This window comes from Shinella agrisoli, from assembly GCF_046557955.1.
In the GTDB taxonomy this organism is placed as follows: domain Bacteria; phylum Pseudomonadota; class Alphaproteobacteria; order Rhizobiales; family Rhizobiaceae; genus Shinella.
In genome coordinates this window covers 1-109,866 of sequence record NZ_JBJIEP010000004.1, presented here as the reverse complement: position 1 = coordinate 109,866, position 109,866 = coordinate 1, and the positions used below count along the sequence as shown (strand labels likewise).

Genomic DNA, 109,866 nt, shown 5'->3' with positions numbered 1-109,866 from the left:
CCAGATTCCGGACTGGAACGACCTCGTCTACAACGGCAACTGGGACGAGGCGATCCGCAACCTCCATTCGACCAACAACTTCCCGGAGTTCACCGGCCGCGTCTGTCCCGCCCCTTGCGAGGAAGCCTGCACGCTGAACCTGGAAGACATGCCGGTCTCGATCAAGACCGTCGAGCAGGCGATCGCCGACAAGGCCTACGAGATGGGCTACATCGTGCCGCAGCCGGCGACGGTGAAGACCGGCAAGAAGGTTGCGGTCATCGGCTCCGGGCCGGCCGGCATGGCGGCCGCCCAGCAGCTCGCCCGCGCCGGCCACGAGGTCCACGTCTACGAGCGCGAGTCCAAGGCCGGCGGCCTGCTGCGCTACGGCATCCCCGACTTCAAGATGGAGAAGAACTTCATCGACCGCCGCGTCGACCAGATGCGCGGCGAGGGGGTCACGTTCCACACCGGCGTCAATGTCGGCGTCGACAAGCCGATGGACGAGATGCTCGCCGAGCACGACGCGGTGCTCTACTGCGGCGGCTCCGAGACGCCGCGCGATGCCGGCATTCCGGGCGTCGACCTTGCCGGCGTGCACGATGCCATGCCCTATCTCGTGCAGCAGAACCGCCGCATCGGCCGCGAGAACGTCGACAGCGTCGGCTGGCCTTCCGCGCCGATCCTCGCCGGCGGTAAGCATGTCGTCGTCGTCGGCGGCGGCGACACGGCATCGGACTGCGTCGGCACCGCCTTCCGCCAAGGCGCGGTGAAGGTGACGCAGCTCGACATCCGCCCGCAGCCGCCGGAAAAGGAGGACAAGCTCGCCGTCTGGCCCTTCTGGGCGACGAAGATGCGCACGTCTTCCTCGCAGGCCGAAGGCGCCGTGCGCGAGTTCCAGGTCGGCACGCTCGAATTCGTCGGCGACGAGGACGGGGTGCTGACGGGCGTGAAGTGCTGCCAGGTGGACGATCGCCGCAAGCCGATCGCCGGCACGGAGTTCATCATCAAGGCGGACCTCGCCTTCATCGCCATCGGCTTCCGCGGCCCCTTCACCGACAGCGTGCTGAAGGACCTCGGCGACCGGCTGACGATCAACACCGACAAGCGCGGCTCCTCGAACGTCGTGGCCGACGACCGCGACTACAAGACCTCGGTCGACAAGCTCTGGGCCGCCGGCGACGTGCGCCGCGGCCAGTCGCTCGTCGTGTGGGCGATCCGCGAAGGCCGCCAGGCGGCGCGCGCGATCGACGAGGCGCTGATGGGCTCGACCACGCTGCCGCGGTAAGGTTAGTGGGCGCGTGTCGATAGGTAGATAGAGAGCGCGGCGATCGAGCGGTCTGGGTTGAGCGGCAGCGGTTCGAATTCAGCTCACGGCGTCGCCGTCTTGTCCAGCCGGAAATCGTCGACGCGGCCGAGCGGGGCGTCGGCGATCTCGCCCTTCTCCACCAGCTTCTCCCGCAGGCTCTTGCCGCTGCCCTTGAGCGCCGCGCCGCCGAGAAGCGCGGTGCCGCCGTCGAGGGCCGGGTCGGCGAGGCTGATGGGCTGCGTCTTGGTGATTTCCGCATCCTCGACGGGAGGCGTCGCGACCACGAGGTCCTTGAGGTCGCCCTGCAGGCCGGGGCCATCGGCCGCGGCATCGCCGAGCAACCGGCGGATTTCCTTCTCGACATAGAAGGCGAGCTTGCGCTTGCCGGCCTTGGTGAAGTTGATGCCGTCCGAGCCGCGCAGGCGCACCTGCTGGCCGTTGATGTCCGAGCCGGAGGTGACGAACTTGCCTTCCTCGTCGACGAACCCGTCCCAGATGTCGACGAATTCGCCGCCCGCCTTCTCGACGCCGGCGCGGTAGATATTGTTGAGCGTCGTCATGTCCGCCGTGAGCGCCGAAGACTGGAAGGCCGGCATGCCCATCCAGAGCAGCGGCTTGCCGCCCTCGCGCGCCAATGTCGCGATGCGGGCGACGCGCGCCTCGTATTCCTTCGTCCAGGCCTCGGAGCGGAACTTCTCCTTCACGCCGCCGATGCTCATCTGCTGGCGGTCGTTCGCGCCCATGCTGACGACGACGAGGGCGGGCTTCGTCTCGGCGATCAGTCCGGGCAGGGATTCCGGCCAGTTGTAGTAGTCGTCGCGCACGATGCCGGAGGAGCCGTTCGTGCGGCGCTCGACGCGGATGCCGGGCGTCGTCTCGAAGGCGGCGACGAGGCCTTCGCCGACGCTGCCGGCGATGAAGTCGCCGACGACCAGCACGACCTTGGCGTCCGCCAGCTTCTCGACGGCCGCCGGCTCCGGCGTCTTGGCGACCGTGGTGGTCGCCTTCTTCTTGCGGGTGACGGTGCGCGGCTTGCGGATCTGCGGTTCGGGTGCGACTTCCCTGGGCTTTCTCTTGCCGAAGAAGAATTCGAGGATCGTCTTTCGCTCCCGGGGTTCCTGCGCGCCCGCGGGAAGGGCCGTCACGACGACGCTCGCGCCGGCGAAAAGCGCAATGCCGAGGCGCACGATGCGGTGGATTGTCGTCTTGCTCATCGCGAAAGTTCCCGTCTCTGCCCCGATGTTGCGGAAGCTCGGTGGCGGTATGATGGCAAATGCCGGCGCCAAGCGAAAGCGTCCGCCAGCAAAAAGGGGCGCCGAAGCGCCCCGATGCGTGAGCCCGGCGGGTATCAGCGGCGCAGGGCCCTGAGAAGCTCCTGGCTCGGTTCGCCGTCCGCCGCAAGGCCCATGCGGCTCTGGAAGGCCTGGATCGCCGCCTTGGAGCCGGAGCCGAAATTGCCGTCGACCTCGCCGTCATAGTAGCCGAGTTCCTTGAGGCGCGTCTGGAGCTCGAACTTCTCCGTGATGTCGAGCGCGCCGTCGGGGCGCGGCCAGCGCTGCTTAACGCCGCTATAGCCGGCGAGCTGGTCGGCCAGCATGCCGACGCCCATCGCATAGGAATCGGAGGCGTTGTAGCGCTTGATGACGAAGAAGTTCTTGGTCATCAGGAAGCCCGGGCCGCCGTTCGCCGGCAGCTTCAGCTCGGCACGGTCGGATCCGTTCTTGAAGCCGCTGCCGTTCGGGCGCGTGAAGCCGAGCTTCGCCCATTGGGCAAGCGTCTTCGTCTGGCCGGAATATTTGTGGCCGCCCCTCGGCACGACGATCTCGTAGCCCCAGGTCTTGCCGGACTGCCAGCCGTTCTTGGCGAGCAGGTTCGCTGCGGTCGCCAGGGCATCCGGCACGGAGTTCCAGATGTCGCGATGGCCGTTGCCGTCCGCGTCGACGGCGTAGATCAGGTAGCTCGTCGGGATGAACTGGGTGTGGCCCATCGCGCCGGCCCAGGAGCCGGTCATGTCGGATGCGGCGATGTCGCCGCGCTGGATGATCTTGAGGGCCGCGATCAGCTGCGTGCGGGCGAACTTCGCCCGCTTCTTGTCGGCATAGGCGAGCGTCGCGAGCGCGCGCGGCACGTAGTGCAGCCGGTCGTCCTTCTCCAGCACCGCGCCGTAGTTCGATTCCATCGACCAGATGGCGAGCAGGATGTGGCGGTCCACGCCGAAATGGCGCTCGATGGCTGCGAGCGTGCGGGCGTGTTTCGCCGCCATCTCGCGGCCGATCCGCACCGTGTAGGGGTTGACGCGCGAATCGAGGTAGTCCCAGATCTTGTGCTTGAATTCCGGCTGGTAGGCCGCCTTCTGCAATACATCCGGATCGGGTGTCTTGACCCCGGAAAACGCCTTCTGGTAGGTGGCCTTGCTGATGCCGGCCTCGGCCGCCGTCGCGTAGAAATCGGCGATCCACTTCTGGAAGCGGGCATCCGCCCGGGCGGCGGTGGCATGGGCGAAAAGTCCGGCCGAAAGAAGGAGGGTGAGCGCAGATCGGCGCAGAACGGTCTTCAAATTCTGTGTCATCGGCTGTCGTGTCCGTTTCTTAAATTTCGGGACGATGGCGCGGAACCATCGGCTGGACGCAAAACTTATAAAAACGAAGTCAACAAATTCTTTACCATCAAACTTTTGCCCCGTCTTCCTTTGCAAAAAAATAGCAATTGGATTCTATTTCGCACAAACATGTCCCGGCCATGAGGGCTATGGGCTCAACGAGGTGAATATGTCGCAGACACGCAAGGTTCGCAAAGCAGTCTTTCCAGTAGCCGGGCTCGGCACCCGCTTCCTTCCCGCGACGAAAGCCGTGCCGAAGGAAATGCTGACCGTCGTGGACAAGCCGGTGATCCAGTACGTGGTGGACGAGGCGCTGGATGCCGGCATCGAGCACCTCATCTTCGTGACGGGCCGCTCCAAGGCGGTCATCGAGGATTATTTCGACATCCAGGTCGAACTGGAGCAGACGCTGCGCCAGCGCAACAAGACGGCCGAACTGACGCTGCTCGAAAGCATCCTGCCCGTCGCCGGCTCGACGAGCTTCACCCGCCAGCAGGAGCCGCTCGGCCTCGGCCACGCCGTCTGGTGCGCCCGCGAGCTAGTCGGCAACGAGCCTTTCGCGCTTCTTCTTCCCGACATGATCATGAAGAGCGAGAAGAGTTGCATGAAGGGCATGGTCGAGCTCTTCGAGCACAGCGGCGCGAATGTCATCGCCGTGGAGGAATGCGCGCCCGACCAGGCGCACAAATACGGCATCGTCGGTGTCGGCGAGAAGATCGGCGAGGGCTTCGCCATCACCAAGATGGTCGAGAAGCCGGCGCCGGGCACCGCGCCCTCCAACTTCTTCATCAATGGCCGCTACATCCTGCAGCCGGAAATCTTCCCGATCCTCGCCACGCAGGAGCGCGGCGCCGGCAACGAGATCCAGCTCACCGACGCCATGCTGAAGCTTGCCGACAGCCAGAAGTTCGCCGCCTACCACTTCCGCGGCGAGACCTATGACTGCGGCGCCAAGGACGGCTTCATCCTCGCCAACATCGCCTTCGCCCTCGCCCGCGCGGACATTCGCCCGACCGTCGAAGGACCGCTGAAGCAGCTCATCGCCGGACTGAAGTGATCAGCGCCGAAGGACAAGGCCGATGCCGGCGCGCGTGACGCCGGTGTCGGGCGTGCCCGACTGGCGCGTCAGCTCATAGGAGACGTCGCCGGTCATCGCGAGCCAGCGGTTGAGGTCCCAGGTGATGCCGGCGCCGACCAGATAGATGCTCTGGTTCGTGGCGCCTGCGGCCGGGAAGTCGCGCAATGTGTAGGCGCCGCTCAGCCGCGCCACGAGGTTCTCCCGCAGTTCGTGCGTCAGGTCGGCCGTCGCCGCATAGGAGACATAGCCGCTCTGGCCGGCCGCGGTCGAGGGTTCGAGCTCCGTGGCGAGGCCGAGCCGCAGCTCGGTGCCGCGCTGCGGCGACCAGAGCACCGAGCCGTCGATCGTCAGCGCTTTGAGCGCGGCAAGGCGGCTGTCGTCGAAGGCGGCCCGCCTGTAGCCGAGGCCGAGATCGCCGCGCAGTTTTTCGCCGAGGTCGAGTTCCACGCCCGCGCGGCCGCCGAGCGTCGAGGCGGAGCGCTCGTAGCCGAGCGAATCGCGCTTGTCGTCGTAGATCGAGCGCCCGACGGAGGCTTCGAGATAGGGGATGAGAGCCGGCGAGAGTTCGTAGCCGATGCGGCCCGTCAGCGTGCCTTCGGTATAGTTGCGGTCGGAAAGGACGAGCTTGCTGCCATCGGCGAGCGTCGCCGATCCATAGGTCCGGCGTTCCGCTTCGGCGCCGATCGTGCCGCGGATCAGGCCGAAATCGCGGGTGACGCGCGCTCCGGCCGTGTAGGTCCGCACGCCGGACTGGACGCTGGCCCCGTCGACGGCATTGGGATCGCTCGAGCTTTCGCGCTCGAAATCATAGCCGGCCGTGATGTTGGCGATCGTGTCGTGGTTGAGATCAAGCCGCAGGTCGCCGTCCAGCCGCAGCCGCGGCTCGGTTTCTCCCGTTCCGCTGATGTTGCGCTGATGGCTTCCTTCGGCATCGATGGTGAGCTGATGACGCGACCAGTCCGAAGTCAGCGAACCCCGGAAGCCGGTCTGCGAATAGGTGCGGCTTGTCGCAGAGGAGCCGCTTTTCCTTCTTTCGTAGCCGAGGTTCTGCGTCAGCGACGGGCGCAGAATGAAGGTGCCGATCCGGATGCCGGTCGGCTCGTAGGGATCGCCGAAATCGCTGCGTGCGTTGTCGACATTGCCTTCGGGGAGGTTCAGCCGCTCCGCCCGGCGCTCTGCGGGGCCGATGGCGCCGTCCTCCTCGGCAAGGGCCGCCGCCGCCTCGTCGGTGAGGCCGGGTTGCATCGCGGTCGAGGCGGTCGTGGCGGCATCCGTGTTCGCGGGGGTGTCCTCGCCGCTTGCGCCCAGCGGATCGGCCTGGGCGTCGTCGTCGGTTCCCGTTTGCGCAAGCGGCACGGGGAAGGTCGAGGGCTCCGTGGACGTCGCCTGCTGGGCAATCGCGGGAGCGGCCGCAAGCATGGTGCCGGCGAGCAGAAGCCCGGCCAGCCGCCGTGCCGGGCGGGGCGAAGGCGCCCCGCATTCCATTCCCTTTGCCTTTGCCATGATCGGGCCTGCGATTCTCGGATTTCCTAAGCGAACGTAAACCGCCATGGTTAACGCTTGGTTGCTGCAAGGGGTTGATTCGCGCCGACGTTCCCGATGGACAGTCCCGGGCAAAAGCGCTAACGAGGCGCCATGAACAAGAGACAGGCAAACGTTGACGGCGGCGGCGCCATCGCTTCGGCGATCCGGACGGTCGAGACGGAAAAGGCGGGATTGCTCGCCCTCTCGGCGGCCTTGGAAGGCAATCTGCACGACCCGTTCTGCGAGGCGGTGCGCCTCATGGGCGGGATTGCCGGTCGCGTGATCGTCACCGGCATCGGCAAGTCCGGCCATATCGGCGTGAAGATCGCCGCGACGCTCGCCTCCACCGGCACGCCTTCCTTCTTCGTCCATCCCGTCGAGGCCAATCACGGCGACCTCGGCATGATCGGGCGCGACGACGTGATCTTCGCGCTCTCCTGGAGCGGCGAGACCGCCGAGCTCCAGGGCATCGTCTCCTATTCCCGCCGCTTCTCGATCCCGCTGGTCGCCATGACGTCCGGCGAGCGTTCGGCGCTGGCGCGCGCGGCCGATACGGTGCTGCTGCTGCCGAAGGTGCGGGAGGCCTGTCCGCACGGGCTGGCGCCGACCACCTCGACGCTGATGCAGCTCGCGCTCGGCGACGCGATCGCCGTGGCGCTGCTCGAGGCGCGCGGTTTCACGGCAACGGATTTCAAGACCTTGCACCCGGGCGGCAAGCTCGGCGCGAGCCTTTCGCATGTCGGCGACATCATGCACAGCGGCGAGAACATGCCGCTCGTCGCACTCGGCACCTCGATGCCGGATGCCGTGCGGATGCTGGCGCAGAAGCGTTACGGCTGCGTCGGCGTCATCAACGACGACGGCATCCTCGTCGGCATCGTCACGGACGGCGACATCGCGCGCAACCTGTCGCGCAACCTCTCCGAGCTCAGCGTCGACGACGTGATGACGCGCAGCCCCAAGACGGTGAAGCCGTCGACGCTGGCGACCGCCGCGCTCGGCCTGCTCAACCAGCACAACATCTCGGCGCTGATCGTCACCGACGCGGCCTTCCGTCCCGTCGGCATCGTGCATTTCCACGACCTGCTGCGGATCGGGGTCGCCTGACGTCCTTCACACCGGCTCGACCGTAAGGTCGCGGCCGTTGCTGGCCGTGACGCGCACGCGCGCGCCGACCGGCAGGTCCGGTCCCTGGACGCTCCACACGGTGTCGTCGAGGCGGATGCGGCCGCGGCCTTCGGTGATCGGCTGCTCCAGCGTCGCGGTGCGGCCGACGAGGCTCTGGCCGCGCTGGTTGAGATGCGGCTGGTCGCTTGCCTGGCCGCGGGCGCTGACGATGCGCCGGCCGATGAGGGCGGCGATCAGCGACAGCACGGCGAAGACCAGCCATTGCGCCTGCCACGTCCAGAAGGCCTGCTCCCACAGCAGGAGGGACAGGGCGCCGGTGACGATCGCGGCAATGCCGATCCAGACGAGGAAGACGCCGGGCAGCAGCACTTCGAGGATCAGCAGGACGATGCCGAGCACCCACCAGGCCCAGGGGCCGAGTTCGGCGACGATGCGGTGGATCATGCTCACGTTCCCTGCGGCGGCGTGTCGAAAGGATTGCGGAACGCGGGCGTCGAGGCCGTCGTGGTCGTTGCCGGCGTCGACTGGCGCGAGCGCTGCGTGCCGCCGCCGGCCGGCGCCGGGCCGTTGCCGAACACTTCCCTGGCGATGGCGCCGATGCCGCCGAGCGAGCCGATCAGCGAGGAAGCTTCCATCGGCATGAGCACGATCTTGGAGTTCGGCGCCTTGCCGATCGCGGCCACGGCTTCGGTGTATTTCTGCGCGACGAAGTAGTTGATCGCCTGCACGTCGCCGGCGGCAATGGCCTCCGAGACCATCCTGGTCGCCTTGGCCTCTGCCTCCGCCAGCCGTTCGCGCGCCTCGGCGTCGCGGAAGGCCGCCTCGCGCAGGCCTTCGGCTTCGAGGATGGCGGACTGCTTGGCCCCTTCCGCGCGCAGGATCTGCGCGTTGCGCGAGCCTTCGGCTTCAAGCACCTGGGCGCGCTTCTCGCGCTCGGCCTTCATCTGCCGCGCCATGGCGTCGACGAGGTCCTTCGGCGGAGCGATGTCCTTGATCTCGACGCGGGTGATCTTGACGCCCCAGGGGTTGGCGGCCTCGTCGACCACGCGCAGCAACTGGTCGTTGATCTTGTCGCGGTTGGAGAGCAGTTCGTCGAGGTCCATCGAGCCCATGACCGAGCGGATGTTGGTCATGGTGAGATTGATGATGGCATGTTCCAGATGGGCGACCTGATAGGCGGCCTGGGCGGGGTTCAGCACCTGGTAGAAAGCGACGGCGTCGGAGGCGACGCTGGCATTGTCGCGGGTGATGACTTCCTGGGTGGGGATGTCGAGAACCTGCTCCATAACGTTCATCTTGGCGCCGATGCGGTCGATGAAGGGGACGATCAGGTTGAGGCCGGGCTGCAGCGTGCGCGTATAACGGCCGAAACGCTCCACCGTGTACTGATAGCCCTGCGGGATGGTCTTGATCCCGGCAAACAGGATCAGGATGACCAGCACCACGAGAGCGATGACGACGATATCCAGTCCGGCAAAATCCATGTTCTTCTCCCCAAAAGACGATGCGGCGCGGCGCCACTTTAAGGAATACGCGTCGCGACGCCAGTCTATTTGGACGGGAGCAGGAATTATCCGGCTCAGACCCAGCCGGAGAGCTCCCGGCGCACGACCTTCTCCAGAACCGCCATGCCTTCCGGCGTGTCGTTCAGACAGGGGATGTGGGCGAATTTCTCGCCGCCATTGTGCAGGAAGCTTTCGGCGGCCTGCTCGGCGATCTCTTCGAGCGTTTCGAGACAATCCGAAACGAAGCCGGGATTGAGCACCGCGATGCGCTTGACGCCTTCCTGCGCCAGCTTCTCCACGGTCTTGTCGGTATAGGGCTGCAGCCATTCCTCCGGCCCGAAGCGGGACTGGAAGGTGACGAGGAGCTTTTCCGGCGACCAGCCGAGCCGCTCGCGCAGCAGGCGCGCGGTCTTCTGGCACTGGCAGTAATAGGGGTCGCCCTTCTCGAAATAGCTCTTCGGGATGCCGTGGAAGGAGGCCAGGACCCGCTCGGGCTCCCAGTCGAGCGTCGCCAGGTGTTTTTCGATGGAGACGGCGAGCGCGTCGATATAGGTCGGGTCGTCATGGTAGGGCGGCACGGTGCGCAGCGCCGGCTGCCAGCGCATCCCGAGCAGCGTCTCGAAGGCCTTGTCGTTGACGGTCGCCGTGGTCGCCGCCGCATACTGCGGATAGAGCGGGAAGAGGAGAATGCGCTCGCAGCCCTGCTTTTGCAGGTGTTCCATGCGCGAGGCGATCGAGGGCTGGCCGTAGCGCATGGCCCAGTCGACGACGACGTCCGAATGATCGGCGAGAGCCTTCGCCATCAGCTCGGCCTGGCTGCGCGTATAGGTGCGCAGGTAGCTCTCGTCCTTCTCCTTGTTCCAGATCGTCTCGTAGGCCTTGCCGACCTTGCCGGGGCGCGTGTTGAGCACGATGCCGAAAAGGATCGGGTACCAGACGAGGCGCGGCCATTCGATGACGCGCTTGTCGGTCAGGAACTCCCTCAGGTAGCGGCGCATGGAGGTGTAGTCCGTGCCGTCGGGCGTACCCAGATTGACGAGCAGCACGCCGACCTTGCCGTGCTTGACGGGCGGATGGTCGGCGGGCTTGGCGGCGGTGTCCTGCATGATGCGATCCTGTACGTGCGGGTTGTCGTTCATTGCCCTGCGTTCTTGTTTGCGCAAATCCCGATGCGAAGCCGCTTCGCACTTTGCTGGAATTGCTCTGGCGGCGGAGACCGGCCGGTCAGAATCGTTCTAAAAAGAAATGCCGGTCCGGAAAAGCCCGGACCGGCAGAAATAGGGGAGACAAATTGTCCTTATTCGGCCGGGATCGACAGCTCCGTGCCGACATGCAGCGCACGCGGACGCGGATTGCCGTTCGCTTCCGCGATCTTGCGCCATTGCGTGCCGTCGCCATAGGCGGCCTTGGCGATGTCCCAGAGCGTATCGCCGCGTACGATGACGTGCTTGCCGCCTGCTGCCGGCGACGCCGCAGCCGATTCCGTTCCGGTGGTTGCGGCGGCCGTGCCGGATGCGGCTTCGCCCGTCGTCGCGGCGCCTTCGGTCGACTTCGCGGCCGTGTCCGTGGACGTGGATGTTGCCGTTTCGCCCGCGGCCGGTGCGGTCTCCGTGCCCGTTGCGGTTTCGGCGGTCTGCGTCGCGGCGGCGACTTCGGCGATGCGGCCGTCCGTATAGGGCTTGTAGGGGCGGTTTGCCGAAAGATAATCGGCAACGACCAGTTCGAGGTTCGGGCCGAAATCGTAGGCGTTCGTGCCCGCCGTCGCGAAGACGGAATAGCCGTCGCCGCCCGCGCGCATGTAGTTGTTGGAGACGACGCCGTAGGTCTTCGCCGGATCGAGCGGCACGAAGGCCTCGCCTTCCTTGACCTCGACCGAGACGACGCGGCTGCCGGCAGGCTTCGACTTGTCGAACGTGTACTTGATGCCGGAGACCTGCGGGAAGCGGCCGGCGCCCTCCTCGATCTGGCCAAGGCCGTTCTCGAGCGCGGCGATGACGTCCGACCCCTTGAGCTGGAAGGTCGCCAGCGAGTTCTGGAACGGCAGGACCGTCAGGACCTCGCCCATGGTGACGACGCCCTTGTCGATGGAGGCGCGCAGGCCGCCGCCGTTCTGGATGGCGATCGAGATGCCCTGCGCCTTGACGCGGTCGAGGATGGCGTCGGCGACGAGGTTGCCCATGGTGCATTCGCGCGCGCGGCACGTTTCGCGCGAGCCGTCGATCACCTCGGAGGTCTCCGAGACCTCCTTCTTCTTCAGCTCCTCGATGGGCGCGGCAAGCTCCTTCACGCGCGCGGCGAAGCCGGCGTCCGGCGTGATGGCGGAATCGAGAAGAAGCGGCGCGCCGCTTGCCGATTTCACCTTGCCGGCATCGTCGAAGACGACCTTCAGTTCGCCGAGATATTTCGAATAGGCATAGGCCTGCACGATCGGGACATCCACGCCGGCCGGATTCTTGACGAGGGTGGGGTAGGGGCCGGCCGCCTTGTCGTCCGTGCTCGAGAGCAGCGTATGGCTGTGGCCGCCGACGATGACGTCGATGCCGTCGACCGCCGCGGCGATCTCCTGGTCGCGCTTGTAGCCGACATGCGACAGCAGGACGATCTTGTTGGCGCCCTCGGCCTCGATCGTCGGAATGACGCCCTTCAGGTAGGTGATCTCGTCCTCGAAGAACACGCTCTTGCCCGGCGAGGACGTCTCGCCGGTATCCGTCGCGAGCACGGAGACGACAGCGACCTTCTGCCCGCCGATGTCCTTGACGATGTAGCCCTTGATGCGATTGGCGATCGGCGTGTCGGCGCCGGCCACGGTGTTGCCGGAGATGACCGGGAACTTGACCTGATCGAGGAACTTGGCGAGTTCCTGCGGGCCGTCGTCGAATTCATGGTTGCCGACGGCCATGGCATCGAAGCCGATGCCGTTCATGAACTCGGCCACGGCCTCGCTCTTGTACGTCGTATAGAAGAGCGAGCCCTGGAACTGGTCGCCGGCATCGAGCACCAGCACGTTGGCATTGGCGTCCGTCAGTTTCTTGCGGGCCGCGTCGATCGCCGCCTTCACGCGGGCGATGCCGCCGAAGCACTCGTTCTTGCCTTCCTCCTCGGCCGAGCAGGTGGAATCGAACTTGTTGATCGCCTCGATGCGCGAATGCAGGTCGTTGATATGCAGGATGTTCAGCTCGTAGTCCGCAAGCGCCGAGCCGCTGGAGAGCGCGATGATGGAGGCGGCCAGAAGGCCGGATCGGAAAATCGTCATGGTCCTGTTCTCCTCGTTTGCCCGCGACCGACGGCGCGGGAAGGTCCGCCTGTTTCCCATAAACCGGAAACATGACAGCCGGCCGGCGGATGTTTCCACCGCTTGCCGGCAACTTCAAGAGAAAAGAGGCAGGGACGGAAGGAGGGCATGTTCATGTGCCGAAACGAAAAAAGGGCCTTGCGGCCCTTCATCGCCTATCCGTGCCGGCTCAAACGCGGCGGGAGAGAGAGAACTGTGCGCCTTCGGCCGTCGTGCAGTTGAGCTGGCTCTGGCTGACGAGCGCGCAATTGACCTTCGACTGGGTGTTGCGCACCAGCGAGGTCATGTTGATCTCGACCAGCGTCGGCGAGGTGTTGACATAGGTGCCGGAGGCCAGAAGCTGGTTCGTATCGGTCGTGCGCGTCGTGAACGTGCCGGCTGCGAAGGTCGAGACGATGCCGTTCGGATCCACCCAGGCGCCTTCCACACCCGTCGGCACCGGTCTCTGCGCCACCGGCAGGTCACGCGGCGCGCGTTCGGTCTGGCAGGAGGCGAGCGCGGCGGCGGCGGCAAGCAGGCTCAGGACTGTGATCGGCTTCATCTGGTTCTCCCAAGGTCACGGCGGCATGGCCACCCGTCCGGTTCGCCGAACCATGCCGCGAAGACACGTCGAAAGCAAGACGCGCCGCCCGGCGAACGAGCATTATCCCATTGAAAGCGAAGACGCCCGCGGCCTGGCCGCGGGCGTCCCTCGCATCGATTTTCCGGCCGCTCAGCGGACCAGGATGTTCTTGAACTGCCACGGGTCCTTCGTGTCGAGGTCTTCCGGGAAGAGGCCGGTGCGGCCGTCGAGCGGGGTCCAATCGGTGTAGTGGCCCTCGACCGGTCCGAGATAGGGCGTCTGCACTTCGAGGCAGCGCTTATAGTCGATCTCGTCGGCCTCCACGATGCCGGCCTTCGGGTTCTCCAGCGCCCAGACCATGCCGGCGAGCACGGCGGAGGTCACCTGCAGGCCGGTCGCGTTCTGGTAGGGAGCAAGGCGGCGGGTTTCCTCCAGCGACAGGCGCGAACCGTACCAGTAGGCGTTCTTGTCGTGGCCGTAGAGCAGTACGCCGAGCTCGTCGACGCCGTCGACCAGCTCGTTCTCGTCGAGCACGTGCAGGACCGGCTGCTGGTTGCCGCCGTTGCCGAACATCTCGTGCAGCGAAAGCACAGCGTCATTGCACGGGTGGTAGGCATAGTGGCAGGTCGGGCGGTAGGTGACGTCGCCGTCCTTGTCGCGCACCGTGAAATAGTCGGCGATCGAGATCGACTCGTTGTGGGTGACGAGGAAGCCGTATTGCGGGCCGGGCGTCGGGCACCAGGAGCGAACGCGCGTGTTCGCGCCCGGCTGCTCCAGGTAGATCGCCGCCTTGCAGCCCTTCTTGTGCTTCTTGGCGTTCTTCGGCACCCAGTTCTCGTGGGTGCCCCAGCCGAGCTCGGCCGGCTGCAGCCCTTCAGAGATGAAGCCCTCTACGGACCAGGTGTTCCAGAAGGTGTTGAGCGGCTTGGGGTTCTTGGTGCGCTGCGTGTCGCGCTCGGCGATGTGCACGCCCTTGACGCCGGCCTTCTTCATCAGCTTGGCCCAGCCTTCGCGGTCGTCCTGCGCGGGCTCCTCGAACTTCAGCTCGAGGTCCCGGGCAAGGTTCAAGAGCGCCTGCTTGACGAACCAGGAGACCATGCCGGGGTTGGCGCCGCAGGTGGAGATGGCGGTCGTGCCGCCGGGGTTCTTCTCCTTCTCCTTGCGCACGGTTTCGCGCAGCGCGTAGTTCGTGCGGTCGGCGTTCTTCAAGCTCTTGTCGAAGTAGAAGCCGAGCCAGGGCTCGACGACCGTGTCGATGTAGAGCGCGTCGAGCTTGCGGCACAGCTTGATCAGGTCGAGCGAGCCGGTGTCGACGGAAAGGTTGACGCAGAAGGCCTGGCCGCCGCCTTCCCTGAGGAGCGGCTTCAGGAGGTCCTTGTAGTTGTCCTTGGTGACATGCGCCTTGACGTGGCGGACGCCGTGACGGGCATAGATCTCCGCGTCGGCGGCGTCCTCGCGCGGCTCGATGACGATCAGCCGGTTCCGGTCGTACTTGAAGTGGCGCTCGATCAGCGGCAGCGTGCCGCGCCCGATGGACCCGAAACCGATCATCACGATCGGGCCGGTGATTTCGCCATAAACCGGATAGGTGCTGTCTGCCATTTGGTTCTCCTGCGGACGGCCGCTTTGCGCAAAAACAGGGCCTCGGAGGGCCCTCTAGCATTAGTATCTCAGCGCTAGAGCACAGTTTTCTGTCACAATAAAGAGTGGTTCCGGTATTTCTCCGGCGATATTCTTAACCGGCTGCAACCGCCCGCAATTCAGCCACGAGCGCGGCTCTCCTGCCGGCAAGTCCCTTGTATTCGGCCTGCGGCAGCGTCAGCGCTTCGAGCTGGTCGGCGAAGACGGTCGCGACCCTTCCGGCGTCGGGCAGCGTGCGCACCGCGGCAAGCGGATCGGTATAGATGCGGATGGTGAAGAGGATGTCGCCGCAGGCCGGCAGCTTGCGTAGCGTCTGGCGCTCGACGCGGGCAAAGGTGGTTTCGAGCGAGAGCCTGTGGTCTTCCGGCAGCGCGCCGTGCGCCTTGGAGGCGGGATAGTGCAGGTCGGCATCCGGGTTGATCGACCAGTTGAAGCGGAAAACCGGCTGCTCGGCCTTGAGGTTGTCGAACATGCGGTTGATCAGGAGGGCATTGCGCGTGCCCTCTCCGAAATCGGGCACGGGCGCATGGATGTCCTCCATCCGCCGGCCGAATTTCTCTATAAGCGACCAGGAGGAGGGGAAGGCGACGTAGCCTGCGACGAGCCGCCAGCCGCTTTCGTCGCGGCGCATCAGCACGAGGTCGTCCTGCACCAGGGCGCCGGCGGTGACGAGCGGCGCTTCGCCGGCGTCGAGGTCGACGGTACGCCGGCCGGCAACGATCGTCGATCCGGCCCGCCGATAGAAGGAGGGATGCCGCGCCGTCACGTGCGCGGCAAGGAGGTCGAGGACCTCCTGCTGCGCCGCGCGCGTATCGGCCTCCTCCACGAAGACGACGTCGCGACAGCCGGCGAGCAGCCGGTCCTTTTCGGCAAGGTAGCGTTCGAGCTCGTCGTCCGGCTCGATCCAGCGGGCCGGGTCGAGCTGGCCGAGGCCGATGGTGAAGAGGCGGGCGGAACCGTCGTAGGGCGTATAGACCGGCTGCCTCATGCTAGTTCGCTCCGGATCAGCCCGCGCAGCGAATTGCCCATCAGGATCGTGCCGCGGGCAAGGTCTTCCGGGCGCAGGGCTTTTTCCACGGCCTTGCCTGTTTCCAGCAGTTCTTCCCGGAGTACGCCGGCCAGCAGGCCAGAGGAGAGCGGCGGGGTTTTCAGGATGCCGGAGCCGTCGTCGAGGAAGAGCGAGGTGATGGTGCCCTCGCAGACCTCGCCGCGTTCGTTGAGGAGGATCATTTCATCGGCTTCGGCTGCCGGATGCTCGGCCCGGGCTGCGGCATAGACGGCGCGGCGGGAGGTCTTGTGGCGCAGCAACGGATCGGCGGAGGAAAGGCGGGTGGCGGCGATCTTCAGCCGCCATGTCGCTTCGGGGGGAAGGGGGGTGAAGGGGGCCGTCTGTACCTCGATGCGGCCATCCGCGAAGAGTTCGAGGCGGATACGGAGGGGTGCCGGGCGCGGCTCACCCTCCTCCGCCCTGCCGGGCAGGGCAGAGGAGGGTAGCGCGGCGAACAGGGCGTCCCTTGCCTTCTCGGCCCCCGGCACACCAAGGTCCACCGCCGACCCTGCCAGCCGTGCAAGGTGCCGCTCCAGCCGCACGAAGCCCGTTGCGGGCTCCCAGCGCAATGTCTCGATCAGCGAGAGATCCATTGGTCCCCCACGGCGAAGCGCGCCTTCAGCAGGCATTCCTCGTATTCCGCCTCGGCGGTGGAATCGAAGACGATGCCGCCGCCGACGTTGAAGACGGCGTCGCCGTCCTCGAAGAGGGAGATGGTGCGGATCGCCACGTTGAAGCGCATGGTGCCGTCCGGAGCGATCAGGCCGATGGCGCCGCAATAGGCGTCGCGCGGGCCGTCCTCCAGGTCGTGCAGGATCTCCATTGCGCGCATCTTCGGCGCGCCGGTGATCGAGCCGCAGGGAAAGAGGGCGGCGAAGATGTCGCGGATCGAGGTGCCGGGCGTCAGCTTCGCCCGCACATGGCTCACCATCTGGTGCACCGTCGGATAGGTCTCGACGGCGAAGAGTTTTGGCACATGCAGGGTGCCGACCTCGGTGATGCGCGAGATGTCGTTGCGCAGCAGGTCGACGATCATGCGGTTTTCCGCCTGCGATTTCGGATCGGCCTGCATGGCGGCGATGATCCGCTCGTCCTCCGCCGCGTTTGCCCCGCGCGGCGCAGTACCCTTCATCGGATGCGTCTCGATCCAGCCCTCTTCATCCACGTCGAAGAAGAGTTCCGGCGAGCGGGAGAGGAGCTTCGGGCCGTCGAGCGAGACGAAGGCGCCGTAGCGCACCGGCTGGCGCTCGATCAGCGACCAGAAGGCGGCGAGCGGATCGCCGTTCCAGCGGGCGCGGATCGGCATGGTGAGGTTCGCCTGGTAACAGTCGCCCTGCCGCAAATGCCGGTGCAGGCGGTCGAAGCGGCTGCGGTAGGCCTCCAGGTTCCAGCCGGCCCTGGGCTCGGTGAGGAACGGTTCGTTCTCGACGCGCTGGCGGGGCCTTGCGAGCGGATGGTCGTCCGCGGGCTTCCCGAAGATGCCGAAGCTCATCAGCGGCGTCGGGCGGTTGTCTTCCGCGAGCGGGGCCAGCTTCTCCTCGAAGAGATGGCCGGCCTCGTAGCTCATGAAGCCCGCGATCCACCGGCCCTTCGCATGCGCCGCCTGCAATTTCGCGAAGGCCGGCTCGAAGCCGGCGCGATCGCGCACGGTGACGACGCCGAGCGGATCGGCGAAAACCACCGTCCGGTCTTCACGGTCGTCCCTGAGGAGCACAAAGCGTTCGCGGTCGGTCATGCCTGCGTCCGGCTTTCCTGTTCGATCAGGCCCTATCAAGCGCTTCCAGCTCGTCGATCAGCCCTTCGATCATCGACAGTCCCTTGCTCCAGAACGACGGATCGCCGGCATCGAGCCCGAAGGGTTTCAAGAGTTCGGAGTGATGCTTTGTGCCGCCGGCCTTGAGCAGGTCGAAATACTTCGCCTGGAAGCCGGTTTCGGCCTGCTGGTAGACGGCATAGAGCGAATTCACCAGGCAGTCGCCGAAGGCATAGGCGTAGACGTAGAAGGGCGAGTGGATGAAGTGGGGGATATAGGCCCAGTAGGTCTCGTATCCTTCCGAAATGCGGATCGCGGGCCCGAGGCTTTCGCCCTGCACGGAAAGCCAGAGCTCGCCGATCTGGTCGGCGGTCAGCTCCCCTTCCTTGCGGGCGGTATGCACCTTGCGCTCGAATTCGTAGAAGGCGATCTGGCGCACGACCGTGTTGATCATGTCCTCGACCTTCTGGGCGAGCATGGCCTTGCGCTCGCGCCTGTCCTTCGTCTTGTCGAGGAGGCTGCGGAAGGTCAGCATCTCGCCGAAGACGGAGGCGGTCTCGGCGAGCGTAAGCGGCGTGGACGCCATCAGCGCACCCTGGCCGCCGGCCAGCACCTGGTGCACGCCGTGGCCGAGCTCGTGGGCGAGCGTCATCACGTCGCGCGGCTTGCCCATGTAGTTGACGAGCACATAGGGGTGCGCGGAGGGCACGGTCGGATGGGCGAAGGCGCCCGGCGCCTTGCCGGGGCGCACCGGCGCGTCGATCCAGCCCCTGTCGAAGAAGCGCTTCGCGATCTCCGCCATTTCGGGCGCGAAGGCGCCGTAGGCGGATAGCACGGTATCGCGCGCCTCGTCCCACGAAATCACCGCGTCGGGTGTCTCGGGAAGGGGCGCGTTGCGGTCCCAGTAGTCCATCTGCTCCATTCCGAGCCACTTCGCCTTCATCGCATAGTAGCGGTGGGAGAGGCGCGGATACGCGTTGCGCACGGCTTCCGCGAGGGCTGCGACGACTTCGGGCTCAACGCGGTTGGCAAGGTGCCGGCTGTCGGCGATGTCGGCGAAGCCGCGCCAGCGGTCGGAAATCTCCTTGTCCTTCGCCAGCGTGTTGGTGATCAGGGCGAAGGTGCGGATGTTCTCCCTGAAGGTCTTCGCAAGCGCCTCGGCAGCCTTGCGGCGCGCCTCGCGGTCGGGCGACTGGAGCTGGTTGAGGGCGATTTCAAGCGGCACGTCCTCGCCGTCGATCGTGTAGCGCAGCGCAGCCATGGTCTCGTCGAAGAGCCGGTTCCAGGCAGCCGCGCCCGTCATCGATTTTTCGAGGAAGAGCTGCTCCGTCCTGTCGTCGAGCTGGTAGGGCTTGTCCTTGCGCAGGTCCTCGATCCAGGGGCGGTAGTGCGCGGCAAGCGCGTCGTTCCTCAGCGCCGCCTCGATGCGCTCGTCCGCTATCCTGTTGAGTTCAAGGGAGAAAAACAGAAGGTGCGCGCCAAGATCGGTGAGCTTCGACTGCACGTCGCCGTAGAACTTGCCGTTCGCCGGATCGGTCGTGTTGGTGAAGTAGGTGAGGCCCGCGAAGGAGACGATGCGGCCCATCAGGTCTTCCAGCGCCTCGAATTCGCGGACGGCCGCGCCGATGCCCGCGTCGCCCGTCTTTTCGGTCGCCGCGTCCAGCTTGCCCTTCCATTTCGCCTCGAAGGCGAGCGCGTCGGCTTCCGCCTTCTTCATGTCGTCCTTGAATTCGGGCGAGGCCGGCGAGGGATAGAGATCGGTGAGGTTCCAGCCTGGAAGATCGCCCAGCTCGGCGGCGGCGGCGGCTTCCGCCGGTGCGAAGTCGATCCGGGGGGCGGGGAAATGTCGGTTCATCGGTTTTCTCTCTTCCAGGTGGGCGGTGCGGCCCCTTGCTTGCGTCGGCAATGGTTAAAATGCAAGCCTTTCTCAAAACGGCATGTTCAACCCTTTCTGCCATGGTCCGCTGGTGTCCAGTTCCCTTGGGCGTGCATGACGCACGCCTTCAGGCAAGGAGGTTCCAGTGACGGCCCATATTCTTGTCATCGATGACGACCCTGTCCAGCGCAGGCTCTTGAAGAACATGATCGAGCGCTCCGGCCATGTCGCGCATATGGCGGAAAACGGCCGTGCGGGCCTCGACCTGCTCGATCGCAAGGGCGGTCTCATCAATGTGATCCTGCTCGACCTGATGATGCCGGAAATGAACGGCTCGGCCTTCCTGGATGCGCTCGCCGAGCGCGAGAACACCATCCCCGTGATCGTGCAGACCGGCCAGGGCGGGATCGAGACGGTGGTCTCGGCCATGCGCGCCGGCGCGTTCGATTTCGTCGTGAAGCCGGTTTCGCCGGAGCGCCTCAACGTGGCGATCGGCAACGCGCTGAAGGTGGACCAGCGGGAGGGCCGCGGCCGCGCCGGGCGCCGCCATCGCACGGAGGCCGTGCAATTCGACGACATCGTTTCGGCAAGCCCGGAGATGCTGCGCGTCATCGAGCTCGGCCGCCGCGCCGCCCAGTCGAATATCCCGGTGGTGCTGGAAGGCGAATCGGGCGTCGGCAAGGAAATGGTCGCGCGCGCCATCCAGGCGGCGAGCGACCGGTCGCACAAGCCCTTCGTCACCGTGAACTGCGGCGCCATCCCGCACAACCTGGTCGAAAGCATCCTCTTCGGGCACGAGAAAGGCGCCTTCACCGGCGCGACCGAGCGCCATACGGGCAAGTTCATGGAGGCCGACGGCGGCACGCTCTTCCTCGACGAGATCGGCGACCTGCCGCTCGAAGTGCAGGTGAAGCTGCTGCGCGCCGTGCAGCAGGGCGAGATCGAGACGATCGGCGCGCGCTTTCCGCAGAAGGTCAACGTGCGCCTCATCTCCGCGACCAACCGCGACCTCATCAACGAGGTGCGCGAGGGCCGCTTTCGCGAAGACCTCTACTATCGCCTCAACGTCTTCCCGATCACCATCCCGGCGCTGCGCAAGCGCAAGGAGGACATTCCGGTCCTGGTGCGCGCCTTCGTCCAGCGCTTTGCCGGCGAGCAGAAGCTGGCCCGTCCGCTCGGCGTCTCGGCCGGCGCGATGGCGCTGCTGACGGCCTATGACTGGCCGGGCAACATCCGCCAGCTCGAAAACGCCATCTTCCGGGCGGTCGTGCTTTCCGAAGGGGCGGAACTGACCGCCGCCGACTTCCCGCAGATCGCCGCGCAGGTCGAGGGCTACGGTCTTGCCGAGGACGGCGCCGTCACATGGGAGGCGGCGAGCATCCACACGCCGGAACCCGCGTCCGAAACCCGCCTGCCGAGCGTCTACCCGGATTTCCGGCCGAGCGAATCAGTCGAGGCCGCATCCGCTCCGGAAAACGCCATCGCCAGCGTCGACAAGGGCGGCCACGTGCGCAAGCTGGCGGATGTGGAAGAGGAACTGATCCGTTTTGCCCTGAAATTTTATCATGGCCAGATGAGCCAGGTTGCCCGCAAATTGGGCATCGGACGCTCGACTCTCTACCGCAAACTGAAGGACTATGGCATCGATCCGGACGACCCGATGAAGGAGGCTGCGTAAAAAGCCCTGAAATCCCGGCCACTTGAGATTTCTCGATTGCCGTTTATTCCCTGTTAGTGGATTGTTCACTATAACGGGGGCGCGATGAAGAGTGTGGCGGATTTGCCATGCTCTCACCGCAATTGGCGGTCATCTGGGATAACGGACGTTCGTTGTCCTTCGGACGGGGAAAGAGTTGGCAAATTTGTTCGCATCGATGAAGCGCCGGGGAGCCTCCCTGGGCAGCCTCTGCAAGACAGTGCTGCATAAGCTGCCGAAGGCGCTGACCACGGCCGTGCTCTCCGTTGCTCTCGTCCTGCCGACGGCGATCCCTGCGACGGTTCAGGCCGAGAGCGGGAACCGCACGCTCAAGCTCTATTTCATCCACACCAAGGAAAAGGCCGAGATCACCTTCAAGCGCAACGGCCGGTACGATCAGCGCGGCCTGAAGCAGCTCAACCAGTTCCTGCGCGACTGGCGCCGCAACGAGCCGACGAAGATGGACCCGCGCCTCTTCGACCTCGTGTGGGAGGTCTACCAGAAGTCCGGCGGCAAGGGGTACATCAACGTCGTTTCCGCCTATCGCTCGCCGGCGACGAACGGCATGCTGCGTTCGCGCTCGAAGGGCGTCGCCAAGAAGAGCCAGCACATGCTCGGCAAGGCGATGGACTTCTACATTCCGGGCGTCAAGCTTTCGACGCTGCGCGCCACCGCCATGAAGTTCCAGGTCGGTGGCGTCGGCTACTATCCCAATTCCGGCTCGCCCTTCGTCCATCTCGATGTCGGCAGCGTGCGCGCCTGGCCGCGCATGAGCCGCCAGGAACTCGTCCGCCTCTTCCCGGACGGCAAGACCATGCATGTTCCGACCGACGGCAAGCCGCTGCCCGGCTACCAGCAGGCGGTTGCGGACTACAAGCGCCGGGTCGGCGCGAACGCGATCGAAGTGGCCGGCGGCGGATCGAGCCCGTCGGCTTCCAAGCGCAAGGGAGGCTTCCTCGCCGCCCTCTTCGGAGGTGGCGGCGACGAGGATGAAGAACCCGACGCAATCGCCAGCTCCGCGACCATCGCCGATGATTTCGACGAACGCGGATCGGCGGGTGCGAAAGCCGTCGAAGAGAAGAAGCCGGCAGCCGGCGAGGCGGAAACGGAACTTGCCTTCACGGCGCCGGTTCCGGGCAGCCGCCCCGCCTTCAAGTCTGCCGAAACGACGAACGAGCTTGCCCTTGTCGCGCCGACGACGAGCGGTGCCGTTGCCGCCCTCGAGGCGGCCACGGCCGAAGGGCAGACGTCCGAATTCGAGGACCTGTCCGGCTACAAGATCCCGCTTCCCGTGATGCTGGGAGCCCGAACGAAGGCAGGCGATGCCGAGCCCGGCGAGCTCATGACCGCGGACGCTGCGGCCGAAGACGGCGAGGAACTGGCGATGGTGCCGGTGCCGGGACTGCGTCCGCAGGTCGAGCTCGACCAGGCGCAGACGGCGCTGATGGCGGCTGCGGAAGCCGACGTGGCGCTGCCGACGTCCGCCGACCGCTCCGGCCTTGCCGCGCTCGCCGATCCGGTGACGGACGAGGCCGAGGGCAATCCGGTCGAAATGGCCGCGCTCGTCCCGACGAATGGTGGCGGCAGCCGCTCGCTTGCCGGCCTCGATGCCTTCGAGGCCAAGACGGCGGAGGAAGCGGCCACCAAGGGCGGCCGTCCGAAGAAGAAGGACGCCGATGCCGCGAACCGCGGCGCGATCCGCACCGAGCCGAAACTGTCGCAGAAGATCCTTTCGCAATGGGCGCTGACCCAGGGGCGCGTCGCGACGCTCTCCAAACCGGTCAAGGCGCCGCGTTTCGTCAGCCGTACGCTGCGCGCCGCACCGACGACGGTCTATCTTGCCGGCTTCCAGCAGGAGGGCAAGTCGATCGATCCGGGCCGCTTCAGCGGCACGGCGGTGAACTTCATGGAAGTGCGCAAGTTCGAAAGCGCTTCCAACTAAGCCGCAACAGATCTTCCATCAAAAAACCCGCCGGAGCGATCCGGCGGGTTTTTCGTGCCTCTTCAGGCCTATTCGGCGTCCGGCGGCAGGTCGACCATGCCGAGGGCCTGGAGATAGGTGTCGAGGATGGCTTCCTGCTCCATGCGCTCATCCTTGTCCTGCTTGCGGATCTGGATGACCTTGCGCAGGATCTTGGTGTCGAAGCCGACGCCCTTGGCTTCGCCGTAGACGTCCTTGATGTCGTCGGCGATGGTTTTCTTTTCTTCCTCGAGCCGCTCGATGCGTTCGATGAATGCGCGAAGCTGGTCGCGTGCGACGCCGTGGGCATCCGACATGGTCTTCTCCTTGGATAGGCTAGAAATTCGAAGGTGCCGTGACTTGCCGCGAACTTCCGGCAAGATCAAGACCCATCAAGTGTTCCTTCAGGATTTTCGCGCAGGCGACGCGTCATTCCTTCGGGCGGTTGACGTCGAAGGCCGCCTTCTGCGCTTCGGTCGCATCGCGCTGGTAGCGCTCGCGCCATTCCTCATAGGGCATGCCGTAGATGATTTCGCGCGAGGCCTCCTTGTCGAGGGCGACACCCGCCTCGTTCGCGGCCTCACGATACCAGTTCGACAGGCAGTTGCGGCAGAAGCCCGCAAGGTTCATCAGGTCGATGTTCTGCACGTCGCTGCGCTCGCGCAGATGCCTGACGAGGCGGCGGAAGGCGGCCGCCTCGAATTCGGTCTGCTGTTGCCTGCTCAAATCGGTCATCGTCTCGTCCTGCAATCTCAATAGGGCCCGGTACGGGAGGGGAATATCTGGTATGTGTGCAGGGCCTCGTCCGCATTCAACCGGGCAAGGATCGGCGCGAGCCGCTCCACCCAGCCCGCGATGCCGATCTCGTTGCCGATCTCGTCCTGACGGATTTCGATGAGGGCATGGGGAATGCCGGCCTTCATGCAGTGGCGGAACATGGTGTCGCCGCGCAGCGCCCCGTCATAGGGCTCGTTGTCGCCCACCACGACGTCGCCGAGGGCTTCCAGCCCGGCGAGCAGCGGCCGGACGGCGCGGGGGTCGCTGTCCCACAGCACCGTTACCTGCCAGGGCCGCGCGATGCCCTTCCAGGCGGGTGTGAAGGAATGCATGGAGATGACAAGCGGCGCCTTGCCCGTGCGTGCAGCGACCGCGCCGATCGTCCGGGACACGGCATCGTGATAGGGCCGGTGGAAGGTCTCGAGCCGATGTTGCCATTCTTCCGGAGTGATCGGGTGGTTGCCCGGAACGATCGCGCCGTCGGAAATGCGCATGACGAGCGTCGGATCGTCCTCGCCGCGGTTGGGATCGATCAGAAGGCGGGAAAAGCGGCTCATGACGGCCGGCGCGTTCAGCCGGCGGGCCAGGCCGCGCACCACGCCCTCGACGCCGATATCATAGGCGATATGCCGCTCGAAGGCGCTTTCGGGCAGGCCGAGGCGGCCGTAGCGTTCGGGCAGGAGATTGGTGGCGTGGTCTGCCAGGATGACGAGCCCGAGGCCCAGGTCGCCGTCAATGATCTCGAAAGGGGGATGATCCTGCATGCCTTTTGCCGAATGTGCGCGGTTCCTGCCGTTGATCGCACGCGGCGAGGCGGCCCGCAAGACGCGAGGCTTCCGGTTGTGGCGGCAATACCTCCGGTTGTCGTGAAAATGTATGCAGCAGATGTGGTATCCCATGCGCGCCATGAATGACGCGCGGCGCGTTGACATTCATGCCCCGTCGTCGCAAGAAAGCGCATATTCAAATCAACGGAGTTCCATCGGAAGCCGTGAGAACCAAGAGCCATAGCCCGTTTTTCCCGAAAGCCAGCGGCCTCCTCCAGGCCGGTCTTTTCACACTCGCGGGTTTCCTCGCCCTTTCCGTACCGGATGAGGCGAAGGCCGATTTCCGCGTCTGCAACGGCACGCAGAATCTCGTCGGCGTCGCCATCGGCTACCGCGCCAAGGAAGGCTGGATCTCCGAAGGCTGGTGGCAGGTCCCTGCGACGACCTGCGCCACGCTGATCGAGGGCGAGCTGCAGTCGCGCTACTATTATCTCTATGCCGAAGACGCCGCGCGCGGCGGCCGCTGGACCGGCGACGTCAACATGTGCGTCGCGGAGAACGAATTCAAGATCACCGGCGTCGAGGACTGCTTCGCCCGAGGGTTCCAGCGCATGGGCTTCAAGGAATATGACACGGGCCGACAGGGAAGCTGGATGGTGCAGCTTTCCGATACGCCAGGGACGCAGGAAAGCCAGAACTGATGAGACGGAACAGAAGAGTCAAAATCCTCGCCACGCTCGGACCCGCATCGTCCGAAGAGCAGATGATCCAGAAGCTGCATGAGGCGGGGGCAGACCTGTTCCGCATCAACATGAGCCACGCCAGCCATGACGTGATGCGCACGCTGATCAGCCGCATCCGTGCCGTGGAGGCCCGCTGCGGCCGGCCGATCGGCATTCTCGCCGACCTTCAGGGACCGAAGCTGCGCGTGGGAAAATTCGCCAACGGTTCGGAAGAGCTGAAGCCCGGCCAGACCTTCACGCTCGACAACCGGGACGAGCCCGGCGACAACACGCGCGTCTTCCTGCCGCATCCTGAAATCCTCGAAGCCGTCAAGCCCGGCCACCGCCTGCTGATCGACGACGGCAAGCTGCATCTGCGCGCCGAGAGTGCCGATGGCACGTCGATCGTCTGCACGGTCGTCTCCGGTACCAAGATCTCCGACCGCAAGGGCGTCAGCCTGCCGGATACGCTGCTTCCCGTCGGCGCGCTGACGGAGAAGGACCGCGTCGACCTGGAGGCGGTGCTCGCGACCGGCAGCGTCGACTGGGTAGCGCTTTCCTTCATCCAGCGCCCGGAAGACCTTGCCGAGGTGCGCAAGGTCGCCCGTGGCCGCGTCGGCCTGATGTCGAAGATCGAAAAGCCCCAGGCGATCGAGCGCATCGACGAGATCATCGAGCTTTCCGACGCGCTGATGGTGGCGCGTGGAGACCTCGGCGTGGAGATGCCGCTGGAAGCCGTTCCCGGCCTGCAGAAGCAGCTCATCCGCGCCTGCCGCCGCGCCGGCAAGCCGGTGGTCGTCGCGACCCAGATGCTGGAATCGATGATCTCCGCCCCCGTGCCGACGCGCGCCGAAGTTTCGGACGTCGCGACCGCCGTCTTCGAGGGCGCCGACGCCGTGATGCTTTCGGCCGAATCCGCGTCCGGCGCCTATCCGGTCGAAGCGGTTTCCACCATGGCCTCGATCGCCAGCAAGGTCGAGCGCGACCCGCATTACCCGGGCATCATCTATGCCCAGCGCGCGGCCCCGGAAGCGACCGGCGCCGACGCCATTTCGCTTGCCGCCCGCCAGATCGCCGAGACGCTGAAGCTGTCGGCCATCGTCTGTTACACCTCGTCGGGCACGACGGGCCTTCGCGCCGCGCGCGAGCGGCCGGAAGTCCCGGTTCTGGCGCTTTCGCCGGTCATCGAGACCGCGCGCCGCCTCTCGGTCGTCTGGGGCCTGCACTGTGTCGTCACGGGCGATGCGACCGACCTCGACGACATGGTCAACCGTGCCTGCCGCATCGTCGTCAGCGAGGAGTTCGGCAAGCCGGGCGACCGCATCATCATCTCGGCCGGCGTTCCGCTCGGCACGCCCGGGGCGACGAACATGCTGCGCATCGCCTATATCGCCGCGGACGGCGTCAGCGGCGTCTGAGCCCTTCGGGGCCGGGAAACCGCGGCATCACGGTTTCGGCGATCCTCGGCTGCCGCTATTGGCGTCAGGTGCGCTGGCCGGTGAGCTTTTCCGCAAGGTTGCCGAGTTCCTTCTGCGCCTGGCGCTCCGTGGGGTAGAGTTCGAGGAACTTCTCCCAGGCCTTGAGCGCCATCTCGTCACGGCCGGTCTGGGCCATGATCGCCGCCATGCCGGCAAGCGCGCCGAAGTGCCGGGGCTCGATTCTGAGCACCTGGTTTATGTCGGACATCGACTTGCGATAGTTGCCCATCTTGAAGTGCAGCGTCGCGCGACGGTTCCAGCCCTCGACATATCCGGGCTTCAGGCGAATCGCTTCGTCGAGGAAATCGAGCGCCGCGGCGTTCTTCTCCTCGGCGATGGCCTTGTCGGCCCACTGGATCAGGAGGTTGATGGTGGCGCTGCCGGAATCCTGCCATTCGCGGCGGATCTGGTCGGCGATGCCCCTGGCGGCATCCGGATTTTCCTCGTGCTTCAACTCGGTGAAGAGCTTGTCGAGCCGCTCCGCCGGCGTTGTGAAGGCGGTGGAGGACGCGTCCATGGACGCCTTGTCCGCCGTCTGCGCAAGGGCAACGGTCGGCGTGGAGCCGAACAGGACGAGGGAAAGGCAGAGTGTAGAAAACATGAAAAAGCGCATGGCGGTCATGGTAAACCGCCAGCGCCCAACTTCAAATCAATATTTGTCGATCACCAGGGCCCGGATCAGGGCAAGCGACCGCGACGCCGGATCAGCCCTGACGAGCCTTGAAGCGCGGGTTCTGCTTGTTGATGATGTAGATGCGGCCCTTGCGACGAACAAGGCGGTTCTCGCGGTGACGAGCCTTGAGCGACTTGAGCGAATTCTTGATCTTCATTTTTCTGATCCGCGTATTTCGGGGCGACTCGAGTTCGCCGGATTTCCTCAATCAAAAACGCGCCGTTTCGGGCGCGCTTTCAGGTTGGCAGGCATGTAACCCGTGACATTTCGGCTGTCAACCGTGGGCGGCGGGTTTTCCGTGCCGGATCTCCGGTTTTCCAGCCCCCGTGGCGTCGTTTCAGCTGATGACCTGCGTCACATGCCCCATCTTGCGGCCGGGCCGGGCCTCCGTCTTGCCGTAGAGATGGACGAGCACGCCGGGTTTGGCGAGCCAGGCGGGAACGTCGTCGATGTCGTTGCCGATCAGGTTCTGCATCACGCAGTCCGAGTGACGACGGGGATCGCCGAGCGTGTGGCCGGCGACGGCGCGGATATGCTGCTCGAACTGCGAGACGACGCAGGCCGCCTCCGTCCAGTGGCCGGAATTGTGCACCCGCGGCGCGATCTCGTTGGCAACGAGCCCGCCATCCGGCAGCACGAAGAACTCGACACCGATGACGCCGACATAGGAGAGGCTGTCGAGAAGCGCGCGCGCTGCCTTGCGGGCCTGGTCGGCCGTCGCCTCGCTCACGCGGGCGGGCAGGGTGGAGGTGTGCAGGATGCCGTTCCGGTGGACGTTTTCCGCCGGATCGTAGCAGGCGATCGTGCCGTCGCGGTCGCGCGCGGCGATGATCGAGATCTCCCGCTCGAAGGGCACGAGGCTTTCGAGGATCAGCGGCACGCCGCCGAGCGCCTCGAACGCGCCCTCCCGGCTTTCGGCGGGCGAGCGGAAGAGGCGCTGGCCCTTGCCGTCGTAGCCGAGCCGGCGCGTCTTCAGGACGCCGACGCCGCCGAAGCGCTCGAGGGCGGCTTCAAGATCGTCCTGGCTGTCCACGGCGGCGAAATCGGCGGTGAGGATGCCGCAATCGCGGATGAAGCGCTTTTCGACGAGCCGGTCCTGCGAGACTTCCAGGGCGCGGGGGGGCGGTAAGACCGGAACGGCATTCGCCAGCGCCTCGGCGGCGGCCACCGGCACGTTCTCGAACTCGTAGGTGACGACGTCGCAAAGACGGGCGAACTCGGCGAGCGCCTCCGGATCGTCATAGGCCGCGACGATCTGCGCGTTGGCGACCTGGGATGCCGGACAATCGGCCTGCGGCTCGAGGATGACGGTGCGCAGGTTCAGCCGGGCGGCCGCCATGGCCAGCATGCGGCCGAGCTGGCCGCCGCCGATGATGCCGATCGTGTTCACGCTCATAGCGGGCCGTCCACGGGATATTCGGCAACGGCGTTCGACTGGTTCTCCCGCCACTCGTCGAGACGATGGGCAAGCTCGGGGTCGCCGAGCGCGAGCACGGCGGCGGCAAGAAGGGCGGCGTTGATCGCGCCGGCCTTGCCGATGGCAAGCGTGCCGACGGGAATTCCGGCCGGCATCTGCACGATGGAAAGGAGGCTGTCCTGGCCGGACAGCGCCTTCGACTGCACCGGCACGCCGAAGACCGGAAGCGGGGTCATTGCCGCCGCCATGCCCGGCAGGTGGGCCGCGCCGCCGGCGCCGGCGACGATCACCTTGAAGCCTTCCGCCTTGGCGCCCCGTGCGAAGCTGTAGAGCCGGTCCGGCGTGCGGTGCGCCGAAATGATGCGGGCTTCATAGTCGACGCCGAGCGCATCGAGCGTATCGGCGGCGTTCTTCATCGTCTCCCAGTCGGACTGGCTTCCCATGATGATGGCGACGGGGGGCGTTTCTGTCGTGTCCAAGGGCTTCTCGTCCGGTTCAGGCGATGATGTCGGGGATGATCTGGTCTTCCAGCTTCGAGATCTTGTCCTTCAGGATCAGTTTCTTCTTTTTCATGCGCTGGATTCTGAGGGCTTCACAGCCCGTCTGGATCATGGCGTTGATCGCGGCGTCGTAGTCCTCGTGCTCCTGGCGTAGCCGTGCAACGGCAAGCCGCAATTCAGCCTGTTCCTGGTCTGCCATGCTATTCGTTCCCCGTCGTCGGAGGCCCGGCCGGTCCGCTGTCCCTCCAAGCCTGCATGAAGGCTGCTCCTACCACGAAACCCGTGGTAACGGGAAGTTATCCCTCGCCACGTTTTCGCCTTCGACAAATGAAAAATGACATGGCACACTGACTCTGTTGCAACCTGGACCATCCGGCATGCAAATGACCGGGTGCAAGCAAAAGGAAGGAACTGTCACATGACGATTGAGGCTCATCTGGCTACGCTGGAAAAGAAGCATTTCGCTCTGGAGGAAGAGCTGCATGCTGCAATGAATCGTCCCTCCTCGGAGGACCAGACGATTGCGGAGATCAAGCGTCGCAAGCTGCGCATCAAGGATGAGATCGAGCGCCTTCGCTCCTCGACTCACTGAAAAGACAGGGATTTTTCCAAAGTAACGGAAGGGTGAGGGTCGCGGAAACGTCGGTCTGCATGGAGGACCAGGGTAGGAGCCCAATTCGCGAAACCGCCCCGAGAGATGACATCATCGGTATCAAGACGCCCTGGCCGCCGCGATGGCGCGCCGGGGCGTTCCGTCTCTGGACGAGGGGGAAGGGCCGTTCAGGACCAGAACTGGTCGAGCCAGAGATTGAGCCTGTCGAAGCCCCTGGCATTGATGGCGTAGATGCGCCTGGTGCCTTCGGCCTTCACGCTGACGAGGTTGGAATCGAGCAGGGCCTTCAGGTGCTGCGATACCGCCGGCCGGCTGATCGGCAGGCCTTCGGAAAGCTCGCTCACCGTGCGCGGCGCCCGCCGCAATTCCTCCAGGAGGAACCTGCGGTTGGGGTCGGCAATCGCAGCGAAGGGGTCCGGGTGCGCCATGGCTGAAAGCTATGGCAAAGCAGCATTTGCGGCAAGCATTTTGTGCGCTGCGAAGAGCCTGATTTGCGGAGCGTCAGAGAAAGGCGGCCACGCCGTCGTAGGCGAGCTTGAGGCCGGCGACGAAGGCCATGGCGTACATGAAGGGGTAGAAGACGTCCGGTTTCATGCGCTTGACGGCGAAGCCGCCGATCGCCGTCGCCGCGATGGCGAGCGGGACAAGGGTGGCGGAGATGGTGAGGTTCGTCGCGTCGAGCTGGCCGAGCGCGAAATAGGGGCCGAGCTTCACGAAGTTGAGGATCGCGAAGAAACGCACGGCCGCGCCAGTGTAATCACGCGGCGGCAGCTTCAGCGGCAGGCTGTAGACCTGGAAGGGCGCGCCGCCCGCATGCGCGACGAAACTGCCGTAGCCCGAAAGCGTGCCGAAAAAGGCGGCAGGGACGGGCCGGTGCGGCTTCGGCCGGACGACATGGCCATGGCGCGCGCGCCAGCCGTTGTAGAAATAGCGCAGGGCGAAGAGCACGGTGATGACGCCTATGATGAGACGCAGCGCATCGCGCGGCACGTGGGCGGCCGTCGCCCAGCCGACCGCAATGCCGACGAGGGCGCCGGGCAACAGCATCCTGAGAAGCTTGCGGTCGTTGTGCTGGCGCCAGATCCACAGCGAGACGGCGTCCATCACCACGAGGATCGGCAGGAGGATTGCGGCTGCCTGGACCGGCGGCACCGCCATGGCCAGCAGTGGAACGCCCATCAGCGCCAGCGCCTCGCCCATGCCGCCCTTTGTAAGGCCGACCAGGAGGACTGCCGGAACGGCGGCGTAGTAGAGGGTGGGGTCGATGGGCATGGAAGGCGATTGATCCTGTTCGTCCTTCCGTCTATCCGCTTTGATCTGTTATGACGAGCCCAATAGCCGCAGTTGGCGACCGCAACCCAAGGAAGTGCCCATTCATGTCCGATGTCGAAACCCGCTGCCGCCTGGTGCTGATCCTTCCCGAGGGCGAGGACCTTTCCGCGCGGGCCGCCATGCTGGAAGGCGCGCTGAAGGGCGGCGACGTCGCCTCGGTGATCCTGCCGCAATACGGGCTCGATGACGGCCAGTTCCAGAAGCATGCCGAAACGCTGGTGCCGATCGTCCAGAAGGCGGGCGCGGCGGCGCTCATCGCGGGCGATACGCGCGTCGCGGGCCGGGTGAAGGCCGACGGCATCCACGTGGCGGGGGGACTGGAGGATCTCGGCGAGGCGGTGGAGAAGTTCACGCCGCGGCTCATCGTCGGCGGCGGCAATGCGACGGACCGCCACAAGGCGCTGGAGATCGGCGAGGTGCAGCCGGACTACATCTTCTTCGGCAGGATCGGCGGCGACATCAAGCCGGAGGCGCATCCCAAGAACCTCGCGCTCGGCGAGTGGTGGGCCTCGATGGTGGAGATTCCCTGCATCGTGCTCGGCGGCGCCGACCCGCAGTCGGCACTTGCCGTTGCCGAGACCGGCGCGGAATTCGTGGCGCTCGACAAGGCGGTGTTTGCCGATCCTGCGCAGGCACCGCATGCGGTGGCGGCCGTCAACGCCCTTCTTGACGAAAAAGCGCCACGGTTTGGGGATTAGTAGGCGCTCATGATCAGGGCCTTCCTCTTGCAAGCTTGTCGTATCGCGCCGGTGGCGCTTCTCGTCACGGGCGTTCTCGTGGCCGCGCCCGCTTGGGCGCAAACGGCCAAGAAGGGGCCTGCCGTCACCGCGGGCGACAAGGGAGCGCCGGCAAAGGACCCGGCGGGCGTGACGCAGCCCGGCGGCGCGGAGGAGAAACCGGAGGCGAAGACGGACAAGCCGGCCGACGGGCCATCCGGCGGCATCTCGGTTCTGGAGCGCATGGGCGCGGAACTGCCGGCCCTGCCGGAGGAAAAGCCCTTCACCGGCAAGATCGACGAGGCCTATGGCGCCTTCCAGCGCGGCCGCTACCTGACGGCGATGGAACTCGCCCTGCCGCGCGCGCAGCTCGGCGATGCGGCGGCGCAGACGCTGGTGGCGGAAATCCTCGACCGCGGCCTCGGCGTCAAGCGCAACCGCGAGCAGGCCATGTTCTGGTACGAGCAGGCGGCCAACGGCGGCGACCCCACCGGCATGTTCAAGTACGCCGTCCTTCTCATGGAGCGGTCGCGCTCGAAGGAGGACCGCAGGAAGGCCGACGAATTGATGAAGAAGGCGGCCGACCTCGGCAATGCCTCGGCGCAGTTCAACTATGCCCAGGTGCTGGTGGCCGACAGTCCGGGCGAGAAAGGCCTGCGCGAAGCGCTGCCGTATTACGAGAAATCCGCCGAGCAGGGCATTGCCGATGCGCAATATGCCCTCTCGCAGATCTATATCAATGTGAAGGACCTGCCGGAGGAGAAGACGAAAAGGGCCCGTGAATGGCTGCTGCGCGCCGCCCGCGCGGGCTATGACACGGCCCAGCTCGATCTCGGCATGTGGCTGGTGAACGGCACCGCTGGCGAGCGCGACTACGACGCCGGCTTCAAATGGATAAAGCGGGCGGCGGAGGGGGGCAACCCGGTCGCCCAGAGCAAGCTCGCCCAGCTCTACATCCACGCGATCGGCACCAAGCAGGATCCGGTCGAGGCGGCGAAATGGTTCGTGCTGGCGCGCCGGGCCGGCCTCAACGACCCGTCGCTGGAAGACTTCTATCTCGGCCTCAGCGACGAGCAGCAGAAGGCGGCTATCAGCGCGGCGAACAAGTATAGGACGGGTTCCTGACGACGGCCGGGGCTGGCGTTACGAGGCGCCGCATCCGTCGGCAATGCGCGGCGTTCCGATCCTTCTCGCAGGCCGAGGCTTGAAACTTCGAGGGATTTGTGGTCTTGAGGCCGCACATCCGGTTCCGGTGCGTTTGCGCGCCGCGGTTCCTGCCGTTCCGAAGCATCCGGACATTCCCGAAGGACTCAAGCAGCATGGCTCGTTCAGCTCTTCTCAACGTCATGGTTCAGGCCGCCTTCAAGGCCGGCAAGTCGCTCGCGCGCGACTTCGGCGAGGTGCAGAACCTGCAGGTCTCGCTCAAGGGGCCGGGCGACTACGTCTCGCAGGCCGACCGCAAGGCGGAAAAGCTGATCCGCGAAGAGCTGATGAAGGCGCGCCCGACCTATGGCTTCCTCGGCGAGGAAAGCGAGGAGATCATCGGCACGGACGGTTCGCATCGCTGGATCGTCGACCCGCTCGACGGCACGACCAACTTCCTGCACGGCATTCCCTTCTTTGCGATCTCGATCGCGCTGGAGCGCAACGGCGAGATCGTCGCCGCCGTCGTCCTGAACCCGGCGACGGACGAGCTCTTCACGGCCGAGCGCGGCGGCGGCGCCTTCCTCAACGATCGCCGCCTACGCGTGGCCGCCCGCAGGAACCTCTCGGACGCCGTCATCGGCTGCGGCGTGCCGCATCTCGGCCGCGGCAACCACGGCAAGTTCCTCATCGAACTGCGCCATGTGATGGGCGAGGTCGCCGGCATGCGCCGCCTCGGCTCCGCCTCGCTGGATCTCGCCTACGTCGCGGCCGGCCGTTTCGACGGTTTCTGGGAGCGCGACCTCTCGCCCTGGGACATCGCCGCCGGCATTCTCCTGATTCGCGAGGCGGGCGGCTATGCGACCGACCTCGACGGCGGCAACGCGATGTTCGACAGCGGAACCGTCGTCGCCGGCAACGAATATATCCACAAGGCGCTTCGCGAAGTCGTGCACCGTCCGGTGCCGGCGCGCTGAGAGCAGCTGGAGCGGGCGGCGCTTTCACGCGCCGCTGTTGCGGCTAAGCCCTTCAATTCGGCGCAATCTTCCTCTAGTCTCCGCCCCGACGAGGAAGTGGAGATGCGACTACATGGCTAAGCTGGCGCTGTCGGGCTGGGGAGGGTCGGCCGAGACCGGGGACGACTACCCCCACAAACTCTCTAGCCCCATGGCCTTCTTCTGGACGATGGTGATCTTCCTCATCATCGTCGGCTTCGTGGCCGCGATCCTCTTCCGCCAGGCGCAGTCGGCCTTCCTCAGCAATCCCGGCCTCAACGGCCTCATCCTCGGCGTCCTGCTCATCGGCATCCTTTTGGTGTTCAACCACGTGCTGGCGCTGCGGCCGGAAGTGCGCTGGTTCAATTCCTTCCGCGCGGCGGGCAGCGCGGAAAAGGTCGGGCGCGACCCGGTGCTGCTGGCGCCGATGCGCGCCTTGATCGGTCGCCGCCATTCGGTGGCGCTCTCGACGACGGCGCTCCGGTCGATCCTCGATTCCATCGCCACGCGCCTCGACGAATCGCGCGATACGTCGCGCTACCTGATCGGCCTTCTCGTCTTCCTCGGCCTGCTCGGCACCTTCTGGGGCCTGCTCGGCACGATCGGCTCCATCAGCCAGGTCATCCAGTCGCTCGATGCGGGCGCCGGCACGGCGAACGATATCCTCAACGCCTTGAAGGAAGGCCTGTCCGCACCCCTCGAAGGCATGGGCACGGCCTTTTCCACGTCTCTCTTCGGCCTTTCCGGCTCGCTGATCCTCGGCTTCCTCGACCTGCAGGCCGGCCGCGCGCAGAACCGCTTCTATACCGAGCTGGAAAACTGGCTCTCCTCGGTGACGGATGTAGGGCCGGAGCTCCAGCCGGTCGCCGACATGGCGGCGACGTCGTCCGCCGACGTGCAGGCCCTTGCCGAACAGATCCTGAAGCTTGCCCAGGAGGGAGGCGCCAGCCGCTCGACCGCGGCGATGGCGAGCCTTGCGGAAGGTATCCAGGGCCTCGTGAAGAACATGCGCAGCGAGCAGCAGATGCTGCGCGACTGGATAGAGGCGCAGCAGGAGGAATCGAAGGCCCTGCGCCGCACGCTCGACCGGCTTGCCGCGCGCTCCGGTGAAAGGGCGGCCGAGCGGCCGTCCGAACGCACCGCCGAAAAAGCCCAGCCGGCCGGAGGCGAATAGTCATGGCGCTCGCCCGCAACAGGCGCAGCCAGCGCGCGGTCGATTACTGGCCGGGCTTCGTCGATGCGCTGTCGACCCTGCTGCTCGCCATCATGTTCCTGCTCACGGTCTTCGTGCTGGCGCAGTTCTTCCTCAGCCGGGAAATCTCCGGCAAGGACGACGTGCTGAACCGGCTGACGAGCCAGATCAACGAGCTGACGCAGCTTCTGGCGCTGGAAAAGAGCGGCAAGCAGGATCTGGAAGACGCGCTCGCCAACCTCCAGGCATCGCTTGCCCAGTCCGAAGGCGAGCGCAGCCGCCTGCAGCAGCTGCTCGACAGCGGCGCCGGCGCTTCCGATGCGGCGAATGCCCGCGTCTCCACGCTGGAAGGCGAGCTGGATTCGGAAAGGCAGGTAAGCGCTCGGGCCATGAGCCAGATCGAGCTGCTCAACCAGCAGATCGCGGCCCTGCGCAGCCAGATCGCGGCCATCGAGGAGGCGCTCCAGGCCTCCGAAGCCAAGGACAAATCCTCGCAGGCGAAGATCGCCGATCTCGGCCGGCGTCTCAACGTGGCGCTGGCGCAGCGCGTGCAGGAGCTCAACCGCTATCGTTCCGACTTCTTCGGGCGGCTGCGCGAGATCCTCTCCGACCGGGAAAACATCCGCATCGTCGGAGACCGCTTCGTCTTCCAGTCGGAAGTGCTGTTCCCCTCGGGCGGCAGCGACCTCAACACGGAAGGGCAGGCGGAGATGCGCAAGCTCGCCACGGCGCTACTCGATCTTGCCCGGGAAATCCCCTCCGAGATCAACTGGGTGCTGCGCGTCGACGGCCATACGGACAACGTGCCGCTCTCCGGTACGGGCCGTTACCGCGACAACTGGGAGCTTTCCTCGGCGCGTGCGACGTCGGTCGTGAAGTTCCTGATCGCCAACGGCGTGCCGGCCAACCGGCTGGTTGCGGCAGGCTTCGGCGAATTCCAGCCGATCGCCGAGGGCGGCGACGATGCCGCCCGCGCCACCAACCGCCGCATCGAGCTGAAGCTTACCGAAAGATAGCTTTCCCCCGCTTCCGCCGCGGCCGTCCTCGGCATGTTGATCTTACGCGTACGTGCGCGTAAGTTTTCCCGCAGGACGAGGGGAGGAATTGCGGGTGGATTGCGATCTTCTGGTGATCGGGGCCGGCCTTGCCGGCCTCGTGGCGGCGACGGAGGCTGCCGGGCGCGGCCTCAAGGTGATCGTCCTCGATCAGGAAGGCGAGCAGAGCCTCGGCGGTCAGGCGTTCTGGTCGCTCGGAGGCCTCTTCTTCATCGACAGTCCGGAACAGCGGCGCATGCGCATTCGCGACAGCATCGCGCTCGCCCGGCAGGATTGGTTCGGCTCGGCCGGATTCGACCGGCAGGAGGACTACTGGCCGCGCCGCTGGGCGGAGGCCTATCTCGACTTTGCGGGCGGCGAGAAGCGTGCCTGGCTGCATGCCATGGGCATGCGCTGGTTCCCGGTGGTCGGCTGGGCCGAGCGTGGCGGGGGGCTTGCCACCGGCCACGGCAATTCCGTGCCGCGCTTCCACGTGACATGGGGCACCGGCCCCGGCGTATTGGCGCCTTTCATCGCGCGTGCACAGGAATTCCGCGCGTCCGGCGCGCTTGCCTTCCGCTTCCGCCACCGGGTCGACGGCCTGATCGTCGAGAACGGCGCGGTCGTCGGCGCTCACGGCGCCGTGTTGACGCCGGACAATGCCGAGCGGGGCCGGCCGACGTCACGCGACGCCATCGGCGATTTCAGCATCCGCGCCGGCGCGGTGCTCGTCTCCTCCGGCGGCATCGGCGGCAACCACGATCTGGTACGGCACAACTGGCCGCGCGAGCGTCTCGGCGAACCGCCGGGCTTCATGGTGAGCGGCGTCCCGGCCCATGTCGACGGGCGCATGCTGGAGATCGCGCAGCGGGCCGGCGGCTCCGTCATCAACGGCGACCGCATGTGGCACTATACGGAGGGTCTGAGGAACTGGGATCCGATATGGCCGGGCCACGGCATCCGCATCCTGCCGGGGCCGTCATCGCTCTGGCTGGACGCGCGGGGCCGGCGGTTCCCGGCGCCGGCCATGCCCGGCTTCGACACGCTGGCGACGCTGAAGGCCATCCGCGCGACCGATTACGACCACAGCTGGTTCATCCTGACGCGTGCGATCATCAAGAAGGAGTTCGCCCTGTCGGGCTCCGAGCAGAACCCGGACCTCACCGGCAAGGACATTCCCCTGCTCCTCAAGCGCCTCGGCAAAGATCCGCCGGGACCGGTGCAGGCCTTCATGGAAAAGGGCGCGGATTTCGTGGTGCGCAATGACCTGGGCGACCTCGTTTCCGCGATGAATGCGCTGACCGACGAGCCGCTGCTCGACGTGGCCCGGGTGCGGGCCGAGGTGGAGGCGCGCGACCGGGAAATCGGCAACCCCTTCTCCAAGGACGCGCAGGTGACCGCGATCCGCGGCGCGCGCGCCTATCTCGGCGACAAGCTGATGCGCACGGCACGGCCGCACCGTTTGCTCGATCCCAAGGCGGGCCCGCTGATCGCGGTGCGCCTCAACATCCTGACGCGCAAGACGCTGGGCGGATTGCAGACCGACCTTTCGGGCCGTGTGCTGGAGCTTTCCGGAAAGCCGGTGCCGGGCCTCTATGCGGCGGGCGAGGTGGCCGGTTTCGGCGGCGGCGGCCTGCACGGCTACAACGCGCTGGAGGGGACGTTCCTCGGCGGCTGCCTGTTCTCCGGACGCATCGCGGGTAGGGCGGTCGGCGCCTGAGAGCGCCGACCGCGGCATGAGGTCAATCCATCTGGATGTTGGCGCCCTCGACCACCGGCTTCCACTTGGCCAGCTCCGCGGTCACATGCTTGCCGAGCTCTTCCGGCGTCGAGCCGACGATGGTCGCGCTGAACTCCTTCATGCGCTCGATGACGGACGGGTCCTTCAGGGCGTTGTTGGCCGCCTCGTTGAGCTTGGCGATGATCTCGGCCGGCGTGCCGGCGGGAGCGAAGAGCGCGTTCCAGGTATAGGTCTCGTAGCCGGGAATGCCCGATTCTGCGACCGTCGGCACATCCGGGAAGGAGGCGGCGCGCTCCTTCGTCGTGACGGCGAGCGCCCGCAGCGTGCCGGCCTTGATGTGGCTGGAGGAGGAGGGCAGGTTGTCGAACATGATCGGGATCTGGTTGCCGATCACGTCGTTCAGCGCCGGGCCGGAACCTTTGTAGGGCACATGCTGCATGCTGACGCCGGCCATGCTCTTGAAGAGCTCGCCGGAAAGATGCAGCGGCGTGCCGTTGCCGGAGGACGCGTAGCTGTAACCGTCCGGATCGGCCTTCAGAAGGGCCAGCAGCTCCTCGACATTCTTGGCCGGCAGCTCGGGATTGACCACCAGCACGTTCGGCACGACGACGAGCAGCGAGACCGGCGCGAAATCCTTCTCCGCGTCGTAGGGCTTGGTCTTCAGGATGAGCGGGTTCAGCGCGTGGGTGGCGACGGTCGCCATCAATATGGTGTAGCCGTCCGGCTCCGCGCGCGCCACGCGGTCGGCGCCGAGGCTGCCGCCCGCGCCGCCGACGTTTTCCACGATGACCTGCTGGCCGAGACTCTCCGACATTTTCTGGGCGATGATGCGCGCCACCACGTCCGTCGAGCCGCCGGCGGCGAAGGGAACGACGAGCGTGATCGTCCGGTCGGGGAATTGCTGGGCGCCGGCGGGGGTGCCGAGCGCCAGCGATGCGAAGAGGGTGGTGCCAAGCGCAATGAGGGTACGGCGGGTGATCGTCGAAAATGCCACGTTGTTCTCCTCCCAGGGTGACGTGAAGTCCGCTCCCTCAGGATAGGGCGTTCGCCCCGCGAGGCAAGAGCGGACGATCAGCCGGCCGCGCGCTCCTCTCCGAGGAAGGCCTGGCCGCCATGGTCGAATTGCAGCCGGGCGAGGCGGGCATAGAGGCCGTCCTGCCGGATGAGCGACTGGTGCGTGCCTTCCTCGACGATGCGGCCCGCTTCCATGACGAGGATGCGGTCGGCCTTGAGCACGGTGGCGAGGCGGTGCGCGATGACGATCGTCGTGCGCTTGCCCATCTGGCCGTCGAGCGCCTTCTGCACCAGCGTCTCGCTTTCGGCGTCGAGCGCGGAGGTCGCCTCGTCGAGCAGCAGCAGCGGCGCATCCTTCAGGATGGCGCGGGCAATGGCGATGCGCTGGCGCTGGCCGCCGGAAAGCGTCACGCCGCGCTCGCCGACCATCGTGTCGTAGCCCTTGTCCAGCCTCCGGATGAATTCCTCCGCCTGCGCGGCCCTTGCGGCGGCGCAGATCGCCTCGTCGCTGACGTCCGGCATGCCGAAGGCGATGTTGTCGCGGATCGTGGCGGCGAAGATGGTCACATCCTGCGGCACGAGCGCGATGCGGCGGCGAAGCTCCTGCGGATCGGCCGCGCGCAGGTCCACGCCGTCGAGCAGGACCGTGCCGGCATCGGGATCGTAGAAGCGCAGCACCAGCGAGAGGATCGTGCTCTTGCCGGCGCCGGACGGGCCGACGACGGCGACCGTCTCGCCCGGCCTCACGGAAAAGCTGAGGCCGTTGATGCTGCGGTAGCCGGGGCGCGCGGGATAGGAGAAGTGCACGTCCCTGAAGCTCAGTTCGCCGCGGGCGGGCAGGGGCAGGGCGACGGGAGCGGCAGGGGCGGTGATGGCCGGCGGCTCGGCGAGCAGTTCGGTCAGGCGTTCGGCGGCGCCGGCGGCCTGCGAGAGCTCGCCCCAGACCTCGGAAAGCGCGCCGAGGCTGCCGGCGGCGAACACGGCGTACAGAAGGAACTGGCCGAGTGTGCCGGCGGAAAGATCGCCGGAGAGCACGTCGCGCGCGCCGAACCAGAGGACCGCGACGACGGAGCCGAAGATCATGGCGATGGCAAAGCCGGTGAGCAGCGAACGGGCGCGGATGGCGGCGCGGGCGGCCTCATAGGCGCTCTCGACATTGCCGAAGAAGCGCGCGCGGGCCGCCTCTTCCGCATTGAAGGCCTGGAGCGTGCGGGTCGCGCCGATGGCCTCGCCGGCATAGGCGGACGCGGCGGCCAGCGTGTCCTGCGCCTCGCGCGAGCGGCGACGCACGGAGCGGCCGAAGGCGACGAGCGGGAAGACGATGACGGGGATCGCGGCGATGACGAGGCTGGAGAGCTTCGGGCTCGTATAGACCATCATGGCGATGGCGCCGAAACAGAGGATCAGGTTGCGCAGCGCGACGGAGGCGGTGGCGCCGACGGCGGACTTGATCTGCGTCGTGTCGGCCGTCAGCCGCGAGACGATCTCGCCCGACTGGTTGACGTCGAAGAAGGCGGGCGAGAGCTTCGTCACATGGGCGAAGACGTCGCGGCGAAGGTCGGCGACGATGCGCTCGCCGAGCGTGATGACGAAGTAGTAGCGCATGGCGCTGGCGAGCGCGAGCAGGCCGGCCAGCACGAAGAGCATGGTGAAGTAGGTGTTGATGAAGCCCGCATCGGCGCCGGAGAAGCCATGGTCTATCATGCGCCGCACGGCGATCGGCAGGACCAGCGTCGTGACGGCGGCCATGACGAGGGCGGCCAGGGCGCCTGCGACGAGGCCGCGATAGCGGCCGATATAGGGGATGAGCCTGGCCAGCGGACGGATGTTCCGGCGTTTGGTTTTCGCCGGCGAGACTGCTTGTCTGTCTGTGGACACCATACCCCCGTTCCCAGTGCCTGGCGGCACGAATTGTCTTTCGGCTCTTGTTATCCAGACGGCCTTCATGTATAGGCTCGCCATCGAATTGGGAAGCCGTAGGTCCGACCGACCGCGGCTTCATTTACGTCTTTGGCCCCGCTGTCGCAATCCGTTGCGACAAATGGCCCCCGGAACAGGCAGGAAAGTTGTCATGAAGGCTGATATCCATCCCGACTACCACACCATCAAGGTCGTGATGACCGACGGCACCGAGTACGAAACCCGCTCGACCTGGGGTTCGGAAGGCGCGACGATGAACCTCGAAATCGACCCGAAGTCGCACCCGGCCTGGACCGGCGGCAACCAGCAGCTCATGGACCGCGGCGGCCGCGTCTCCAAGTTCAAGAAGCGCTTCGAAGGCCTCGGCCTCTGATCTGCATTCGGTGGACGACTTTCAGGAACCCGGCTTCGGCCGGGTTTTTTGTTGCTTGGCGTTGCCCCTCACCTGCCTGCCGGCATCCTCTCCCCGCAAGCGGGGCGAGGAGCGCTGGGCGCACCATTTTCCTGCATTCTCAAGGCTTGAAGGAAAACGGTGCAATATTTCCCTTCTCCCCGCTTGCGGGGAGAAGGTCCCGGCAGGGGGATGAGGGGCAACTCTGAAACGCAGGCAATAAAAAACCCGGCCGAAGCCGGGTTCCTCAAAGCATCCGGAGTCCCTCTCAGCTGTTGCCGAAAGCCGTCTGGAGCAGGTTGAGCTGGGCCTGGACGCTGTTCTGGTTGTCCGGCTGGAAGGTCTGGACGTCCTGCGGGCGGTAGATCTCGCGGTCGAGCAGGGCGATGCGGTTCTGCAGGCGGAGCGAACGTTCGATGAGGTCGCGGAAGGCTTCCGGCAGGTCGTTCCAGCCGGGCGCGGTCTTGTCGACGTTGAAGCTGTCGAGGCGGACCTTGTTCTTCTCGGCCAGCACCTGGTCGCGGCTCATCTCGCCGTTGTTCACGGCGCGCTGGAGGAGGAGCCAGGAGGCCATCTGCATCAGGCGCGTGGTGAGGCGCATCGATTCGGCGGCATAGAGGACGGACGCCATGCGCGGCAGCACCTTGGAGGCCTGGCGGCCGACGCCGTCGAGATAGCTTGCGGTCTCCTCGACCAGACCCATGCCTTCGGCGTACAGGGACTTGAATTGCGCCGACGACGCAACGTGGCCAGCGAAGCTGACAGTATTCAATCCTCTTTCGGACATGGTTTCATCCCTGTTGAACGCATCACATGCAGGTAACGGCAGGTCGGCCCTCGGTGTTCCAGGTGGCCGGTCTATGTCTTGAGGATGATGCCATAACCTAATTCGCGCAAGGGTATTCTTAAGAAAGGGTTAATCTCCACAATTCTTTCGCGGCAGGTGTTGCAGGGCGGTGCGGCAAACAAAAAAAGAGCCGCGGAAAGCGGCTCTCAAGGTAAAACAGGGAGAAAATCAGACCGATTCCCCAAGCGGCGAAAATGTCTGAACCCGGAAGGACCGGATGTGCAAGTAATAACATGTAAGGCTTAATGGCCGGTTAACTCTGTTGCCGTTTCGCCGGATCCTGTGCTTTTTCGGCAAGCCTGCGACGATCCGGCGCGGGTCAGCGGAACAGCTTTTCCGCCGCCGAACGGCTCACGCTCTTCTTCGCCTTCTCCGATTCGAGCCGCTCGATCTCCGCGCGAAGCAGCTCGATTCGCGCGGAAAGCTCGTCCACAGACAGCAGCGACAGGTCGCTGCCGATTTCGTGCGCGGTCTTTTTCGCCGGGCGGTCGTCGTCGAAAAGGCTCATGGGGTCCGTTCCTCCTGTTGCTCGTCGGCGGCCTGCTGCTGGGGCAGGGCGCGCGGCGAAAGCTGAAGGCTTTCCGGCGTGGTGAGTGTGCCGGGATTGATGGTCGTATAGGCGTCGCGCATTTCGGCCGGTTTGGCGGCGCGGCGGCGGCTGCGGAAGATGGCGTAGGCGGTGATCAGGATATGCGCCCAGCAGGTGACCATGAAGAGCGCATAGGGGCCGATAGCCGACATGATGGGGCCGCCGAGCGTCGGGCCGATGATGGTGCCGATACCGTAAAGCAGTAGCAGGCCGCCGGAGACCTTCACGAAGTCCTCCGGGTTGGCGAAGTCGTTGGCATGCGAGACGGCGATCGGATAGAGCGCGTTGGCGGTCGCCCCGTAGAGGGCGGTCAGCACCAGCAGCACGGCGACGGATGCGGGCTGGAAGACGAAGAGCGAAAGGCCCGCTCCTGCGGCGACCGCCGCAAGCACGGCGAGCACCAGGCGGCGGTCGACCCGGTCGGACACGCGGCCGGCCGGAAGCTGCATGACGGCGCCGGCGAAGATCGCAACGCTCATCATGATCGCGATCGTGCTGGAGGAGAGGCCCGCATTGGCGCCGAAGACCGCGCCGAGCGTGCCGAAGGCGCCGTTGGCGATGCCGATCAGCACGATGCCGACACAGGCGATCGGCGAGGTGCGGTAGAGGGACGGAATGTCGAGCTTGACCTGCTTCAGCGGCTGCGGCGAGGCGGCGGTCGAGAGCGTCGTCGGCAGCATGGCGAGGCAATAGAGGATGCCGGCGAACATGAAGAGCATGGGCGTGGAGACGTCGCCGAGCGCCACCGTCATCTGGCCGCCGACGGTACCGATCAGCGTGATGGCGATGTAGAGCGAGAAGATCAGGCCGCGGCTTTCATTGGTCGCGCGCTCGTTCAGCCAGCTTTCGATGATCATCGAGGTGCCGGCGATGGAAAAGCCGGTGACGGCCCGCAGCACGATCCACCAGAAGGGATCGACGATCATGCCCGTCAGGAGCGCGATGATGGCGATCAGCGAGGCAAAGCCGGAAAAGGCCCGCACATGGCCGATGCGCTTGACCACCGTGGGCGCCAGAAGGCAGCCGAGCACGAAGCCCGTTGCCCAGGACGTGCCGAGAAGGCCGAGCATCGTCGTCTCATATCCCTCGAAGGCGCCGCGCATCGGAAGCAGCAGGCCGTGCAGGCCGTTGCCGAGGAAGAGGAACAGCGTGCCCACGAGAAGCGCGAAGACGGATATGAGATTTTTACGCATGGGATTTTCGCAGTTTCATCGATGGGAAAGGAATAGCGTACCTGCCGGCGAATGCCAGATGCAAAGGCGGCGGGGCGGCGATTTTCAGACCTTGCGCTGATTGCTTGGAAAAATGTCTGCGGTGTGACAGGAAGGACCGAGAAAGGCCGCCATGTCGAAAATCCTTCCCGCCCTGCTTCTTGCCGCCATGCTGCTGCACATCATCCGGCCCATCGGCTGGCCCGGGCTGAAGCGGCGTGCGGATTTCTGGAAGATCGCGGTTGCCGCCATCGCGCTGATGATGCTGACGGTGCTCATCCGGCCTTAGCCGATGCGTGCATGTGGATTCTCGGGTCAAGCCCGCGGAGGACGACTGAGAAGTGGTCGGACTTGGCGACCTCAAACGCAAAAGGGCCACCGGAAGGTGGCCCCCATGAGGTTTGGTCCGGTGCGGACCCGGGCCTTTCGGCCCGAAGGAAGGCGGGTTCAGAACGAGGGCTGCCTCGTTTCCTTCACCACAATTCCCATGCCCGCAGCCAAGACCGAAATCTCATTAGACATTGGATCACCTTCCTTTCTCAACGTTGACGATACGGGAAATGTAGGTGATCCGCCGCCAAGCGCAAGCCTCCCGGCGTTATTTCTGCTGATGCAGGATTTCGACGCCCGGCAGCGGCTTGCCTTCCATCCATTCCAGAAAGGCGCCGCCGGCGGTCGAGACATAGGTGAAATCGTCCGCGACGCCGGCATGGTTGAGGGCTGCCACCGTGTCGCCGCCGCCGGCGACGGAGACGAGCTTGCCCTGCTTCGTCTGCGCGGCCGCGTGCTTGGCGGCCGATACTGTCGCGGCGTCGAAGGGTGCGATCTCGAAGGCGCCGAGCGGGCCGTTCCACACGAGCGTCGAAGCGCGCGAGATCCAGGCATTGACGGCCTCGATCGTCTTCGGGCCGACGTCGAGCATCATGGCATCGGCGGGGATGGCCTTGACGTCGACCACCTCGTTCTCGGCGTTTGCCTTGAACTCGCGGGCGACGACGCCGTCTTCCGGCAGCACGATGGCGCAGGTGGCGGTCGCGGCCTCGATCATGATCTGCTTGGCGGTTTCGGCGAGGTCGTGCTCGCAGAGCGACTTGCCGACATCCGTGCCGCGGGCGGCAAGGAAGGTGTTCGCCATGCCGCCGCCGATGACCAGCGCGTCGACCTTCTTCACGAGGTTCATCAGGAGGTCGATCTTGGTGGAGACCTTCGCGCCGCCGACGATGGCGACGACCGGGCGGGCCGGGTTGCCGAGGCCCTTTTCCAGCGCTTCCAGCTCGGCCTGCATGGTACGGCCGGCATAGGCGGGCAGGAGGTGCGCGAGGCCTTCCGTCGAGGCGTGCGCGCGGTGCGCGGCGGAGAAGGCGTCGTTGACGTAGATGTCGCCGTTTGCGGCGAGCGCGGCGGTGAAGTCCGGGTTGTTCTTCTCCTCGCCCTTGTGGAAGCGGGTGTTTTCGAGGAGCAGGATGTCGCCGTTCTCCATGGCGGCTATGGCTGCGGCGGCCGGCTCGCCGACGCAGTCGGCGGCGAAGCGGACCGTCTTGCCGAGCACGTCGTTCACGGCCGGAAGGATCTGCTCCAGTGACATGTCGGCGACCGCCTCGCCCTTCGGGCGGCCGAAATGGGCGAGCAGGATGACCTTGGCGCCCTTGCCGGAGAGTTCGAGGATGGTCGGCGCGACGCGCTCGATGCGGGTCGCATCGGTGACCTTGCCGTCCTTGACCGGCACGTTGAGGTCGACGCGGACGAGTACGCGCTTGCCGGCGATGTCGGTAAGGTTGTCGAGGGTCTTGAAGGTCATGGGGATGGCTCCCGTCAAAGTCTTGAGAACAGGGTGGGGTAATCGGTTACGAAGCCGTCGGCATCGACGGATAGTTCCGCGGTGAACGTGCCGTCCGCCGCCTCGTAGAGGTAGCGGTTCGCCGGTGCGATGCAGGTGTAGATCTGCTCGTCCACGATCGGCTCGAACGTATCGAACGGCACATAGACCATCGCCAGCAGCGGGCTCTTCTCACCGGCTGCAATGGTGAGGCGGCGGATCGGCAAGGTGTTGGTGAAGGGCGAACCGGCAAGGTCGATGTCGATGCAGCCGTCGAAAGCCGGCAGCGGCGCCCCGTCCTCCCGCCGCCAGCGGCCTTCGCCGTCGGAGGTCATCGCGATGCGGCGGCCCGCCGTTTCCTCGACCACGAAGGCGCGGACGCGCCAGCGGGCGTCGAGATCGATGCCGTAGCGCACGCCGTACGGTCCTGCCCCGCCTTCGCCGATCAGGACGCTTTCGGCACGAAAGCCGCCGTCGACGGCGCGCAGGGTCAGGTGCTCCAGCCCCTCGCCCCCGAGCGGACGCCAGCGGACCGTCTTGAGGGCAAGGGGCGGGAACATGGACTCAGATCAGCTTGGCGAAGGCGACGGCCGTGTCGGCCATGCGGTTCGAGAAGCCCCATTCGTTGTCGTACCAGGTGAGGATACGGACGAACGTGCCCTCGAGAACCTTCGTCTGGTCGACCGCGAAGATCGAGGAGTGCGGGTCGTGGTTGAAGTCCTTGGAGACGAGCGGCTCCTCGGTGTAGCCGAGCACGCCCTTGAGCGGGCCGTTCGCGGCGGCCTTGATCGCCTCGTTGACTTCCTGGACGCTCGTTGCGCGCTTGGCGACGAACTTGAAGTCGACGACCGAGACGTTCGGCGTCGGCACGCGGATGGAGGTGCCGTCGAGCTTGCCCTTCAGTTCCGGCAGAACGAGGCCGACGGCCTTGGCCGCACCCGTCGAGGTCGGGATCATCGACAGCGCCGCAGCGCGGGCGCGATAGAGGTCCTTGTGCATCTGGTCGAGCGACGGCTGGTCGTTCGTGTAGGAATGGATGGTCGTCATGAAGCCGTGGTCGATGCCGAAGGCGTCGTTCAGGACCTTGACGACCGGAACGAGGCAGTTCGTCGTGCAGGAGGCGTTGGAGATGACGAGGTGGTCCTTGGTCAGCTTGTCGTCGTTGACGCCGTAGACGACCGTCAGGTCCGCGCCGTCGGCCGGAGCCGAGACGATGACGCGCTTCGCGCCGGCCGTCAGATGCGCGGCGGCCTTGTCGCGGGCGGTGAAGATGCCCGTGCATTCCAGCGCGATGTCGACGCCGAGCTCCTTGTGCGGCAGCGTTGCCGGGTCCTTGATCGCGGTCACCTTGATCGGCTTGCCGCCGCCGACGGTGATCGTGTCGCCATCGACCTTCACTTCGGCCGGGAAGCGGCCGTGGATCGAATCGTAGCGCAGCAGGTGCGCATTGGTCTCGACCGGGCCCAGATCGTTGATTGCCACGACTTCGATGTCGGTACGGCCGGACTCGACGATCGCGCGCAGAATGTTGCGGCCGATGCGGCCAAAACCGTTGATGGCAACTTTCACAGTCATTTCGGGTCTCTCCCTATGGATAATCTGTTGGCGGTGTGGGCGCGGCGGCAGGCCGCGCCCGACGGCGCTCAGGCGAGCTTGGCTTCCGCGGCGGCGACGACGGCCTCCGGCGTGATGCCGAAGTGCTTGTAGAGCTCCTTGTAGGGACCCGAGGCGCCGAAGGTGGACATGCCGATGAAGAGGCCGTCCGAACCGATGAAGTGATCCCAGCCCTGGCGGATGCCGGCCTCGACGGCGATCTTGACCGGCGAATTGCCGATGACCGCCCGCTGGTAGGCTTCCGGCTGCTCGGCGAAGAGCTCCCAGCAGGGCACGGAAACGACGCGGGTCGAGATGCCCTTGGCGGAGAGCGCCTGCTGCGCCTTCACGGCGATCTCGACTTCCGAGCCGCTCGCGAAGATCGTCACCTGCGCGTCGCTTGCCGAGACGAGGTCGTAGGCGCCGCGGGCGCAAAGGTTCTCTTCCTCATATTCCAGGCGCACCGGCATCAGGTTCTGGCGGGTGAGCGCGATGGCCGACGGGCGGTTGTGGCTTTCGAGCGCGAGCTGCCAGCACTCCGCCGTTTCCGTGGCGTCGGCCGGGCGGAAGACGAGGAGGTTCGGGATCGCGCGCAGGGCCGCGAGGTGCTCGACCGGCTGGTGGGTCGGGCCGTCTTCGCCAAGGCCGATCGAATCGTGCGTCAGCACGTGGATGACGCGGATGCCCATCAGCGCGGCGAGGCGGATCGAGGGACGGCAGTAGTCGGAGAAGATCAGGAAGCCGCCGGAATAGGGGATGAGGCCGCCGTGCAGCGCGATGCCGTTCATCGCCGCCGCCATGCCGTGCTCGCGCACGCCGTAGTGGATGTAGCGGCCGGAGAAGTCGGTCGGGGTGATCGACTTGGTCTGGCTGGTCTTGGTGTTGTTCGAGCCGGTGAGGTCGGCCGAGCCGCCGATCGTTTCGGAAAGGACGCCGTTGATGACCTCAAGCGCGTCCTCCGAGGCCTTGCGGGTAGCGGGGTTCGGCCTGGTTTCGGCGAGCTTCTTCTTGTAGGCGGCGATCGCCGGATCGAGGCTGCCTTCGAGGTCGCCGGCAAACCGGCGGACGAACTGGGCCTTCTTCTCGGCCTCGGTCTTTTCGAGGCGCGCTTCCCACTCCTTGTGGGCCTTGGCGGAGCGCAGGCCGGCGAGGCGCCAGGCGTCGAGCACGTCGGAGGGAACGACGAAGGCTTCCGATTCCCAGTTCAGCACCTTGCGGGTCGCGGCGATCTCTTCCGCGCCGAGCGGCGAGCCGTGCACCTTGTGCGTGCCGGCCTTGTTCGGCGCGCCGAAGCCGATGGTCGTCTTGCAGGCGATCATGGTCGGCTTGTCGGACTTCTGCGCCTCCTCGATGGCAGCGGCGATCGCATCCGGATCGTGGCCGTCGACGGCGATGGTGTGCCAGCCGGACGCGCGGAAGCGGGCGTGCTGGTCGGTCGAGTCGGCGATCGAGATCGGGCCGTCGATCGAGATGTTGTTGTCGTCCCAGAACACGATCAGCTTGTTCAGCTTCAGGTGGCCGGCGAGCGAGATTGCTTCCTGGCTGATCCCCTCCATGAGGCAGCCGTCACCCACGATGACATAGGTATGGTGCTCGATGAGGTCGGAGCCGAACTCCTCGCGCAGCTTGCGCTCGGCGATCGCCATGCCGACGGCATTGGCGATGCCCTGGCCGAGCGGGCCGGTCGTGGTCTCGATGCCGGCGGCGTGGCCGTATTCCGGGTGGCCGGCGGTCCTGGAGCCGAGCTGGCGGAAGTTCTTGATCTCGTCGATCGTGATGTCCTCGTAGCCCGTCAGGTAGAGCAGCGAGTAGAGAAGCATCGAGCCGTGGCCCGCCGACAGCACGAAACGGTCGCGGTTCGGCCAGGCCGGCGTCTTCGGATCGAAGGAAAGGAATCGGGTGAAAAGAACCGTTGCGATGTCTGCTGCGCCCATGGGCAGGCCGGGGTGACCCGAGTTCGCCTTTTCCACGGCATCCATGGAAAGGAAGCGAATTGCGTTCGCCATCCGGTCGTGTTTTTCGCGAGAGATCATGACTGTTCCGTATTCTTCGGGGTGTCAGGGCCGACGTCGTCAAGAAGCATCGGTTGGAAGCGGCTGACACATAGCAGGTGCACCGTCTAAGTCAACGAATTCGGCGGTTTTTGCGGCAGTTGCGGGCCGATTCCGCCGGCTTTTTCAGCATTTGCAAAAGGGTGTGCCCGGGCGCCCGCACAACCGCCTCGAACGCTGATCCACAGGGGCTTTGACGCCGGGATTGCCGCGCTGTTGACGCTCAGCCCCGCAGTTGAATACTGTCAACGCGGGAGAACCGGCGCCGGCGGCGGCGATTCGCGTTTTTTGAGAGTGCCGGTGAAGGCTTGATGACAAACGGGGAAACAGTCAGGGCAGCAATCGAGGAGCTTCGCAGGGCGATAGCCAGCCTCGACAACGCGCTCGACATGCGCTTCGACCGCGAGCGCGAATACGGCGAGGTGGAAGGCGAGGTGCGGCGCGTCAACGCCGATCGTTCGCGGCTCGCCCAGGAGCTCGACCAGTCCGAATTCCGCGCAAACCGCCTGGAGGAGGTCAACCGCGAGGTCTCCCGCCGGCTCGTCACGGCCATGGAAACGATCCGGGCCGTGCTCGACCGTTAATCGCAATCAGAAAGTGACCGCATGGCTCAGGTAACCGTACAGATCGATGGCAAGGCCTATCGCATGGCCTGCGAAGAGGGCCAGGAGGCGCACCTGGAAGAGCTCGCCGCCGGTTTCGATCGCTATGTCGGGCATCTCAAGAGCCAGTTCGGCGAGATCGGCGACCTCAGGATCACCGTCATGGCCGGCATCATGGTGATGGACGAACTGAATGAAGTCACCCGCCGCCTCAACAAGCTGGAAAAGGAGGCCGAGGAACTGCGCAAGGGGCGGGAAGGCGTGATGAGCGAGGTCTCCCGCAACGAGGAGGCGATCGCGCAGGCGCTGGGCGAATTGACCAGCCAGATCCAGGGCATGGCCGCCAAACTTTCCGGCAAGCCGCCGATCAACTGATCGCTAGAAATCCTACTGGCGAAAAGCTGTTTTTCCGCCTATATATCGCAAGCGGTCTGCGCTTCCCGACAGGTAACAACATTCCCCGGGGCCATACACGATCTCAAGGGAGCTGTCCCTGACCGGACCCGTGGGTCCGGACATACGGCGCCCACCTACTTAGTAGGCACCCGGGATCGTATCACGCCATCGGTTGTCGTGGATCGCACTTTTCAAATCGCCAGCCGTTCGATCCGCTTGAACACGCCTCGGATCGTATTGGCTCTTCCGCGGATCGGCTCGCCCCGCCCGCGCCGTCGCGGCCCGGTTTGATGACAACCATCGCCCCAAGCACTGCGTCATCCTCGGGCTTGACCCGAGGATCCGTTCTTTTCAAAGGCTTATGGATGGTCGGGTCAAGCCCGACCATGACGGAGGAGAGGTTCGGCGGACTTTGTCAGCAGCCTGGGCCGCCCCGGAGGGCGGCCTTCGTGTTTGCGATGGTGGGGGATGCGCCTTACGCAGCCGCCTTCAGTTCCTTGTCGACCATGGCGCGCAGGCTGCCGAGGTCCTTGGCGAAGGCGCGGATGCCTTCGGCGAGCTTTTCCGTCGCCATGGCGTCCTCGTTCAGCATCCAGCGGAAGCTCTTCTCGTCGATCTTGACCGGCGTGACCTTCGCGGCCTTTTCCGGCGAGAGCTTGCGCTCCAGCGTGCCCTCGGCGGCATCGAGCTCTTCGAGGAGGGCGGGGCTGATCGTCAGGCGGTCGCAACCGGCCAGCGCCTCGATCTCGCCGGTGTTGCGGAAGGAGGCGCCCATGACGATCGTGGCGATGCCGTTGGACTTGTAATAGTCGTAGATCGAGCGGACCGAGAGCACGCCAGGGTCTTCCTCCGGCGTGAAGGTCTTGCCGCTCGCCTTGACGTGCCAGTCGAGGATGCGGCCGACGAAGGGCGAGATCAGGAAGACGCCGGCATCGGCGCAGGCGATCGCCTGGGCCTTGTTGAAGAGCAGCGTCAGGTTGCAGTCGATGCCTTCCCTCTGCAGCACTTCCGCGGCGCGGATGCCTTCCCAGGTGGAGGCGAGCTTGATGAGGATGCGCTCGCGGCCGATGCCGCGTGCGTCATAGGCCTTGATGATCTCGCGGGCCTTGGTGATCGAGGCTTCGGTGTCGAAGGAAAGGTCGGCGTCGACCTCGGTCGAGACGCGGCCCGGCACGAGTTCGGCAAGCGCCGCGCCGACGGAGATGGCGAGGCGATCGGCGACGGCGGAGACGACACCTTCGCGGTTGCCGCCCTGCGACTGGCCCCAGCGGAGGGCTTCGGCGACCGCATCGGCGAATATCGGCGTGCCAAGGGCCTTCAGGACGATGGTCGGGTTGGTGGTGCAATCGACCGGCTTCAGGCGGCGCACGGCTTCGATGTCGCCGGTGTCTGCCACGACGGTCGTCATGGCGCGGAGTTGTTCAAGCTTGGATGTCATATCCGAAATCCCGAATGGTTGCTGCTGGCCGCATTCCCTCAGAAACGCTGGGCCTTCCTCCATGTTCCTGTGACGCGCGCCCGGCGACCGTGCTTCCGTTTCGCTCGCCGCGCGTGCTGGCACAACCAGCCTGCCGGCACAAAGCCGCCAGCCGATACGAGGCGGACTATCATCGCTTCCATGGGCAAAAGTCAAGCACTTTTGACCAATCTCTTGAACATATGTCGCATTTTCCGCCCGATGTGATAAGGTGGCCCGGAAACGATTGCAGGAAGATGGAGGCGACGTGGCAAGGCTCCGGCGCGACACTCATACGGCCTATTCGGAATCGGCGGCGCTGAGGCTGCGGGCCGCCTGGCTCTATTACAACCAGGGCCTCACCCAGAAGGACGTCGCGGAGAAGATCGGCGTCAGCCGCACCACCGTCATCCGCATGCTCGACGAGGCGCTGAAGCGCTCCGAGGTGCAGATATGGATCAACGAAGGGGTCGGCGACTGCGTCGAGCTCGCCGTGCGGCTGGAGAAGGCCTACGGCCTCGACGAGGCGGTGGTGGTGCCGGCCGCCGATAGCGCAGAGGCGACGGCCAAGGGCGTCGGCCTTGCGCTCGGCCAGTTCCTGACCGAGGCGATTGCGGACGATTGCACCATCGGCGTCGGCTGGGGGCGGACGCTGACGGCCTCGCTCGCGAGCTTCCGTCCGGCGCGGCGCGAGCGGGTCAAGGTCGTCTCGCTGCTCGGCGGCGTGGTGGAGGCGCACCACATCAACCCGATCGAATATACCTGGCGGCTGGCGAGCCAGCTCGGCGCGGAGTGTTACCTGTTCCTGGCGCCGCTGCTCGTCGATTCCGGGGAGACCAAACGCAGCCTGATCGAGAAATGCGGCCTGAAGACGCTGTTCGAGCTGGCGGAGAACATGGACATCGCGGTGGTGAGCTGCGGCGACATCGGCCCGCGCTCGAGCTCCCTCTCTCGCGACTTCATCGCCCGGCACGAGCTGGAGGAACTGATCGCGGCCGGCTGCGTCTGCGACACGATGTGCAACTTCCTCGACGCCGAAGGGCATACGATCGACCATCCCATCCGCCACAGGGTCATGTCGATCGACCTCGATACCGTGAAGAAGGCGCGCCATATTGTGCTCGTCTCCGGCGGCGCGCACCGGGCACCGGCGATCCGCGCCACCATCCGCCGCATCGGCTGCAACACGCTGATCACCGACGAGGGCGCCGCGCAGGCCATGCTTCGGCTAGCCGAAACCTCTGCGGCCGCTTGACAAGACTAGATCAGGCCGAGACGGACGGCACGGGTGATCGCGCCGGTGATGTTGCGGGCGCCGAGCTTGTCGACAGCGCTGCGCAGGGCTTCCGTCACGCGCGGCAACGTCAGGTCGGTTTCGAGCACGATATCGGCCGGCGTCCTGCCGTTGGCGGCAAGCTGGAGGCACCGTCTTTCGATCTCGGTCAGCTCAGGAAGGCGGGAGGGATCGTTTTCCGAGGGCATGCGCCCCGCTTAAAGACTTGAAGTCCACGCGCAAAGCGCAAGCTGTTCCAATGCTTAACGCCGGGCGGCGGCGTTCCGCCGTCCTGTTCCGTTGTGGCACAGGTCCTGCCATGTCGCAAAGGGAAGGGAATTTGCCTTCCGGCGCTGCTAGCTGGTAAGCCACGGCAGACAGGCTGGAGATACCTCGTGACACCCAAGGAACAAAAGGCGGCAATCCGCAATGAACGGCTGGCCTTGCGCGATGCGATGCCGCCGGAGGCGCGCATCGAGGGCAGCCTTGCCATGGTGGAGCATGCGGGCGACCGTATCGATTTCGAGCCCGGTACGGTGATCTCCGGCTTCTGGCCGATCCGCTCGGAGGCGGATATCCGCCCGCTGATGGCGCATCTGCGCACGCGGGGCGCGCGGCTCTGCCTGCCCGTCGTGCTCGATCGCGAGACGATCGTCTTCCGCGAACTGGTCGCCGGAGCGCCGGTGGTCAAAACCGGCTTCGGAACGACCGGACCGGGGCCGGAAGCGGCGGTGCTCGATCCGGACATCCTGCTGGTGCCGCTTTCCGCCTTCGACCGGGCGGGCCACCGCATCGGCTACGGCGCCGGACATTACGACCGGGCGATCGACCGCCTCAAGGCGAAAGGCCGTGCGCCGAGGCTGATCGGCATTGCGTTCGACTGCCAGGAAGTGGCATCAGTACCCGCCGAGCCGCACGACGTGCCACTGGATGGCATCCTCACCGAAAGCGGCCTTCGCATGTTCCAACGGGTTTCATAAGGCAGATCGATGCGTTTTCTCTTTCTGGGCGACATGGTGGGCAAGACCGGGCGGACGGCCGTCTGGGAACGCCTGCCGGGGCTGATCAGCGATTTCAGGCTGGATTTCGTCGTCGTCAACGGGGAGAACGCGGCCGGCGGCTTCGGCATCACGGAAGAGATCTTTCTTGAGACGATCAACGCCGGCGCCGACGTGGTGACGACCGGCAACCATGTGTGGGACCAGAAGGAGGCGGTGACCTTCGCCGGCCGCCACGACCAGTTCCTGCGCCCTGCCAACTATCCGGCCGGAACGCCGGGGCGCGGCGCCAATCTCTTCATCGCCCGCAACGGCGCCCGCGTGCTCGTCGCCAACATCATGGGCCGCGTCTTCATGCATCCCGAGCTCGACGACCCGTTCACCGCGGGCGAGGCCATCCTCGCGTCCTGCCCGCTCGGCGAGCAGGCGGACGCGATCATCTTCGATTTCCACGCCGAGGCGACGAGCGAGAAGCAGTGCTTCGGGCATTTCGTCGACGGCCGCGCCAGCGTCGTCGTCGGCACGCACACGCATGTGCCGACCGCGGACTTCCAGATCCTCAACGGCGGCACCGGCTACATGTCGGATGCCGGCATGTGCGGCGACTACGATTCCTCGCTTGGCATGGACAAGGAAGAGCCGCTCAACCGCTTCATCTCGAAAATGCCGAAGGGCCGATTCGAGGCGGCGTCCGGGCCGGCGACGATCTGCGGCCTGGCGGTCGAAATCTCCGACCGCACGGGCCTTGCCGAAAGGATCGCGCCGCTTCGCCTCGGCCCGCGCCTCAGCGAGGCGGTGCCGGATTTCTGGCGCTGATCTTCGCCGTCAGATCATGTGGCGCAGGTGGTCGGCCGAGCCGTCCGTGAAATTCAGGTGCGCCTTCACGCCGACGTCCGGCTCCTCGTCCGGATTGAAGTTCGCCTTGGCGATCTCCCAGCCGAACTTCAGCTTGCTGCCGGTCGAGGCCCAGATTTCCACGTCCTCGATTTCGAGCGCCAGCATGGTGAGCTTGGGATCCTCCTTGCCGTGGTCGAACCAGGCTTCGACGATGGAACTCCAGTATTCGTCGACTTTCACCGGATCCTTGCGCACGGAGATGCGGCCGGCGATGCAGGCGTGATAATCGTGATCCTTGCCGACCACGCAGAAATGCGCACGCGATCCCGGCGAGATAGCCTCGACGATGTCCGCATCCGTCTTGGTGAAGAACCAGATCGTCGCCGTCTGGCGGTCGAGTTGCGGCGCCATCGGCTGCATGTGCATATGGCTGCCCTCGATGCCGAGCATGCCGGCATGGATCCGGTCGATCTCGTCGAAGAGCTGTTCCTTCGGGTTTTCGCGCGCTCGGGTGAGATTGGACATGGTTGTTCCTCTCAGTCGTTGGGTTGATGCGGGGGGAACGTGAGGCGGCAGACAAGGTTCCGACCCGGGGGGACACCGGCCTGCTCAACCGATTGTGATCGGCAAGCGTGCCGGCAAGCCTCGACCCGTTCCGCATGCGGGCGCATAGTCCCGCCGACCAATGAACGGAGCCGCCCATGCCGCATCTCCTGCTCATTCCGTTGATCATCGCCGCGCTTGCGGTCTTCGCTGCGCCGCGGCCTTCACTCGCCCAGGCCGAAACGCCGGTCAGCCAGTGCCAGATGATCGCCCGCTCGCTGCCTTCCGTCACCTTCGCCAGCTTTTCGTCCGCGTCCGCGCTCCAGGTGCAGGGCAGGGCGAGCGAGGAGGTGCGCATCACCTATATCGGCCATTCGACCTTCTTCATCGAAACGCCGGCGGGCGTGAAGATCGCCACCGACTACAACGGCTGGTACAAGCCCCCGGCGCTGCCGACCGTGGTCACGATGAACAAGGCCCATTCCAGCCATTACACGATGAACCCGGAACCGGGCATCCGGTATGTGCTGCATGGCTGGGACGACGATTCGGACAAGGGGGCCGACCACGATGTCGTGGTGGACGACACCTATGTCCGCAACGTGCCGACCGACATTCGCGGATGGGGCGGGGCGATGGAGCCGAAGGGCAACTCCATCTTCATCTTCGAGGTCGCGGGCCTTTGCATCGGCCATCTCGGCCACCTTCACCATGAGCTCACCGAAAAGCAATATGCCGAGATCGGCCGGCTCGACGTGCTGATGGTGCCGGTCGACGGCGGGCTCACCATGGGCGCGGAGAGCATGAGCCGGGTCGTGCAGCGCCTGCGTTCCGCCCTCATCCTGCCGATGCACCGCCGCGGGCCGCCGATCAGCCAGTTCCTCTCGATGTTCGGCAAGGGGTTCGATGCGGTGACCGACGACGATGCGACGATCACGGTCTCCGCCCGCAGCTTGCCCAAGCGGCCGACGATTCATATTCTTGCCGGCGTCTGATGCCGGAGTCCCTTCATGCGTTTCCTTCTCGTCGTGCCCGTTCTGCTGCTTTCTTCCGCCGTTGCCCTGGCAAGCGGGGCGCCGACGCCGGGCGGCCCCGCTGCCGAATCCGGCCAGCCGCGCGAGACGGGAACGCAGCCGGTGGAAAAGGTGCCGACGCGCTCCTTCGGCGTAGCCGAGCGTTTCGTCATGCCCTCCGGCAATATCGGCTGCACCTATGTTCCGGAAGGCGGCACGGAGGCCTACCGTCCGGCTGACGGCGGCCCGGAGCTTTCCTGCGACCGGGTCGAGCCGAAATATCTGCGCGCGACGCTCGGCCGGAGCGGCAAGGCGGTGGTGCGTACCAATGTCGGTGACCGGGGTTGCTGCAGCGGCGAGAAGACGATCCCCTACGGCCAGACCTGGTCGGCGGGACCTTTCATCTGCTATTCGGAGCGCACGGGGCTGATCTGCGAGCGCAATGACGGCCATTCCTTCCTTCTGAGCCGCGCCCGCGTGCGGGCCGACTGAAAACCGCCCGTCGCTTTGTTCGCCGGACTGCTGGACGTCCGGCGACAATGAAATTATAAGGCGGCATTCCAAAAATCGGGGCAGCAGGCCGGCGCGTCATCGCGCTCGTCATGTCCCGCACAGCGACCGGCGACCGAAGACAAGGGCGCCAAACAAGACAGGGGTGCCATGGCTGGCCATTCACAGTTCAAGAATATCATGCACCGCAAGGGCCGGCAGGATGCCGTGCGGTCGAAAATGTTCTCCAAGCTCGCGCGCGAAATCACGGTCGCGGCCAAGACCGGCCTGCCCGACCCGGCGATGAACCCGCGCCTGCGCCTGGCGATCCAGAATGCCAAGGCGCAGTCCATGCCGAAGGACAATATCGAGCGCGCCATCAAGAAGGCCTCCGGCGGGGATGCGGAGAACTACGAGGAAGTCCGCTACGAGGGCTACGGCCCGGGCGGCGTCGCCGTCATCGTCGAGGCGCTGACCGACAACCGCAACCGCACCGCCTCCTCCGTCCGCTCGACCTTCTCTAAGGCCGGCGGCGCGCTCGGCGAAACCGGCTCGGTCTCCTTCTCCTTCGACCGCGTGGGCGAGATCACCTACAAGCTTTCCGCCGGTGACGCGGACGCCGTCATGGAAGCCGCCATCGAGGCCGGTGCCGAGGACGTGACGACCGACGAGGACGGCCACACGATCATCTGCGGCTTCGAGGACATCGGCGAGGTCTCCAAGGCGCTGGAAGACAAGCTGGGAGAAGCCGAGACCATCAAGGCGATCTGGCGGCCGCAGAACACGGTGCCGGTCGACGAGGAGAAGGCGCAATCGCTGATGAAGCTCATCGACACGCTGGAAGATGACGACGACGTGCAGAACGTCTATTCGAACTTCGAGGTCTCCGACGAGGTCCTGGCGAAGCTCTCGGCCTGATCGGGCACGAACCTCTCCTGCGTCATCCTCGGGCTTGAGGCCGCAGGATACCAAAGGGCCGGGGCCGCAAGGCGCCCGGCCTTTCCCGTCAGGCGGCCCGGGCCAGTTCGTCGCGGGCCTGCGCGAAGAGACGGACGGACTCCAGCCGCGCCTCCATGTCGTAGATCGGCATGGAGACGATCAATTCGTCCGCTCCGGTGAGCGCCAGGAAATCGGCGATGCGGCGTCTGATCGTCTCGGGCCCGCCGACCACCGCGTATTGCAGCGTGTGCTCCACCATGGTGCGTTCCTGCTCGCTCCAGAACCCGTCCATGCTCTCGACCGGCGGGGGGAAGGCGTCCGGCGTGCCGCGGCGCAGGCGCACGAAGGATTGCTGCATCGACGTGAAGAGATGGCCGGCCTGCGCATCCGTATCCGCAGCGGCCCCCATGACGCCGACCATGACATGCGGCCGGTCGAGATGCTGCGAGGGCTGGAAGCGGTCGCGGTAGATTTCCAGCGCCGTCAAGAGCATGTCCGGTGCGAAATGCGAGGCGAAGGCGAAGGGAAGGCCGAGCATGCCGGCAAGATGGGCCGAATAGTGGCTGGAGCCCAGCAGCCAGACGGGGACGTTGCTGTTCGCGCCGGGAACGGCGATGACCTTCTGCTCGGGGTTCGCTGGCCCCAGGAGCTGCATCAGCTCGACGACGTCCTGCGGGAAATTGTTGGCGGCGCTGTCGAGGTTGCGCCGCAGCGCCTGGGCGGTTCGCATGTCCGTGCCCGGGGCGCGGCCGAGGCCGAGGTCGATGCGGCCGGGAAAGAGCGCGGCGAGGGTGCCGAACTGCTCGGCGATCACGAGCGGGGAATGGTTCGGCAGCATGATGCCGCCGGAGCCCACGCGGATCTTCTCGGTGCCGGCGGCGACATGCTGGATGACGAGCGAGGTGGCGGCGCTGGCGATGCCGCGCATGCCGTGGTGCTCGGCGAGCCAGAAGCGTTCGTAGCCGTGGGCTTCCGCCTCCTGGGCAAGGCGCCGCGAATTGGCCAGCGACTGGGCGACGGTGCCGCCTTCGATGACCGGCGAAAGGTCGAGGATGGAGAAGGGCACCATGGAGGAAGCCTCGCTGTAAGCGGATTTGATCGTCCTCCCATGTAGGTTCAGTTTCGTGAAATCCAAGCGGCGGCTCCGCCGTTTTCCGGCGGCATATTTCTGTTTTTGTTTTGTTCACATTTCGCTGGCAGGGTCGGCTCGACAGGACTAGGGTTCGAGGAATGCAGGAAACGATTCGCATCATCGGCATCGATCCGGGGCTTCGCCGCACCGGCTGGGGCATCATCGAGACGCTCGGCAATTCGCTGCGCTTCGTCGCCTCCGGCACCGTGACCTCCGACGGCGGCATGGATCTCGCCTCGCGCCTCTGCCAGCTGCACGATGGCCTCTCGGAGATCGTGCACGGCTACCGGCCTGACGAGGCGGCGGTGGAGCAGACCTTCGTCAACAAGGACGCCACGGCGACCCTGAAGCTCGGCCAGGCGCGTGGCATCGCCATGCTCGTGCCGGCCCGCGCGGGCCTGCGCGTTGCAGAATATGCGCCGAATGCGGTGAAGAAGGCCGTCATCGGCGTCGGCCACGGCGAGAAGCAGCAGATCCACATGATGCTGAAGGTGCTGATGCCCAAGGCGACCTTCACCGGCAACGACGCCGCCGACGCGCTCGCCATCGCCATCTGCCACGCCCACAACCGGCAGGGCCTTTCTGGCCGGCTCGCCAAGCTCGCGGGCTGATTTGTTCTTGACTTGTTCCCGTTGTGCCGATAAGTAATACCGTGGAGGTATTACCATGCGTGTGACGGAAAAGGGTCAGGTGACGATCCCGAAGGATATCCGCGAGCGGCTTGCCATCGAGCCTGGCTCGGAGGTCGACTTCGTCGTGTCCGACGATGGTGTGATGCTGGTCAAGATAGGTGACGGCAAATCCGATTTCGCCGATTTCGAGGCTTGGGCGGCCAGCATCGAGGGTACGTGGGATCTGGACGGCATGACGCCGGACGAATATTTCGAATGGCTGCGGGGGCCGCGCGATGACCTCGACCCTCGTTGATACGAATGTCCTGATCGACATGCTTGGCCCCGGCCGGCCGCAGCGTGCTTGGTCACTCGCCGCGCTGAAGCGTTGCGCGCAGGAGGGCGAGCTCGTTCTCCATCCCGTCGTCTGGTCGGAGCTTGCGACGTCGCCGCTCAGCGAGCTGGAGCTCAACCTGGCGTTCGGCTGGCTGCGCATGCGACGGGAACCTCTTTCCTATGAAGCGGCTTTCGCGGCGGGCAAGGCACATTACGCCTACCGCCGGTCCGGCGGGCTTCGCGAGCGAACCTTGCCCGATTTCCTGATCGGCGCCCATGCCGCCGTGCGCGCCCACCGCCTGCTGACCCGCGATGCGGCCCGCTACCGCAGCTATTTCCCGTCGCTCGACATCATCTCTCCCGAAACCCATCCCTGACGGATCCTTCCATGATCGGCAAACTCAAAGGCACCATCGACGAGATCGGCGAGGATCATGTGGTCCTCGACGTGCACGGTGTCGGCTACGTCGCCCATTGCTCGGCGCGCACGCTGTCGAAGCTCGGCTCGGCCGGCGAGGCGGCGGTGCTCTTCATCGAGACCTATGTGCGGGAGGACCAGTTCAGGCTGTTCGGCTTCCTCACGGCGCTGGAGCGGGAATGGTTCCGGCTGCTGCAGAGCGTCCAGGGCGTCGGCTCCAAGGTGGCGCTGGCGGTGCTTTCGACGCTGACTCCGGGCGAACTTGCCAATGCCATCGCGCTCCAGGACAAGACGGCGGTGTCGCGCGCGCCGGGCGTCGGGCCGAAGGTGGCGGTGCGGATCGTCACGGAACTGCGCAACAAGGCTCCGGCCTTTGCGGGCGAAGCGTCCGCTTCCATCGGGCTCAAGCAGGAGCTCGGCGAGGGCGTGGCCTCGGCACCCGTTGCCGATGCCGTTTCGGCGCTCACCAATCTCGGCTATTCGCGCGACCAGGCGGCCAATGCCGTCGCCGCGGCGCTGAAGAACGGCGGGGAGGGGGCCGACAGCGCCAAGCTCATTCGCCTCGGCCTCAAGGAATTGTCGCGGTGATGCGGTTGCCTTCCTCCGCGGACAATGGGATTAGGGCTCAATGAGCGACGACCACAGACTGCTTTCGCCGGAAAAACGCGGCGAGGACATCGATACCGCCTTGCGGCCGCAGACGCTGGACGATTTCACCGGTCAGGCAGAGGCGCGCGCCAACCTGAAGATCTTCATCGAGGCGGCGAAGAACCGCGGCGAGGCGCTCGACCACGTGCTCTTCGTCGGCCCGCCGGGACTCGGCAAGACGACGCTCGCCCAGATCATGGCGAAGGAACTCGGCGTCAATTTCCGCTCGACCTCCGGCCCGGTCATCGCGAAAGCCGGCGACCTTGCCGCGCTGCTGACCAATCTCGAGGAGCGCGACGTGCTCTTCATCGACGAGATCCACCGCCTCAACCCGGCCGTCGAGGAAATCCTCTACCCGGCGATGGAGGATTTCCAGCTCGACCTCATCATCGGCGAAGGGCCGGCGGCGCGCTCGGTGAAGATCGACCTGTCGAAATTCACGCTCGTCGCCGCGACGACCCGCCTCGGCCTGCTCACCACGCCGCTGCGCGACCGCTTCGGCATCCCGGTCCGGCTCAATTTCTATACCGTCGAGGAACTGGAACTGATCGTGCGCCGCGGCGCGCGGCTGATGGGCCTCGGCATGACGGACGACGGCGCGCGCGAGATCGCCCGCCGCGCCCGCGGCACGCCGCGCATCGCCGGGCGCCTGCTGCGCCGGGTGCGCGACTTCGCCGAAGTGGCGCGGGCCGAAGCGGTGACGCGGCAGATCGCCGACGAGGCGCTGACGCGGCTGCTCGTCGACAATATGGGCCTCGACCAGCTCGACCGGCGCTATCTTTCGATGATCGCCCACAATTTCGGCGGCGGGCCGGTCGGCATCGAGACGATCGCGGCGGGGCTTTCCGAGCCGCGCGACGCGATCGAGGACATCATCGAGCCCTACATGATCCAGCAGGGCTTCATCCAGCGCACGCCGCGCGGCCGTGTTTTGACCGCAAATGCCTGGAAACATCTGGGCCTCACGCCGCCGAAGGATCTGGAGGCGACGCAGTTCAGGCTCGGGCTTGAGGATGAGTGAGCCGGCCCGCCACATGATCCGGATTGACCGCAAGCCGCAGCTTTTCAGCTTCCGGGTGGCGGGCCTGATCTTTCATGAGGGATATATCCTCGCCCAGCGGGGCGTGCAGGACGACTATTGGGCGCTTCCCGGCGGGCGGGCGGAGATCGGCGAGGATTCGCGGGAGACCATCCTTCGCGAAATGCGTGAGGAGCTCCATCGTGAAGCCCGCGTCGAGCGCCTCTTGTGGACCGCAGAGAATTTCTTCTTCTATGAAGGCTATACGGCGCACGAGCTCGGTTTCTACTACCTGCTCTCGCTGGCCGAGCCGTTCCCCTTCCATGAGGAGGACATCGTGCATCGCATTCTGGACGGCGTCGAGGTGGAGTTCGGCTGGCTGAAGGCCACACCGCAGGCGCTCGCCGCGCACCGGCTGAAGCCGCAATTCGTCGCGGACCGCATAGACCGGCTACCGGCTGCGGGCGAACATCTCATCGTCAGGGAAGGGGCAGCAGCTTGACCGGAACGATCCATTCGCTCGCGGGCGAGCTCACCGAAGCGGGCCACCGGCTCGTGCAGCGGGTCTACTACGAGGACACGGATTTTTCCGGCGTCGTCTACCACGCCCGCTACCTGCATTTCCTGGAGCGCGGGCGGACGGATTACCTCCGGCTTCTGGGCGTCGAGCAGGGAAGCCTCGTCCTGGAGGAGGATCGCGAAGGCCTCGTCTTCGTGGTGCACCGCATGGAGATCGACTTCAAGGCGCCGGCGCGCATGGACGACATCCTCACCATCCTGACCTCGACGGAAAAGGCGGGCGGGGCGAAAATGATCCTCAACCAGGAAATCCGCCGCGGCGAGCAGCTTCTGATCGCCGCGCGCGTCATCATCGCCGTCATCAATGCGGCCGGGCGGCCGCGGCGGCTGCCGGAGGCGCTCGCGGCGCGCTTCCTTGCCAAAGCGCAAGAAATTTCCGGTGCGGCGGGCCGGTAACACTCCCTTAACCATAATGATGTCTTACTCGGTTCGTGAGGATTTTGTGCACTGCACGTCATCCTTTAACCAAAATTGCCGTGAAGAAGGCAGGTTGTAAGCGTTTGACCGGCATGGCGGCCGGCGGCATCAACCGGACATTCTTGACGGACTGCGAAGCGGGTGCGGACGAAAATCCTTCCGAGCGACGCGCGTTTGTGAATGCCGAAGCGGCTCCACCTCCCAGGGGATCGCGAAGGCGGGAATGTTACCCGGTTCGGGCTGCCAGATGCCCGTGCCGGGTGTTTGGATTCGGGGTCTAGGTCTATGGAACAAGTGGGTTTGGAAGCGGCAGGCAGCGTGACCCTTTGGGGTCTCTTCATGCAGGCCGGATTCGTCGTGAAGCTGGTCATGCTCGGCCTGATCGCCGCGTCCGTCTGGACCTGGGCCATCGTCGTCGACAAGACGGTGAGCTATGGCCGGGCGCGCCGCCAGCTCGACAGCTTCGAGCAGGTCTTCTGGTCCGGGCAGTCGCTGGAAGAGCTCTATCGCACGCTCTCCGACCGCCAGACCACCGGCATGAGCGCCATCTTCGTGGCGGCGATGCGGGAATGGAAAAAGAGCTTCGAGCGCGGCGCGCGATCGCCCATCGGCCTTCAGATGCGCATCGACCGGGCGATGGACGTGACGCTGGCGCGCGAATCGGAATCGCTGGAAGCCCGGCTCGGGTCCCTCGCGACCATCGGCTCGGCGGCACCCTTCGTCGGCCTCTTCGGCACGGTGGTCGGCATCATGACCTCGTTCCAGGCCATCGCCGGTTCCAAGCAGACGAGCCTTGCGGTTGTCGCGCCCGGCATCGCCGAGGCGCTGCTCGCGACCGCGATCGGCCTTCTTGCCGCAATTCCGGCGGTTATTGCCTACAACAAGTTCTCCGCCGACGCCGGCAAGCTGACGGCGCGCATGGAAGGCTTTGCGGACGAGTTCTCCGCGATCCTGTCGCGCCAGATCGACGAGAAGCTGCAGCCGCGCGCTGCGGCGCAGTGACCGGCCTTTAGAGTATTTACGCAGTTCCGGGCGCAAAGCCGTTTCACGCCTTTGCCGGAACTGCTTCAGACGGAGACGACGCCATGGGCATGTCAGTCGGAGCGAAGAATGCGGGCGGTGGCCGCCGCCGTCGCGGGGGCGGCCGCAGGGCGCCGATGAGCGAGATCAACGTGACGCCGTTCGTCGACGTCATGCTCGTGCTTCTCATCATCTTCATGGTGGCCGCGCCCCTGATGACGGTGGGCGTGCCGATCGACCTGCCGAAGACGCAGGCGAAAGCGCTGAACGCCGATACCCAGCCGATCACCGTTTCGGTCAAGGCCGACGGCCAGATATACCTTCAGGAAACCGCGATCCCGATCGAGGAGGTCGCCGCCAAGCTCCAGGCCGTGGCGACCACGGGCTATACCGAGCGCGTCTTCGTTCGCGGCGACGGCAATGCGCCTTACGGCGTGATCGCCGACGTCATGTCGCGCATCCAGGCCGGCGGGTTCACCAATATCGGCCTCGTCACCGAGCAGAAACCGGACAGGTGATCGCACGCCATGAAGGGCAGCCTCGCCACATCCGCCGTAATCCACACCCTGGTCCTCACCTGGGCGCTGGTTTCGCTCGGCAGCCCGGAAAGCTTCGACGTCGCCGATGTCGAGGCGCTGCCGGTCGACATCGTGTCGATCGAAGAGCTGACGCAAATCCAGCAGGGCGACAAGAAGGCCGAAATGAAGGAAAAGGCCGCGCCCGTTCCGACCAAGAAGCAGACGCCGGTCGAGGATGCGCAGAACGTCGGCGACAACGAGATCGACCTGAAGAACCTGCCGACGCCGGAAGAAAAGCCGCGCGACATCGAGACGGCCGCTTCGCCGGAGAAGGCGGAAAAGGTCGTCCAGACGCCCGACACCAAGCCCGTCGAGGAGGTGAAGCAGGAAGAGCCTGCCAGCGAGCCTTCGACGGAGGTCGCGGCCCTTCCGGAAGCCAGGCAGGAGGTCAAACCCGACCCGAAGCCCGACGCCACGCCCTCGGAGGAAAAGCCCGCCGAAGACCCGCAAGCCGAGGCGCTGCCCGACAAGGTGCCGCTGCCGGTGATGAAGCCGAAGGTGGAGACGGCGAAGACGGAGACCGCCAAGACGCAGGACAGCAAGAAGACGGAGACGGCCAAGGCCGAGACCGCCAAGACGCCGGACCGCAAGAAGGAGCAGAAGAAGAAGCAGGAGAAGGCGAGCTCGCTGAACGACAGCGACTTCAACGCCGACGAGATCGCCGCTCTTCTCAACAAGGAAAAGGCCGCCGGCGGCGGGGCCAAGCGCTCGCAGGAGCAGGCGGCGCTCGGCGGCAAGAAGACCACGACCGGCAGCAAGCTGACGATGAGCGAGATGGACGCGTTGCGCGGCCAGATCCAGAACAACTGGTCGATCATTCCGGGCCTTTCCGACGCCGCCGACGTGCGCATCCAGGTCAAGATGCAGCTCGACCAGAACGGCGACATCATCGGCGAGCCCGAGGTGACCGCGACCGGCGGTTCGGAATCCGCACGCCGCGCGCTTGCCGGCGGTGCGCGCCGCGCCATCATGAAATCGCGGCCCTTCAAGGGCCTGCCCCCGGAAAAATACGATGCCTGGAGCGAAGTCGTCGTGAACTTCGATCCCAGCCAAATGATGTAATGCCAAGTCTCGATGATAGGAGCCCATAGGATGACGTATAGCTGGTCCATGGCCAGGCGCGCAGGGCGATGCTTGCGCATCGCTCAAGCGCCGCAACGACGCCGCAGACCCGCGGGCTCCTATCATCGAGACTTGGTATAAACTAGGGAAGGCCTAGATAGATGTTCAGACGCAATCTCCTCCGACTCCTGGTCATGCTGACCGGCCTTGCGGCGTCTCTGCCGCAGGCCTGGGCGCTCGTGGAAATCAACATCAACAAGGGCAACGTCGAGCCGCTTCCGATCGCTGTCACGGATTTCGTGGCCGGCGGCGACCTCGGCCAGCGCATTACCGACGTGATCGCGGCCGACCTCAAGCGCTCCGGCCTCTTCGCGCCGGTCAACAAGCAGGCCTTCATCGAGAAGATTTCGAATCCCGATCAGCCGCCGCGCTTCGACGACTGGAAGGTCATCAATGCGCAGGCCCTCGTCACCGGCCGCGTGACCCAGGAAGGCGACGGGCGTCTTCGCGCCGAATTCCGCCTGTGGGACACCTTCGCCGGGCAGCAGCTCACCGGACAGCAGTTCTTCACCCAGCCGGAAAACTGGCGCCGCGTCGCGCACATCATTGCCGATGCGATCTATGAGCGGCTGACCGGCGAAAAGGGCTACTTCGATACCCGCATCGTCTATGTTGCCGAGAGCGGCCCCAAGAATGCGCGCAAGCGCCAGCTCGCCATCATGGACCAGGACGGCGCCAATGCGCGCGCGCTCACGAACGCCAACGACATCGTGCTCACGCCGCGCTTCTCGCCGAACCGGCAGGAAATCACCTATATGTCCTTCGAGGGCAACCAGCCGCGCGTCTACCTGCTCCAGCTGGAGACGGGGCAGCGCGAAGTGGTCGGCAACTTTCCGGGCATGACCTTCTCGCCGCGTTTCTCGCCGGACGGGCAGAAGGTCATCATGAGCCTGCAGCAGGAGGGCAACTCCAACATCTATACGATGGACCTGCGCTCGCGCACCACGACGCGCCTCACCTCGACGGCGGCCATCGATACCTCGCCGTCCTATTCGCCGGACGGCACGCAGATCGTCTTCGAAAGCGACCGGGGCGGAAAGCCGCAGCTCTACGTGATGGGGGCCGACGGCTCCAACCAGCGCCGCATTTCCTTCGGCGACGGTTCCTATTCGACGCCCGTCTGGTCTCCGCGCGGCGACCTCATCGCCTTCACCAAGCAGTCGGGCGGCAAGTTCTCCATCGGCGTGATGAAGACGGACGGCTCGGGCGAGCGCATCCTGACGACGGGCTTCCACAACGAAGGCCCGACCTGGGCGCCGAACGGCCGCGTGCTGATGTTCTTCCGCCAGGCCGCCGGCGCAGGGGGGCCGCAGATCTACTCGATCGACCTCACCGGTTACAACGAGCAGCTCATCCAGACGAAGGGCTTTGCCTCCGATCCGGCCTGGTCGCCGCTTCTGGAATAGCACCATATATGAGGCGGGCCTGCCGCGTTCTTGCCGCAAAGTCCTGTAAATCAGGCCGAAAGGCGCGGCGCGGCAGGCCCGCCTCCATTCGAAATGCACGGGGGCCGGGGACGGTCTTACAAGCAATCGTTAACCATACTCGTTGAATGCGGATTAACCGCCCGCGGTTACAGTCTGGCAACCCTGATTGAAAACCGCGCTTCAACGAACTTGACGCAAGAACTGATGCAAGGAGACCGGCTCATGAGCCGCATTCATACTCCGGCCGCTGGCCGCATGCAGACCATCGCCCGCAACCCGGCGATGATCGCCCTGTTCATGTCGCTCGCCCTCGCAGGCTGCGCCTCCAAGAAGAACCTGCCGAACAGCGCCGGCGAACTCGGCCTCAACGGCGGCGCCGGCGCCGCGACGCCGGGCTCGCAGCAGGACTTCACCGTGAACGTCGGCGACCGCATCTTCTTCGACACCGACTCCTCGTCGATCCGTGCCGACGCCGCCGCGACGCTCGACCGTCAGGCCCAGTGGCTGCAGCGGTATCCGAACTACGCGATCACGGTCGAAGGCCATGCCGACGAACGCGGCACGCGCGAATACAACCTTGCGCTCGGCGCCCGCCGCGCTGCCGCTACCCGCCAGTACCTTGCTTCGCGCGGCGTTCCGGCAAACCGCATCAAGACGATCTCCTACGGCAAGGAAAAGCCGGTGGCCGTCTGCGACGACATTTCCTGCTGGTCGCAGAACCGCCGCGCCGTTACCGTTCTCGGCGGCGCAGGCATGTAATCCCTTCCTCGGGGAAGGCATGGAAAGGCGGCCGAGAGGCCGCCTTTCCTTTTTCAACACACTTTGGCCGAACTCCGTTGCTTTTTGAGTGTATTTGGAAAACTCTTCGGCAGCGCTTCGGCGCACAATCGGGACCAACAGGACGAAGATAGATGAAGAAACTTGTCGCGGCAGGCGTTCTCAGTCTCGCAGCGGTAGCAGGCACGGTGGAGCCGATCAGCGCATCGCCGCTTTCGACACTGGCGAACGGCTTTTTCGCAGCCAAGGGCGAACGGGCCGGCAACGGCAACGTGGTCCTGGCCCAGGCCATGGATCCGCGGGTCGGCCAGCTCGAAGAGCAGATCCGCAGCCTCAACGGGCGTATCGAGGAGATGAGCTACCAGCTCCTGCAGATGCAGGAACAGCTCCGCAAGACGCAGGAGGACAACGAGTACCGCTTCCAGGAACTCGAAAGTGGCAAGAGCGGGGGCAGCGGCAAGAGCGGCGCACTCGACAAGCCTGTCAACGGCGGAACCGCCGACCAGCAGATCGCATCGAACGGGGTTCCGGCGGATGATACCGCCGGAACCGGAACGCTCGGCACGCCGGGCGGCGGCGCGCAGCCGCAGGAACTCGGCTCCATCAAGTTCGACGAGAACGGCAATCCGATCGGCGCCGAAACCAATCCGGACCTGAACAACAAGAGCGCCTCGATCGGCAACGACAATGCGCTGCCGGGCGTCGACAGCGGCCTTCCGCAGGCCTCGCAGTCGTCGACCGCCTCGCTCGACAATCCCGACGACCTCTACCAGGCCGCCTACGGCCATGTGCTTTCCGGCGATTACCAGCTCGCCGAGCGCGAATTCCGCGACTACCTCGACATCTTCCCGAACGGCGAGAAGGCGGCGGACGCCAATTTCTGGCTGGGCGAGGCCCAATATTCGCAGGGCAACTTCAACGACGCGGCAAAGACCTTCCTCAATGCCCACCAGACTTTCGGCAAGTCGAAGAAGGCGCCGGAAATGCTGCTGAAGCTCGGCATGTCGCTTGCCGCGCTCGACAACCGCGAAACCGCCTGTGCGACGCTGCGCGAAGTGAACAAGCGCTACCCGAATGCCTCGAAGGCCGTGAAGAACAAGGTTTCTTCCGAACAGAGCCGCCTGTCCTGCTGATTGCGGACGGAGCCAAGGCCGTGGCCCGCGCGGAAAATCCCGTCGTCGAGGCAGCCGACCGCCTGCTCAAGAGTTTCAAAAGCCCCGCAACGCTGCTGATCGCCGTTTCCGGCGGCAGCGATTCGACGGGGCTCCTCGTGGCGCTAGCCACCCTTTCCGCGACCGGGCGCTACCCGCACATCGCCCTTTCGGCCTGTACCGTCGACCACGGCCTTCGCGCCGGTTCGGCCGAGGAGGCCTCCCTGGTCGCGGCGCTTTGCGCGCGGCACGGCATTGCGCACACCACACGCCGCTGGGCCGGGCCGAAGCCTGAGGCCGGCCTGCAGGCCGCGGCCCGCGCCAAACGCTACGAGCTTCTTGTCGAAGCTGCCGGGGCGGCGGGGGCGGATGCGGTTCTCTCCGCCCATACGCGCGACGACCAGGACGAGACCGTCGCGATGCGGGCCGTGCGGTCGCGGGACGGCATCGGCCTTTCGGGCATGGCGGATGCCGTCCTGCTGGATGGCGCCGTCTGGCTGCTCCGGCCGTTTCTCGGCGTCGGCCGGGCGGCGATCCGATCCTTCCTCGTCGCGCAGGGCGAAAGCTGGATCGACGATCCGAGCAACAGCAATCCGCGCTTCGAGCGGGCACGTGTTCGCGCGCGCGACGGTGTCCCGGCCCCGGAGCCGGCACCTGGCGGCAGGCTTTCGCTGGCGCAGCGCGCCGCGGGCTATCTCGCAGGCAGTGTGCAGGCGGACGGCTCCCTCTTCCTGATGGCGCCGCCTGCCGTCGAAGCCGCCTTGTCCGACCCTGCCGCCTGGCGCGGCCTGCTTTTGCTCGCGGCGACGGCGGGCGGGCGGACCCACACCCTTGAGGCCCGTTCCGCGGACCGTCTGCGGGCCTTCCTTTCCAGCGGCACACTGTCGCGGCTGACGGCCGGCCGGGTGGTGTTCGATCGCCGGCGCGACGGGCTTTACCTTTACCGGGAATGCCGCGGCATCGCCGGGATGACCCTTCCACCGGAGGGGAAGGGAGCCTGGGACGGCAGGTACCGCGTGCACAACCGGACGTCGCGCGCCATCGTGGTTTCCGCCTGCGGCGAGGAGGCGGGGCGGCAGAGCGGGGGGCTTCGCGGTCCCGCGCTGCGGGCGCACCGGGCAGCGCCGTGCCTGAAATTCGAGGACGGCGGCAAGGTGGCGGAAGGCGGGGCGGGCGTCGAGCCGCTGATTGCGCCCTATGCCCGTTTCCTGCCGCGCTTCGACCTGCCGATTGCGCAGGCCCTTGCGGATATCGTCGGATGCGGGCGGTTTGTCCATCCGCCGAATGAATGAAGGCGCGCATGGAAGCGTTATGGTAGAATTGCGGGCAGGCATCGGTACGGATGCGCTTTTGCGTCCGGCCGTTGACGATAGTTCGAGAAATGCCCGCAGGCCGCGTGGTTTGCCTTGGCAAGGCCGCAAGGCGACCCTATGTTAGGCGTTGAAGAAACGGCCGGAGACCCCGGCCGGGAAGGTGCCCGGAAAGTTCGATGAATCCCAATTTCCGAAACTTCGCCCTCTGGGCGATTATCGCTCTCCTGCTGATCGCGCTGTTCAGCATGTTCCAGACGAGCCCGGCCCAGACCGGCTCGCGGGAGATCCCCTATTCGCAGTTCCTCAAGGAAGTGGACTCGAGCCGGGTGAAGGAAGTCGTCATCACCGGTAACAAGGTCGTCGGCAGCTATGTCGAAACCGGTGCGACCTTCCAGACCTATGCGCCCAATGGCGACAATACGCTCGTCCAGCGCCTGGAGGCGAAGAACGTCGTCGTCAGCGCACGCCCCGAAACGGACGGCTCGTCCGGCTTCCTCAGCTATATCGGCACGCTGCTGCCCATGCTGCTCATCCTCGGCGTCTGGCTGTTCTTCATGCGCCAGATGCAGGGTGGCTCGCGCGGCGCGATGGGCTTCGGCAAGTCCAAGGCCAAGCTTCTCACCGAAGCGCATGGCCGCGTGACGTTCGCGGACGTTGCCGGCGTGGACGAGGCCAAGCAGGATCTGGAAGAGATCGTCGAGTTCCTGCGCGACCCGCAGAAGTTCCAGCGCCTCGGCGGCCGTATCCCGCGCGGCGTGCTGCTCGTCGGTCCCCCCGGCACGGGCAAGACGCTGCTTGCGCGCTCCGTGGCGGGCGAGGCGAACGTGCCCTTCTTCACGATCTCCGGTTCGGACTTCGTCGAGATGTTCGTCGGCGTCGGCGCGAGCCGCGTCCGCGATATGTTCGAACAGGCCAAGAAGAACGCGCCCTGCATCATCTTCATCGACGAGATCGACGCCGTCGGCCGCCATCGCGGCGCGGGCCTCGGCGGCGGTAACGACGAGCGCGAGCAGACGCTGAACCAGCTTCTCGTCGAGATGGACGGCTTCGAGGCCAACGAGGGCATCATCCTGATCGCCGCGACCAACCGTCCGGACGTTCTCGACCCGGCGCTGCTGCGTCCCGGCCGTTTCGACCGCCAGGTCGTCGTGCCGAACCCGGACATCGTCGGCCGCGAGCGCATCCTCAAGGTGCATGTGCGCAACGTGCCGCTGGCGCCGAACGTCGACCTCAAGGTCCTTGCCCGCGGCACGCCCGGTTTCTCCGGCGCCGACCTCATGAACCTCGTCAACGAGGCCGCCCTGATGGCGGCGCGCCGCAACAAGCGCCTCGTCACCATGCAGGAGTTCGAGGACGCCAAGGACAAGATCATGATGGGCGCCGAGCGCCGTTCCTCGGCCATGACCGAGGCGGAAAAGAAGCTCACCGCCTATCACGAGGCCGGGCACGCCATCGTCGCCCTCAACGTTCCGGTCGCCGACCCGCTGCACAAGGCGACGATCATCCCGCGCGGCCGCGCGCTCGGCATGGTCATGCAGCTTCCCGAGGGCGACCGCTACTCGATGAGCTACAAGTGGATGGTCTCGCGCCTCGCCATCATGATGGGCGGCCGCGTCGCCGAGGAAGTCACCTTCGGCAAGGAGAACATCACCTCCGGCGCCTCGTCCGACATCGAGCAGGCGACCAAGCTCGCCCGCGCCATGGTCACCCAATGGGGCTTCTCCGACCAGCTCGGCCAGGTCGCCTATGGCGAGAACCAGCAGGAAGTCTTCCTCGGCCATTCGGTCGCGCAGCAGAAGAACGTTTCCGAAGCGACCGCGCAGAAGATCGACAACGAGATCCGCCGCCTGATCGACGAGGCCTATTCGGAAGCCAAGCGCATCATCACCGAGCAGCACCACGAGTTCGTGGCGCTGGCGGAAGGCCTGCTCGAATACGAGACGCTGACGGGCGACGAGATCAAGGCGCTCATCCGCGGCGAAAAGCCTTCGCGCGATCTCGGCGACGACACGCCGCCGCACCGCGGCTCGGCCGTTCCGAAGGCCGGCCACAAGAAGGGCGGCGAGCCGGAAGGCGGCCTGGAGCCGCAGCCGCAATAGGCGCCGGTGCCCCATGGATATCCGAAACGGCCGGGAAGAACTTCCCGGCCGTTTTCTTTCGGTAACGGGCTGTAACGAATTCTGATTTCGCGGTTGATGCCCTTGGCCGGCTTTTATGGCAAAGAAGCGCGGATGCTGCGCGTCTTAAGGTTAAAGTTACGCGGCGGGATTAGAGTATTTCCCTTGCCAGTGCCCTGATGTATGGCACTTTGGACGCGGCAGATGGAACGCGTATTGCGCCGGGCGCGGTGGAACGCCGCAAGGACCAGCGATTCAGGAGCGAACATGAAACGTCGTTACTTCGGCACGGACGGCATCCGGGGTCAGTCCAATCTCTTTCCGATGACGCCGGACCTTGCCATGCGGGTCGGCATTGCCGTGGGCACGATCTTCCGCCGCGGCGCCCATCGCCACCGGGTGGTGATCGGCAAGGATACGCGCCTTTCCGGCTACATGCTGGAAAACGCCATGGTGGCGGGCTTCACCGCGGCGGGCATCGATGCCTTCGTCCTCGGCCCGATCCCGACCCCGGCCGTCGCCATGCTGACGCGGTCGCTGCGCGCCGATATCGGCGTCATGATCTCGGCTTCGCACAACCCGTTCTACGACAACGGCATCAAGCTCTTCGGCCCGGACGGCTATAAGCTGTCCGACGAGTTGGAGATGGAAATCGAGGACCTGCTCGAGAAGGACATGACCGCGCAGCTTGCCAAGTCCGCAGAGATCGGTCGGGCAAAACGCATCGACGGCGTCCATGACCGCTATATCGAGCATGCCAAGCGCACGCTGCCGCGCGACGTCACTTTGCAGGGCCTGCGCGTCGCGATCGACTGCGCCAACGGCGCGGCCTACCGCGTGGCGCCGGCCGCCCTCTGGGAGCTCGGCGCGGATGTCGTGACGATCGGCAACGAGCCGGACGGCCTCAACATCAATCTCGACTGCGGCTCGACCCATCCGGCCGCGCTGCAGCGCAAGGTGCACGAGGTGCGTGCCGATATCGGCATCGCCCTCGATGGCGATGCGGATCGCGTGCAGATCATCGACGAGAACGGCAAGATCATCGACGGCGACCAGTTGATGGCCGTCATCGCCGAGAGCTGGGCGGCGGACGGCATGCTGCGGGGGAGCGGCCTCGTCGCGACCGTCATGTCCAATCTCGGCCTCGAACGCTTCCTTGCCGGCAAGGGCCTCGGCCTCCAGCGCACCAAGGTCGGCGATCGCTACGTCGTGGAGCACATGCGCCAGCATGACTACAATGTCGGCGGCGAGCAGTCCGGCCATATCGTGCTGTCCGATTTCGGCACGACCGGCGACGGCCTCGTCGCAGCGCTCCAGATCCTCGCCTGCGTCAAGCGCAGCGGCAAGACGGTGAGCGAGGTCTGCAACCGCTTCGAGCCGGTGCCGCAGGTGCTGAAGAATGTCCGGGTGCAGGCCGGCCAGCCGCTGGAAGATGCGGCCGTGCGCCAGGCCATCGCGGACGCGGAGAGCGAGCTTGCCAGGAACGGCCGTCTCCTCATCCGTCCTTCCGGCACCGAGCCGCTGATCCGCGTGATGGCGGAAGGCGATGATCGCGCCCAGGTGGAGCGTATCGTGGACGAGCTTGTGAGCGTGATCGGTTCGGTCCGCAACGCCGCTTGAACCGCCTCGGAATGTCTTCAAAGAAGGCCGGAGCCTTGCTCCGGCCTTTTCTTTTGGCGGTAAGTCCAAATCGAAACTTTATTTGGTAATGTACCGGATTCGTGAACGGCGATTAACGGATACGGTAAATTTTTGTAGTTAATCGGCCCTTAACCTTTCCTCGTCATTATCCATGCCTGATCAAGGGACTTGGGGACCGGCGTGCCCGGCGTGCCAAGCACAAGCCTATTGGAGTGAGGCCATGAGGAAAGTTTTGAGTGGCGTCGTAGCCGTCCTGCTGACAGGCAGCACGTCGGGCTATGCGGCCGATTTGTACGAGCCGCAGGTCATCGAGGCCCCGGTGCAGGAAACCGTCATCGAAACGGGTGGCTGGTATCTGCGCGGTGATGCGGGCTGGTCCTACAACAAGCTGCGCGGTGCGCACTATTTCCAGGGCTCGAACAGCCTCGTCCGCGACTTCGACACGGCGCGCCTGAAGAGCGGCTTCACCATCGGCGGCGGCGTCGGCTACCAGATCAACGATCACTTCCGCACGGACGTGACGCTCGATTACATGTTCAAGTCCAAGTTCAACGGCTCCACGACCGGCGGCTGCGGCGTCGCCGTGAACTGCACGTCGCGGGACGTCGCCTCGCTGACGGCCCTCAGCCTGCTCGCCAATGCCTATGTGGATATCGGCAAGTACGGCATCTTCACACCTTATGTCGGTGCCGGTATCGGCGGGACCTACGTCAAGTGGGGCGACCTGAAGAATACCTCGTGCGAAAACGGCAATCCGGCGAACTGCGACCCGACCATCATCCACCGCGGCAAGAAGAGCTGGCGTTTCACCTACGCGCTGATGGCCGGTGCCTCCATCGATGTGACCTGCAACCTGAAGGCCGACGTCGGCTACCGTTTCCGCCATGTCACCAAGGGCGAGATGTTCGGTTACAACCTGAACGGCGGCCCGGGCTCCGACAAGGGCTTCTACAGCCACGAGGCGCGCGCCGGCCTGCGCTATTCCTTCAACGGCTGCGAACAGGCGGCTTACATCCCGCCGGCGGACATTCCGATCGAGCAGCCGGTCTACAAGTAGGATTGGCCCACGGTGCATCTTCAAGGCCGCCCTCCGGGGCGGCCTTTTGCGTTCCGGGGAACGGGGCGGAGCCCGGCTTTAACGGTTTCTTCATTCCTTAAGAAATATGGTTAACCAACGGTGTATGGCGGCGCGAGCCGGCCTTGCGCCGGTCGCGCAACCGCCGGGCCGTTCCGGGTCGCTGAGGATCGAGAAAATGTTCCGCCGTATCGCACCGCTTGGCATCGCCGCCGTCGCCGGCCTTATTGCAACGGGCGCCGTCGCGAGCGACATCGACATCATCAACGCACCGGAAATCGATGTCTCGGGAAGCGCCGTCGCACAGGGCTGGTACATCCGCGGCGACCTCGGCTATTCCGGCTGGACGAAAGGCGGCAAGCCCGACTACACGGTCTCCGCGCCGGGCGGGGCGGTTGCCTCGCGCGAGAGCTTTGACAGCGCCCGCTTTTCGGACGATTTCTCCTATGGCGTCGGCGCGGGCTATCAGTTCAACGACGTCTTCCGCGCGGACCTGACGACGGATTTCTTCAGCGGCGATCTTCGCGGCGATTCGAACATCGCGGCGCCCTGCAGCGGCGCGGAGCCGGCGGGAACGAGCTGCGGCTTCAACCACAGGGCCGACTACAGCGCGATCAACATCATGGCCAACGGATATATCGACATCGGCACCTTCGCCGGTTTCACGCCCTATGTCGGCCTCGGTGCGGGCGTGACGCGCGTCAGCTGGGACGATCTCAATTCGCAGGCGTTCTGCGTTTCCGGCGGGGCGGCCTGCTCGGGAACCGCCTATGGTGGAGACGTGCTGGAGGGATACGACAGCTGGCGCTTCACCTACGCCCTGATGGCCGGTGCTACCGTCGACATCACGGAACGGCTCAAGCTCGACATCGGCTACCGCTTCTCCGATACGGCGGGCGGCAGGATGTTCCGGTATGGCGCGGCGGAACGGGGCTGGGGCGCGACCGGCGCCAAGGGCCGCGACGATGGCTTCCAGAAGCATGAATTCCGCGTCGGCTTCCGCATCCCCACCTGGTGAGATGCCGTGCATCGGGTTTATCGCGGCGCGTCGGGCAACCGGCGCGCCGTTTCCGTTGCGCCGGATTATTTTTCATTTCCGACATAACCTGCTTGACTCCGGAAGGCTCCTCTCATATTCCCGGCGGCGGGACACTCCTCCCCAACGAGGAGCTTTCTATCTGGAAGGATAGCCATCATGACGAAGACCGTCACCCCGCCGGACGTGCGTCCGAACAATACCCGTTTCTCTTCCGGCCCGTGCTCGAAGCGTCCCGACTGGTCGCTCGAAGCCCTTTCCGATGCCGCGCTCGGCCGTTCGCACCGCGCCAAGATCGGCAAGGCCAAGCTCAAGCAGGCCATCGATCTCACCCGTGAAGTCCTGGAAGTGCCGGCGGATTACCGCATCGGCATCGTGCCGGCCTCCGACACCGGCGCCGTCGAGATGGCGCTGTGGTCGCTGCTCGGGCCCCGCGGCGTCGATATGGTCGCCTGGGAGAGCTTCGGCTCGGGCTGGGTCTCCGACGTCGTGAAGGAGCTGAAGCTCCCCGACGTGCGCAAGATCACGGCCGACTACGGCCTCCTGCCCGACCTTTCCACGATCGATTTCGATCGTGACGTGGTCTTCACCTGGAACGGCACGACCTCGGGCGTGCGCGTGCCGAACGCCGACTTCATCCCGGCAGACCGCAAGGGCCTTACCATCTGCGACGCGACCTCGGCGGCCTTCGCGCAGGACCTCGATTTCGCCAAGCTCGACGTCACCACCTTCTCCTGGCAGAAGGTTTTGGGCGGCGAGGGCGCGCACGGCGTCATCATCCTCAGCCCCCGTGCCGTCGAGCGTCTCGAAAGCTACACGCCCGCCTGGCCGATGCCGAAGATCTTCCGCATGACCAAGGGCGGCAAGCTGATCGAGGGCATCTTCCAGGGCGAGACGATCAACACGCCCTCCATGCTCTGCGTCGAGGACTATATCGATGCGCTCCTCTGGGCGAAGGAGATCGGCGGCCTCAAGGCGCTGATGGCCCGCGCCGACGCCAATGCCAAGGTGATCTTCGATTTCGTCGGGCAGAACGACTGGATCGAGAACCTCGCCAGGGACCCGGCGACGCGTTCCAACACGTCCGTCTGCCTGACCATTGCCGACAAGGACGTGCTGGCGCTCGATGCCGATGCGCAAGCCGCCTTCGCCAAGGGCCTCGTCTCGCTGCTCGACAAAGAGGGTGTCGCCTATGACATCGGCGCCTATCGCGATGCCCCGTCGGGCTTGCGCATCTGGGCCGGCGCCACGATCGACACCGCCGACCTCGAAGCGCTGATGCCGTGGCTCACCTGGGCCTTCGAGACCCAGAAGGCGACGCTTTCCAAGGCTGCGGCCTGATTTCGCGACCGGCTTCGTCCTTCGGGCGAAGCCAGCTTTGATCCCATATCCCCGGACCTATTGAAGGAGGCCTATCGTGGCACCTCGCGTACTCGTATCCGACGAGCTCTCGGAAACCGCCGTCCAGATCTTTCGCGACCGCGGCGTCGACGTGGATTTCCAGCCGAAGCTCGGCAAGGACAAGGAAAAGCTCGCCGAGATCATCGGCAACTATGACGGCCTTGCCATCCGCTCCGCCACCAAGGCGACGGAAAAGCTGATCGCGGCGGCGACCAACCTGAAGGTGATCGGCCGCGCCGGCATCGGCGTCGACAATGTCGACATCCCGGCCGCCTCGCGCCGCGGCATCATCGTCATGAACACGCCCTTCGGCAACTCGATCACCACGGCCGAGCACGCCATCGCGCTGATGTTCGCGGTCGCCCGCCAGCTTCCCGCCGCCGATACCTCGACCCAGGCCGGCAAGTGGGAGAAGTCGAAGTTCATGGGCGTCGAGATCACCGGCAAGACGCTCGGCGTCATCGGCGCCGGCAATATCGGCTCCATCGTCTGCTCGCGCGCCATCGGCCTCAAGATGCACGTCATCGCCTACGACCCGTTCCTTTCCAAGGAGCGCGCCGAGGAGATGGGTGTGACCAAGGTCGAGCTGGACGAACTCTTGGCCCAGGCCGATTTCATCACGCTGCACGTGCCGCTGACCGACAAGACCCGCAACATCCTTTCGGCCGAGGCGCTCGCCAAGACGAAGCGGGGCGTGCGCATCGTCAATTGCGCCCGCGGCGGCCTCGTCGACGAGAAGGCGCTCGCCGAAGCCATCAAGTCCGGCCATGTCGCCGGCGCGGGCTTCGACGTCTTCGAGGTCGAGCCGGCGACGGAAAGCCCGCTCTTCGGCCTGCCGAACGTCGTGTGCACGCCGCATCTCGGCGCCTCGACCACCGAGGCGCAGGAGAACGTCGCGCTCCAGGTTGCCGAGCAGATGTCCGACTACCTGATCAAGGGGGCCGTCTCGAACGCCATCAACATGCCCTCGATCACGGCGGAGGAAGCGCCGATCCTGAAGCCCTTCATCCGCCTTGCCGACGTGCTCGGCGCCTTCGTCGGCCAAGTCACGGAAAGCGCGATCAAGGAGATCGAGATCCTCTATGACGGCGCAACCGCCTCGATGAACACCAAGGCGCTGACGAGCGCGGTGCTCGCCGGCCTCATCCGCCCGCAGGTCGCGGACGTCAACATGGTCTCGGCGCCGGTCATGATCAAGGAAAAGGGCATCATCCTCTCCGAGGTCAAGCGCGACAAGTCGGGCGTCTTCGACGGCTATATCCGCCTGACGGTGACCACGGCGAACCAGACCCGCTCGGTTGCCGGTACGGTCTTCTCCGACGGCAAGCCGCGCTTCATCCAGATCAAGGGCATCAACCTGGATGCGGATGTCGGCAGCCACATGGTCTACATCACCAACACCGACGTTCCGGGCATGATCGGCTTCATCGGCACGACGCTCGGCGAGGCGGGCGTCAATATCGCCAACTTCCAGCTCGGCCGCGACAAGCAGGGGGGCGACGCGATCGCGCTGCTCTACGTGGATGCGGCCGTCTCCGAAGACGTCCTGAACAAGCTGCGCACCAATGAGGCGATCCGCCAGGTCAAGCCGCTCGTCTTCAACGTCGACTGACTTCGTCCTCCCAAGACGGACAGGAAGGGCCTGCCGGATCGATCGTCCGGCGGGTCTTTTCGTTGCCGGCCTGTCTTGCCGCGCGTCACTCGGCCGCTTTTTCCTTCGGCCGGCCCCATTCGGCAATCGCGATGCCGCCGAGGACGAGGAGGAGGGCGACGACGTGGAAGACGTGAAGCGTCTCGCCGATCAGGAAGACGGAAAGAATGGTGCCGAAGACCGGGATGGCGTTGATGAAGAGGCCGGCGCGGTTGGCGCCGATCATCTCGACGCCGCGCACGTAGAGCACCTGGGAGAGGAGCGAGGGGAAGATGCCGGCATAGAGCACGACGGCCCAGCCCGTCGCGTCCGGCAGGATGGCGGCATCGCGTGAAATCTCCCAGAGGAGCAGGGGGATGGCGCTTATGAGCGCGCCGAAAGCGGGGGCGGCGATGAAGCTCTGCCAGTGCAGGTCCGGTTTCCAGCGCAGCGACACGGTGTAGGCGGCATAGACGATGCAGGCGAGAAGCATCAGGGCATCGCCGAAATTGAATTCAAGCTCCGCAAGCGCCGAGAATTCGCCATGAGCGGCTGTTACCAACACCCCGACCAGGGTCACGCTGAAGCCGGCGATCTGGGCAGGCGACGCCTGGATGCGGAAGAGCAGGAAGTTGAAGACGAAGATCAGCATCGGAATGCCGGCCTGCTCGATGACGGCATTGATGGCGCTGGTATGGCCGAGCGCCGTATAGAGCAGCGCGTTGAAGGCGGTGAAGCCGAAGACGCCGTAGAGCAGAAGCTGCAGCCAGTGCCTGCGGATCACCGGCCAGTCCCGTTTCACCTGCGGCAGCATGAGGACGAGGATGACGGCGAGGGCGATGATCCAGCGAAGCGTCGTCAGCACCATCGGGCTCACGTGGCCGACGGCAAGCTTGCCTGCGACCGAGTTCGCGCCCCAGAAAAGTGCGGTGACGGACAGGTAGAAATAGGCTCTGCTGTTCAATGCGGCATATCCGGACGGTGGAAGGGTGCGCGCGAGGTGCGCTGGCGGGTGCCTCACATAAGGCGAAAAACCGCGGAATGTCATGCAAAAACCGGAGTGCGGCCGTCATAACAGGGTCGCATTCCCAAAGACAACACAGTATAGATGCGCGGGTTTCAGTCAGGCGCACGCGCTTAAGCGCGAAAACAGGAAAGTTGAAATGACGAACGTCGTGGTGATCGGATCGCAATGGGGTGACGAAGGCAAGGGCAAGATTGTCGACTGGCTTTCCGAACGCGCCGATATCGTGGTGCGCTTCCAGGGCGGTCACAATGCCGGCCACACCCTCGTCATCGACGGCACGAGCTACAAGCTGTCGCTGCTGCCCTCCGGCGTCGTCCGGCCCGGCAAAATGGCGGTCATCGGCAACGGCGTCGTCGTCGATCCGCATGCGCTGATCGCCGAGATCGACAAGCTGGAAAAGCAGGGCGTGAAGATCTCGCCGGAAAACCTGCGCATCGCCGACAACGCCACGCTCATCCTGTCGCTGCACCGCGAGCTCGACGGCATCCGCGAGGACGCCGCCTCCAACTCCAATTCCGGCGTGAAGATCGGCACGACCCGCCGCGGCATCGGCCCGGCCTACGAGGACAAGGTCGGCCGCAGGGCCATCCGCATCATGGACCTTGCCGACCTCGACACGCTGCCGGGCAAGGTCGAGCGCCTCCTGACGCACCACAACGCGCTTCGCCGGGGCCTCGGCGAAAGCGAGGTCACGCATGAGGCGATCATGCAGGAGCTGACCTCGGTGGCCGAGCGCGTGCTGCCCTACCGCGAGACGGTCTGGCTTATGCTCGACAAGGAGCGCCGCCGCGGCGCGCGCATCCTGTTCGAGGGCGCGCAGGGCTCGCTGCTCGACATCGACCACGGCACCTATCCGTTCGTCACCTCGTCCAACACGGTCGCCGGCCAGGCCGCCGCGGGTTCCGGCATGGGGCCGGGCTCGCTCGGCTATGTCCTCGGCATCACCAAGGCCTACACCACCCGCGTGGGCGAGGGCCCGTTCCCGACGGAGCTCAACGACGAGATCGGCCAGTTCCTCGGCGAGAGGGGGCACGAATTCGGCACGGTCACCGGCCGCAAGCGCCGCTGCGGCTGGTTCGACGCCGCGCTCGTGCGCCAGTCGGTCGCCACCAACGGCATCACCGGCATCGCGCTCACCAAGCTCGACGTGCTGGACGGGCTCGACGAACTGAAGATCTGCGTCGGCTACAGGCTCGACGGCAAGGAGATCGACCACCTGCCGGCGAGCCAGGGCCAGCAGGCGCGCGTCGAGCCGGTCTACATCACGCTCGAAGGCTGGAAGGAATCGACCGTCGGCGCGCGCAGCTGGGCGGACCTGCCGGCCCAGGCGATCAAATATGTGCGTCAGGTCGAGGAACTGATCGGCGCGCCGGTCGCCCTGCTGTCGACCAGCCCGGAGCGGGACGATACCATACTTGTGACCGACCCGTTTGAGGACTAATCTCAAGCTCAACACCAGTTCCGTGACGTATTCCAATAGGATAGCGCGCGGACACGACGGAAAGTTCTGATGGCGGATTTTGTAGCAGTCATTCGGAGGGCCGTGGACGGCCTCTCGGACAACAATGCCGAGATGCGGCAGAAGGTTTACGAGAAAGCCCGCGGCGCTGTCCGCCGGCAGCTCGAATCCATGAACCCGCGCCCTTCCGATGAACTCGTGAAGCGCCAGCTCGACAAGCTCGAAGCGGCGATCAGCGCCGTCGAGAGCGACCATGCCGAGGCGCTGCCCGCCGAGGAGCCCGCGCCCGCGCCCGTCGAAGAGGTGGCTCAGGAAGAGATCGTGCAAGCCGAGCCGGCGGCGGAGGAACCCGTTGCCGTCGCGGAGCCGGAAGACGAACCTGCCGGGGCGGAGCCCGAGCACGAAGGCGAGCCCATAGCGGAGCATCGCGCGGAAGAGGCGCCGGCCGACGAGCCGGCGGCAGAAGAAACCGTCATCGAGGAGCCCGCGGCTGAGGAGCCTGCGGGCGACGAGCCGGTGGCCGAGGCCGTTGTTGCCCAGCCGGTGCCCGAACCGGCCGTCGAGGAAGAGGCTGTCCGCGAGGAACCTGTCGCCGTCGAAGCCCATACCGAACCGTCCTGGCAGGTGGAAGCCGAGCCTGCGGACGATTACGTACCCTCCTGGCATGAGCCGGAGCGTGACCTTGCCGCCGAGGCGGGCGCCGAAACCGTCGAGGCGGTCGAGCCCGAGCCTGATGTCTATCCGGTTCACGACGAGGAGGCCCCCGACGCCGAACCGGTGGCGGAGGCGCGCATGCCCGCCGCCGAAGCGCAATGGGACTGGAACGAAGCGGCGGCCGTGACGATCGGTGCGGAGAACCGCGACGAGGCTGCGGCCGCAACCTCCGATCCGCTCTCTTGGGAATGGCCGGAAGAGAAGGCGTCGCAGCCGGAGAACGGGCAGGAACAATCCTCCCAGAAGAGCGACTGGGACGACCTCGAAGACCTGATGGGCTATGTTCCGAAGTCGGAGCCCGCTGCCGCGGCTGCGGCCGCGACGGACGCCGGCGCTGCCGCAGCCGCATCGACGGTCACGGCGGAGACCGTCCGCACGCAGCAACGATCCTTCCGTGCGGAGCCGCGTAAGTCGCGCCTCAATCTCGGCGCGCTGGCCGCCACGCTCGCGCTCATCGCGATCGTCGGCGGCGCCGGCGCCGCCTACTGGTTCAACCGCGATGCGGTGAACGACTGGGTCAACGAGAAGGTCGCGTCCTTTACCGCGCCGTCGACGGACGAGCCGTCCGGGACCCCGCAGACGACCGATACGACCGAAGGCGGGCGCAACCTGCCGGCGGACACCACTCCGTCGTCCGAAACCGCGCAGACGACCGACAACACGTCCGGCGCCGGCGGAAATACCGAGGTCGCCGCCGCGACTCAGAACGGCAGCGGCAAGTTCACCCAGCGCCTGCTGGCGGACGGTTCGGAAGTGGACGAGGGACCCGCCCCGGCGCTCGATGGCGGCGCGGCGGAAGAGGGCAAGTCCGTCGCCGCCCAGTCCACGGAAACGGCTGGCGTGGCAACCGAAGGCGGTACGGCTGCCACCGACGGCGCCACCACGAACGGCCAGACACCCGTCGCCGGCACCGAAGGAGCGGCGCAGACGCCTGCCGGCACCGGAAACGCAACGACCGCCGACACGCAGAACCCCGCCGGGACGGGCGAGCAGGCGGGCGCCATCGGCGTCACGCAGAAGATGTTCCTCTACGAGGAACGCCTCGGCCAGACGGCGCCGACGGCGATCGAGGGCACCGTCGCCTGGTCGAGCGCCGAGGAGTCGCCGGGCGGCGACGCCAGGCCGGAGCCGGTCGTGCGGGCGCAGATCAATGTGCCTTCGAAGGGGCTGACGGCATTGGTGACCTTCCGCCGCAACGCCGACCGCTCGCTGCCGGCCAGCCACCTCATCGAGCTCGTCTTCTCCTTGCCCGAAAACTTCGAGGGCGGCGGCATCGAAAGCGTGCAGCGCGTGGCGATGAAGCGGACGGAGCAGGACCGCGGCGACGCGCTGATCGCCGTGCCGGCGAAGATCACCGACGACTTCCATATGATCGCGCTCAACGACTTCCCCGAGGCGATCTCCAAGAACACCGACCTGCTGCGCACGCGCAGCTGGATCGATATTCCGATCACCTACCGCAACGGCCGCCGCGCGCTGCTGACGCTCGACAAGGGCACGGCCGGCGCGGAGGCCTTCGACAAGGCGATGCGCGCCTGGCAGACGGCGGGCAACCCGAACAGCCAGTAAGGCACCCCTGAAGAGCCTAAAGCAAAGGCCCGGCATTGCTGCCGGGCCTTTTTCAGTTTGTCGAAGAAGCCTTGCGGCTCACGGATAGGCGCGGGTCAGGCGTCTTCTATGACGCGCACCGCGCGGGCCTGCTCGGCCGCATATTTCTGGACGGCGTCCTGCACCTTCTCGAAGGCGCGGACCTCGATCTGGCGGACGCGCTCACGGCTGATGTCGAACTCGGCGGAGAGTTCCTCCAGCGTCACCGGGTCCTCGGCGAGGCGGCGGGCCTCGAAGATGCGGCGCTCGCGATCGTTCAAGACGCCCATGGCGCGGGCCAGCATGGCGCGGCGCGTTTCCAGCTCGTCCTGCTCGATCAGCGTCTCTTCCTGGCTGTCGTGGTCGTCGACGAGCCAGTCCTGCCATTGTCCGGAATCGCCTTCGGACGCCTTGATGGGGGCGTTCAGCGAGGCGTCGCCGGAAAGGCGGCGGTTCATCGAGATGACCTCGTCTTCCGAGACGTTGAGCTTGGTCGCGATTTCCTTGACCTGGTCGGGCTTGAGGTCGCCGTCGTCGATGGCCTGGATCTTGCCCTTCATGCGGCGCAGGTTGAAGAAAAGCCGCTTCTGGTTGGCGGTCGTGCCCATCTTCACGAGCGACCAGGACCGCAGGATGTATTCCTGGATCGAGGCCTTGATCCACCACATGGCATAGGTCGCAAGGCGGAAGCCGCGTTCGGGGTCGAACTTCTTGACGGCCTGCATCAGGCCGACATTGCCCTCGGAAACGACTTCGCCGATCGGCAGGCCGTAGCCGCGATAACCCATGGCGATCTTCGCCACGAGGCGAAGGTGGCTCGTGACGAGCTTGTGCGCGGCGTTGCGGTCGCCGTGCTCCTGATAACGCTTGGCCAGCATGTATTCTTCCTGCGGCTCAAGCATCGGAAACTTGCGGATTTCATCGAGATAGCGGTTGAGACCACCTTCTCCGGCCGTGATCGACGGCAGCGTATTGCGGGCCATTCAGCACCCCTTTCTGAGACGGCTTCCATTCCGGCAAGCCTTGGTACGGAGCTTGATCCTGAAAAACCGGATCCCCGTCAGCAACCATGCTCCCCGTGGGTCATGGCGACCCCACGATCTTACAGATAGGTATGGCGAAACAATGGTTCAAGCTTCCGCAGGCTTCACGGCTGCGTGAAGGCGGGCAAGGCGGAATGGATGTGCGACACATCGATAAGGTGGGGGCCTGCCGGGCGGAAATCAAGGGCTTTCGGGCCCGTCCATGGCTCTCAGCGCCTCGATCAGCCGCTCCATGTCCTCCGGCGGCGGCGCCTCGAAATGCATGGTCTCACCGGTCGTCGGGTGCTCGAACTGCAAGAGGAAGGCGTGCAGCGCCTGCCGGCGGAAGCCGTTGACCACCTTGCGCGCCTCTTCCGGCAGGCGGTTGGCCTTGGTCTTGAACGCCGCGCCATATTCCGGGTCGCCGACCAGCGGATGGCCGATATGGGCCATGTGCACGCGGATCTGGTGGGTGCGGCCGGTTTCGAGGTGGCATTCCACCAGCGAGGCGAGGCTGGTGCCGTCGTCATTCTCGGCATAGCGCTCGACCACCTCGTAATGGGTGATCGCTTCGCGGGCATCCTCCGCGTCTTCGCGCTTGACGGCGCGTTTCGTCCGGTCGGCGCCACGGCCGAGCGGGGCGTCGATCGTGCCCTTCAGCTGGCGCGGCCGGCCCCAGACGATCGCCTGGTAGGCGCGCTCCAGCGGGCCGGTGCGGCCGTGGTCGGCGAACTGGTCGGAGAGGTGGCGGTGGGCTGCGTCGTTCTTGGCGACGACCATGACGCCGCTCGTCTCCTTGTCCAGCCGGTGGACGATGCCGGGGCGGCGCACGCCGCCGATGCCGGAAAGGCTCGCCCCGCAATGGTGGATGAGGGCGTTGACGAGCGTGCCGGTCCAGTTGCCGACGGCGGGGTGCACGACGAGGCCGGCGGGCTTGACGAGCACGATGAGGTCCTCGTCCTCGTAGAGCACCTCAAGCGGGATGTCCTCGCCTTTCGGCTCCGGGTCGCGGGGCGCGGGCATCGTGAATTCGATGACGTCTCCGGGATGGACCTTGCGCTTCGGCTCGGTCATGACCGTGCCGTTGACGATTGCCGCGCCTTCCTCGATCAGCGCCTTGATGCGGCTGCGCGAATAGTCGCCGGCAAGCGTCGCGGCCAGCCAGGCGTCGATGCGCCCTTCGGCGCCTTCCGGCGCCGTCAGGACTTTTCTTGTGGCGTCGGCTTCTTTAAAGGGGTCGGTCATCGTTCAACTATGCTCATTGCCGGAAGGTCGCCTGCCATGTCCAACATCGAAAACGACGATCAGGAAGACAAGCCGCTCGACCCGGTGATGGAGAATGTCCGTCGCAAGATGATGCGCCTGCAGCTTGTCTCGGGCGGCATCATGCTTCTGATGTTCATGGCGGTGCTCGCGGCCATTGTCTATAAGATCAGCGCGCGAGATGGCAAGCCGGAAGCTGCCGTTTCCGCCGGCGGGCTCGCCGTGCCGAGCGATGCGCCGGTCAAGGTGACGGCGCGGCTGCCCGACGGCTTCGCCGTCTCGGCCGTGTCGCAGTCCGGCGGGCAGATCCTGTTCTACGGCGCGATGGCAGACGGCGCCCGCAAGGCGCTGCTCTTCGACATCGCCGCCGGCCGGATCGTCGCCGAGATCGACGTTGCGGGCAACTGATTGGGCATGGCGGCAGCACCGGTCCGCATCGACGATCCCGCCGATCCGCGCATTGCGGGCTTCGTCTCGATCCGCGAGCGGGACCTGACCGGCCGCGAAGGCCTGTTCGTCGCCGAAGGCACCGTCGTGCTGCGCATGCTCGGGCAGGGGCGGGCGAGGCAGAACGGCTTTGCCGCCGAGGCCATCTTGCTTCTCGAGAACCGGCTTGCCGGCGTGGCGGACGTGCTGGCGTCCTTTCCCGGGACCGTTCCGGTCTATGTCGCCTCGGCGGCCGTTTTCGATGCGATCGCCGGCTTCAACATGCATCGCGGCGTGCTGGCCCTCGGGCGGAAGCCGGCGGCGGAGATCGGCGCGTCGCTTCTCGGCCGCCTGCCGGAAACGAGCCTCGTGCTCGCCGGCTGCGGCCTGTCCAACCACGACAATGTCGGCTCGATCTTCCGCAACGCCGCCGCCTTCGGGGCGGATGCGGTGTTCCTCGACGAAACGTCCTGCGACCCGCTCTATCGAAAGGCGATCCGCGTGTCGGTGGGCTCGGTGCTGACGGTGCCGTTCTCGCAGGGGCTTGCCGCCGAGGCCATGCTGCGCGGGCTGGCGGAGGCGGGTTTCGAGATATGGGGGCTTTCGCCGCGCGGCGCGGTGCCGGTCGCGGCCATCCCGGCGGCGCGGCGCATCGCTCTGGTGCTCGGGACGGAAGGCGAGGGGCTGCCGGAGGCCATCCTGTCGTCGTTCCGCACCGCGCGCATCCCGCAGCGTCCGGGGCTCGACAGCCTCAACGTCGCGACGGCGAGCGGCATCGCCCTCTACCAGATCGCGCTGGCGACGGGGCGCATCGCCTGAAGGAGCGCGGGCAGGGCGTCTGTAGGATGTGCTGCGTTCCCACCGGTGCCGGCGGGCGCATGACCGCCGGCTCTATGCCTCGTCGCGGCCGATCCGTTCGCGCACCCTTTGGGCAAGGCTGCGTTCGTCGCCGTCGAGGGCGGGATCGATGGTGGCGATGAGGTCGTGCACCGGCGAGCTTGCGCCTTCCCGCGCCGCGGTCAGCACGATCATCTTGCTGGCAAGGTCCGCCATCTCTTCGCGCAGCGCCGCATCGTTGACATCGGACCTGGCGGCAAGCAGGCGTTCCGTCAGCGCCGTCCCCTGGTTGCGCGCATCCTCTTCCAATGCGGCTATGTCGATGGGGGGCACGGGCTGCACCCCCGCCGCACGGCGGGGGGGAACCCGGCTCGTAGCGCCCGTCCTGGCAGATCCGTTGGAGCGGGCGGCCTTCACCGCCTCCTTGTTCTCCGCGGTCAACGTCTTCACCTTCTCGCGCAGGCGATTGATTTCCGCGATGCGCCGCTCGATCGCATTGTCCTTGTCGGCGCTGCCCGCAAGCTCCCGCGTCAGCTTCGTCTCGAGCTGGCGTACGCGGTTCTCCTCGCGCGTCAGGCGGATTTCCAGCGACTTTGCCTTCTCGCTGGAGGCTTTCAGCTCCTCGCGCAGCTTGTCCCGCTCGTCCTTCAGGTTGCCGACGCGGCTCTTGAGATTCTCCATCGCCGTGTCGCGGGTGGCAAGGTCGATCTTCATGTTGTCGATGTCGGCGCGCAGGTGGCTGATGCTGCCGTTGAGCGCCTCGATGTCCGCCAGCCTGGCGCGCAGGTCGCGATCGGCAGCCGCGAGCGCCGTCCTCAACTGCTCGCTCTTCATCTCCTCGCGCCGAAGCGCCGAGCGCATGTCGCCGGCCTCGATGTTCATGTCGGCGATCTGCGCATGGAGTTCGGCGTTTTCCGCGCCGATCGCGGAAGCCTCGGCCAGGAGCTTCTCGTTCTTCACTCTTTCCAACGTATGCTTTTCGCGCTCGCGCCGCACGCTCTGCGCCAGGCGGGCGTTTTCCGCCGCGTAGGCGGCACGCGCCATGTCCTTCTGCGCGCGCACTTCCTGGGGGCTCAGGGGCATGGTGGCCCGCATCCGCTCCTCGGTGAACTTGACGATGCGCTTCTGGATCGCCGGCGCGACGAGCAGGCCGGTCAGCGTGGCGGCGAGAAAGCCGAGCGCGAAGAGAAGGGCATACTCGATCACAGGTCAACTCGTTCCAAACGTGGCCCAAAACGGGTCTCGAACGAGCGCACTATAGCGGCTCGTTCGAGCTTGCACAGGGGGCGTTCCTGCGAAATCAACTCTCGGTTAACTTGACGGACGAGGCGCCCGGTTCATTCGCTCAGAAGGGGTTCCAGGTCGGTTCGCGCGTCAGCTTCAGGTAGCCGGCGTTGACGCCGATGCGGGCCCCGACGCCGGTGCGGATCGGCACCAGCACGATGTCCCGGTTGACATTCACCTGCATGCCGAGGCCGGCGATCACATAGGCCGAGCCGGCGACGCCGCCGAAGCGGTCGTAGAGCGAATTCACGTCGGGCAGATTGTAGACGAGCATCATGGTGCGGCTGCCCTGGCCGCCCCAGTCGAGGCCGAGCGAGGGGCCCTGCCAGAACACCGCGTGCTGGCCGGCATTCTTGGTGTTGAGCGTGCCCTCGCCATAGGTCAGGCCCGCGACGAAGGCGCCCGAGCCTTCCTGGCCGAGGATGTAGCCGTTCGGCAGGCCGTGGGATTCGAAAGCGCGTTCGACCACCTTGGCAAGGCCGCCAGAGGCCGAACCGAAGAAGCCGTGCCCGGCGTCGATGATCTCCTGCATGCTGTACTGGTTGCCGGGCTGCTGCGCCTTGGCTGGCAGTGCCATGAGGAGCGCCACAAATGCTGCTGCTGCGATCCTGAACGCCGTCGTGGCCAGATTTGAAACACCCATGTCCCGTTTGCCTTCCCTATGTATCGGCTCCGTTCCATGCAGCAATTTGATCCGATGATCTTAACAATCGGTTAAGTATTTGTGGCAAAAAGGTGAATAAAAACAATGGTAGCGTTACTGGGCGTTACTGGTAGCGTTATTCGGCTTTATTACGCTTGCTTGTTCGTGCCTCTGCGAACCGTTCCGCGGCCTCAAGGGCTGCCCGGTCATATACAGCAGAAGTTGTCTTCGTGCTGGCGTGTCCGGCAACCTTGGCGGCGTCGTCGGTCGCCACACCAGCAGCGCGGGCTTCCGATATTCCACTCGCCCGAAGGTCACGCGCCCAGATGTGATCGGGCATGCCTGCAGCTTTGCGGTCACGACACCACATGCTTGAGAACACCTCGGACAGATACGGTCGGCCGTTCATTTCGTAGACGACAACGGGGCCGGTGCGCCTCTCCTCTGGCCAGTTCGCGAGCTCTTCCATGACCATAGGCGCTTGCGTGAGCGGGTAGGTAACGGAAAGGCCCGTCTTCATAGAGGTCTTCGACGGCACGTACCGAAGAACGAGATTCCCGTCGATGTCCTCCCACCGGAGGCCAAACCACTTGTTACCAGTTCGCGCGTTCTGCACATCGCTGATGCCGGGGGAGTCGATAGGCACCCATTGTCCGATAACGTCCCACAGGCGGAGTGTCGTTTCGTAGACAAGAGCGTAGGCCAGCGCGCTTGAAGGCCTGCCGGCGGCATGCGCTGCCGCTCGCAAAGCCACAACCTGCTCTGCGGTGATGACGACCTCACGACGCTTCGGTAGAGGGAGCCTGCGACTTGCAGCCTTCAATACCTCCCTCAATTCTAGGCATTCAGGCAACCTGGTCATAATTCCATATGAAACTGCGGCGTCAATTACAGCGCGAGACATTTTAGATGCTGCAAGTTTCTGCCCGTTCGCAGACCACGTATTGTGCCATTTTTTTAAGTCTATGCCGGTAATTTCATTGAGGCGCTGGCCTCCGACATGCCTTATCAGCTTCCTGATATAACTGTCGTAAGGCTTCCGAGATTTAGGGCGAAGCGAGAAGTATGGGCTGTCAGGATCTGTCTGATACTTCTTCAACAGGCTGCCCAACGTTCCATCAAAAGTGGCGATCTCAGATCCGGATTGCTCTTGAATCAATGCCTCTAATTGCCCCTCAAGGTAGTGACACCTATTCACCAACTCTTCCGGGCGGTCGAGAAGGTGTCGAAGATTCTCCCTTTTCATGAGGTGCTTGTACTTTGGTCGTGGACGCCATGCCGGTGTCCACGACACTTTTCGAAACTGCCAGACTAAACCCGGCGCTTCAATCTGCGGGTGCGGGGGCTTTCGTTCCATCCTTCAGGGTTCTCCGGTGTTCTAGCGCCAGTGGAGACATAGCTCGCATTTGCGCCGAGATAGTTGTCGTAGTAGCGCTTCACGAGGGGAATCGGGCGCCCCTCATGAAGGGCGTCAATTCTCGGGAATCCTCGACCCTCCAGGATCGGCAAGGTTCTTTTCAGCCAGAGGGCCGCTCGCGCCTTGCCGACGAGGGCAATGGCCAGCTGCTGGTCCGTGGCGAATAGGGGCAATCCGTCCAGCGCCTTGAACGGCTCGTTGTCATTATCCGCTCTTCTGGTCATCCCCGCTCCTTCGACCAAACCAACTCCCATGCGCCTACGTTCGCGCCATCGCCAAGGCGGTCAATCACCTCCTCGGCGCGCTTACGGTCGGCCCGATCTACGATGACGGCCCGGTCGAATTCACCGTTGTGCCCGCAGCAGCAGTTGAGCGTCCATATCCTCGCCGCCCACAGCGCCTCAATGACGGGCACCATGCACGCATCGACGCAGACGGGCTTCGTCGCGCCTGCCCATTCCGGCGCGGTCAGTTCCACCTCTGGCATGGTCTGATAGGGCTGAGGCCGATTGTAGCTTATGCACTCACACATCGGAGTGATCTTTCCATATACCGTAACCTTTTCCGAAGAGTGCCCCTGACGCGAAGACGAATACGATAGTCCCACTTGTCGGATCACCGATGAAGGATAGGACGAGACTGAAGGCGCCGGCAGAGGCCCCTATAAGCATGCTCGCTTTTGGGCTCATCCCCGCTCCTTATCCAGTGCGTCACGGCCGGCGGGGGTGATGCGGTAGTGGTTGAGGCCTAGATACTCCACCAGACCAGCTTTCTTCAGCCCACGCGCGGATATGCATTCTGCTCTGTTCAGGAGATGGTCTCTTCCGTCTTCCAACCTCTTCAGAATCGCCTTTCTCAGCAATTTGCGTCCCGATGTGGTGATGCAAAACAGCACAGTGCCGTTACTCCATCGCTCAGTGGCGACGATCAGGCCGGCTCCAGCAAGGAGCGCAGCGTCTCGGTCATTTTCAAATAGCCGCCACGGAGACTCCTGGATTTTTAGGAGCACCCTCATTCGCCGTTCGGTCAGCTTCATTCCCCGTCTCCTCTCTGGCGGATGGCGGCGGCGATATTTTCGCAGGCGGACACATCGCAAGAAACCGCTGGCAGGCCTTCTCCGTCGGTGAAGCCGTCGCCCGCGTTCCACACCTCGTAGCGTTTCTCCGCGATCTGCGCCGCCTCTTCGAAGTGTTTCTTCCGCGCCTCCCGATAGTCGTCAACCACAGCATTGATCATCTCGTTGGCACGCTTTAGATCGGCGCGCGCCTCGGCCAACTGAGCGCGGAGGGCGGAGTAGTCGGAATACAGCACCCAGTCCCCATCCGGGTCAGGCTCTAGCCCTGGAGGCTCGCGGTCGAATGGGCCAGGCACCGACATGCTGTACCGCTCCACGAGATCGTCAGCCATGGTCGCCTCCCTTTGATTTCATGGCGGCGCGCAGTTTGGCTTTCGCCTTCTCTCTATCCTTGGTGTAGTAGGGAATTGCAGAGCCATGTCCGAAGGGATCGCTATCCGGCCAGAATGCGCGGTAACTGCCAGCGCTGCGACCGTTGAGGCCAAGCCGGCTAACTCGGCGAATGCTCGCACCAAGGGCCTCCGCAATATCCCAATCCAAATCGCGGTCAGTGCCTTTGCTCCGCTCGATGCGTGCAAGGACTGCCTCGATCTGGTTTGATCCGTCATCAGCCATTGTTGCCTCCCTTCGTCGTAGTGGCGGAACCGCTGCGCGTGGCGGCGAGGGAGACGATAAGATTTAGTGCCTCATCTATGGTCGCGAGTTCGGCCTGATTGAGTCCGTTATCAATGAAGAGGTCGCTACCAAGGCGATTCGCAATGGACTGCCCAAGTTCGCGGAGCGCATCGCCCGGAAGTCGGCCGGTCTTCTTCCATTCAAGGATTTCCGCGCACCGCTCGACCAAGCCAGCCGGGATCACATCCGCGCTGTCCTCTCCTTCTCGGGAGAGGGGTGGGGAGGCGAAAAGCGGCTCGAGAATGTCGGGGTCGCCAAATCTGAATGGCCCGGGGCGATTATCGCCGTAGTGCCAAGCTCCGTCCTCATCGAACTTCCACCGCCACGCCACCGGCTCTACCGGCACATCGACAAGGGCGGAACGAACCTCTTCCATGAAGGCGGCGAGGCGATTGGCGGCATCCTGATATTTGCCGATGCGCTCGCGGGGGCAATCACGAAGATAAAGCGCCATGTCGAGAACATCCTCTACGATCACATGAGATCGCTCGATTAATTCGCTAGCCTTCACCTCGACCGCCCGCTCCTGCTCGGATAGGGCGGCGGTGAGCCTACGGGCGATCTCGGCTGTCACATCTGGCCCGAAAGACGATGAAGGGAATGTCGGGTCGTTCGGGATACTATCGAGGATCATTCGCGCACCGCGTTTCATGAGCGCAATGGCGCGGTCAATGTGATCATGTATGGTCGCTTGACCGGCCTTTATCTGGCCAAGTACCGCCTCAATGGCGAAGAATTCTTCCTCGGAAATGCCACGCCCGACCAGCTGCGCCAGGTCGCCGAGCAACGCCGAACGCAAGGCGCGACGATGGTCCGCGAGGCTCGCTGGCTTGAAAAGATCGTCGCTAGCGCGAAGGAGGGCGAGCCCATCCACAAGAGCGTGACGCTGAAGCAACTGGAGCGCTTCCAGCGCGAGGCGCTAGCTTCGCCGGTCTGACCGGCGCGGGGCGGCCATCAAGGAAACGAAAAACCAATCTGCGGTCGCCGCCCTGAACTTTTTGCCTGCTGCCAAGGCCCGCGCGCAACCCAGAAATCGGTCGCGGCAGGCAACCCCCATTAGCAAGCGCGGCCAAAACGCGTTCGAAAACCAACGACCCTGCGCCGCGCTTGCTAACCCTATCCGCCGAAAGGCGGGCTGACCGGCCATCGTGACTGCGCAACCCACACTTCAGCCGCCGGTCAGCACCATTCAAGAATTGCGTCGGCCAAAAAAGGCGCGGAACCCATCGGCAAACCGCCACCGCATACCAGAAGCTGCCGGGCCAGATTCGAGCCGAAAACCATCCAGCGTGCGCCCGGCAGTCATCACACCACGTAACCCAGAGGAGACTAACATGAACGCTGTAGCAAGAATCACCACACCCAGCGAAATTTGCTCTGCCGTGCAGAGCAAGCGTCGGACCAGTGACTGCGCGAAATCCAAGAAGACACCGTCCGACGCAAAGATTGCCAGCAGCTCGGCCATTGTAGCCACGAATACCGATGTCTATCCGCCCCGCTCTGGCAAACCCAACACCGACGACGGCCATTACGCCATCGAGCCCCAAGAGTGCTACGCCGTCGTCGGTTCACCCTATCCGGGGACGAACCCAGCCCACCACGAGACAATCAACGCCATCGTCGAAATCTTCCGTATGCGGCAGGACATGATCCGCGCTCGCACGAAGCTCATCCTTCAGGCGCAGGCCAGCCTCCGGCGCGTGTTTGCTGGTGACAAGAAACTCGCTGCCAAAATTTTCGCCGAGGCCAGCAAGGACCCCGGACACGAATACCGCGGGCAGATCTCCTTCTACCTGGAGGCAATAGCCCCCCTTGAGAATGAGCAGTCGCGCTTCGAAAGAGAGCTCGTGCGCGACGTGAAAAGTCTACCGATTTACGCGTGGGCCAAGTCGATCAAGGGATTCGGCGACCTTTCGCTCGCGTGCATTATTGGCGAGGCCAGCGGTTACGCCAACAAAGACATTTACCATCGCAATAAACTCCATATACAGGCGGGCCAATTCTACTCGGTCGGCGATTTCAAGTCGGTCTCGGCACTGTGGAAGCGCATTGGGGTGGCCGTCATCAACGGACACCGTCAGGGTAATCCTGGTAAAGGAGCAACGGCCAAAGACTGGATTGACGAGGGATACAGCAAGTCCAAGCGCTCAACAATGTGGAACATCGGCAACAGCCTCATTCTGTCCATGGGGAAATTCCGCCCAGTCTTCGGTGAAGATGTCGATGCCAACGATAGCTACACCTATTACCAGAAGGTTTTCGCGAATCGCGCCCGATACGAGGCGAACGGCAACTGCCCTAAGATGGTTGAAACCAAAAAAGGTAGCGGAAAATTTGTTCCCAAATTGGACGCCAACGGCGAGATCGTTCGGATCGAGCGCTCCGATAGCGGAAAGGAATCATACAGCGCACACGCCGCAAAACGAGCGAAGCGCTACACCGAAAAGCGGTTGCTCCGTAATCTTTACGCCGAGTGGCGGAAAGTGATGGCCTAGCGGCCATGGCGGGGTGGCCAATATCTCTGCGAAACCCACACCGCCATAGCCACCCCGCCAAACATAAAAGCCAACGCGGCCACCAACCGCAAACCAACCCCAAACAGCGAGCTACCTTTCGGCCGGCACCACCCGTGAGGCTCGCAGTTTGGGTCCCTACTACGGCGAGGAGGAGACGGGTGACGCCCGCGGTACTCAAGCCGGTTCGATTCCTCCACCACAGAGGCAAGGAGCACATACCAAAGTGCTACAAATTTGTCAAGTCCATAAAGGCCAGCCGCTACCCCGCAGCCATGACCCGCTCGGCAAGCACGATGACATGAATCGCTTCATGGCTGTCCACGACCACGTCGGGCAAACCGTAACGCGACAGCCGCACCTTCTGGCCTTCCACGGCCTCAAGCCTGCCTATCCAGGCTGTGCCTTTCGCGCCGTGAACGATCACTTCGTTGCCGGGCTTCGGCCATACGGCAGGATCTACCCACGCACGCGTGCCGTAAAGCAGCACCGGCTCCATGACGTTCGTTTCGATCCGCACGAAGTAGCGGCCTCGCGGGATGTACGATACGCCATAGCCATGCTGGATCGGCTCGAACTTGAACCTGCCTTCCTTGCGGTCAGATACCTTGCCGTGCTGCTGCGCGGTGTCGAATACGCCAATGCCAGGCGCGGCGCGTTCGATGGCCTCCTCGCAAAGCTTATCGACCTCCTCGCGCGTCAGGCCAAGGAAGTCGGCGATGGCGTCACGAACGTCGGGGCGGGGCAGGGTGCCGCGCTTCCATGCGCTGTATGTCTGCTGAACCCATCCGTATTTCTCGGCAACGGCGCGTTCCGTCATGTGAAGGGCGCGCTGGCGTTCCGCGAGGAGCATGGCGAAACGGCTTTTCTTTGGAGGCATAAAGCACCTATGTCTTGACAAATTTGTAAATTCGTACTATAAACGTCTACCATTGGCAAGACCTACCATCTTGCCGAAGTTCACCACGAAGAGGAGAAACGATGACCCAGATCACCAGCGCCATGCTGGCGGATATGCACGCTCGCCGACAAGACGGCGAATCTGCGGAACGCATCGCCAGATCATACGGTCTGAAAACGATGACCGTCTACCAGAACCTTCGACGCGCTGGCGTGACGGCCGAGCGAGTAGGTCCAGCCAACGACAACCATCCTGGGCGCGTAACGCGAATGTCGGCCTATAACGGCGGATGTTCCACGACCAGCGGGCTTATGCCGGTGAGCGTGGTGCGCATTCCGACCATCGACGGCCATGCTACCGAGCGGGTGGCAGCATGACACAGCGCCTGACGAAAGAGCAAGCTGCCATCATTGGCGCATACACGGGTATCACGGCCAGCAATTTCTCTGTCGTTCATGAGTATGCGGAGCGAAAGCTAGGCCGCCCTATCTGGACGCACGAGTTTGCCGACGAGGGACTAACTGCGGAACTCAAAGAAGCTTCCCGAGAGGACTTCCTGTCCATCGTTTACGAAGAGGTGGCAGCATGAAGGGCGAACTGAACGAGATCGGCCTCAAGGAATTCGATCGAGGCGAGCTTGTGCGCGTCCGGATGACGCCGGAGATCGTCGGTCAGGTCATTGGGCAGCGGGACTGGGGACAACAGTACCTCGTGCGTCTCGGCGGCTCCACCGAAAGCTACTGGTTCGAAGACGTCGAACTCGAAACTTACATTTCCGCAGAAGAACAGCGTGGCGGCCACGATGAAGAACCGCCGAAGAGAAACAACGTCGTGTCGCTGAATGTGATACGTGCAATGGGGAGGGCGTGAGGATGGCAAAGTTCAAGGTCGGGGACCGTGTGCGGGCTGTTAAGGAAACGTCCCTACTGAACTACGTAGACGTATACGTAGTCGAGCGCGTGGATGGCAACGATGTGTTCGTGGACGTTGGTGACGGGTACGGCGTCCTTGGTTACAGTGAGGACTACTTTAAGCCGCTGCCCGTTGCCGCGGAAGCGCAACCGGCAGCCGATGCACCGGCAAACAAGCTGAAACTGCGTGAAGGCGTTGCCTACAAAGCGGCGAATGGCGCGAAGGTTGGTCCGCTCATCGATTGTGGCGGCTACTGGAATTGCGAAAATCGAACCGGTGTCGAGGGGAATCCGGGTCACTATACCGGATTCGGCATCAGTGCGTTCAAAGGAATTCTTCCACGTCCAGAATGGCGATCGAAATTTGATCTTGTCGCCGAATGGGCCGACGAGCCTGCCGTGACACCGGTAGAAACGGAGCCTGACACCACCCTGCATATCAAGTTCACCAGCGACTTCTCTGAACTGGATGCGGCCATCGCGGTTCGCAAGAAGAAGTTCAAGAAGCTGATCAAGCTGGCGCGCAAAGCTGGCATCGAACTGCGGGAAGCCGCGTAGGCCTAACCACCAATCACTACCACCACACCAACCCGCTGCTTGGCGACAGGCAGCGGGGGCGAGGAGATGTTATGCCGAAATATAGAGACGGTTGGGGCGACCCGCCGCCCAGCGAGGCCCCGAAAGACTGGGATTGCTCAGGGGTGTCTATGACAGGCCCCGTCTACAAGCCCGGCACCACCTGGAAACGTGCGCTGACCGCAGCAGTATGCGCCGGCGTCATCGGCCTGATCTACGCGCTCATTCCGATTGCCTTCGCCGTTGGCGGCGCAGCGATCGGGGTGTGGTTCGTCGGGGCTGAGATTTATGCATGGCTGGATCGGAAGACTGATCCGGAACGGCAGTAGCACCACCAAAAGGAGACGAAATGGCAATTTCCCTATCATCCCTGAAATCCACGAAGCGGAACGACCCGCCAATCACGCTAATCTATGGCGTGGACGGCATTGGCAAGACCAGCGTGGCGGCTGAGTTCCCCAATCCACTCTTCCTTGGCACGGAAGGCGAGCGACCGCCGTCCGACGTGGACTTGCCCACCCCCGGTGTCATCACGTCCCTGAACGACGTGTTCGACGTGTTCGGCGAACTTCTCGATACGGACAGCGACGGCAACCTGCAGCACAACTTCGGCACAGTCATAATCGACAGCCTCGATGGTCTTGAGCCGCTGGTATGGCGTGCCACCTGCGCACGACTCGGTATCAACTCCATCGAGGATGCGGGCTTCGGCAAGGGTTACGTCGAGGCAGACACGGAGTGGAACGAATACCTTTCCGCCGTCGCGGCTCTGGCGCAGGCCGGCATTTATGTCGTGCAACTGGCTCACCCGGAAATCGTGCGGTTCGACAGCCCGACCAGCGACCCGTACAGCCGGTATCCATCGCGTCCGGCGCAGTTCAGTTCTCGGCTCGATCTGAGGCGGGCGAAGCGGCTGACGAGGTTGCGGCCGAGTACAGCGGCGAGCCGATCGAATACGGCCTGAACAGCCTCTACCTGCGCGACATGCTGGCCGCGCTTCCGCCGGGCAAGGTCAAGCTGGCGCTGTCTGAAAGCAATTCACCGGCAGTGGTGACTGGCGAGAACGACAACTGGGACGGAGTGCTCATGCCTCTGCGGGTGGCGTGATGGGAACAATCCGGGTCGACATTGACACAGACGAAGTTCTCGACGCGCTTTCCGACAAGGAGATCGCCAACGAGTTCCAGCGGCGCAGGCTGTTCCAAAAGGATGAGCCCGATGCACGTGAAGTCGTCGTTCGTGCAGTCAACATGATCAAACTGGGACGCGTCACCGATGGAGTGACGTTGCTCGAACGGGAGTTCCTGCCGCGATGGAAAGACCGCGCCGCCTGCGAGGAAGCCTATCGTCTAGCTGTGGGGAGGGCATCATGATCTGGCCTCCCGCCAACGGCACACCCTTCAGGCCGTCCAACGGCACTGAGGGCTGCATCTTCGAAAGCCGGTACTGCGGGCATTGCTCGCGGGACGCCGCCTTCCGCCAGGATATGGATAACAATGACGGCTGCGACATCCTCGCGGCCGCTCATGCCGGGGAGCAGCCCGCACAGTGGGTTTGGCGCGATGGCATGAGCGTGCAGTTCAGTCGTCCGAGGTGACGATTTCTGGCTCCGGCTCGTGGGCTCGTCAAAGCCATGAGACGATGCTCGATTGGTGGTATGGGGGCCAGACCCTGAACATTCGGGTTCATCACGTCAAGGCAGAGGTGGGCGACACGGAATACGAGTCCGGTCCCGCATACCTCGTTTCGATCAACAACCAGGCGGAACGAGGTACCAAGGTAACGGCGGAGATTTCCATCGAATTTGACGGTATTCCGACCCGCACCCCGAAGGCCGGCTCCTAATGCGAGGGGCAGAGGAGATTGTGTGGCCGGGCGGGAGCGATAACTTCCGCCTCGGCATCGGCGAGTTGCGCGCGCTGGAGAAGGCGTGCGATGCTGGCTGCGCCGTGGTGCTAGCACGTCTGCTTTCCACCGCGTGGAAGATCGACGACGTCTATCAACCGATACGATTGGGCCTTATCGGCGCAGGAATGTCGGAGCGTGACGCAACGGCTACGCTTGAACGCGCTCTCACCCTAACGAGTCCTTACGGCCTTGCAGTCACTGCGGCTGACGTTCTGCGGCGATTCATCATGTGGGGCGAGGATGATCCGCCGGGGGAGACGGAGGCGGGGGAAGCCAGCCAGAGCTGAACCCGCTGCCAAACGGCCGCACGAGATGGTCCACCTATTATGCTGCCGGCGCTGCGATGGGTTATACCCCGCGCGCCGTTGATGATATGACGTTGTGGGAGTTCGCATGCTGCGCGGATGGATTCCGCAAGGCACATCAGACTGAAGACGCCGCACCGCCCCCGATGGCGGATGATGATCTGGCCGGGTTGGGGATTGAGGGGTTTTAGTAGTTCACGACGGCGTCTTTGAGGATTGCCGCCGCGTTGTCTCTAGCCTCTTGTTTTTTCCGTTCTTCTTCATCTCGTGCGACCCGCCTCGCGTTCTTTCTGTCTTCCAACTCCCTGGCGCGCGCAGCAAGGCGTTCTTGTTGCGCTCGTTTAGCTTGAGTAGCTATCCGGGCCGCCTCGGCTCTGGCGCGCGTAACGGGTTCATCTTCAGCGATATATGACCGATAGGCCATGTATCCATAGTGCCCGCTAACTGCGATGACGCATACGCAGGCAAGCGCCACGAGCGCCTTCAGCACATTATCCATATCTCCCCACAGTTCGGAGCGCCCATGGCAGCCACCGCAGAAGATCTCGCGCGCCTGCTTGTCTCGATCGAGTTTACGCAGAAGCAGGCGCAGAAACAACTTGCCGCTATAGCAAAGGCTGGTGCTGACACTGCGGGCAACATCGAAAAGCGATTTCAGAAGGCCAACGACAACGTCGGGCGGAGTTTTCAGAATGGCGGCAAGCAGGTGGAGCGGTCGCTGGGTGCCCAGCGCGCAGCGGTGTCGAACCTGTCGTTCCAGTTGAACGACATCGCCATGGGGCTGGCCTCCGGCACGTCGCCATTCACGATCATGGTGCAGCAGGGCTCGCAGGTTTCGCAGGCCCTCCAAGGTTCGGGTGGTTTGGTCGGTGCAGTAAAGACCTTGGGCGGTGCTTTCGCGCAAATGGTTAACCCGGTCTCGCTGGCTTCCTTCGCGCTGATCGGCCTCGTAGGGTATGCGATCCAATACTTCACTTCGGTTGATGATGGAGCCAACAAGTCTGATAAGGCATTGAAGGCCCATGTCGATCTTATTGCTGCCGTCGCCAAAGAGTGGGGAGATGCCGTTCCCGCACTCAAGGCGTATGCGGAAGCTGCGGAGAGAGCGCAGAACGTCGCGCAGCTTCGCGAAGCCACCAACCAGCACATCGATAAGATTTTCGCTGAGGCCCGAGAGCAAGTTAAGGGCCTGTCGGTAGATATTACCGATGTTGTGAATCAATTGCGTGCTGCTGGAGCGAGCGAAGAAGGTATCCTGAAAATCCAGGTTGCTTTCAACAAGCTGAAAGTTGCCATCGACGGGGGCAAGGACAGCACAAAGGAAACGAAAGAACTTACGAACGCACTAATTACTGAATGGCTGAACACTGGTGTCTCTAGTGCACAGAACTTCGCCGGTTCAGTAAACAAAATTGCCGAAGCCTTTGCGAACGTTGCCAAAGAGGCTGAGGAAGCTCGCAAGCAGCAAGACAGGGCGATTGCTGAGCGGCTAATGAACGACCCGAGAACGTGGCGGTCCTATGGTCGTACCGACCAGAACGCTGACGGGACGATCCAGGGCGCTTCGACTGTGTTACCGGACAATGGTCCAACCCCGGAGCGTCGGCCATTGATCGAACTCGACGGGCTCGGGGAGTCAGCCAAGAAAGTAAAGAACACATTCGACGGCCTTGACGGCACGATTGACCGCTACGTTGACCAAATCGTAAAGGCTGAAAGTGGTGGGCGGGCCAACGCGAAGAACCCGAATTCATCAGCAACTGGCCTCGGCCAGTTCATCGAAAGTACATGGCTTTCGTTGTTCCGGCAGCATTTTCCGGATCGCGCGAAGAACATGTCGGATGCGACGATCCTCGCCCTGCGGACCGATGCTGATATTTCGCGTGAACTGATCAAGGAGTACGCGCGCCAAAACGCAGAGATTCTGCGGCAGGCGGGTGTGTCAGTGAATGAAGCCGCTCTGCATCTTGCTCACTTCCTTGGGCCACAGGGGGCAATTGCTGTTCTGCAAGCAAAAGCCGGAACCCTTGCAAAAGACGTGCTTTCGGCTAGCGCCGTAGCCGCCAACCCTACCATACTAGGTAATGGCGCAACTGTTGATGATGTCATCCGCTATGCCGAAGGACGCGCCGGGGCGTATGACAAAATGCGAGAGTCTGCAAAAGCCCTAAAGGTTGAGCAGCGCGAACTTAACAAGGAGACCCGAGAATTTACCAATATCGGCGTCGATGTCGTAGGGGGCTTCATCAACGACCTGCGGCGAGGGGTTTCTGCCGCTGAAGCACTCCGAAACGCGCTGAACCGCGTGCTGGACAGCGTTATCCAGATTGGATTGCAGAATCTTTTCGGTGGTATAGGCGGGGGAGGAAAGGGCGGCCTCCTGGGCGGCGCGATCATTCCCGGCATTCTGCATTCGGGTGGCGTTGCCGGCCGCGATGGCTACGGCCACGGACGCGCAGTGTCGCCATCGGTATTTGCAGGTGCGAAGCGTTACCACACGGGCGGCATAGCCGGACTTCAGCCGGGCGAAGTTCCGGCGATCCTGCAACGCGGCGAGGTCGTCTTGCCGCGAGGCACCAAGGCCGCGCAACCGCAAGCCATTCACGTTACGGTCGGCGCGTCCGTGGACAGCAACGGCAATCTTCTGCCGTTCGTAGAGTCCGTGAGCCGGGGGCAGGTTGCCAAGGCGGCTCCCGGTATCGTCTCGGCCGCCAACCAGAACGTCGTTCCGACGATGGCGAAATTCCAGAACCAGAAGGCGGGGGGCGACTGGCGCAATGGCTAATATACCGGTGTTTCCGCATTGCGTTCTGCGCCCTCGGCAGATTTCAGCGAACCTCGTCGCGTTCACGCGCGGCGGGGGGCGGACTCTCGGCGGCCTTGACCCGGCGACCCGCACAGACCTCGGGTTCTGGTCCATCGAGTACGGCAACGTCGTGCTGCGGAATCGGGATCGCGCGCAATGGCAGACATGGCAGGCGATAAGCCAGATGCTCGGCGGCCGGTCGGGGCGCATTGCCGTACCGGTGCGGTCGGGACTGTCTGCCCCTTATGTCTCCGGCAGGTTCGAAGAGCAGGCGGAAGTGCCGCATGATGACGGCTCGCCATTCAGCGACGGCTCGGAATACGAACAGGGGGCTATCAGCATCGTTACCGAGGGCGTGACGCCGATCGGTGCGACGCAGATACGGCTGCGGATCATAAACGCCGCTGACAACCTTGTGGGCGTGCGGTTTTCGTATCGCCACGCGCTTTATGAAACTGGGCCGGTCATGGACATCGACGGCGATGTGTGGACCGTCCCCATCAGTCCGTCGGTGCGCGAAACCATCCCGGCCGGAGCGGACCTTGAATTCGATGAGCCGACATGCCTTTGCCGTCTGTCGGAAGACCGCGGCATGGACATAGCGGCCGACGCGATCGGGAAGTTTGCTTCCCCGTCGATCTCTTTCACCGAAGATACCGACTACTGGTATCGCCTTGCAAGGGGCCTGATCTGATGGCGTCTCTGCGCATCCTCTGCGATCTCTATCTTCCTGACGGGCCGCGGTACATATGGGACGGCTCGGGCGGGCCTTTCGTCGATGCGGACGGCAATATCTACCGACCGGCGCAGTTCACCGAGGACGCCTTGCAATCGATAGAGGCGGCCATCAACGGCGAAGCATTCACGCTCACATTGTCGCTGATCGGCATCGACACCGCTGCTGGAGACGAAATCTGGGAATATGACGATGACGTCGGCGTCGTCGGTTCGGAGTTTGTCCTCAAGCTTCAGGAACTGGACGACTTCGACCAGCCCGTGGGCGAGCCGGAGATCAAGTTCACCGGGACGATCGACAATCTCGACGCGACGGACCAGGCGCAGGACGAGGCATCGACGTCCACGGTGACGATAGACATCGTGAATTCCTTCACCCTGCGCACGACGACGAGTGGAAGCGTGTTGTCCGACGTGGATCAGCGGGCTCGTTCGGCCATCCTGAACCCGTCTGCGCCGCCGGATCGCTTCTGCGAACGGGTGCCTGGCTTGAGGGACAAGACCGTTGCGTGGCCGAGTTGGTGACGTCCTTCCGGCCTTTCTGGCGGCCAACGCGCGCGAGCCGTGGACGCCGGGCGGGAAGGTCGATTGCTGCCTTGCTCTTGCGGAATGGATGATCTGGCTTGGTTACCCGGACCCGGCCGCGCATCTCAGGGGCGTCTACGAGCCGGGACAAGGGCAACTCGACATCCTGTCCGGCAACGGGGGCGCGGTCGAGCTGATCGCGGAGTGTGCCGCGAGGATCGGGCTGCCTCGGGTGTCAGAGCCTCGCATCGGGGACGTCGGCGCGCTGGGCAGTGCGCGCAACATCACAAGACAATTCGGCGCCTTGCATGACGGAAATGGGTGGTTGACCCGCACACCGTCGGGCTGGACGCGACTGTCCGCGCCAACGTTGGCGGTCTGGAGGCCTTAAGTGGGCATACTTGAAACAATCGCCCTCATGGTTTCGACCTTGGGGACGACGACGCTTGCCGCCAATGTTCTTTATCTCGGCACCTACGCCCTGGCCATCGGCGGGCTGGCGTTTGGCTCGCAGCTGTTCGCCCAGAAGCCCGCCGTGCCGAAGCCGGAAGACGGCAGCTACAATCTCAAGCAGAACGTCCCGCCGCTCCCGATCGTGCTAGGCCGGGCGAAGAAGGGCGGCGACTACGTTTTCTTAGAAGAGGCGAGCGGCACGGCGTTTCACATTACGGCAATGGCCGGCCACCGCATCAACGGCTACGTGCAGCACTACCTGCACGACGAGCCGGTCACGCTGGACGAATCCAACGGCACGGTAATGCTGCCGTCTCACTTCCGTGGGCCGGGCGGCAACACCGCCTATGTGCTCATCCATACCCGCCTCGGCCTCGATACGGAAACCGCCTATGACTACATCGTCGAGCGGCTTCCCGAGGTTTGGACGAACGATCATCGCGGCGATGGTCTCGCCTCCGTCATGATGCGCTGCGTCACGGCGCCGCAAGAGGACTTCCTTGACGTCTATCCTAACCAGATGCCGGAGCATTCCGCTGTCGTGGAAGGGGCGCTGCTGTACGATCCGCGCAAGGATTCCATGGTCCCGGGCGGTTCAGGATCGCACCGCACCAACGACCACAATACCTGGGAATTCAGCACCAACCTTGCGCTGATGCGCCTGCGTCATCTGTGCAGCCCCTGGGGCGGCAAGATGGCTTACGGTCGCATGCACATGCCGGACTGGATCATCGCCGCGAATGTCTGCGACGAGCTGGTTACGAACCGGGATGGCGCGACCGAGCCGCGTTATCACGGCGGTATGTGGTTCCGGACGAACAACGATCCGGTTGAAGTCGGGCGCATTCTGGACGAGGCCGGCGAGCTTGTCGTCTTCGAGCGCGCGGACGGTAAAATCGGCGTGCATGCCGGCCACTTCGTTGAACCTGACATCACCCTGACGCAGGATCATATCTTTGCGATTCGCGTCGACAAGAACAGGCGCAAGTCCTCCACGGTGCTTGCGGTGCGCGGCCGGTACGTCAACACGGCGAACCACTATGCGACGGAGGATGCCGCGATCTACGGCGATCCCTACGGCGAGGTGGACGAGACCGAGCGTACCAGGACGTTCGACAACGCTGCGATCCAGTCGCACAATCATTGCCAGCGCAAGCAGAAGCTCACCTACATCCGTGCCAACGCCCGCAAGGTCACGATCACGGCGAACTACAGCGATGCGAAGAACTGCGCCTATCGCCGGTTTGTCCGTGTCCACTATCCGAGCCGTGGGCTTGTTAATGCGGTGATCGAGATCACGTCCACGGTCTCGCTCGACCTGCGGAACATGCGGGTATCGTTTTCCGGCATCGTCGTGCCGGAAGGGCTCTACGATTTCAACGCTGCGACGGAAGAGGGGTCGCCCGGCAACGTCATCACCCCGGTAGAATCCGGCGGCGTGCCAGAGCCGGAGGGCTTCATTGCAAGCGTGGAAACGGAAGTCGTTGCCGGCGGCGCATCAGCTGCGTTCATCAAGGGCGTTTGGGGCGCGCAGAGTTTTCAGCTCAGGTACGAATTGGAATATGAGCCGACAGACGGTTCGTTTTCCCCGCAGTCGGCATACTCCAAATCTGGAGAGACTGAGGCCAGAACGCCTTACCTCGTAGACGGGGAGGAATATCGCGTCCGGCTCCGCACATGGGGTGGCGGCACAAAGTCGGACTGGACGGCGTATCAGACCTTGACCGTGACGGCCGATCCTACGCCGCCCGGTGTGGTGGTCGGTGCAGGCGCAACGGGCGGGGCAGGGCAGGCAAGCTTTAGCTGGACCGCGCCGAACAGCCCGAACTATGCGGGCGTGCGCATCTACATCAACACGACAAACTCCATGACGGGGGCAACGCTCGTCGCCACGGAGTACGGGCCGCCGAACATCGCTGACGGTCGCGTTGTCACCGGCCTGACTGCCGGCACCAAATACGGCTTTGTGGTCGCCATCAACGCCTCCGGCGTCCCGGCTACCGAAGTCGCGACCGGATCGTTCTCGGTCACCTGATCAATCGAAAAACTTGAACTGTCGCCTCTGGCTGCGCGCTGGAGCGATTTAGCATGAGGACCTGACATGGGAAGAATTGCAGACGCCTTCCGTGAGGCTTGGAGGGATTACGTCACGGATGGCGTTCCGTCGTCGGGGAAGTACAACCCCAAAAAGGGGGTGATCCGGCCCATTGGCGAGATCGTTGAGGAAGAGCTTGCAGGTATCGATGACGCTATAGACGAGGCCGTGGCGCGATTGGAGGAGCAGATCTCCGCCGCAGCCGAAGGTATGATCGTTGGCACAAGTTGGACAGATCTGTCGACTAATCCGGACAAGGAGGGTGCGCGCGACGGACAACCTGGGCGCATCCCGAACACAGTGACCGGAACGCATACGGGCTACTACGTCAACTCTTCCGGCGCGATCGTTTCCGGCACGGTAGACGATGCCGGTGAGTACCAGTGGAGCGAAAGCCTGTCGGCGTGGGTGCGGACGGGTGACCTTATTGATGCGGTTGATGTTTCCGCTGCCATTGCGGGGGTAGATGACATCAATATCCGCCGCGGCTCGCCTGATGGTAGACCCGGTGCTACGCCTACTGAGTTTTTTGAGACGAATAACATCGGCTCCTCCGGAGCGCCGACTTCGGCTTTGACCGCGCTCAATCCGGCGCGTCTGGTTGCCGGCGATTACGGCGAGGCAGTCAGGGTCGTAAATCAGTCTCTGGTCGTCGCCTCACGGTGGCCGTTTCGAAACGAACAGGGCCATCTGTATGAGGTAACCTATGCGGTGCAAAGAGAGGTCGACCCGGCGAATGCGGCGGCATCCACCGTTTCAGTCGGCGTTCAGTACCTGAACAAAGATTACGGTCATCTCGGCACTTCCTCGTCCACGTTCTCCGATCTGACGATCAGTGTCGGCCGGCGGGAAAAGACAATGGTCGTGGGACTCGATTGGATCGCACCGCCTGGTACGATCTATATCCGCCCATACGTTGTCGCCATCGGTGCCGATCACACGACGTTGGTCGAGGTTGCCCGTACACGCGACATCACTAATACGTTCGGCGTGGTCGAGCACGTCGTCAATGCGAAGTCCGGTCGCGTGCTTCTGGATGGGGACAGCCTTGGTGGCGTCTATTATACCCTGCCGGGAAAAGCATGGGTGAACAGTCTCTCGGCGCTCACCGATTGGCAATTTGCGAACGTCAGTTTGACGTCAGACGATAGTCTGGAAAGTTGGTCACGGTTCGTCGGCGGGGCTCCGATATACGGAAGTCTTGGTGCGCGCGATCTTGACCCTCAACATGTGTTGATCGTCCTGTTCGCTAACGACGCCAACGTGCGTGATAGTCGCACGCGGCTCTTCGTAGAAAACTTGCGACGCAAGCTGAAGGCAAGCCGCAGCGGCGGGATGAATCCCATCATCGTCACTGAAGGCCGGAAAGCCCGTGGCATCGAACAGGCGGCGATGTCTCGCCTCGCTTGGGAGGAGGGGGCTCACTTTTGGGAGATTTCGAGTGAATATTTTTGTCAGGATGTGACCCGGAATGTGGATTACCACTATTCCAATCACCCTGGCGTGCGGCACACCTTGCACTACAGCAACGCCATTGCGCGGCGCATCTCAGAGCTTGGCCGACCCGTGTCATCGCTCAAGGTGTTCCGGCCGCGCAAGCATCGCCAATTGTTCGCGCCGGTCTATAGCTGGACCTTCGACGGCGGGACGACGCGGTGCTGGCCTTCCGCCACCAACAACGGCACGCTGGTCGGCGGCGCCGCAATCGTCACGGACGCTTTGCGCGGGCCGGTCTATCAGGGCAGCGCAAACGGCGACCGTATGACCTTCGGCGGTTCGCCTGCAATGCCGGCAAGTTACAGTTTTGCGGCCTGGATCAATCCGGCATCTTTCGGAACCAGTCGCAACATCCTTTCCGGTGGCACAGCCGGGAGGTTGAATATTATGCTGGAAAGCGGACGCCTCTGGATCCGGCACGGCTCGGGAAGCGCCGATATCGACGTTGCCATCGGCGCCGTCGCGGGCGAGTGGATGCATATCGCGGTCACCTATGACGCGGTGCGCGATCTGCTGGTGGCCTACGCCAACGGTGCGCAGGTGGCATCGATGACAGGTGCCGGCGCGCACAACTGCACCGATCCGCAGGTTGGGGCCAGCGGTACCAGTTCGTCGTTCATCGGCAAGATCGACGATGTCAACATATGGGATACGGTGCTCGAACCTTGGCAGATCGCTATCGTCGCCCAGCATCGCAATGGCCTCGGCTACGACAGTCGACAACAGAGACACGCGCTGTGGAAAGAGATCGAAATCGGCCATTATGCGCTCAGCGAGGCACAGAGACCCTACTATGATGCGCTGCAATCACTCTCGCCAACCTTTGTCGCTCAAAACAGCGAGTATCAGACGCTGCAGCAGGTCGGCTCTGTCGGGTTTGTCGACAAAGCGCTACTGCAGTTCGTGGTGCCCGGCAACGCCGCGAACACCTACGGCCTTCGTCTACGGATGAAGGGTGCGGACGGTGCTACGATCCATTGGCTATCCCGCCGTCCGAATGCTCCATCGGGAGGTGGGGCCTACAACAAATCTCGCGGCTTCGTTGTGGCAAGTTATCCCGTGGGGATCGTATCGGGCGACATCTACAGTTTTTCCGGTCAAATCTATGAGGTCAACGGCGTTACGCGCAACAAGGACGGCGCGGGCTGGATTGTTTGGGCATTCCCCGAGGTAGCAACCAGCGACGTTTCCGGCACGCTGACACGCGTTTCCGGTTCCGGCCCTAATACGATCACGTTCTCGAATACGCTTAACTTCGCGGACGCGGCCTATTACGCCGAGGTTGATCGCCCATATATGCCGCGGCCAAGCGTCTCGGGTGGGCAACATGAGCATTCTTGCCAAGCTCTTCGGCTGGCTGACGGGAGGCACGCTGGACCGCATCCTCGATACCGTCGATCACAAGCTCGACAACGAGACGGCGCGCGAGCGGATCAAGACCGAAGCCGTCGAAGCATACATCACCGCCCAGGCATCCGTCCTCGGCGGCCGGGGCTGGTGGTTCCCGCTGTTCTTCATCGCGCCGCTCGGCCTCTGGTTCGGCGCGGTGTGCGTTTACTCCGTCCTGTGGTGCGCGCGCTGCGCCTATCCGCAGGACTGGTCGATTGCGGCTCTTCCGTCGCCGCTGAACGATTGGGCCGGCATCATCGTCGGCTCACTCTTTCTCGCCAAGACCGGCGAACAGATCCTTGCGAAGTGGAAATCGAAATGACCGCATTGAAACCCGTGGAGGAGGCC

116 protein-coding genes, 1 other RNA gene and 1 pseudogene (1 of these 118 only partly in view) are annotated in these 109,866 nt (G+C 64.6%); 68 read left to right on the top strand and 50 right to left on the bottom strand.

The window, feature by feature from the left end; translation table 11 throughout:
- A protein-coding gene (locus ACIIOY_RS04660) for a glutamate synthase subunit beta (RefSeq protein WP_411033460.1) crosses the window boundary here: on the top strand, positions 1-1,267 show its 3' portion. It extends 191 nt beyond the left edge of the window; the window shows 1,267 of its 1,458 coding nt (coding positions 192-1,458); its start codon lies off the left edge, out of view; it ends in the stop codon at positions 1,265-1,267.
- A gap of 83 nt (positions 1,268-1,350) precedes the next feature.
- On the opposite strand, the gene ACIIOY_RS04655 is transcribed toward ACIIOY_RS04660, so the two are convergent.
- Both ACIIOY_RS04655 and ACIIOY_RS04650 read right to left on the bottom strand, forming a co-directional pair.
- A complete protein-coding gene (locus tag ACIIOY_RS04655; RefSeq protein ID WP_411033459.1) occupies positions 1,351-2,502 on the bottom strand; it encodes an SGNH/GDSL hydrolase family protein in 1,152 nt (383 codons plus the stop codon).
- 134 nt (positions 2,503-2,636) lie between these two features.
- A complete protein-coding gene (locus tag ACIIOY_RS04650) occupies positions 2,637-3,857 on the bottom strand; it encodes a lytic murein transglycosylase (RefSeq protein ID WP_411033458.1) in 1,221 nt (406 codons plus the stop codon).
- Positions 3,858-4,056: 199 nt separating this feature from the next.
- Here ACIIOY_RS04650 and galU point away from each other — a divergent pair, with 199 nt between their 5' ends.
- A complete protein-coding gene (galU, locus tag ACIIOY_RS04645) occupies positions 4,057-4,944 on the top strand; it encodes a UTP--glucose-1-phosphate uridylyltransferase GalU (RefSeq protein WP_411033457.1) in 888 nt (295 codons plus the stop codon).
- Here galU and ACIIOY_RS04640 read toward each other — a convergent pair whose 3' ends face one another.
- A complete protein-coding gene (locus tag ACIIOY_RS04640; protein ID WP_411033456.1) occupies positions 4,945-6,468 on the bottom strand; it encodes an outer membrane beta-barrel protein in 1,524 nt (507 codons plus the stop codon).
- A 132-nt stretch (positions 6,469-6,600) separates the two neighbouring features.
- On the opposite strand from ACIIOY_RS04640, the gene ACIIOY_RS04635 reads away from it, so the two are divergent.
- Positions 6,601-7,596: a KpsF/GutQ family sugar-phosphate isomerase gene (locus tag ACIIOY_RS04635; RefSeq protein ID WP_411033455.1), complete on the top strand. Its 996-nt coding sequence runs from the start codon at positions 6,601-6,603 to the stop codon at positions 7,594-7,596.
- Between the two features lie 6 nt (positions 7,597-7,602).
- Here the strand turns inward: ACIIOY_RS04635 and ACIIOY_RS04630 are convergent, their stop codons facing one another.
- The 10 genes from ACIIOY_RS04630 to ACIIOY_RS04585 form a co-directional block, all read right to left on the bottom strand.
- A complete protein-coding gene (locus tag ACIIOY_RS04630; protein ID WP_411033454.1) occupies positions 7,603-8,061 on the bottom strand; it encodes an NfeD family protein in 459 nt (152 codons plus the stop codon).
- 2 nt (positions 8,062-8,063) lie between these two features.
- A complete protein-coding gene (locus ACIIOY_RS04625) occupies positions 8,064-9,101 on the bottom strand; it encodes an SPFH domain-containing protein (RefSeq protein WP_411033453.1) in 1,038 nt (345 codons plus the stop codon).
- A 95-nt stretch (positions 9,102-9,196) separates the two neighbouring features.
- Complete coding sequence (gene hemH, locus ACIIOY_RS04620) at positions 9,197-10,228, bottom strand: ferrochelatase (protein ID WP_411033452.1); 1,032 nt, start codon at positions 10,226-10,228, stop codon at positions 9,197-9,199.
- A 191-nt stretch (positions 10,229-10,419) separates the two neighbouring features.
- Entirely contained in the window at positions 10,420-12,375 is a 1,956-nt protein-coding gene (locus ACIIOY_RS04615; RefSeq protein WP_411033451.1) for a 5'-nucleotidase C-terminal domain-containing protein, read from the bottom strand.
- Positions 12,376-12,583: 208 nt separating this feature from the next.
- Positions 12,584-12,955 (bottom strand): outer membrane lipoprotein Omp10, encoded by a 372-nt coding sequence (gene omp10, locus ACIIOY_RS04610; protein WP_411033450.1) that lies wholly within the window; start codon positions 12,953-12,955, stop codon positions 12,584-12,586.
- A 171-nt stretch (positions 12,956-13,126) separates the two neighbouring features.
- On the bottom strand, positions 13,127-14,578 hold the full coding sequence (locus tag ACIIOY_RS04605; RefSeq protein ID WP_411033449.1) for a homospermidine synthase: 1,452 nt from the start codon (positions 14,576-14,578) through the stop codon (positions 13,127-13,129).
- A gap of 133 nt (positions 14,579-14,711) precedes the next feature.
- Complete coding sequence (locus tag ACIIOY_RS04600; protein WP_411033448.1) at positions 14,712-15,605, bottom strand: heme-dependent oxidative N-demethylase family protein; 894 nt, start codon at positions 15,603-15,605, stop codon at positions 14,712-14,714.
- Complete coding sequence (locus ACIIOY_RS04595) at positions 15,602-16,258, bottom strand: aminotransferase class IV family protein (protein WP_411033447.1); 657 nt, start codon at positions 16,256-16,258, stop codon at positions 15,602-15,604. The genes ACIIOY_RS04600 and ACIIOY_RS04595 overlap by 4 nt, the downstream gene beginning before the upstream one ends.
- On the bottom strand, positions 16,243-17,400 hold the full coding sequence (locus ACIIOY_RS04590) for an aminodeoxychorismate synthase component I (RefSeq protein ID WP_411033446.1): 1,158 nt from the start codon (positions 17,398-17,400) through the stop codon (positions 16,243-16,245). Before ACIIOY_RS04590 ends, ACIIOY_RS04595 begins: the two co-directional genes overlap by 16 nt.
- Positions 17,401-17,425: 25 nt before the next feature.
- Positions 17,426-19,273: a M3 family oligoendopeptidase gene (locus tag ACIIOY_RS04585; protein WP_411033445.1), complete on the bottom strand. Its 1,848-nt coding sequence runs from the start codon at positions 19,271-19,273 to the stop codon at positions 17,426-17,428.
- A gap of 166 nt (positions 19,274-19,439) precedes the next feature.
- Here ACIIOY_RS04585 and ACIIOY_RS04580 point away from each other — a divergent pair, with 166 nt between their 5' ends.
- Together ACIIOY_RS04580 and mepK are read left to right on the top strand one after the other, a co-directional pair.
- On the top strand, positions 19,440-20,972 hold the full coding sequence (locus tag ACIIOY_RS04580; protein ID WP_411033444.1) for a sigma-54-dependent transcriptional regulator: 1,533 nt from the start codon (positions 19,440-19,442) through the stop codon (positions 20,970-20,972).
- A gap of 175 nt (positions 20,973-21,147) precedes the next feature.
- A complete protein-coding gene (gene mepK / locus ACIIOY_RS04575) occupies positions 21,148-22,932 on the top strand; it encodes a peptidoglycan L,D-endopeptidase MepK (protein ID WP_411033443.1) in 1,785 nt (594 codons plus the stop codon).
- Between the two features lie 68 nt (positions 22,933-23,000).
- Here mepK and ACIIOY_RS04570 read toward each other — a convergent pair whose 3' ends face one another.
- From ACIIOY_RS04570 to ACIIOY_RS04560, 3 genes are all read right to left on the bottom strand, one after another.
- The gene (locus tag ACIIOY_RS04570; protein ID WP_203424488.1) at positions 23,001-23,267 is read right to left on the bottom strand and encodes a DUF2312 domain-containing protein; all 267 of its coding nucleotides are present in this window, start codon (positions 23,265-23,267) and stop codon (positions 23,001-23,003) included.
- A 112-nt stretch (positions 23,268-23,379) separates the two neighbouring features.
- Positions 23,380-23,685, bottom strand: a complete 306-nt coding sequence (locus tag ACIIOY_RS04565; RefSeq protein WP_411033442.1) for a DUF1244 domain-containing protein — start codon at positions 23,683-23,685, stop codon at positions 23,380-23,382.
- 17 nt (positions 23,686-23,702) lie between these two features.
- The gene (locus tag ACIIOY_RS04560) at positions 23,703-24,491 is read right to left on the bottom strand and encodes an N-formylglutamate amidohydrolase (protein ID WP_411033441.1); all 789 of its coding nucleotides are present in this window, start codon (positions 24,489-24,491) and stop codon (positions 23,703-23,705) included.
- Between the two features lie 326 nt (positions 24,492-24,817).
- Between ACIIOY_RS04560 and ACIIOY_RS04555 the strand changes: the two are divergent.
- A pseudogene (locus tag ACIIOY_RS04555) lies at positions 24,818-25,195 on the top strand (DUF1036 domain-containing protein); the annotation flags it as partial.
- On the top strand, positions 25,195-26,634 hold the full coding sequence (gene pyk, locus ACIIOY_RS04550; protein ID WP_411033440.1) for a pyruvate kinase: 1,440 nt from the start codon (positions 25,195-25,197) through the stop codon (positions 26,632-26,634). The pseudogene ACIIOY_RS04555 and the gene pyk, both read left to right, overlap by 1 nt.
- Before the next feature lie 64 nt (positions 26,635-26,698).
- Here the strand turns inward: pyk and ACIIOY_RS04545 are convergent, their stop codons facing one another.
- From ACIIOY_RS04545 to ACIIOY_RS04525, 5 genes are all read right to left on the bottom strand, one after another.
- The gene (locus ACIIOY_RS04545; protein ID WP_411033439.1) at positions 26,699-27,316 is read right to left on the bottom strand and encodes a tetratricopeptide repeat protein; all 618 of its coding nucleotides are present in this window, start codon (positions 27,314-27,316) and stop codon (positions 26,699-26,701) included.
- An 82-nt stretch (positions 27,317-27,398) separates the two neighbouring features.
- A complete protein-coding gene (gene ykgO, locus ACIIOY_RS04540; protein ID WP_024271182.1) occupies positions 27,399-27,524 on the bottom strand; it encodes a type B 50S ribosomal protein L36 in 126 nt (41 codons plus the stop codon).
- 180 nt (positions 27,525-27,704) lie between these two features.
- Positions 27,705-28,763: a 5-(carboxyamino)imidazole ribonucleotide synthase gene (locus tag ACIIOY_RS04535; RefSeq protein ID WP_411033438.1), complete on the bottom strand. Its 1,059-nt coding sequence runs from the start codon at positions 28,761-28,763 to the stop codon at positions 27,705-27,707.
- Positions 28,760-29,227, bottom strand: coding sequence for a 5-(carboxyamino)imidazole ribonucleotide mutase (gene purE / locus ACIIOY_RS04530; RefSeq protein WP_411033656.1), 468 nt, complete (start codon positions 29,225-29,227; stop codon positions 28,760-28,762). Before purE ends, ACIIOY_RS04535 begins: the two co-directional genes overlap by 4 nt.
- A 52-nt stretch (positions 29,228-29,279) precedes the next feature.
- Positions 29,280-29,483: a YdcH family protein gene (locus tag ACIIOY_RS04525; protein WP_203316054.1), complete on the bottom strand. Its 204-nt coding sequence runs from the start codon at positions 29,481-29,483 to the stop codon at positions 29,280-29,282.
- A 219-nt stretch (positions 29,484-29,702) separates the two neighbouring features.
- Between ACIIOY_RS04525 and ACIIOY_RS04520 the strand changes: the two genes are divergently transcribed.
- The gene (locus tag ACIIOY_RS04520) at positions 29,703-29,876 is read left to right on the top strand and encodes a YdcH family protein (protein ID WP_411033437.1); all 174 of its coding nucleotides are present in this window, start codon (positions 29,703-29,705) and stop codon (positions 29,874-29,876) included.
- Positions 29,877-30,064: 188 nt separating this feature from the next.
- Here ACIIOY_RS04520 and ACIIOY_RS04515 read toward each other — a convergent pair whose 3' ends face one another.
- Positions 30,065-30,325, bottom strand: coding sequence for an ArsR/SmtB family transcription factor (locus ACIIOY_RS04515; protein ID WP_411033436.1), 261 nt, complete (start codon positions 30,323-30,325; stop codon positions 30,065-30,067).
- A 73-nt stretch (positions 30,326-30,398) separates the two neighbouring features.
- Positions 30,399-31,169, bottom strand: coding sequence for a sulfite exporter TauE/SafE family protein (locus ACIIOY_RS04510; RefSeq protein ID WP_411033435.1), 771 nt, complete (start codon positions 31,167-31,169; stop codon positions 30,399-30,401).
- Between the two features lie 104 nt (positions 31,170-31,273).
- Between ACIIOY_RS04510 and ACIIOY_RS04505 the strand changes: the two genes are divergently transcribed.
- From ACIIOY_RS04505 to ACIIOY_RS04480, 6 genes are all read left to right on the top strand, one after another.
- Entirely contained in the window at positions 31,274-31,927 is a 654-nt protein-coding gene (locus ACIIOY_RS04505; protein ID WP_411033434.1) for a thiamine phosphate synthase, read from the top strand.
- A 9-nt stretch (positions 31,928-31,936) separates the two neighbouring features.
- Positions 31,937-33,070 (top strand): sel1 repeat family protein, encoded by a 1,134-nt coding sequence (locus ACIIOY_RS04500; RefSeq protein WP_411033433.1) that lies wholly within the window; start codon positions 31,937-31,939, stop codon positions 33,068-33,070.
- A gap of 194 nt (positions 33,071-33,264) precedes the next feature.
- Positions 33,265-34,065: an inositol monophosphatase family protein gene (locus ACIIOY_RS04495; RefSeq protein ID WP_411033432.1), complete on the top strand. Its 801-nt coding sequence runs from the start codon at positions 33,265-33,267 to the stop codon at positions 34,063-34,065.
- 112 nt (positions 34,066-34,177) lie between these two features.
- On the top strand, positions 34,178-35,257 hold the full coding sequence (locus ACIIOY_RS04490; RefSeq protein WP_411033431.1) for a flagellar motor protein MotA: 1,080 nt from the start codon (positions 34,178-34,180) through the stop codon (positions 35,255-35,257).
- Between the two features lie 2 nt (positions 35,258-35,259).
- A complete protein-coding gene (locus ACIIOY_RS04485; protein ID WP_411033430.1) occupies positions 35,260-36,291 on the top strand; it encodes a peptidoglycan -binding protein in 1,032 nt (343 codons plus the stop codon).
- Positions 36,292-36,385: 94 nt separating this feature from the next.
- A complete protein-coding gene (locus ACIIOY_RS04480; RefSeq protein WP_411033429.1) occupies positions 36,386-38,029 on the top strand; it encodes an FAD-binding dehydrogenase in 1,644 nt (547 codons plus the stop codon).
- Positions 38,030-38,051: 22 nt separating this feature from the next.
- Here the strand turns inward: ACIIOY_RS04480 and ACIIOY_RS04475 are convergent, their stop codons facing one another.
- Entirely contained in the window at positions 38,052-39,044 is a 993-nt protein-coding gene (locus ACIIOY_RS04475; protein ID WP_411033428.1) for a Bug family tripartite tricarboxylate transporter substrate binding protein, read from the bottom strand.
- 77 nt (positions 39,045-39,121) lie between these two features.
- Positions 39,122-40,945 (bottom strand): ABC transporter transmembrane domain-containing protein, encoded by a 1,824-nt coding sequence (locus ACIIOY_RS04470; protein ID WP_411033427.1) that lies wholly within the window; start codon positions 40,943-40,945, stop codon positions 39,122-39,124.
- A 190-nt stretch (positions 40,946-41,135) separates the two neighbouring features.
- Between ACIIOY_RS04470 and rpmE the strand changes: the two genes are divergently transcribed.
- Positions 41,136-41,357, top strand: a complete 222-nt coding sequence (gene rpmE, locus ACIIOY_RS04465; protein ID WP_411033426.1) for a 50S ribosomal protein L31 — start codon at positions 41,136-41,138, stop codon at positions 41,355-41,357.
- Positions 41,358-41,643: 286 nt separating this feature from the next.
- On the opposite strand, the gene rcdA is transcribed toward rpmE, so the two are convergent.
- The 3 genes from rcdA to ACIIOY_RS04450 form a co-directional block, all read right to left on the bottom strand.
- Positions 41,644-42,162 (bottom strand): protease adaptor protein RcdA, encoded by a 519-nt coding sequence (gene rcdA / locus ACIIOY_RS04460; protein WP_411033425.1) that lies wholly within the window; start codon positions 42,160-42,162, stop codon positions 41,644-41,646.
- A 379-nt stretch (positions 42,163-42,541) separates the two neighbouring features.
- A complete protein-coding gene (locus tag ACIIOY_RS04455) occupies positions 42,542-42,730 on the bottom strand; it encodes a DUF1192 domain-containing protein (RefSeq protein ID WP_411033424.1) in 189 nt (62 codons plus the stop codon).
- A complete protein-coding gene (locus ACIIOY_RS04450; protein ID WP_411033423.1) occupies positions 42,727-44,004 on the bottom strand; it encodes an MFS transporter in 1,278 nt (425 codons plus the stop codon). Before ACIIOY_RS04450 ends, ACIIOY_RS04455 begins: the two co-directional genes overlap by 4 nt.
- A gap of 151 nt (positions 44,005-44,155) precedes the next feature.
- Between ACIIOY_RS04450 and ACIIOY_RS04445 the strand changes: the two genes are divergently transcribed.
- Positions 44,156-44,311 (top strand): hypothetical protein, encoded by a 156-nt coding sequence (locus ACIIOY_RS04445; RefSeq protein ID WP_411033422.1) that lies wholly within the window; start codon positions 44,156-44,158, stop codon positions 44,309-44,311.
- Between the two features lie 309 nt (positions 44,312-44,620).
- On the opposite strand, the gene ACIIOY_RS04440 is transcribed toward ACIIOY_RS04445, so the two are convergent.
- From ACIIOY_RS04440 to tkt, 4 genes are all read right to left on the bottom strand, one after another.
- Entirely contained in the window at positions 44,621-45,820 is a 1,200-nt protein-coding gene (locus ACIIOY_RS04440; protein ID WP_411033421.1) for a phosphoglycerate kinase, read from the bottom strand.
- Positions 45,821-45,834: 14 nt separating this feature from the next.
- Positions 45,835-46,398, bottom strand: a complete 564-nt coding sequence (locus ACIIOY_RS04435; protein ID WP_411033420.1) for a putative glycolipid-binding domain-containing protein — start codon at positions 46,396-46,398, stop codon at positions 45,835-45,837.
- 4 nt (positions 46,399-46,402) lie between these two features.
- Positions 46,403-47,413 (bottom strand): type I glyceraldehyde-3-phosphate dehydrogenase, encoded by a 1,011-nt coding sequence (gene gap, locus ACIIOY_RS04430; RefSeq protein WP_411033419.1) that lies wholly within the window; start codon positions 47,411-47,413, stop codon positions 46,403-46,405.
- 68 nt (positions 47,414-47,481) lie between these two features.
- Positions 47,482-49,464: a transketolase gene (gene tkt, locus ACIIOY_RS04425; RefSeq protein WP_411033418.1), complete on the bottom strand. Its 1,983-nt coding sequence runs from the start codon at positions 49,462-49,464 to the stop codon at positions 47,482-47,484.
- Positions 49,465-49,793: 329 nt separating this feature from the next.
- Between tkt and ACIIOY_RS04420 the strand changes: the two genes are divergently transcribed.
- From ACIIOY_RS04420 to ssrS, 3 genes are all read left to right on the top strand, one after another.
- Positions 49,794-50,066, top strand: a complete 273-nt coding sequence (locus ACIIOY_RS04420; protein ID WP_411033417.1) for a DUF4164 domain-containing protein — start codon at positions 49,794-49,796, stop codon at positions 50,064-50,066.
- 21 nt (positions 50,067-50,087) lie between these two features.
- On the top strand, positions 50,088-50,459 hold the full coding sequence (locus ACIIOY_RS04415) for a cell division protein ZapA (protein ID WP_411033416.1): 372 nt from the start codon (positions 50,088-50,090) through the stop codon (positions 50,457-50,459).
- Between the two features lie 50 nt (positions 50,460-50,509).
- A non-coding RNA gene (gene ssrS / locus ACIIOY_RS04410) (6S RNA) lies at positions 50,510-50,668 on the top strand.
- A gap of 287 nt (positions 50,669-50,955) precedes the next feature.
- On the opposite strand, the gene tal is transcribed toward ssrS, so the two are convergent.
- Positions 50,956-51,918, bottom strand: a complete 963-nt coding sequence (gene tal / locus ACIIOY_RS04405; RefSeq protein ID WP_411033415.1) for a transaldolase — start codon at positions 51,916-51,918, stop codon at positions 50,956-50,958.
- Positions 51,919-52,204: 286 nt separating this feature from the next.
- Here tal and ACIIOY_RS04400 point away from each other — a divergent pair, with 286 nt between their 5' ends.
- On the top strand, positions 52,205-53,191 hold the full coding sequence (locus ACIIOY_RS04400; RefSeq protein ID WP_411033414.1) for a sugar-binding transcriptional regulator: 987 nt from the start codon (positions 52,205-52,207) through the stop codon (positions 53,189-53,191).
- A gap of 5 nt (positions 53,192-53,196) precedes the next feature.
- Here ACIIOY_RS04400 and ACIIOY_RS04395 read toward each other — a convergent pair whose 3' ends face one another.
- The gene (locus ACIIOY_RS04395; protein WP_411033413.1) at positions 53,197-53,418 is read right to left on the bottom strand and encodes a hypothetical protein; all 222 of its coding nucleotides are present in this window, start codon (positions 53,416-53,418) and stop codon (positions 53,197-53,199) included.
- Between the two features lie 186 nt (positions 53,419-53,604).
- Between ACIIOY_RS04395 and ACIIOY_RS04390 the strand changes: the two genes are divergently transcribed.
- Positions 53,605-54,189 carry a 5-formyltetrahydrofolate cyclo-ligase gene (locus tag ACIIOY_RS04390; protein WP_411033412.1) on the top strand — a complete coding sequence of 195 codons (585 nt, stop codon included), beginning with the start codon at positions 53,605-53,607 and terminating at the stop codon, positions 54,187-54,189.
- A 9-nt stretch (positions 54,190-54,198) separates the two neighbouring features.
- Positions 54,199-55,023, top strand: coding sequence for a TIGR00282 family metallophosphoesterase (locus ACIIOY_RS04385; RefSeq protein WP_411033411.1), 825 nt, complete (start codon positions 54,199-54,201; stop codon positions 55,021-55,023).
- Positions 55,024-55,032: 9 nt separating this feature from the next.
- Here the strand turns inward: ACIIOY_RS04385 and ACIIOY_RS04380 are convergent, their stop codons facing one another.
- The gene (locus tag ACIIOY_RS04380) at positions 55,033-55,569 is read right to left on the bottom strand and encodes a pyridoxamine 5'-phosphate oxidase family protein (protein ID WP_411033410.1); all 537 of its coding nucleotides are present in this window, start codon (positions 55,567-55,569) and stop codon (positions 55,033-55,035) included.
- 176 nt (positions 55,570-55,745) lie between these two features.
- Here ACIIOY_RS04380 and ACIIOY_RS04375 point away from each other — a divergent pair, with 176 nt between their 5' ends.
- From ACIIOY_RS04375 to ACIIOY_RS04365, 3 genes are all read left to right on the top strand, one after another.
- Positions 55,746-56,582, top strand: a complete 837-nt coding sequence (locus ACIIOY_RS04375; RefSeq protein WP_411033409.1) for an MBL fold metallo-hydrolase — start codon at positions 55,746-55,748, stop codon at positions 56,580-56,582.
- Between the two features lie 15 nt (positions 56,583-56,597).
- The gene (locus ACIIOY_RS04370; protein WP_411033408.1) at positions 56,598-57,092 is read left to right on the top strand and encodes a hypothetical protein; all 495 of its coding nucleotides are present in this window, start codon (positions 56,598-56,600) and stop codon (positions 57,090-57,092) included.
- A gap of 168 nt (positions 57,093-57,260) precedes the next feature.
- Positions 57,261-58,007, top strand: a complete 747-nt coding sequence (locus ACIIOY_RS04365) for a YebC/PmpR family DNA-binding transcriptional regulator (protein ID WP_411033407.1) — start codon at positions 57,261-57,263, stop codon at positions 58,005-58,007.
- Between the two features lie 88 nt (positions 58,008-58,095).
- Here the strand turns inward: ACIIOY_RS04365 and ACIIOY_RS04360 are convergent, their stop codons facing one another.
- Entirely contained in the window at positions 58,096-59,097 is a 1,002-nt protein-coding gene (locus tag ACIIOY_RS04360; RefSeq protein WP_411033655.1) for an LLM class flavin-dependent oxidoreductase, read from the bottom strand.
- 161 nt (positions 59,098-59,258) lie between these two features.
- On the opposite strand from ACIIOY_RS04360, the gene ruvC reads away from it, so the two are divergent.
- The 20 genes from ruvC to serA all read left to right on the top strand — a co-directional run bounded on the left by ruvC (position 59,259) and on the right by serA (position 79,457).
- Entirely contained in the window at positions 59,259-59,771 is a 513-nt protein-coding gene (gene ruvC, locus ACIIOY_RS04355) for a crossover junction endodeoxyribonuclease RuvC (protein WP_411033406.1), read from the top strand.
- A 55-nt stretch (positions 59,772-59,826) separates the two neighbouring features.
- A complete protein-coding gene (locus ACIIOY_RS04350) occupies positions 59,827-60,087 on the top strand; it encodes an AbrB/MazE/SpoVT family DNA-binding domain-containing protein (protein ID WP_411033405.1) in 261 nt (86 codons plus the stop codon).
- A complete protein-coding gene (locus tag ACIIOY_RS04345) occupies positions 60,068-60,484 on the top strand; it encodes a type II toxin-antitoxin system VapC family toxin (RefSeq protein WP_411033404.1) in 417 nt (138 codons plus the stop codon). The genes ACIIOY_RS04350 and ACIIOY_RS04345 overlap by 20 nt, the downstream gene beginning before the upstream one ends.
- An 11-nt stretch (positions 60,485-60,495) precedes the next feature.
- A complete protein-coding gene (gene ruvA, locus ACIIOY_RS04340) occupies positions 60,496-61,113 on the top strand; it encodes a Holliday junction branch migration protein RuvA (RefSeq protein ID WP_411033403.1) in 618 nt (205 codons plus the stop codon).
- A 40-nt stretch (positions 61,114-61,153) separates the two neighbouring features.
- Complete coding sequence (gene ruvB / locus ACIIOY_RS04335; RefSeq protein WP_411033402.1) at positions 61,154-62,194, top strand: Holliday junction branch migration DNA helicase RuvB; 1,041 nt, start codon at positions 61,154-61,156, stop codon at positions 62,192-62,194.
- Between the two features lie 13 nt (positions 62,195-62,207).
- Positions 62,208-62,693, top strand: a complete 486-nt coding sequence (locus ACIIOY_RS04330) for an NUDIX hydrolase (protein WP_411033401.1) — start codon at positions 62,208-62,210, stop codon at positions 62,691-62,693.
- The gene (gene ybgC, locus ACIIOY_RS04325; RefSeq protein ID WP_411033400.1) at positions 62,690-63,166 is read left to right on the top strand and encodes a tol-pal system-associated acyl-CoA thioesterase; all 477 of its coding nucleotides are present in this window, start codon (positions 62,690-62,692) and stop codon (positions 63,164-63,166) included. The genes ACIIOY_RS04330 and ybgC overlap by 4 nt, the downstream gene beginning before the upstream one ends.
- A gap of 306 nt (positions 63,167-63,472) precedes the next feature.
- Positions 63,473-64,189: a protein TolQ gene (gene tolQ, locus ACIIOY_RS04320; RefSeq protein ID WP_411033399.1), complete on the top strand. Its 717-nt coding sequence runs from the start codon at positions 63,473-63,475 to the stop codon at positions 64,187-64,189.
- Positions 64,190-64,272: 83 nt separating this feature from the next.
- Positions 64,273-64,725 carry a protein TolR gene (tolR, locus tag ACIIOY_RS04315; protein WP_411033398.1) on the top strand — a complete coding sequence of 151 codons (453 nt, stop codon included), beginning with the start codon at positions 64,273-64,275 and terminating at the stop codon, positions 64,723-64,725.
- 9 nt (positions 64,726-64,734) lie between these two features.
- Positions 64,735-65,847 carry a cell envelope integrity protein TolA gene (gene tolA, locus ACIIOY_RS04310; RefSeq protein WP_411033397.1) on the top strand — a complete coding sequence of 371 codons (1,113 nt, stop codon included), beginning with the start codon at positions 64,735-64,737 and terminating at the stop codon, positions 65,845-65,847.
- 161 nt (positions 65,848-66,008) lie between these two features.
- Entirely contained in the window at positions 66,009-67,313 is a 1,305-nt protein-coding gene (gene tolB / locus ACIIOY_RS04305; RefSeq protein ID WP_411033396.1) for a Tol-Pal system beta propeller repeat protein TolB, read from the top strand.
- A gap of 243 nt (positions 67,314-67,556) precedes the next feature.
- The gene (pal, locus tag ACIIOY_RS04300) at positions 67,557-68,093 is read left to right on the top strand and encodes a peptidoglycan-associated lipoprotein Pal (protein ID WP_411033395.1); all 537 of its coding nucleotides are present in this window, start codon (positions 67,557-67,559) and stop codon (positions 68,091-68,093) included.
- A gap of 152 nt (positions 68,094-68,245) precedes the next feature.
- Positions 68,246-69,244: a tol-pal system protein YbgF gene (ybgF, locus tag ACIIOY_RS04295; protein ID WP_411033394.1), complete on the top strand. Its 999-nt coding sequence runs from the start codon at positions 68,246-68,248 to the stop codon at positions 69,242-69,244.
- A 20-nt stretch (positions 69,245-69,264) separates the two neighbouring features.
- On the top strand, positions 69,265-70,554 hold the full coding sequence (gene tilS / locus ACIIOY_RS04290; protein WP_411033393.1) for a tRNA lysidine(34) synthetase TilS: 1,290 nt from the start codon (positions 69,265-69,267) through the stop codon (positions 70,552-70,554).
- 197 nt (positions 70,555-70,751) lie between these two features.
- Positions 70,752-72,674 (top strand): ATP-dependent zinc metalloprotease FtsH, encoded by a 1,923-nt coding sequence (gene ftsH / locus ACIIOY_RS04285; RefSeq protein ID WP_411033392.1) that lies wholly within the window; start codon positions 70,752-70,754, stop codon positions 72,672-72,674.
- Between the two features lie 285 nt (positions 72,675-72,959).
- Complete coding sequence (gene glmM / locus ACIIOY_RS04280; RefSeq protein ID WP_411033391.1) at positions 72,960-74,312, top strand: phosphoglucosamine mutase; 1,353 nt, start codon at positions 72,960-72,962, stop codon at positions 74,310-74,312.
- Between the two features lie 241 nt (positions 74,313-74,553).
- Positions 74,554-75,390 carry an outer membrane protein gene (locus ACIIOY_RS04275; RefSeq protein ID WP_411033390.1) on the top strand — a complete coding sequence of 279 codons (837 nt, stop codon included), beginning with the start codon at positions 74,554-74,556 and terminating at the stop codon, positions 75,388-75,390.
- A 196-nt stretch (positions 75,391-75,586) separates the two neighbouring features.
- On the top strand, positions 75,587-76,426 hold the full coding sequence (locus ACIIOY_RS04270; protein ID WP_411033389.1) for an outer membrane protein: 840 nt from the start codon (positions 75,587-75,589) through the stop codon (positions 76,424-76,426).
- A 177-nt stretch (positions 76,427-76,603) separates the two neighbouring features.
- Positions 76,604-77,785 (top strand): phosphoserine transaminase, encoded by a 1,182-nt coding sequence (locus ACIIOY_RS04265; protein WP_411033388.1) that lies wholly within the window; start codon positions 76,604-76,606, stop codon positions 77,783-77,785.
- A gap of 76 nt (positions 77,786-77,861) precedes the next feature.
- Entirely contained in the window at positions 77,862-79,457 is a 1,596-nt protein-coding gene (gene serA, locus ACIIOY_RS04260) for a phosphoglycerate dehydrogenase (RefSeq protein WP_411033387.1), read from the top strand.
- 85 nt (positions 79,458-79,542) lie between these two features.
- Here the strand turns inward: serA and ACIIOY_RS04255 are convergent, their stop codons facing one another.
- Entirely contained in the window at positions 79,543-80,439 is an 897-nt protein-coding gene (locus ACIIOY_RS04255) for a DMT family transporter (protein WP_411033386.1), read from the bottom strand.
- Between the two features lie 199 nt (positions 80,440-80,638).
- Between ACIIOY_RS04255 and ACIIOY_RS04250 the strand changes: the two genes are divergently transcribed.
- A complete protein-coding gene (locus ACIIOY_RS04250; protein ID WP_411033385.1) occupies positions 80,639-81,943 on the top strand; it encodes an adenylosuccinate synthase in 1,305 nt (434 codons plus the stop codon).
- A 69-nt stretch (positions 81,944-82,012) separates the two neighbouring features.
- Positions 82,013-84,244, top strand: coding sequence for a hypothetical protein (locus tag ACIIOY_RS04245; RefSeq protein WP_411033384.1), 2,232 nt, complete (start codon positions 82,013-82,015; stop codon positions 84,242-84,244).
- Between the two features lie 95 nt (positions 84,245-84,339).
- On the opposite strand, the gene rpoH is transcribed toward ACIIOY_RS04245, so the two are convergent.
- Together rpoH and ACIIOY_RS04235 are read right to left on the bottom strand one after the other, a co-directional pair.
- Positions 84,340-85,245, bottom strand: coding sequence for an RNA polymerase sigma factor RpoH (gene rpoH, locus ACIIOY_RS04240; RefSeq protein ID WP_411033383.1), 906 nt, complete (start codon positions 85,243-85,245; stop codon positions 84,340-84,342).
- A 240-nt stretch (positions 85,246-85,485) separates the two neighbouring features.
- Entirely contained in the window at positions 85,486-86,529 is a 1,044-nt protein-coding gene (locus ACIIOY_RS04235) for an RluA family pseudouridine synthase (protein WP_411033382.1), read from the bottom strand.
- A gap of 36 nt (positions 86,530-86,565) precedes the next feature.
- Here ACIIOY_RS04235 and ACIIOY_RS04230 point away from each other — a divergent pair, with 36 nt between their 5' ends.
- Positions 86,566-86,955, top strand: coding sequence for a hypothetical protein (locus ACIIOY_RS04230; protein WP_411033381.1), 390 nt, complete (start codon positions 86,566-86,568; stop codon positions 86,953-86,955).
- A 6-nt stretch (positions 86,956-86,961) separates the two neighbouring features.
- The gene (locus tag ACIIOY_RS04225) at positions 86,962-87,792 is read left to right on the top strand and encodes a TrmH family RNA methyltransferase (RefSeq protein WP_411033380.1); all 831 of its coding nucleotides are present in this window, start codon (positions 86,962-86,964) and stop codon (positions 87,790-87,792) included.
- Positions 87,793-87,864: 72 nt separating this feature from the next.
- On the opposite strand, the gene ACIIOY_RS04220 is transcribed toward ACIIOY_RS04225, so the two are convergent.
- The 9 genes from ACIIOY_RS04220 to ACIIOY_RS04180 all read right to left on the bottom strand — a co-directional run bounded on the left by ACIIOY_RS04220 (position 87,865) and on the right by ACIIOY_RS04180 (position 93,703).
- Entirely contained in the window at positions 87,865-89,016 is a 1,152-nt protein-coding gene (locus ACIIOY_RS04220) for a coiled-coil domain-containing protein (protein ID WP_411033379.1), read from the bottom strand.
- A 139-nt stretch (positions 89,017-89,155) separates the two neighbouring features.
- On the bottom strand, positions 89,156-89,737 hold the full coding sequence (locus ACIIOY_RS04215; RefSeq protein ID WP_411033378.1) for a DUF1134 domain-containing protein: 582 nt from the start codon (positions 89,735-89,737) through the stop codon (positions 89,156-89,158).
- Between the two features lie 136 nt (positions 89,738-89,873).
- On the bottom strand, positions 89,874-90,983 hold the full coding sequence (locus ACIIOY_RS04210; RefSeq protein ID WP_411033377.1) for a tyrosine-type recombinase/integrase: 1,110 nt from the start codon (positions 90,981-90,983) through the stop codon (positions 89,874-89,876).
- A 65-nt stretch (positions 90,984-91,048) separates the two neighbouring features.
- Positions 91,049-91,378, bottom strand: a complete 330-nt coding sequence (locus ACIIOY_RS04205; protein WP_411033376.1) for a hypothetical protein — start codon at positions 91,376-91,378, stop codon at positions 91,049-91,051.
- The gene (locus tag ACIIOY_RS04200) at positions 91,375-91,632 is read right to left on the bottom strand and encodes a hypothetical protein (RefSeq protein WP_411033375.1); all 258 of its coding nucleotides are present in this window, start codon (positions 91,630-91,632) and stop codon (positions 91,375-91,377) included. The genes ACIIOY_RS04205 and ACIIOY_RS04200 overlap by 4 nt, the downstream gene beginning before the upstream one ends.
- 207 nt (positions 91,633-91,839) lie before the next feature.
- A complete protein-coding gene (locus tag ACIIOY_RS04195) occupies positions 91,840-92,190 on the bottom strand; it encodes a hypothetical protein (protein ID WP_411033374.1) in 351 nt (116 codons plus the stop codon).
- Positions 92,187-92,561 carry a hypothetical protein gene (locus ACIIOY_RS04190; RefSeq protein WP_411033373.1) on the bottom strand — a complete coding sequence of 125 codons (375 nt, stop codon included), beginning with the start codon at positions 92,559-92,561 and terminating at the stop codon, positions 92,187-92,189. The genes ACIIOY_RS04195 and ACIIOY_RS04190 overlap by 4 nt, the downstream gene beginning before the upstream one ends.
- Positions 92,554-92,844: a hypothetical protein gene (locus tag ACIIOY_RS04185; RefSeq protein ID WP_411033372.1), complete on the bottom strand. Its 291-nt coding sequence runs from the start codon at positions 92,842-92,844 to the stop codon at positions 92,554-92,556. The genes ACIIOY_RS04190 and ACIIOY_RS04185 overlap by 8 nt, the downstream gene beginning before the upstream one ends.
- Complete coding sequence (locus ACIIOY_RS04180) at positions 92,837-93,703, bottom strand: hypothetical protein (RefSeq protein WP_411033371.1); 867 nt, start codon at positions 93,701-93,703, stop codon at positions 92,837-92,839. The genes ACIIOY_RS04185 and ACIIOY_RS04180 overlap by 8 nt, the downstream gene beginning before the upstream one ends.
- Positions 93,704-93,712: 9 nt before the next feature.
- Here ACIIOY_RS04180 and ACIIOY_RS04175 point away from each other — a divergent pair, with 9 nt between their 5' ends.
- Together ACIIOY_RS04175 and ACIIOY_RS04170 are read left to right on the top strand one after the other, a co-directional pair.
- Entirely contained in the window at positions 93,713-93,841 is a 129-nt protein-coding gene (locus ACIIOY_RS04175; protein WP_411033370.1) for a hypothetical protein, read from the top strand.
- 397 nt (positions 93,842-94,238) lie between these two features.
- Complete coding sequence (locus ACIIOY_RS04170) at positions 94,239-95,399, top strand: hypothetical protein (protein WP_411033369.1); 1,161 nt, start codon at positions 94,239-94,241, stop codon at positions 95,397-95,399.
- A 280-nt stretch (positions 95,400-95,679) separates the two neighbouring features.
- Here ACIIOY_RS04170 and ACIIOY_RS04165 read toward each other — a convergent pair whose 3' ends face one another.
- Entirely contained in the window at positions 95,680-96,270 is a 591-nt protein-coding gene (locus ACIIOY_RS04165) for a helix-turn-helix domain-containing protein (RefSeq protein WP_411033368.1), read from the bottom strand.
- 128 nt (positions 96,271-96,398) lie between these two features.
- On the opposite strand from ACIIOY_RS04165, the gene ACIIOY_RS04160 reads away from it, so the two are divergent.
- The 11 genes from ACIIOY_RS04160 (at position 96,399) to ACIIOY_RS04110 (ending at position 100,000) form a co-directional block, all read left to right on the top strand.
- Positions 96,399-96,695, top strand: coding sequence for a hypothetical protein (locus ACIIOY_RS04160; protein ID WP_411033367.1), 297 nt, complete (start codon positions 96,399-96,401; stop codon positions 96,693-96,695).
- Complete coding sequence (locus ACIIOY_RS04155; protein WP_411033366.1) at positions 96,692-96,907, top strand: DUF7736 domain-containing protein; 216 nt, start codon at positions 96,692-96,694, stop codon at positions 96,905-96,907. The genes ACIIOY_RS04160 and ACIIOY_RS04155 overlap by 4 nt, the downstream gene beginning before the upstream one ends.
- Positions 96,904-97,188 carry a tudor domain-containing protein gene (locus ACIIOY_RS04150; RefSeq protein WP_411033365.1) on the top strand — a complete coding sequence of 95 codons (285 nt, stop codon included), beginning with the start codon at positions 96,904-96,906 and terminating at the stop codon, positions 97,186-97,188. Before ACIIOY_RS04155 ends, ACIIOY_RS04150 begins: the two co-directional genes overlap by 4 nt.
- A 2-nt stretch (positions 97,189-97,190) precedes the next feature.
- Complete coding sequence (locus ACIIOY_RS04145; RefSeq protein WP_411033364.1) at positions 97,191-97,787, top strand: hypothetical protein; 597 nt, start codon at positions 97,191-97,193, stop codon at positions 97,785-97,787.
- 149 nt (positions 97,788-97,936) lie between these two features.
- Positions 97,937-98,134, top strand: coding sequence for a hypothetical protein (locus ACIIOY_RS04140; protein ID WP_411033363.1), 198 nt, complete (start codon positions 97,937-97,939; stop codon positions 98,132-98,134).
- A 20-nt stretch (positions 98,135-98,154) separates the two neighbouring features.
- A complete protein-coding gene (locus tag ACIIOY_RS04135; protein WP_411033362.1) occupies positions 98,155-98,769 on the top strand; it encodes an ATP-binding protein in 615 nt (204 codons plus the stop codon).
- Positions 98,667-98,912 carry a hypothetical protein gene (locus ACIIOY_RS04130; protein ID WP_411033654.1) on the top strand — a complete coding sequence of 82 codons (246 nt, stop codon included), beginning with the start codon at positions 98,667-98,669 and terminating at the stop codon, positions 98,910-98,912. Before ACIIOY_RS04135 ends, ACIIOY_RS04130 begins: the two co-directional genes overlap by 103 nt.
- Positions 98,912-99,178, top strand: coding sequence for a hypothetical protein (locus tag ACIIOY_RS04125; RefSeq protein ID WP_411033361.1), 267 nt, complete (start codon positions 98,912-98,914; stop codon positions 99,176-99,178). Before ACIIOY_RS04130 ends, ACIIOY_RS04125 begins: the two co-directional genes overlap by 1 nt.
- Positions 99,175-99,402 carry a hypothetical protein gene (locus ACIIOY_RS04120; RefSeq protein ID WP_411033663.1) on the top strand — a complete coding sequence of 76 codons (228 nt, stop codon included), beginning with the start codon at positions 99,175-99,177 and terminating at the stop codon, positions 99,400-99,402. Before ACIIOY_RS04125 ends, ACIIOY_RS04120 begins: the two co-directional genes overlap by 4 nt.
- Positions 99,354-99,650: a phage tail tube protein gene (locus ACIIOY_RS04115; protein ID WP_411033360.1), complete on the top strand. Its 297-nt coding sequence runs from the start codon at positions 99,354-99,356 to the stop codon at positions 99,648-99,650. Before ACIIOY_RS04120 ends, ACIIOY_RS04115 begins: the two co-directional genes overlap by 49 nt.
- A complete protein-coding gene (locus ACIIOY_RS04110) occupies positions 99,650-100,000 on the top strand; it encodes a gene transfer agent family protein (RefSeq protein WP_411033359.1) in 351 nt (116 codons plus the stop codon). Before ACIIOY_RS04115 ends, ACIIOY_RS04110 begins: the two co-directional genes overlap by 1 nt.
- A gap of 205 nt (positions 100,001-100,205) precedes the next feature.
- On the opposite strand, the gene ACIIOY_RS04105 is transcribed toward ACIIOY_RS04110, so the two are convergent.
- Positions 100,206-100,517: a hypothetical protein gene (locus tag ACIIOY_RS04105; RefSeq protein WP_411033358.1), complete on the bottom strand. Its 312-nt coding sequence runs from the start codon at positions 100,515-100,517 to the stop codon at positions 100,206-100,208.
- A gap of 24 nt (positions 100,518-100,541) precedes the next feature.
- Between ACIIOY_RS04105 and ACIIOY_RS04100 the strand changes: the two genes are divergently transcribed.
- The 6 genes from ACIIOY_RS04100 to ACIIOY_RS04075 all read left to right on the top strand — a co-directional run.
- Positions 100,542-102,803, top strand: a complete 2,262-nt coding sequence (locus ACIIOY_RS04100; RefSeq protein WP_411033357.1) for a phage tail length tape measure family protein — start codon at positions 100,542-100,544, stop codon at positions 102,801-102,803.
- Entirely contained in the window at positions 102,796-103,518 is a 723-nt protein-coding gene (locus tag ACIIOY_RS04095; protein ID WP_411033356.1) for a hypothetical protein, read from the top strand. The genes ACIIOY_RS04100 and ACIIOY_RS04095 overlap by 8 nt, the downstream gene beginning before the upstream one ends.
- Complete coding sequence (locus ACIIOY_RS04090; protein ID WP_411033355.1) at positions 103,518-104,084, top strand: hypothetical protein; 567 nt, start codon at positions 103,518-103,520, stop codon at positions 104,082-104,084. The genes ACIIOY_RS04095 and ACIIOY_RS04090 overlap by 1 nt, the downstream gene beginning before the upstream one ends.
- Entirely contained in the window at positions 104,065-104,475 is a 411-nt protein-coding gene (locus ACIIOY_RS04085) for a DUF6950 family protein (RefSeq protein ID WP_411033354.1), read from the top strand. The genes ACIIOY_RS04090 and ACIIOY_RS04085 overlap by 20 nt, the downstream gene beginning before the upstream one ends.
- Complete coding sequence (locus ACIIOY_RS04080) at positions 104,476-106,572, top strand: phage tail protein (RefSeq protein WP_411033353.1); 2,097 nt, start codon at positions 104,476-104,478, stop codon at positions 106,570-106,572.
- Positions 106,573-106,638: 66 nt separating this feature from the next.
- Positions 106,639-109,866 (top strand): LamG domain-containing protein (locus ACIIOY_RS04075; protein ID WP_411033352.1); only part of this gene is annotated, 3,228 nt, incomplete at its 3' end.

Excerpts from the sequence above, each read along its gene's own strand:
- ACIIOY_RS04205 (WP_411033376.1), bottom strand. The coding sequence starts at position 91,378 with ATGACCAGAAGAGCGGATAATGACAACGAGCCGTTCAAGGCGCTGGAC.
- ACIIOY_RS04655 (WP_411033459.1), bottom strand. The coding sequence starts at position 2,502 with ATGAGCAAGACGACAATCCACCGCATCGTGCGCCTCGGCATTGCGCTT.
- ACIIOY_RS04495 (WP_411033432.1), top strand. The coding sequence starts at position 33,265 with ATGGCTCGTTCAGCTCTTCTCAACGTCATGGTTCAGGCCGCCTTCAAG.
- ACIIOY_RS04490 (WP_411033431.1), top strand. The coding sequence starts at position 34,178 with ATGGCTAAGCTGGCGCTGTCGGGCTGGGGAGGGTCGGCCGAGACCGGG.
- ACIIOY_RS04415 (WP_411033416.1), top strand. The coding sequence starts at position 50,088 with ATGGCTCAGGTAACCGTACAGATCGATGGCAAGGCCTATCGCATGGCC.
- ACIIOY_RS04500 (WP_411033433.1), top strand. The coding sequence starts at position 31,937 with ATGATCAGGGCCTTCCTCTTGCAAGCTTGTCGTATCGCGCCGGTGGCG.
- ACIIOY_RS04520 (WP_411033437.1), top strand. The coding sequence starts at position 29,703 with ATGACGATTGAGGCTCATCTGGCTACGCTGGAAAAGAAGCATTTCGCT.
- gap (WP_411033419.1), bottom strand. The coding sequence starts at position 47,413 with ATGACTGTGAAAGTTGCCATCAACGGTTTTGGCCGCATCGGCCGCAAC.
- ACIIOY_RS04330 (WP_411033401.1), top strand. The coding sequence starts at position 62,208 with ATGATCCGGATTGACCGCAAGCCGCAGCTTTTCAGCTTCCGGGTGGCG.
- ACIIOY_RS04450 (WP_411033423.1), bottom strand. The coding sequence starts at position 44,004 with ATGCGTAAAAATCTCATATCCGTCTTCGCGCTTCTCGTGGGCACGCTG.
- ACIIOY_RS04265 (WP_411033388.1), top strand. The coding sequence starts at position 76,604 with ATGACGAAGACCGTCACCCCGCCGGACGTGCGTCCGAACAATACCCGT.
- ACIIOY_RS04365 (WP_411033407.1), top strand. The coding sequence starts at position 57,261 with ATGGCTGGCCATTCACAGTTCAAGAATATCATGCACCGCAAGGGCCGG.
- tolR (WP_411033398.1), top strand. The coding sequence starts at position 64,273 with ATGGGCATGTCAGTCGGAGCGAAGAATGCGGGCGGTGGCCGCCGCCGT.
- ACIIOY_RS04595 (WP_411033447.1), bottom strand. The coding sequence starts at position 16,258 with ATGGATCTCTCGCTGATCGAGACATTGCGCTGGGAGCCCGCAACGGGC.
- ACIIOY_RS04375 (WP_411033409.1), top strand. The coding sequence starts at position 55,746 with ATGCCGCATCTCCTGCTCATTCCGTTGATCATCGCCGCGCTTGCGGTC.
- ACIIOY_RS04160 (WP_411033367.1), top strand. The coding sequence starts at position 96,399 with ATGACCCAGATCACCAGCGCCATGCTGGCGGATATGCACGCTCGCCGA.
- ACIIOY_RS04470 (WP_411033427.1), bottom strand. The coding sequence starts at position 40,945 with ATGGTGTCCACAGACAGACAAGCAGTCTCGCCGGCGAAAACCAAACGC.
- ACIIOY_RS04145 (WP_411033364.1), top strand. The coding sequence starts at position 97,191 with ATGGCAAAGTTCAAGGTCGGGGACCGTGTGCGGGCTGTTAAGGAAACG.
- ACIIOY_RS04235 (WP_411033382.1), bottom strand. The coding sequence starts at position 86,529 with ATGACCGACCCCTTTAAAGAAGCCGACGCCACAAGAAAAGTCCTGACG.
- ACIIOY_RS04270 (WP_411033389.1), top strand. The coding sequence starts at position 75,587 with ATGTTCCGCCGTATCGCACCGCTTGGCATCGCCGCCGTCGCCGGCCTT.
- hemH (WP_411033452.1), bottom strand. The coding sequence starts at position 10,228 with ATGCAGGACACCGCCGCCAAGCCCGCCGACCATCCGCCCGTCAAGCAC.
- omp10 (WP_411033450.1), bottom strand. The coding sequence starts at position 12,955 with ATGAAGCCGATCACAGTCCTGAGCCTGCTTGCCGCCGCCGCCGCGCTC.
- glmM (WP_411033391.1), top strand. The coding sequence starts at position 72,960 with ATGAAACGTCGTTACTTCGGCACGGACGGCATCCGGGGTCAGTCCAAT.
- ACIIOY_RS04395 (WP_411033413.1), bottom strand. The coding sequence starts at position 53,418 with ATGCCCTCGGAAAACGATCCCTCCCGCCTTCCTGAGCTGACCGAGATC.
- ACIIOY_RS04120 (WP_411033663.1), top strand. The coding sequence starts at position 99,175 with ATGATCTGGCCTCCCGCCAACGGCACACCCTTCAGGCCGTCCAACGGC.
- tkt (WP_411033418.1), bottom strand. The coding sequence starts at position 49,464 with ATGATCTCTCGCGAAAAACACGACCGGATGGCGAACGCAATTCGCTTC.
- ACIIOY_RS04385 (WP_411033411.1), top strand. The coding sequence starts at position 54,199 with ATGCGTTTTCTCTTTCTGGGCGACATGGTGGGCAAGACCGGGCGGACG.
- ACIIOY_RS04630 (WP_411033454.1), bottom strand. The coding sequence starts at position 8,061 with ATGATCCACCGCATCGTCGCCGAACTCGGCCCCTGGGCCTGGTGGGTG.
- ACIIOY_RS04195 (WP_411033374.1), bottom strand. The coding sequence starts at position 92,190 with ATGAAGCTGACCGAACGGCGAATGAGGGTGCTCCTAAAAATCCAGGAG.
- ACIIOY_RS04585 (WP_411033445.1), bottom strand. The coding sequence starts at position 19,273 with ATGAACCGACATTTCCCCGCCCCCCGGATCGACTTCGCACCGGCGGAA.
- ACIIOY_RS04185 (WP_411033372.1), bottom strand. The coding sequence starts at position 92,844 with ATGGCTGATGACGGATCAAACCAGATCGAGGCAGTCCTTGCACGCATC.
- ACIIOY_RS04360 (WP_411033655.1), bottom strand. The coding sequence starts at position 59,097 with ATGGTGCCCTTCTCCATCCTCGACCTTTCGCCGGTCATCGAAGGCGGC.
- ACIIOY_RS04170 (WP_411033369.1), top strand. The coding sequence starts at position 94,239 with ATGAACGCTGTAGCAAGAATCACCACACCCAGCGAAATTTGCTCTGCC.
- ACIIOY_RS04435 (WP_411033420.1), bottom strand. The coding sequence starts at position 46,398 with ATGTTCCCGCCCCTTGCCCTCAAGACGGTCCGCTGGCGTCCGCTCGGG.
- tal (WP_411033415.1), bottom strand. The coding sequence starts at position 51,918 with ATGACATCCAAGCTTGAACAACTCCGCGCCATGACGACCGTCGTGGCA.
- ACIIOY_RS04105 (WP_411033358.1), bottom strand. The coding sequence starts at position 100,517 with ATGGATAATGTGCTGAAGGCGCTCGTGGCGCTTGCCTGCGTATGCGTC.
- ACIIOY_RS04190 (WP_411033373.1), bottom strand. The coding sequence starts at position 92,561 with ATGGCTGACGATCTCGTGGAGCGGTACAGCATGTCGGTGCCTGGCCCA.
- ACIIOY_RS04210 (WP_411033377.1), bottom strand. The coding sequence starts at position 90,983 with ATGAAAAGGGAGAATCTTCGACACCTTCTCGACCGCCCGGAAGAGTTG.
- ACIIOY_RS04625 (WP_411033453.1), bottom strand. The coding sequence starts at position 9,101 with ATGGATTTTGCCGGACTGGATATCGTCGTCATCGCTCTCGTGGTGCTG.
- ACIIOY_RS04455 (WP_411033424.1), bottom strand. The coding sequence starts at position 42,730 with ATGAGCCTTTTCGACGACGACCGCCCGGCGAAAAAGACCGCGCACGAA.
- rpoH (WP_411033383.1), bottom strand. The coding sequence starts at position 85,245 with ATGGCCCGCAATACGCTGCCGTCGATCACGGCCGGAGAAGGTGGTCTC.
- ACIIOY_RS04525 (WP_203316054.1), bottom strand. The coding sequence starts at position 29,483 with ATGGCAGACCAGGAACAGGCTGAATTGCGGCTTGCCGTTGCACGGCTA.
- ACIIOY_RS04230 (WP_411033381.1), top strand. The coding sequence starts at position 86,566 with ATGTCCAACATCGAAAACGACGATCAGGAAGACAAGCCGCTCGACCCG.
- pal (WP_411033395.1), top strand. The coding sequence starts at position 67,557 with ATGAGCCGCATTCATACTCCGGCCGCTGGCCGCATGCAGACCATCGCC.
- ACIIOY_RS04345 (WP_411033404.1), top strand. The coding sequence starts at position 60,068 with ATGACCTCGACCCTCGTTGATACGAATGTCCTGATCGACATGCTTGGC.
- ACIIOY_RS04155 (WP_411033366.1), top strand. The coding sequence starts at position 96,692 with ATGACACAGCGCCTGACGAAAGAGCAAGCTGCCATCATTGGCGCATAC.
- tolQ (WP_411033399.1), top strand. The coding sequence starts at position 63,473 with ATGGAACAAGTGGGTTTGGAAGCGGCAGGCAGCGTGACCCTTTGGGGT.
- ruvC (WP_411033406.1), top strand. The coding sequence starts at position 59,259 with ATGCAGGAAACGATTCGCATCATCGGCATCGATCCGGGGCTTCGCCGC.
- ACIIOY_RS04215 (WP_411033378.1), bottom strand. The coding sequence starts at position 89,737 with ATGGGTGTTTCAAATCTGGCCACGACGGCGTTCAGGATCGCAGCAGCA.
- ACIIOY_RS04445 (WP_411033422.1), top strand. The coding sequence starts at position 44,156 with ATGTCGAAAATCCTTCCCGCCCTGCTTCTTGCCGCCATGCTGCTGCAC.
- rpmE (WP_411033426.1), top strand. The coding sequence starts at position 41,136 with ATGAAGGCTGATATCCATCCCGACTACCACACCATCAAGGTCGTGATG.
- pyk (WP_411033440.1), top strand. The coding sequence starts at position 25,195 with ATGAGACGGAACAGAAGAGTCAAAATCCTCGCCACGCTCGGACCCGCA.
- ACIIOY_RS04250 (WP_411033385.1), top strand. The coding sequence starts at position 80,639 with ATGACGAACGTCGTGGTGATCGGATCGCAATGGGGTGACGAAGGCAAG.
- purE (WP_411033656.1), bottom strand. The coding sequence starts at position 29,227 with ATGGGAAGCCAGTCCGACTGGGAGACGATGAAGAACGCCGCCGATACG.
- ACIIOY_RS04605 (WP_411033449.1), bottom strand. The coding sequence starts at position 14,578 with ATGGCAGACAGCACCTATCCGGTTTATGGCGAAATCACCGGCCCGATC.
- ACIIOY_RS04560 (WP_411033441.1), bottom strand. The coding sequence starts at position 24,491 with ATGCAGGATCATCCCCCTTTCGAGATCATTGACGGCGACCTGGGCCTC.
- ykgO (WP_024271182.1), bottom strand. The coding sequence starts at position 27,524 with ATGAAGATCAAGAATTCGCTCAAGTCGCTCAAGGCTCGTCACCGCGAG.
- ACIIOY_RS04440 (WP_411033421.1), bottom strand. The coding sequence starts at position 45,820 with ATGACCTTCAAGACCCTCGACAACCTTACCGACATCGCCGGCAAGCGC.
- ACIIOY_RS04165 (WP_411033368.1), bottom strand. The coding sequence starts at position 96,270 with ATGCTCCTCGCGGAACGCCAGCGCGCCCTTCACATGACGGAACGCGCC.
- ACIIOY_RS04380 (WP_411033410.1), bottom strand. The coding sequence starts at position 55,569 with ATGTCCAATCTCACCCGAGCGCGCGAAAACCCGAAGGAACAGCTCTTC.
- ACIIOY_RS04515 (WP_411033436.1), bottom strand. The coding sequence starts at position 30,325 with ATGGCGCACCCGGACCCCTTCGCTGCGATTGCCGACCCCAACCGCAGG.
- ACIIOY_RS04175 (WP_411033370.1), top strand. The coding sequence starts at position 93,713 with ATGGTCCGCGAGGCTCGCTGGCTTGAAAAGATCGTCGCTAGCGCGAAG.
- ftsH (WP_411033392.1), top strand. The coding sequence starts at position 70,752 with ATGAATCCCAATTTCCGAAACTTCGCCCTCTGGGCGATTATCGCTCTC.
- tolA (WP_411033397.1), top strand. The coding sequence starts at position 64,735 with ATGAAGGGCAGCCTCGCCACATCCGCCGTAATCCACACCCTGGTCCTC.
- ACIIOY_RS04350 (WP_411033405.1), top strand. The coding sequence starts at position 59,827 with ATGCGTGTGACGGAAAAGGGTCAGGTGACGATCCCGAAGGATATCCGC.
- ACIIOY_RS04095 (WP_411033356.1), top strand. The coding sequence starts at position 102,796 with ATGGCTAATATACCGGTGTTTCCGCATTGCGTTCTGCGCCCTCGGCAG.
- ACIIOY_RS04150 (WP_411033365.1), top strand. The coding sequence starts at position 96,904 with ATGAAGGGCGAACTGAACGAGATCGGCCTCAAGGAATTCGATCGAGGC.
- ACIIOY_RS04275 (WP_411033390.1), top strand. The coding sequence starts at position 74,554 with ATGAGGAAAGTTTTGAGTGGCGTCGTAGCCGTCCTGCTGACAGGCAGC.
- ACIIOY_RS04615 (WP_411033451.1), bottom strand. The coding sequence starts at position 12,375 with ATGACGATTTTCCGATCCGGCCTTCTGGCCGCCTCCATCATCGCGCTC.
- ACIIOY_RS04535 (WP_411033438.1), bottom strand. The coding sequence starts at position 28,763 with ATGAGCGTGAACACGATCGGCATCATCGGCGGCGGCCAGCTCGGCCGC.
- ACIIOY_RS04125 (WP_411033361.1), top strand. The coding sequence starts at position 98,912 with ATGGGAACAATCCGGGTCGACATTGACACAGACGAAGTTCTCGACGCG.
- ACIIOY_RS04650 (WP_411033458.1), bottom strand. The coding sequence starts at position 3,857 with ATGACACAGAATTTGAAGACCGTTCTGCGCCGATCTGCGCTCACCCTC.
- ACIIOY_RS04505 (WP_411033434.1), top strand. The coding sequence starts at position 31,274 with ATGTCCGATGTCGAAACCCGCTGCCGCCTGGTGCTGATCCTTCCCGAG.
- ruvA (WP_411033403.1), top strand. The coding sequence starts at position 60,496 with ATGATCGGCAAACTCAAAGGCACCATCGACGAGATCGGCGAGGATCAT.
- ACIIOY_RS04090 (WP_411033355.1), top strand. The coding sequence starts at position 103,518 with ATGGCGTCTCTGCGCATCCTCTGCGATCTCTATCTTCCTGACGGGCCG.
- ACIIOY_RS04135 (WP_411033362.1), top strand. The coding sequence starts at position 98,155 with ATGGCAATTTCCCTATCATCCCTGAAATCCACGAAGCGGAACGACCCG.
- ACIIOY_RS04565 (WP_411033442.1), bottom strand. The coding sequence starts at position 23,685 with ATGACCGATTTGAGCAGGCAACAGCAGACCGAATTCGAGGCGGCCGCC.
- ACIIOY_RS04510 (WP_411033435.1), bottom strand. The coding sequence starts at position 31,169 with ATGCCCATCGACCCCACCCTCTACTACGCCGCCGTTCCGGCAGTCCTC.
- tolB (WP_411033396.1), top strand. The coding sequence starts at position 66,009 with ATGTTCAGACGCAATCTCCTCCGACTCCTGGTCATGCTGACCGGCCTT.
- ACIIOY_RS04225 (WP_411033380.1), top strand. The coding sequence starts at position 86,962 with ATGGCGGCAGCACCGGTCCGCATCGACGATCCCGCCGATCCGCGCATT.
- ACIIOY_RS04370 (WP_411033408.1), top strand. The coding sequence starts at position 56,598 with ATGCGTTTCCTTCTCGTCGTGCCCGTTCTGCTGCTTTCTTCCGCCGTT.
- ACIIOY_RS04420 (WP_411033417.1), top strand. The coding sequence starts at position 49,794 with ATGACAAACGGGGAAACAGTCAGGGCAGCAATCGAGGAGCTTCGCAGG.
- ACIIOY_RS04635 (WP_411033455.1), top strand. The coding sequence starts at position 6,601 with ATGAACAAGAGACAGGCAAACGTTGACGGCGGCGGCGCCATCGCTTCG.
- ACIIOY_RS04245 (WP_411033384.1), top strand. The coding sequence starts at position 82,013 with ATGGCGGATTTTGTAGCAGTCATTCGGAGGGCCGTGGACGGCCTCTCG.
- ACIIOY_RS04100 (WP_411033357.1), top strand. The coding sequence starts at position 100,542 with ATGGCAGCCACCGCAGAAGATCTCGCGCGCCTGCTTGTCTCGATCGAG.
- ACIIOY_RS04485 (WP_411033430.1), top strand. The coding sequence starts at position 35,260 with ATGGCGCTCGCCCGCAACAGGCGCAGCCAGCGCGCGGTCGATTACTGG.
- ACIIOY_RS04110 (WP_411033359.1), top strand. The coding sequence starts at position 99,650 with ATGCGAGGGGCAGAGGAGATTGTGTGGCCGGGCGGGAGCGATAACTTC.
- galU (WP_411033457.1), top strand. The coding sequence starts at position 4,057 with ATGTCGCAGACACGCAAGGTTCGCAAAGCAGTCTTTCCAGTAGCCGGG.
- ybgF (WP_411033394.1), top strand. The coding sequence starts at position 68,246 with ATGAAGAAACTTGTCGCGGCAGGCGTTCTCAGTCTCGCAGCGGTAGCA.
- ACIIOY_RS04140 (WP_411033363.1), top strand. The coding sequence starts at position 97,937 with ATGACAGGCCCCGTCTACAAGCCCGGCACCACCTGGAAACGTGCGCTG.
- rcdA (WP_411033425.1), bottom strand. The coding sequence starts at position 42,162 with ATGTCCGAAAGAGGATTGAATACTGTCAGCTTCGCTGGCCACGTTGCG.
- ACIIOY_RS04600 (WP_411033448.1), bottom strand. The coding sequence starts at position 15,605 with ATGAGGCAGCCGGTCTATACGCCCTACGACGGTTCCGCCCGCCTCTTC.
- ACIIOY_RS04545 (WP_411033439.1), bottom strand. The coding sequence starts at position 27,316 with ATGACCGCCATGCGCTTTTTCATGTTTTCTACACTCTGCCTTTCCCTC.
- ACIIOY_RS04570 (WP_203424488.1), bottom strand. The coding sequence starts at position 23,267 with ATGTCGGATGCCCACGGCGTCGCACGCGACCAGCTTCGCGCATTCATC.
- ACIIOY_RS04590 (WP_411033446.1), bottom strand. The coding sequence starts at position 17,400 with ATGACCGACCGCGAACGCTTTGTGCTCCTCAGGGACGACCGTGAAGAC.
- ruvB (WP_411033402.1), top strand. The coding sequence starts at position 61,154 with ATGAGCGACGACCACAGACTGCTTTCGCCGGAAAAACGCGGCGAGGAC.
- ACIIOY_RS04640 (WP_411033456.1), bottom strand. The coding sequence starts at position 6,468 with ATGGCAAAGGCAAAGGGAATGGAATGCGGGGCGCCTTCGCCCCGCCCG.